The sequence below is a fragment of the Nitrosococcus watsonii C-113 genome (assembly GCF_000143085.1).
GTDB classification, from domain to species: domain Bacteria; phylum Pseudomonadota; class Gammaproteobacteria; order Nitrosococcales; family Nitrosococcaceae; genus Nitrosococcus; species Nitrosococcus watsonii.
Genome location: NC_014315.1, coordinates 1,496,634 through 1,577,500 on the forward strand (window position 1 = coordinate 1,496,634; position 80,867 = coordinate 1,577,500).

Below are 80,867 nucleotides of genomic sequence, written 5' to 3' on the forward strand. Positions count from 1 at the left end.
TGAGTATAGCGTTCGTTGCTTTGCCGAAAAGGGAGGTTGGGTGAGAGGATATTTGCAGTGTCAGTATCGACGCCCAAGTTTTCCATTGTGTAATAGAATACTCCCCCGGTAAGTAAAAAAATGGTAACGAGAACCCAGGGCGCTAAGCGATAAACCCCCCCGACCCAGCTTGCGAGAAAGCCATTAACGTTTTTAATGTGGCGTAAATTTGTCCAGTAACGGTTGGAGGAATGGGGGAGGGGCATATCGAGCTGGATAGCTTTAGGATGATGAGGGCTCTGCCTGGTGGCGGTAGAGCGCGATCTTTTCTTTGAGCTTGCCTAATAGACTATCAAAACCTTCTGCTTTTATGATATGACGGTATTCGGCCCGTTTCACCGCCAAATCGCTCACCCCATCGGCAATCACATTAACGATGCGCCACTGGTTACCGGTTTGGTGGAGAAGATAATCGAAAACCACGCTTGAGCTGCCGTCGGAATCGATGAGCTTACCCCGAACCCTTATGCGGCCACGGGGAAGGGGGGTTTCCTTTTCGATGGTAAAATGTTGACCACTGTACCCATCAAAATTGCGGGCATAATCGACCACCGAAAGCTCACGGAAAGTCTCTATAAATTGATGCTGCTGCTCTTCACTAAGCTCCTCCCACGAGGAACCGAGGGTATAATGGGCAACAAAAGGTAGGTCAAACTCCTCAGTGATCACAGGCAGTAGCTTTTGGTAGCGACCCTCAAAGCCAAGTGTCTCGGCTTCTTTCATCACTTCTAAAAGGGTGTTGTGCAAACGCTCAACCGTTGAAGAAGGCTGTTTTTCCGCGGCAGGCGATATTACCGGTGCAATTCCGGCGAAAACTGCCAGTATGGCCCCGATTAATGCTCGTTTCATGGATCCTTGTTTCCTCATTTTTATTAGAGTTGACCTTCAAGGATATGCACCATAGCACAGGTCCAATGACAGACAAACTGTCCTGTTTACCAGCAACGATCCTCCGTACCTGCTCTCCGGGCATTGTCATTTGGGCAACACTAGGGATGCCATTATTGGATTAGTTATCAATCAGGATCACCCGTCATGCTTTGCCTTGAGTTTGCAGGGCGCTGCGAATCCCACCAATGGCGGTGCGGAATAAGCACCGTGGTTTGGTTCAGCTCGGAGTTTGGCGAGAGCATTAGGTTTCCTCGGCTGCTCCAAGGGCGCAATGGGATTACATACCATAGGAGAAAGCCAGGGAAGGTATATTCATTGGCCCCCGCTCTTTGCCATTTATCCGTTTAAGAAGCGGTTTTAAACCGCTTCTTAACTCCAAAGTTTATATTGTTAGGAAGCTTCTCTACTTTTATGGCGCAGGCTATCGACGGGTATGGATACTGTATTATCCTCTGGTTTTTCTGAATAGTTAATAGGAAGTTCGGGTGCCAAAGGGCCTTCTAGGCGCGGTCCCCGGAGAAAAACCTTGAAGGCTTTAAGGGGGTGGGCCAAAGTGTCATTAACGGCGGTGGGTTCATAGCCGCAATGGGCCATGCAGTTAGCGCATTTGGGGTGATTGCCCGTGCCGTATTTACGCCAGTCGGTTTCTTCCATGAGAGCCTTGAACGTGGGCGCGTAACCGTCCTCCGAAAACAGATAGCAAGGTCGCTGCCAGCCGAAAATGTTGCGGGTAGGGTTACCCCAGGGAGTGCATTGGTAAGTTTGATTTCCCGCCAAAAAGTCTAGGAAGAGACTGGATTGGTTAAAATGCCATTTGCGTTTTTTATCAAGCCGGAAGATATCCCGGAATAGGCGTTTACTGGCGGCCCGCTGAAGGAAAATATCCTGGCGGGGAGCGCGTTCGTAGCTATAGCCTGGCGAGAGGGTAATGCCTTCTATACCGAGTCCCATACAGTAATCGAAAAACTCGGCTACTTCTTCCGGTTTTACTCCTTGGAATAGAGTGCAATTCACCGTGACCCGAAAACCTCGCTCGCGGCATAGTTTGATAGCGGCTACGGCCCGATCGAACACCCCTTCCTGGCAAACGGAGGCATCATGGTGCTCCCGATTGCCATCTAAGTGGACGGAAAAAGTAAGATAGGGCGAAGGAGTATAGTCCTTAAGGCGTTTGGATAGGAGCAGGGCATTGGTACAAAGATAGACGAATTTCTTGCGTTTGACGATACCGGCGACGATTTGCGGCATCTCCTTGTGAATCAAGGGCTCTCCGCCTGGGATAGAGACAATGGGGGCGCCGCACTCATCAACTGCATCGAAGCATTCTTGCGCGCTCAAACGCCTGTCGAGAATTTCTTCCGGGTAATCAATTTTGCCGCAGCCTGCGCAGGCCAAGTTGCAACGGAAGAGAGGTTCAAGCATTAGCACAAGGGGATAACGCTTTTCACCATGAATTTTTTTGCTCAGAATGTAGCGGCCTACACGATATTGCTGGATTAAAGGTATACCCATGCTTTTCCCCCTTGGACTTTATAAATTTATGATAGCCTTACCGCTTAGAATTAACCGCCTGTTTTTGCCTTAACTTAGCGCGCGGCAACATTGCAGGTAGGCGAAAACTAATGGATTCCTGAACCCCATCTAAATCCCTAACTTCTTCGACGCCATAGTTGCGCAGCTCATTTAATACCCCTTGTACGAGGATTTCTGGTGTTGAAGCGCCAGCGGTAATTCCCACCCGCGACTGGGGGGTAAACCAGCTTGAATCCAAATCTTTTGCGTCCTGAATAAGATGGGCAGTGATACCATTTTGTTCGCCAGCTTCCCGTAGGCGATTGGAATTCGAGCTATTACGCGCGCCAACGACCAGCAAGATGTCTACCTCCTTACTCATCTCGCGGACAGCATTTTGGCGATTTTGGGTTGCATAGCAGATATCGTCGAGTCCTGGACCATGAATTTTAGGAAAGCGTTTCTTAAGTGCATCGACCACATCACGGGTATCATCGATGCTCAGAGTGGTTTGGGTGACATAAGCGATATGTTCCGGATCCTTGACTGTTAGCTTTTCAACTTCCGCTACGGAATCCAGGACATAAACGGTTCCCTTGACTCGCCCACGGGTGCCTTCTACTTCAGGGTGGCCAGCGTGGCCAATGATAATCAGCTCATCTCCTTGGCGGTAGTATTTTTTGGCCTGGAGATGAACCTTCGTCACCAGTGGGCAGGTGGCGTCAATTACCTGTAAATCATTTTTTTTGGCTGTTTCCACAACGGCTGTGGAAACTCCATGGGCGCTGAAGATAGTAACTGAACCAGTGGGTATGGAGGCTAAATCTTCGGTAAAGATAACCCCACGCCGCTGTAGATCCTCAACAACATGCTGGTTGTGAACGATTTCGTGTAATACATAAATCGGAGCACCGTAAATTTCCAGCGCGTGCTCGACTATATCAATAGCACGCACTACCCCAGCGCAAAAACCGCGGGGTTGGGCGAGAGTGACTTTCATGAGCTTAATCCTGTTGTTTGATGGCGCAAGCCAAAGCGTTGTCAGTTAATGTCTCTACAATTAAGGAAAAATACAGACCACCAGCGTCCTTTGCAAGCGCAATTATAAAAATCGTGTACTTAGAAAATATTTCTAAAGTTTGCTCTTAACTTACTAAGCGCTTACCTTATAGGGGTGGGGCAGGCTTGGAGATAATCGGTTTTTATTCTGGTATGTTACTAGCTTTTCTCCAGCGCTGCTAAAAAATCCTTGCGTTTCGGTACGGTGCTTTAACATAATTGGAAAGTCTTAAAAATGCCATTATGGACAAATCATGGCCTCTGTAACTAGCTACCCTTTATTAGAACAGATTGATTCCCCGGAATGCTTGCGCCGCTTGCCCGAGTCCGAGTTGGAATCTCTCGCCAAGGAATTACGCGATTTTCTCCTTCATTCCGTCGCTCGCAGTGGCGGACACTTGGCCGCAGGCTTGGGGACGATCGAACTAACGGTTGCCCTGCACTATATTTTTGCCACTCCGGAAGATCGCCTGGTATGGGATGTAGGGCACCAAGCCTATCCCCACAAAGTGCTGACAGGACGGCGAGAACGGCTGGGAACTATTCGTCAAGCAGGCGGTTTGGCGCCTTTCCCCAGCCGTCATGAGAGCCCTTACGATACTTTTGGCGTGGGCCATTCCAGTACTTCGATTAGTGCCGCTCTCGGTATGGCTATTGCTGCTAGGGAGAAGGGAGAGAATCGCAAAACAGTCGCTATTATCGGCGATGGCGGGGTAACGGCGGGAATGGCTTATGAGGCGTTGGATCATGCTGGTGCCCTGGGGGCTGATCTACTTGTAATCCTGAATGATAACGAGATGTCCATTTCTCCTAATGTGGGCGCAATTTCTAGTTATTTGACGCGGTTATTAAGCGGGCAGGTTTACTCAACGGTGCGGGAAGGTAGCAAAAAGGTGCTTGAACGTATGCCGCCAGCTATGTGGGAACTGGCCCGCCGCACGGAAGAGCATGTGAAAGGGATGGTAGCTCCAGGGACTTTGTTTGAAGAGATGGGGTTTAATTATTTCGGCCCTATCGATGGCCATGATCTGAACTCACTGATCCGTACCTTACGGAATTTACATAAGCTCGCTGGGCCCCGCCTGCTACATATCGTTACTTGCAAGGGCAAGGGATATACGCTGGCGGAGGAAAATCCGGTCACCTACCACGGCGTAAACCCGTTTGATCCTAAGGTTGGCATTCAGCAAGGGTCCCAGAAAAAACCATCGTCCGCAATGAGCTACACACAGGTTTTCAGCCAGTGGTTGTGTGATATGGCGGCTCAGGATGATCGATTGATGGGCATTACGCCTGCCATGCGGGAAGGTTCGGGCTTGGTGAAATTTTCCGAATGTTTTCCGAAACGTTACTTTGATGTGGCTATTGCTGAGCAGCACAGTGTAACGTTAGCTGCCGGGATGGCATGCGACGGGTTAAAGCCGGTGGTTGCGATTTACTCCACTTTCCTACAGCGGGCCTATGATCAGCTCATTCATGATGTTGCCCTGCAAAACCTGCCAGTACTTTTCGCCATCGATCGAGCTGGCGTGGTAGGGCCCGATGGCCCTACCCATGCGGGTAGCTTTGATTTGACCTATCTTCGCTGCGTTCCTAACTTGGTGGTGATGGCTCCGGCGGATGAGAATGAATGCCGGCAGATGCTCTATACGGGCTTTGTGCTTAATCAACCGGCAGCGGTCCGCTATCCTCGTGGGAAAGGACCCGGGGTAGCTGTTGAAGCAAGCATGACAGCACTGCCGTTGGGTAAGGCGGAGCTTAAGCGGGAAGGCAAGGGTATTGCTATTCTCGCTTTTGGCGCCATGGTGGCACCTGCTCTTGAAGCAGCGGAAAAGCTGGATGCCACGGTGGTGAATATGCGCTTTGTTAAACCCCTGGATGAAAGTTTGATCCTGGAAATGGCGATGAACCATGAGTTATTGGTGACCGTGGAAGATAATGTGACTGCGGGTGGCGCGGGGAGCGCAGTCAGCGAATGCCTGGCCTGCCACGGGATCTCAGTGCCCTTACTCCTGCATGGTTTACCTGATGGTTTTTTAGAACATGGTTCCCGGGAGGCGCTCTTGGAACAGTGTCATTTGGATGCTGAGGGCATTATCCGGCGCGTGAAAACTTACCGTGCTCGGCTACCTAAGTCTAAGGCTAGCGTGGTTTCCTCTGCAGCAGGTGCCCATGGTTAAGAGGGAAGCCCGCGTTCAGAATTCCCCCCGTTTATTCTCCCAAAGTTCGAGAAATGCTTCATGATACCGAAAGCGATAGGGATGCCTTCGTTTATGGGGGAAGTATTTTCAGGTATTGGGATACTGCTGGTTCTGGGGATAACGGTAACCCTGGCTTGGGGACACGCGGTGGTTGTGAAATCCTCACCGACCGACCAAGCAGTGCTTACGCAAGCCCCCGGCGCTATTACACTTTGCTTTAATGTCAAGATAGAAAAGGCTTTTGCCCGGGCAAGTCTCTGGAGTACAAAGACTCGTCGGAAAAGGCTCCCTATTTCCGAGCATAATTTTGCCCAGGATGCTGATCCGGCGTGCCTTCACATTTCCTTGCCGCCCTTGCAGCCGGGCGCCTACCAAGTGCGCTATAAGATTCTAGCTACGGATGGCCACACCACAGAAGGGGTTGTTCGTTTTGCCGTCAACGAGCCCGCGTAAACATACGGGATTTCGATGACGGCGCTTATCGAGTTTATTGATGTTTTTTTGCGCGGCCTTGATTTTATTGCGCTAGCGTTGACGGCAGGCGGGGTGATAGTGGCCCTTGCTGTATTACGGCCCTGGCAGCCGCTTACCATGATGGGCCAAAAAGCGCTGGAGCGCAGCGCTTTTTGGATAGCGGTGGGGGGCGGAGTTCTGGTAGCTATTCAGGTTCTTCGGTTAGGGCTTCAATGCTTGCTTTTGACTGCTGAGCTAAGGGAATGGCCGATTACACAGTTTCTGGAGACTGGTTTTGCTCAAGCAGGCATAAGCCGGGCCATGGCGGGTGTAGTTTTGACTACCGTGTCCTGGCTCTGGCTTATGCGACGACCAACCTCCCTTGTTGCCTGGATAGTTTTAGCGCTATGCGCCGGCGGAATGATAGCGGCGGGGGCTTGGTCAGTGCATGGCGCGAGCCGTATTGATGATCGTATACCGCTGATGATCATTACCGTCCTACACCAGGCGGCCGCTATTGTTTGGGTGGGAGGGATTTTTCATTTGCTTGTTCTGTGGCGGCTGTTGCGGGGGGATTTAGAAGTCTCTTACCTTTGGCCCCGCTGGCTAGCGCGTTGTTCTCCCCTGGCCTTGGGCTCGGTGATTTTTTTGGTGACTGCTGGAGCCTATCTAGGGATAGCCTATGTGGGGAGTTGGCAGGGTTTGGTAGGAACCGGCTATGGGGTTATGGTGATTGCCAAGACGATATTGTTGGCTTTGGCACTGGTGCTAGCGGCTAACAACTTCTCCCAGGTCAGGCAGTGGCGGAAGCAGCGTCAAGCGAAGGGGATATTAGAGAAACTACCTCTTTTTCTTGGGGCGGAAGGCTGGGTATTGGGTATTGTCTTGCTTTTGGCGGCAACCTTGACCTCTTTGCCACCAGCGGTGGACACGCCTGATCAGCAGGCTAGTTTTAGCGAGGTGGTTGGCCATTTTATGCCGCGGATGCCCCACTTAATTCCGCCATCGCGGGAGGAGTATTCTGCGGCTGCTAGCTCTGTTTTTGATAGTTATGCTGTACCCGTGGCGGCTGAAAGAGCGCAAAGCAACTTCAATCACAACTTTTCCGGGGTAATCGTTCTGATGATGGCGCTTTTGGCACTCGTGGACCGCAGCAAGTACTTTGCTTGGGCGCGCCATTGGCCCCTACTGTTTTTAGGGCTGGCTATTTTTTTGTTCTTGTTTGCCGCTTCTACTGTTTGGCCCCTAGGGCCGGAAAGTTTTTGGAGGACACTGCAGGTACCTGTGGTGTTGCAGCATCGCTTGCTCACCGTGCTGGTTATTGCGCTTGGTTTATTCGAGTGGCGGGTGCGGATGGGAAAGATAGTTAATCCTCGGGCTCTGTTGGTTTTCCCCTGGCTTTGTTTGGTAGGCGGTGCTTTACTATTGACTCATTCCCATACGGTGTTTGCCCTAAAATCTGAATTTCTCATTGAAGCTCACCATGCGGCGCTTGGCGTCCTTGCCGTTATCATGGGAATAGGGCGCTGGTTGGAGCTTCGGCTTGCTCCTAGCGGGGGTTATGGGGCAGGCTCGGTTTGGCGCCTGTCATTTGTTTCGGCTGGAGTGTTGCTGTTATTCTATTTTGAACCTCCAATTTCTGCGGGAGTGAAATATTGAAGTGAGTAGTAAGCCTATAAAATTATGGCCGGGAAATTCCTATCCCCTAGGTGCGACCTGGGACGGATCGGGGACCAACTTTGCGCTATTTTCAGAAAACGCGACAGGCGTTGAACTTTGCCTCTTCAATGGCCCGGAGGAGACGCGGATTGAGCTTTCGGAAGCCTCCGATTTTTCTTGGCATGGCTACCTGCCAGGGGTAGGGCCGGGACAACGCTATGGTTTTCGGGTCCATGGTCCCTATGAGCCTCAGGCGGGCCATCGTTTTAATCCGGCTAAATTGCTGCTTGATCCTTATGCCAAGGCGATTGAGGGAAGGGTGCAGTGGGATGATGCCCTCTATGGCTACCAAGTCGGCCATCCCGAGGCCGATCTCAGTAAGGATGAGCGCGATAGTGCCCCAATGATGCCTAAATGCGTGGTGATTGACCCCAGTTTTGATTGGGAAGGAGATCGCCAGCTCCGAATCCCCTGGGATGAGACGATCATCTATGAGGTTCATGTGAAGGGTTTTACCGCTCGCCATCCAGAAGTTCCGGAGCATCTGCGGGGGACGTATGGCGGTTTGGCTTACCCGCCGGTGATTGAGCATCTGCGTTCCCTGGGGGTAACGGCGGTTGAACTTATGCCGGTTCACCACTGCATTTTCGAGCGTCGTTTAGTTGAGCAGGGATTGCGTAATTATTGGGGTTATGATTCTATTGGTTACTTCGCACCGGATGCCCGCTACGCTAGCCATTCGGAGGTAAGCCAGCAAATCAAGGAGTTTAAGGCCATGGTCAAGGCGTTGCATCAGGCCGGACTCGAGGTGATTTTGGACGTGGTTTACAATCATACCGCCGAGGGAAACGAACTCGGGCCTACCCTGTGCTTCCGGGGTGTGGATAATGCCAGCTATTACCGTTTGCAGCTTGATGATTCCCGCGCCTACATGGATTATACGGGCTGTGGTAATACCCTCAATATGATGCATCCCCGCACCCTGCAGCTCATTATGGACAGCCTCCGCTACTGGGTGCTGGAAATGCATGTGGATGGATTTCGCTTTGACCTGGCGTCGGCGCTTGCGCGGGAGCTGCATGAAGTGGATCGGCTGGGGGCGTTCTTTGATATTATCCACCAAGATCCGGTAATTTCTCAGGTCAAGCTGATTGCTGAGCCTTGGGATCTAGGTGAGGGAGGCTATCAGGTGGGTAATTTTCCACCGGGCTGGGCTGAATGGAATGGGAAATATCGGGATTCCATGCGTGATTATTGGCGTGGGGTCGAGCAGACGCTGGGGGAATTCGCCTATCGGTTTACGGGTAGTTCTGATCTTTATGAAGCCAGTGGCCGCCGGCCTTTTGCAAGCATCAATTTTATCACCGCCCATGATGGTTTTACGCTCCATGATCTGGTCTCTTATAACGAGAAGCATAACGAGGCCAATGGAGAAGACAATCAGGATGGCGAAAGCCATAATCGTTCCTGGAATTGCGGCGTTGAGGGGCCTACCGATGATCCTAACATCAATGGGCTTCGGGCGCGCCAGAAGCGTAACTTCCTGGCGACCCTGTTTTTATCCCAAGGCGTGCCCATGCTGCTCGGCGGCGATGAAATAGGCCGAAGCCAGCAAGGGAACAATAATGCTTACTGCCAGGATAATGAGATCTCCTGGTTTGATTGGGACCATACGGATGAAATTTTGCTGAAATTTACCCAGCAGTTAATCCATCTCCGGAAGGAGCATCCTATCTTTCGCCGCCGCCATTGGTTTCATGGCCGTCCTATTCACGGCGGCGAAGTTTTTGATATCAAGTGGTTCACGCCAGAAGGAGAGGAAATGTCGGAGGAAGACTGGCGCGTGGGCTATGCTAAATCCTTGGGAGTTTATTTGAATGGCGCGGGCATTACCAGCACTGACCGACGTGGCGAACCGGTGGTTGACGATAGCTTTTACCTGCTCTTCAATGCCCATCATAAGCCGCTGGCTTTCACGCTCCCGAAGGAAGAGGAGGGGCAGCGCTGGATAGAATCCCTGGATACGGATAAATCTCTTCCTGGACCTGAGGAAGATCCTTCTCGCTATGAGCCAGGTAGCCAAGTGACAGTTAAGGGTAGGGCATTGGTTTTATTGCGTCAAATAGGCTAGTTTACTATTTTTATGAATTTTATTCATAAAATTTTAAAAATAATTAAATTGTATTAATAAACCACCTGGGGCACACTATTTCTTATTGATAAGGAAAGCAATAAGGAAGGTGTTTATCGTGATCTTGGCACATAATCTAGGTTTCCCACGAATAGGCGGTCAACGGGAATTGAAGTGGGCGCTGGAATCTTATTGGAAAGAACAGCTGGGTCAGCAAGAGCTGCTTCAGGTAACCAGAGAGTTGCGGGCACGCCATTGGAAGCAGCAACAAGAAGCGGGTCTAGACTTAGTTCCTGTGGGTGATTTTTCCTGGTATGACCAGGTGCTTGATATGTCCGTCCTGTTAGGGGTGATACCGCCCCGCTTCGGTGAACTCCAAGACGAAGTTGATCTAGCTACCTACTTTTGCATGGCTAGAGGGCGAGCGCCTGGGAAAAAAGAGGTGGCAGCCTGCGAAATGACTAAATGGTTTAATACCAACTACCACTATATTGTTCCTGAGTTTCAGCCCCAGCAGACTTTTCGCCTAGCGAGCAGCACCTTGTTTAATCAGGTTGCGGAGGCGCAAGCACTGAATTTTTCTATTAAACCAGTATTACTTGGGCCTTTAAGTTTTTTATGGTTGGGTAAGAGTAAAGGCAGGGCGTTCGATAAGCTTTCTTTGCTAGACGCGTTGCTGCCAGTATACGGGCAAGTGTTGCATCGTCTCAAGACGCAGGGAGTCGAGTGGGTTCAGATGGATGAGCCGATTCTAGTTTTGGATCTACCTCCGGATTGGAAAGCCGCTTTTGAAAGGGCCTATTCTAACCTGGCTAACGGCGGTCCGAAACGTCTCCTGGCCACTTATTTTGGCGCGCTTGGCGATAATACCCGGTTGGCTTGCCAGTTGCCGGTAGAAGGTCTGCATATCGATCTGGTTAGCGCCCCTGGGCAATTGACCCAGGTGCTGGATGAGTTTTCCTCTTATAAGATTCTCTCCGCTGGTCTCGTGGATGGGCGTAATATTTGGCGTAATAACCTAGAAGCGAGTCTCGCGCAGCTAGAAGCCTTGCGGGAACGTCTAGATGATCGGCTTTGGATCGCCCCTTCTTGTTCTTTGCTCCATAGCCCCATGGATTTAGCTTTAGAATCGTCGTTGGATGAAGAGTTAAAGTCATGGTTAGCGTTTGCCATGCAAAAAATCGAAGAGATAGCGACTCTGAAACGAGCGTTAGTGGAAGGGCGGAGCATTGTGGCTCAGGCATTGGCGGATTCGGCCGCAGCTCAATCAAGCCGTTGCCAGTCAGAGCGAATTTACCGGCCGGAAATTCAAGCCCGCATGGCTGACGTGAATGAAGACATGACTCGGCGACGCCATAAATACCCTGTTCGTGCTCAAATTCAACGGGAGCAGTTAAAGTTGCCACTCTACCCTACCACGACGATTGGCTCCTTCCCTCAAACGCTGGATATTCGTAAAGCCCGGCGGGATTTCAAGGCGGGCCGGATTGCCGAACCAGAATACCGAGAGCGGATGGAAGCTGAGATTGCGAGGGCTATCCAGGCGCAGGAAAGTTACGGCTTGGATGTACTGGTCCATGGGGAGGCGGAACGCAATGATATGGTGGAATATTTTGGCGAGCAGTTAGAAGGTTTTGCTTTCACCCACAATGGATGGGTTCAGAGCTATGGTTCCCGGTGTGTCAAGCCACCTATTATCTATGGTGATGTGATTCGCCGGCAGCCCATGACGGTAGCGTGGCTGCGCTATGCTCAGTCACTGACCTCAAGGCAGGTTAAAGGGATGTTGACGGGCCCTGTGACTTTGTTGCAATGGTCCTTCGTGCGCGATGATCAGCCTCGAGCCGATACCTGCCTGCAATTAGCCCTGGTCCTGCGTGATGAAGTGTGGGATTTGGAGCAGGCGGGCATCAAGATTATCCAGATCGATGAACCGGCCTTCCGGGAAGGGTTGCCGTTGCGCAGGGTAGAATGGGAGTCCTATCTAGCTTGGGCAGTGCGCTGTTTCCGGGTGGCATCTAGTGGAGTGGAGGACGGAACTCAGATTCACACTCATATGTGTTACTCGGAGTTTAACGATATTATTCATGCTATCGCGGCCTTGGATGCGGATGTGATTACCATTGAAACGTCCCGTTCCGATGAGGAATTGCTGGCAGCATTTGCCAACTTTGAATATCCTAATGAAATAGGTCCTGGAGTCTATGACATCCACTCTCCCGTGGCGCCCACTGAAGTGCAAATTGTGGGATTGCTTAAAAAGGCAGCTGGCTATATCCCTGCCGAGCGGCTTTGGGTTAATCCTGATTGCGGCCTTAAGACTCGCACGTGGCCGGAAGTAGAAACAGCACTTCGCACTATGGTGGCGGCGGCCCATGGTTTGCGGAGTGCTTGAACGGGTATGAGAAATATGATGGCCCCATTTGTGGGTGGGCCACGCTAACCGTTGACCGCAATGGGCTGGACCTTATACAGGGAGCTGCTGAGTTTGCTTAACCATTTGCCTGCTTTCTTCCTAGATTAATCAAAACGTTTCTACTATAACTTAAGTTCCTCGGCAAAGGTTCTGAGGTATTGGAGCAAAAGAGTAGTGTGGTGCGGGGGAGACAGGGAAGTCCCCGCGTATTTCACTAGGAGCAAATGGGGATACTCGGGAGTATGCCAAGGAGGATGGTCATCAAGCTCTTTTTTTTAGGGAAGTAAAGTGGGTTTAGAAAACGCTCCCCTTAGCTTCATGCATATTCTTTAAAATTTTGCCCGCAATGGGAGAAGGAAGGAGGTGGTGTGATGCGTTTTCTTGCTGTTCATCCAGGTCCGCTTATGTACACTGAGGTTTTTTTACGGCTCGAGCCCTTGGGGCTCGAGTTGGTTGCCGAGGCGGTTCGGCGGGCCGGGCATGAGGTTCGAATTATTGATTTGCAGGTAGAAAATCACGCTGCCTATTTTAAGCTCATTGAACATTGGCGTCCCGATGCATTAGCCTTCTCATGCAATTTCTTGGCGAATGTACCCGAGATAGTTGATCTAGCAAAAGAGACCAAGCGGCGCTTGCCCCGATGTTTTCTTTTTGTAGGGGGACACAGTGCTACCTTTACCGCCCACGAACTTCTGGAACATGGCGACGGAGCGATCGACTGCGTACTGCGCGGGGAAGGGGAATCTTCCGTGGCACGGCTCATGGAGGTCATCGAGGAGGACAGAGAAGCTATCACGGAAGTACCTGGTGTTGTGACTTTGGAGGGTAATGGTCCGCCTCCCGTGATGGTGCCAAGCCTTGATGATATCCGACCTGCTCGAGATTTAGTACGGCACCGGCGTAAGTACTTTATTGGCCATCTTGATCCCTGTGCTTCCATTGAATTTTCACGAGGGTGTCCTTGGGATTGCAATTTTTGCAGTGCTTGGACTTTTTATGGCAGGAGCTACCGCACGATTAGTCCGGAGGTGGCTGCCGAGGAGCTGGGGCGGATCAAGGAGTCGGGTATTTTTATTGTGGATGATGTGGCCTTTATCCAATCCAAGCACGGGCTAGAGATTGGTGAAGCGATTGCCCGCAAGGGAATCAAGAAAAAATTCTACCTCGAAACCCGGGGTGATGTACTCTTGCGTAACAAGGAAGTTTTTAAGTTTTGGCGGGAATTGGGGGTGGAATATATGTTTCTGGGCCTTGAGGCTATCGATGAGGAAGGTCTGAAGAAATTCCGCAAGCGAGTCTCTCTCGACCAGAACATGGAAGCTCTGGAATGCGCCCGTTCCCTGGGTATTACCGTTGCTATCAATATCATTGCGGACACGGATTGGGATCGCAAACGATTTGAAGTTGTTCGTCAATGGTGCCTCGAAGTCCCGGAAGTGGTGAACATTAGTATTAATACGCCTTATCCTGGCACGGAAATTTGGCATACTCAATCTGATCGCTTAACTACCCGTGACTACCGTCTCTTTGATATTCAACACGCGGTATTACCGACTCGGCTTCCGTTGGAAGAATTTTATAGCGAGCTTCTTAAAACCCAACGGGTGATGAATATGAAACATATTTCCTGGCGGACGATGGGGCATTTAGCGGGGTTGGTAAGCCAGCGTGTGGCTAGAGGGCAATTCAATTTCTTAAAAATGCTCTGGCGCTTTAATAAAGTCTATAATTTAGAGCGTTTACTAGCCGATCATGCGCATCCATCCCCCTATAAAATGGCTTTGCCTTCCGCTCCAGGAACGGCTGTCGATCGGAAAACGCTGTATGTTCATAAGGTTGAAAAACGGCAAAAATCAGTGCTTGATAAGGCTACCGCCCAGTTTGTTGAAGAAACGCGATAGCTTTGTCTATGGATCGTTAGAGAGTCGTTGTGAATCTGAAATCTCAACCAAGGAAATAAGGATGAGCGTTTACACGCCGCAAGCAGGCGTAGGAGGTCAATGAATAACGCGATTCCTTGGAAGATCACGCTGCTGCTGGCAGCGAGCGTTGCTATCATCGGCTGCTCCGTTTACTGGAATACGAGATTGGAGCAGCGCTATGGTCAGCCAGAACCCAGGCGGCGGATCGTTGTTGCGGATTCCCAGGCCGGATTATTTTACCGGCGTAGGGTAAAGCCGGTGCTGGAACAACGCTGCGTCGTCTGCCATGGCTGTTATGATGCGCCTTGCCAGTTAAAATTGTCTTCCCCCGCTGGTATTGACCGTGGTGCTTCAAAAGAGCAAATTTACAACGGCACACGGTTAAAAGCTGCCCTGCCAAGCCGGCTGTACGAAGATGAGAAAACGACTTCCGGGTGGCGGCAAAGGTCTTTTTACCCCGTGCTGAATGAGCGCCGCCAGCTTGCCAGTATAAATTTAGAGGCCAGCCTGCTCTACCAGATGTTGGCGTTGAAGCGCCAACATCCTTTGCCTGCAGATCCGATTCTGGATGATACATTTGACCTGCGTCTGGGACGCGAGCAACAATGCCCGCAACTGGATGAGTGGGAGCATTTTTCCGCTAATTACCCGCTCTGGGGTATGCCCTACGCAACACCTGGGCTGAGTGAGGCGGAATTTACCCTACTCGAAACCTGGTTGCGCCAGGGTGCGAAAATGGCTAACGAGCCACCGCTCGATAAGGCTCATGCCGAGCAAATCGCGATTTGGGAAACGTTCTTGAATGGCCATACTAAAAAACAACGGTTGATGGCCCGCTATCTGTACGAGCACTGGTTTCTGGCTCACTTGTACTTTGATAAACTGCAGGAGGGGGAGTATTTCAGGCTGGTACGCTCACGGACTCCGCCCGGCCAGCCGGTAGAGCGGATTGCAACACGACGCCCATACGATGACCCAGGCGGGGCACGGGTATATTACCGGCTGGTGCGCGAAGGGGGCACCATCCTTGCCAAGACGCACATGCCTTATGCTCTGAACCAAAAGCGGATGGAATGGCTGCAAGGGCTTTTCCTGGACGCAAAGTATAAAGTTAATTCCTTGCCCGATTATCAGCCTGAAGTTGCGGCTAATCCGTTCATCGCTTTTGAAGCCATTCCTGTGAACAGCCGCTGGCGCTTTCTGCTCGAAGAAGCCAGGTTTACCATCATGAATTTTATCAAGGGTCCGGTTTGCCGTGGCCAGGTGGCGCTGAATGTTATCAACGATCACTTCTGGGTGTTTTTTGTCGCTCCCGACTATAAACGTAATGCGCAAGCCGGACATTTTCTTGCCGCTCAGAAGGAACACCTGCGAATACCGGTTGAAACGGGCAGCAACGCCCTGCCGGTTTCAACTTGGGTGAAATACGCGAAGGCCCATGAGAAATATTTGGAAGCAAAAGCCCGCTGGATTGGCTCGCACTTTGGCAATGACCCGCTTAGTTTGGAACTCGTCTGGGACGGCGGCGGCGACAATCAAAATGCCGCGTTGACCATCTTTCGCCATTTTGACAGCGCCTCGGTAGTGTCCGGCATGATCGGGCGAGAGCCCAAAACCGCCTGGATTATCGACTATTCCTTACTGGAGCGGATTCATTACCTGCTGGTTGCAGGCTTCGATGTCTATGGTAGCCTCGGCCACCAGTTGAGTACGCGCCTGTACATGGATTTCCTACGCATGGAAGGGGAATATAATTTCCTCGCCCTGCTTCCGAAGGATACCAGGGAGGAAGTTTATACACAGTGGTATCAAGACGCGAGCAAAAGCACTCGCGCCTATCTCTTTGGCAAGCGTGTCAGCTTGCAGGTGGATTCTGGTATTAAGTTCAAAACCGATGATCCGAAGTCTGAATTGCTGGGGATGATTCGCGCGCGTCTGGCGCCAGTGCTCAATGATAAATATGATCTGGATAAGAGTGATGTGCCTCCATTCCAGTGGCAGCCGTTGAAGCGACTTGATGCGACTATGGGGATAGCGGTCAGTTATCTACCGCAAGTGGTGTTTTTAAAAGTTACGGGAAACAAAGGGACTTATTACTATACCGTGCTGCACAATAATGCCCACAGTAACATCACCAGCCTGTTTCGGGAAGATAAATACCGACTGCCGGAGAAAGATAGCATCACAGTAGTACGTGGATTTATTGGCGCCTATCCCGATGCTTTCTGGGAAGTCGATGAAACGCGGCTTGCGGAACTTGTAAACGGCGTGGCGAGTTTACAAAATGATGCGGATTATTCTTCCCTGGTAGATAGGTTTGGCGTACGCAGGACTGATCGCCGGTTTTGGAATATTGGGGATGAATTTACCGCGGCCTATAAAACAATTGACCCTATCCACGCAGGCTTGTTCGACTATAATCGCCTAGAAAATCGCTAGTTGCTCGCTACTACTGGCAAAGGCTAGCACTGGCCTTCAGGATTTTTAACGCCCTACGCGCTTGGCTGTCTTGCCAGAGGGGGCGTTCACCCTTGACGGAGAACTTCAAGGTAGGGGGGTTATACATGCGGAGTCGTCATTGGTGGGCCTATTCACTTTTTTGCTTATGGGGTAAGCCTTCATTTTTTCCGGTGGATAAGACTTTAGCAGCGCCGTTAGCGTGCTGGCGGCTTGGTTTTGAGGGTTGAGCCAGGCATCGTAGTCGGTAGGTTCCAGGATGACCGGCATCCGGTCGTGAATTGGCTGGATTAGCTGATTGGCGCCAGTGACAATGATTGTACAGGAGCCGATGGATTTGCCCGTTTCTCCTTGCCAATGTTCCCAGAGTCCAGCAAAAGCAAACACTTCCCCATCACGACGGCAAATATAGTAGGGTTGTTTGCCGTCTGCCTCTGCTTTCCATTCATAGAATCCATCGGCGGGGATAAGGCAACGCCGCTGCCGGAACGCCTCCCGGAAGGCGGGTTTAGCGGCAACGGTTTCAGCACGGGCGTTGATGAGGTTGTAAGGCGTTTTTTCTTCCTTGGCCCAAGAGGGAATAAGCCCCCAGCGCAGCAGGATTAGCTCTCGAGGCTCTCCGCGCACGGCGGGAACGGCTTGGGAAGGAGCGATATTGAAGCGGGGAGCTAGTGCCTGGGTTTGATGGAGATGGAAATGGGCAGTAATCCGTTCAAGAGAAGTATGAAGTGTATAACGGCCGCACATATTAGATTATATCGATTTGAGAGAGCCCATAGAGTACCAGCTTTTGCATCAATTTATCTTTCGCTGTAATTTATCTTTCGCTGTGGTGGGGTTATCCAATTATAACTGCCGTGCCATAAAAGTTGGCTGACGCAGGAAACCTCTTCCTACAGAAAGAAATATTCTCCTTCTTCTAAAAAATTATAAAGGCGTTGAGATTTAAGGAAAAAGCTTGCATGGAGTAGATGCTCCCTGTAAAAGCGTGTAGCCATAAGGCTTGCCGGGGCAAACGAGAAAGCGGGGGACTCTAACATTATAGGTAATTAGCTATACTTAATTTCACAGTCTGCTTTAGGGTGTTACCACTCGTTCCGGGAAAAGAGCAGGTTACCGCTTAATTATGAATCATAGGGGATTGAGAATGGTTACTTTTTTGTTGTCTTTGCGGCGCAATCTCATTAGTTGGCCTGTACTAAAGAGGGTGCGTCGGGTATTACCCCCTCTCTCGGAGACAGAGCAGCAAGCGCTGCATGCGGGCACGGTAGGTTGGGAGGTCGAGCTTTTTTCCGGTAAACCCAATTGGCAATACCTCCATGATTTACCCAAGCCACGGCTTACGGAGGAAGAGCAAGCGTTTCTTGAGGGGCCAACGGAGGAACTTTGCCGGTTGCTCGACGATTGGGAAATTAACCATGAGCGGAAAGATTTACCCCTAGATGTCTGGCAATTCATTAAAAATAATGGTTTTTGGGGAATGATTATTCCTAAGACCTATGGCGGCTTGGAGTTCTCTGCCTTGGCTCACTCCTCGGTCATTGCTAAGCTGGCAAGCCGGAGCGTGACGGCCGCCGTGACCGTCATGGTGCCTAATTCACTGGGGCCTTCCGAGCTTTTGTTGCTCTATGGGACTGAAGCACAACGAAACCATTATCTTCCGCGGCTGGCTCGGGGCGAGGAGCTGCCCTGTTTTGCCATGACGGGGCCTACGGCCGGTTCCGATGCCGCTTCCATGCCTGATTCGGGCGTGGTGTGCCATGGCGAATATCAGGGCAAGCGTACCCTGGGCATGCGGGTCTCCTGGAATAAACGTTATATTACTTTAGGTCCTGTTGCCACCCTATTGGGGTTGGCGTTCCATCTCTATGATCCAGATCACTTGCTAGGTGAGCAAGAAGATATTGGTATTACCCTGGCTCTGGTGCCCACGGCAACCTCAGGGGTTCAAATAGGACGGCGCCATTATCCTTCTTATCAAGCTTTTCAGAATGGTCCCACCACCGGCGAGGAAGTATTCATGCCCCTGGAATGGATTATTGGCGGCCAGGAGCGGGCAGGCCAAGGGTGGCAGATGCTGATGGAATGTCTGGGGGTTGGGCGTTCCGTATCTTTGCCATCCCTGAGCACCGGCGCCGCCAAATTATGCGCCCGCACCACGGGAGCCTACGCGCGGGTGCGAACACAATTCCGCCTGCCCATTGGCAAGTTCGAGGGGGTAGAGGAGGTGTTAACTCGCATTGCCGGCAATGCCTACTTACTCGACGCCCTTCGGACGACCACTGCCGCGGCGGTGGATCAAGGGGACAAGCCCTCTACGCTTTCCGCTATTGCCAAATACCATTCCACCACGCGTATGCGGGAGACGATTAATGACGCCATGGATGTCCATGGTGGCAAAGCCATTTGCGAAGGACCGAGTAACTATCTGGCCAACAGCTATCATGCTATTCCGGTCTCTATTACCGTGGAAGGCGCGAATATTCTTACTCGCGGTATGATTATTTTTGGCCAGGGCGCCATTCGCTGCCATCCTTATCTGCTCAAGGAAATGCAGGCGGCGCAAAACCCGGATGAAAAGGAAGGATTAGTCGCCTTTGATCAGGCCCTGTTTGGTCATATCGGTTTTTTGCTGCGTAATTTTGGCCGCTCCTGGTGGTATAACCTGAGTGGGGGGCGGTGGTCTCCCGCCCCGGAAGCAGGCGTGGTGGCTGACTATTATCGGCAGTTGGGGCGCATGAGCGCCTCGTTTGCATTGGTAGCAGATCTCACCTCGCTGATTTTGGGGGGAGAATTAAAGCGGCGGGAAAAATTATCGGCCCGCTTGGGAGACTGTCTGAGCCATCTGTATTTGTTGAGCTGCCTTCTGAAGCGTTTTAAGGATGAGGAACAACCTGAACAGGATTTTCCCTTGCTGCATTGGTGTAGTCAGCGAGAGCTATACCTTATTCAGCAAACATTCGATGAGATTCTTGCCAACTATCCTTCCCGCCCTGTAGGTGGGTTATTACGGTGGGTTTTATTTCCCTGGGGCAGGCGGTTTGGAAAACCCTCGGATGATGTGGGGCGGCAGTGCGCAGAGCTATTATTGTCGCCTTCGAGCAGCCGAGATCGGCTGACGGCGGGAGTTTTTATGGGCAGTAGTGAAAAAGATCCCCTTGCCCGTTTGGAGGAGGCTTTTAAAATGGTCATTGCGGCTGATGAAACGAGCAAAAAGTTGCGCCGGGCAGCCAAGGACAGAGGGCTTAATAGCCTTTCCCTGGAAGAAGCCGTTAGCGGAGGAGTGATTTCAGAGGCGGAAGCGAAGGTTGCTGAGAAGGCGGAGAAACTCACCTGGGAAATCATTACTGTCGATGATTTTGCCCCGGAAGATCTCAGCGGGGAGCAGGCGTTGGGGCGCGAGCAAATTCTTTCCGGAGGATAAAGAAAGTTTGCCCTGATCTTGCATTTGCCGCCATACCTTCTAAGGTTGCTTGTATATATCTTTAATGGATGGGATCCGCTGAATGAACAAGAGTAGGCAAGCGGTAATTGTGGCGGGGCTGCGTACGCCCTTTGCCAAGCGGCGAACGGCGCTGAAGCATTTCTCTCCCCTGGATCTGGGAAAGCTGGTGTGCGGGGAGCTTTTGGAACGGGTGGATATTGATCCCAAAACGGTGGAGCAAGTGGTGTTTGGTCAAGTCATTCCGTCCCTGCAAGCCCCGAATGTCGCCCGGGAGATTGTTTTGGGGCTGGGGATGCCCGCGGAAATTCCCGCCTATACCGTCTCCAAAGCCTGCATCACCAGCTACCAAACCACGGTCAATGTATTGGAGGCCATCCAGGAAGGGGCCATCATGTGTGGAATTGCCGGTGGCACGGAGAGCGCGAGCGATGTCCCTATCGCGGTATCCAAACCTCTCCAGGAGGCCCTGCACGAGGCCGCCGGCGCCAAAACCTTGGTCCAGCGTCTGCTGGCCTTTAAGAACCTCTCGCCTCGTGACCTGTTGCCCCGTCCGCCCGCGATTGCGGAACCTACCACGGGGGAAACCATGGGAGAGGCGGGGGAGCGGATGGCCAAGGAGAACGGTATCTCCCGGCAAGCCCAGGATGAGTTTGCTCGTCGCAGCCATCAGCGGGCGGCCCGAGCTTGGCGAGAAGGAAGATTTTCCGATGAAGTGATGGCCGTGCCCATTCCTCCTCAATTCACGGCTACCTTGGAGGAGGATAACCTGCTGCGGCCGGAGTCCGATTTGGCCGATTACGCCAAACTGAAACCCGTTTTTGATCGGAAATACGGCTCTGTCACAGCCGGGAATAGCTCTCCTTTAACCGATGGGGCCAGCGCCCTGTTGTTAATGAACGAGGCCAAGGCGGAGGCTTTGGGAATGCCTATTTTGGGAAGAATTCGCAGCTATGCCTTTGCAGCCCTGGACCCCTTTGATCAATTGCTGTTGGGGCCCGCTTATGCGACCCCCATTGCCCTAGAGCGGGCGGGAATGACCTTGGCGGATATGGATGTGATTGATATGCACGAAGCTTTTGCCGCCACGACCTTATCCACCATTCAAGCCTTTGAATCGGCAACTTTTGCTCGGGAAAAATTAAACCGGAGCCAGCCGATTGGAAAAGTCGATTGGGATAAATTGAATATCAATGGGGGGTCTATTGCCATGGGCCATCCCTTTGCCGCCACGGGCGCCCGGGAAATCGCCCAGACCCTGGGAGAATTGAAACGCCGCGGTGGCGGGATTGGCCTGTGTACCGCCTGCGCGGCGGGAGGAATGGGCGCGGCTATGGTGCTGGAGGTATCCCCATGACAAATGGAACGCTTCGCTCGTTGCGCATTGAGAGGCGAGAAGGTAACGCCGCCATTATTTGGCTTGATGTGCCTGATGTTTCCGTCAATACCTTGCAGGCGGACTTTGCGCAAGATTTTAACCAAGTGCTTGCACAATTGTCGGCGGATAAGGAGTTAAAGGTCGTGGTGCTGGCCTCGGCCAAGGAGGATTTTATCGCCGGCGCCGATATCAAGATGTTGACCCAATTGCCGGATGCCGAGGCGGCCAGGCAGCTCTCCCGCACCGCCCAAAAAGCGATGGCTCAGTTGGAGGCTTTTCCTCTCCCCGTTGTGGCGGCAATCCATGGAGTTTGTCTGGGTGGGGGCCTGGAGTTGGCCTTGGCGTGCCGGGGGCGAGTCGCCACCAGCAGCGACCGCACCCGGTTGGGTCAGCCAGAAGTTAAGTTGGGGGTTATTCCCGGCGTGGGGGGCACCCAGCGGCTACCCCGTCTGGTGGGCTTGGAAGCGGCTCTAAATGTGATATTAACGGGTAAAACCATGTCGGCTTCTAAAGCCCGCGCTTTGGGCTTGGTTGACGAGGTGGTGCCCCAGCCAGTGCTGTTAGAAGCAGCCTTGGCCCGTGCCCGTGAACTTGCCCGGGAAAACGACGATAAATCCGAGGCGAGTCCTTTCCAGTGGTTCGGCCAGCTTCTCAGCAGCGTGTTGAGTTGGCGGCAGCTTAGATCGCTGTTGTTGGAGAAAAATTCCCTCGGGCGCTCCCTGGTGTTTAACCAGGCCAGGAAAAAGGTGCTTTCCCATACCCATGGCAATCTACCAGCGCCCCTCCAGGCGCTTGAAGCCATCAAGACGGGTATGGAACAGGGCCTGGAAGCAGGATTTAAAGCGGAAGTAGAAGCTTTTGGCGATTTAGCCGTGAGTACTAAAGCCCGCAATCTGATGGCGCTGTTTCTGGCGCAATCAGCGCTGAAAAAAGATTCGGGAACCGATGAAAAGGTAGCGCCCCGAAAAGTGCGTAAAGTGGGCGTTCTGGGGGCGGGACTGATGGGAAGTGGCGTAGCTTATGTGACCGCCGCGAAAGCGCGCTTGCCGGTGCGCTTGAAAGACGTTAAGCAGGAAGTTTTGCGGCAAGGGCTCCGCGTCCTGTGGAATGCCGTCACTGAGCAAGTTAACAAACGGCGCATGACGGCGGGCGAAAAGGACCGGGTGCTTGCTTTGGTCCGTCCCACCACCGAATATACCGGCTTTAAACAAGCCGATGTGGTGATCGAGGCGGTAGTGGAGGATCTTGAGGTAAAACAGCAGGTGTTGCGTGAAGTAGAAACCCATGGCAGTCCAGAGATGATATTTGCATCTAATACTTCCTCTATTCCTATTCATAAAATTGCCGAGGCGAGTGATCGTCCCGAGGCGGTGGTTGGCATGCATTATTTCTCGCCCGTGCCCAAGGTGCCGCTCCTTGAAGTTATTGTTACCGAGAAGAGTGCGCCGGAAGTGATTGCCACCTGTGTTGCCCTGGGTAAGCAGCAAAATAAAACGGTGATTGTGGTGCGTGATGGGGCGGGTTTTTATACCACGCGGATATTGGCCCCTTATATCAATGAAGCTACGCATCTTTTAGCTGAGGGAGTCTCCATTCAGGATATTGATGAGGCGCTGGTTAATTTTGGCTTCCCCGTGGGGCCTCTCAAGCTTTTGGATGAGGTGGGTATCGATGTGGTTCAAAAGATCGCCCATATCCTGGAGGAAGCCTTCGGCGGGCGGATGAAGCCGACGTCAGTGCTCGAAAAATTAGTGGATTCCCATCGGTTTGGCAAAAAAAATGGCCAGGGTTTGTACCGTTATCAAAAATCGGGTGGAACCTTTAAGGGAAAAGGCAAGCAGGTAGATCCATCCGTTTATCCATTATTAGGCATCAAACCCGATAAAAAACTGGAGGCCAATGAAATTGCGATGCGCTGCCTCTTGCCGATGCTTAATGAAGCGGTGCATTGTTACCGCGACGGCATATTGCGATCAGCTCGGGATGGCGATGTAGGCGCTGTTTTTGGGCTGGGTTTCCCGCCTTTTTTAGGGGGACCCTTTCGTTTTATGGATAACCGGGGATCTGGGAAAATTGTCGAGGAACTTACTGGCTACCAAAATCAGCTCGGGGAACGTTTTACCCCAGATTCTCTCTTGGTTGATATGGCGCGACAGAGAACCAGCTTTTACGGTGAGAAGCCTATTTAATAATTTCCCCTTTTTCGCATAGCGCGGCGTTTATTTGTCATTGTTTTTTCTTCATTCTTCAGGGAAGGGTTTTCCCGGCGGAGAGGGGATGATGGCTGGCAAGTAGCATTCGCCTATGAGCGCCCGAGGCAAGGACGGTTACCCAAATGGAGACTACCGCGCCGATAAAGTGGGCAATTAGTAAACCGAAATTTATCAGCAGTATGAAGACATCAAGGGCGCGCACGATCTTGCTGGGATCGGTAATGGCGATACCGGGGGGTTGAGAAACGGTTTTTGCTACCAGCAGGTATAAACTCGTGCCGGTCGTGTTTTAAATTAGGAGAATTTATTAAATTAATGCTAGGCTAAGCCTATCAGCTCATCCAATGAACTCAAAGAAGAAAAAACAGGAGGCTCCGATGGTGCTTCTCCCCGTGCATTGTCCCTATTGCCAAAGCGATCGAGTAGTCAAAAGGGGAAGGAGTGAGAGCGGAGAGCAGCGTTATTTATGCCAGAATGAAGCCTGCGCCCATCGCTCCTTTCGCTTGGATTATGTGTATAAGGGTCGTTTGCCACAAGTCAAGCAGCAGATTATCGAGATGACGCTGAACGGGAGTGGGATACGAGATACGGCGCGGGTTTTAGAGATCAGTCCCCACACGGTGCTCAAGGAGCTAAAAAAAAAGAGTCCCGTCTTGAGTCGGTCAACCCCGCGCTGTTGAAGCGTTTGCCTGCAGAGCAGGTAGAAGTGCAGGTGTTGCGGGTTGAGGAAGCGGAAGTCGATGAAATGTGGAGTTTTGTGGGAAAGAAAACTAACCCACGCTGGTTGTGGCATGCCATCGATCATCGCAGTGGGCAGGTGCTGGCCTACGTTTTGGGAACCCATCAAGATACCGTCTTTTTGAAACTCAAAAGACTTCTTGAACCTTTTGGAATCACCCATTTTTATACCGATGACTGGGGCACGTATCAGCGCCATCTGGACAGTAAGAGACACCACATCGGCAAACAACATACCCAAAAAATAGAAAGAAAACATCTCACCTTGCGCACCCGCATTAAACGATTGGCACGCAAAACGATCTGCTTTTCCAAAACACGCCAAATGCATGATATTGTCATTGGGCTTTTTATTAATCGATATGAATTTGGTGTGCAAGTGTAAACTTGGAACCTCCAGATCTGGAACACTACCAAAATCTCCTTGTTACTGTACAAGGCGTGAATCATGAGGTTGAGTAACTGCTTAACCTCCGTTTGAAAGCCCAGCGTTTCCTTATGGCTTACAACAGTCATAGTATTGGGATCTCCTCCATATGATGTAAACTGAGTGAATACCAATCAGTCTACATAAGGGCAACTCTCATAGAATCAAGGGCTAAATTTAAAACAGACCTTATGCTTGAATGTGACGGCTTCATAATAAAAATAGCAACCTATCCTCCAAAAGAGCACGATTTACCATGAATATCCGTACTGTATCCACGACCCCTTATCCTGACCAGCGTCCCGGCACTTCCGGCCTGCGCAAAAAAGTTAAACATTTCCAGCAACCCCATTACCTGGAGAATTTTGTCCAATCCCTCTTCGATTGCTTGAAAGACATGGCGGGAAAAACATTAGTTTTAGGAGGGGATGGGCGCTATTATAATCCAGAAGCTATTCAAATTATTCTCAAAATAGCCTCCGCCAACAAAGTAGGCCGGGTACTTGTGGGCCATAAGGGACTCTTTTCCACGCCTGCGGTTTCCTGCATCATTCGCCGCTGTAAAGCCTTTGGCGGAATTATTCTCTCCGCCAGTCATAATCCAGCGGGGCCTGATGGAGACTTTGGCATTAAATACAATATTAGCAACGGCGGTCCAGCACCCGAGTCGGTGACCAATGCTATTTATACCCAAAGCAAGCAAATTAACCGTTATTTAGTTTTAGAGGCCGAGGATATTCCCCTGGATACCCTCGGCATATTCACCCTTGGAGAAATGAGAGTCGAGGTTATCAATCCCATTACTGATTACGCGGAATTGATGGAAGAGTTATTTGATTTCGACCGTATTGCCACTCTATTCGATACTGGCGTCTTCCACATGTGCTTTGACGCCATGCATGCGATCACGGGCCCCTACGCTAAAGATATTTTGGAACAGCGCTTGGGCGCTGATCCCAACACCGTGCTCAACGGCGAACCCCTACCGGATTTCGGCGGCGGCCACCCCGATCCCAATTTAGCCCACGCTAAATCTCTGGTCACCAAAATGTACCGGGCCAATGCTCCCAGTTTCGGCGCTGCCTCGGATGGGGATGGGGACCGCAACATGATCCTTGGCAAGCGTTTTTTTGTCACCCCCTCGGATAGCTTAGCTATTTTGGCAGCTAACGCCCACCATATTCCTGGTTACCGTCTCGGTTTAGCAGGTATTGCTCGCTCCATGCCCACCAGTCAGGCGGCTGATCGGATTGCCGAGGCCCTGGGAATCGAATGCTTTGAAACTCCAACTGGATGGAAATTTTTTGGTAACCTGCTGGATGCCGGCAAAGCCACCCTATGTGGAGAAGAAAGTTTTGGCACCGGCTCCGATCATCTCCGAGAGAAAGACGGCCTATGGGCTGTTTTATTCTGGCTCAACATTCTGGCGGTACGCCGCCAGTCGGTAAAAACCATTGTCCAGGAACATTGGAGCCACTGCGGCCGCAATTTTTACTCCCGCCATGATTACGAAGATCTGCCCGCTGATCTTTCCCAGCAGCTCATGGAAGATCTGCGCAAGCAACTTCCTAAATTAAAGGGCAAACGCTTAGGTCAGCGGGAAGTAACCCTCGCGGATGACTTTAGCTATACCGATCCTATTGATCACAGCATCACCACGGGACAGGGAATCCGGCTCTGCTTTAAGGACAGTGCCCGCATTATTTACCGTCTCTCTGGTACCGGAACCCAAGGGGCGACCCTGCGGGTCTACCTGGAAGCTTTTGAGCCAAATCCGGACCGACACAACCAGGAGACTCAAGTAGCCCTGGCCGATCTTATTCAAATCGCTGACCACCTAGCCCAAATTCAGCAACGCACGGGGCGGGCACAACCCTCGGTCATCACCTAAGCTTAATTCCAAGAAGAAAGCATCCCATGGCCCTTCCTTCTCCTGCCCTGCCAACCCTCGTACTCGCCTCCAGTTCCCCTTACCGAGCAGAACTGTTAGCGCGTCTGAGACTGCCTTTTGAAAGCCACGCTCCCGATATTGATGAAACCCCGCTACCCCAGGAGCAACCCGAAGAATTAGCTGCCCGTCTCGCGGAGACAAAAGCACAGATTGTAGGCGCTAAAACTTCTAATGCCTTGGTCATTGGTTCCGATCAGGTAGCGGTTCTGGAACAGCAAATGCTGGGAAAGCCAAAAACCCATGAACGGGCTTTACAACAATTGCAGGCCGCTTCGGGTCGAACAGTATTTTTTTATACCGGGCTTTGTCTCCTTAATACCGTTACTGGTGCAAGCAAAACCGTTGTCGAACCCTTCCAGGTCCGATTTCGTCAGCTCACGGAGCAGCAAATAGACACCTACCTTCAACGGGAGCAACCTTATCAGTGCGCTGGTAGTTTCCGCTCCGAAGGATTAGGAATCGCCCTCATTCAACATCTCCAAGGGAACGATCCCAATGCCTTGGTTGGCCTCCCCCTTATTCGTTTAACCGAATTGCTGGAACAAGCCGGCTATCCAGTTTTATAACCTTAACCTTCTGCGCTATTGGGCCTGCAGCCAATAGCGGGTCAAAGCAAGGTAATGCTCCAAGCTAACCGTCTCTGGCCGTTGCCGAGGATCAATCCCGAGGGCTATAAGCTCTGCTGAACTCAATAGACCTTTGAGCGCATTCGCCAAAGTCTTGCGGCGTTGGGAAAAGGCTTGGGAAACTACTCGATTGAGGGCCTCATGGGATATGTTTGGCGCTAGGGAAGGTTGATGGGGTCTCAACCGCACCACCATCGAATCCACTTTCGGCGGCGGTACAAAAGCGCCAGATTTGACCGTAAATAAAGGCTCAACTTCACAATAAAATTGCACCATTACACTCAAACGACCGTAATCCTTACCTCCAGGTTTGGCGGCCAGCCGGGTAACCACTTCCCGTTGCAGCATAAAATGCATATCTTCCAGAATACCCACCTGGCCTAGCAAATGAAACAATAGGGGTGTGGAGATATTATAGGGTAAATTACCAACTACCCGCAGTCGCCGATTGTCATGGGCAAGCGTACGAAAATCAAAGGTTAAGCTGTCCACATTGTGCAGACGCAAATTCCCTTCCGAGGCGCATCTTTCGATCAGGTAAGCGGCCAAATCTCGATCTAACTCAATCGCCTCAAGCTGCCCAAGACAATGCAGCAGAGGAAGAGTTAAAGCTCCCTGACCAGGGCCAATTTCCACCATTAAATCCCCCAGCTTAGGCTTAATTGCCCTAATTAGGCGCTCAATGACTTGTTGATCGTGGAGGAAATGCTGTCCAAATCGCTTGCGTGCTCGATGGCCCAGGAGATTCATAAAAATTGCGGCTGGAGACCGCCTCCTTTAGGGGGCTTCGGGGTGCCGTCTCTTGATTGATTGACTGACAAGAATATTCTATATTTGAGAGTATGAAGCTTGTCGCTAACCTCAAATTGAACCCGACGCCTGATCAAGAACGCGCTTTGCGTTTGACGCTTGAACGTTGTAATGTGGCATGTAACTGGCTTTCCGAACGGGCTTGGCAGACCAAGACCTTTCGGCAGTTCGATTTGCATAAAATCTCCTATCAAGACCTTCGCGTTAAATTTCAACTGTCCGCGCAAGTAGCGGTGCGTTGCATTGCCAAAGTAGCAGATGCTTATAAGCTGGATCAGAAAACTAAATGCACCTTTCGAAAGCATTCGGCCCAGCCTTATGATGATCGGATCTTGCGCTTTGTTACTGATGAGAAAGTCTCTCTCTGGCTGCTCTCTGGCAGAGAAAAGATTGGCTACGTGTGTGGCGATCACCAACACCAATTGCTTGCACACCGAAAAGGCGAGGTCGATTTGATGTTCGTGCGTGGCAAGTGGTATTTGGCCGCCGTGTGCGACTTTAACGATCCTAAGCTGAGTTTCGGTGTGTGGAATGCGGGCACAGCAACAACGCAGACCATAACGCCGCTGGCAACATTGCCAGAAGGGGTATCGTAACTGATCCTATGTTTGCGCATGAGTGTGTTCCTTGTGCAGTGGAAAGCCGTCTGCTTTAGCTGACGGAACAGTTACTTTGGCGGCTGCTGTCTCTCTGCCATTGCTAACGCCGCCTCCACAGCAGCTTGCAAGCTACCGCTTTCTACCGGGCCATTACCAGCAAGATCCAAAGCGGTGCCATGATCCACTGAAGTACGAATAATAGGCAGCCCCAAGGTAATATTGACCGCTTGCCCAAAACCTACATGTTTAAGCACGGGCAACCCCTGATCATGGTACATAGCGAGCACTGCATCCGCTTCTTTCAGGTAACGGGGCACAAACAAGGTATCCGCCGGCAAGGGTCCGAGTAACTGCATCCCCTGAGCCCGGAGAGTTGCCAGAACCGGCTCGATGATTTCCATCTCCTCACGCCCCAAATGCCCTCCCTCCCCTGCATGGGGATTCAAGCCGCAGACTAAAATACGCGGCTTGGAAATTCCAAAACGCCGCCTCAAATCCCCGTGCAGTATCCGCAGCGTCCCCTCCAATCCTTGGCGAGTGATCGCGGCACTGACCTCACGCAAGGGTAAATGGGTAGTGGCTAACGCAACCCGCAGTCCGGGTGCGGTCAACATCATCACTACTTGGGAGCGGTTGCACAACTGGGCTAAAAATTCAGTATGACCACTAAAAGACACGCCTGACTGATTGATAATCCCTTTATGGACGGGACCGGTAACCAAGGCGGAAAACTCTCCTTGCAAGCAACCTGCTACGCTGCGCCGCAAACACGCTAAAACATACGCCGTATTCCCTGGAGACAAACAGCCCGCGGTAACAGGGACGGGGGCTCGCAACGGGAGAACCTTCAATGTCCCGGAGACCCCTGGCTCCGGCGGCCGGGCAGGATCATAGGACTCAAACACCAGGGCTAACCCTCGCTGCTGCGCCCGTTGGCGTAGAACTTCTGGATCGGCCACCACAACCAACTCATATTCTCGCCGCTGGCAAGCCAATTGGATCGAGATATCCGGACCAATGCCAGCAGGCTCACCAGGAGTAAGGGCCAATCGCAGGCAAGCCATAATTAATTACTACCACCTCTTTCAGTTATCTACACGATACTCTACATAGGCTTCATCTCGAAGCTGACGGAGCCAATTTTCCAGTTCTTCTTCGACCTTACGCTGGTGAATCTCCGTCTTCGCTCGATTACGGTTAAATTCTTCGGTTACATTTTCTTGCCGCCGATCCAAAACTTGCACCACATGCCAGCCAAACTGAGTTTTAAAAGGTTCACTGATTTCCCCCGGCTCAAGGGAGCGCATCGCTTCTTCAAAACGAGGGATCATCTGTCCTGGACTGACCCAACCAAGATCGCCACCTTTCAAGGCACTGGCTTTATCATCAGAATGGGCCTGCGCCAGTTCAGAAAAATCATCGCCGCTTAAAATTCGCTGGCGTAGCTGGCTAAGCCGAAGCTGCACCTCCTGCTCGCTGGCCAATTCGTCGGCGCGAAGCAGAATATGGCGGGCCTGGGTCTGGGTAACGAGCTGCTGCCCCCCCTCACCTCGATACTCCAGGAGCTTTACGATGTGGAAACCGCTAGGGCTGCGAATGAGCTTACTTATTTCACCTACCTGAAGTTGAGGAACTACATCGACGAACAACGTGGGAAGCTGTCCCACTTTGCGCCAACCCAAATCGCCCCCCTCTAACGCTTGTTGCCCATCGGAGTAGGTGACCGCCACCTTCTGAAAATCCGTTCCTTCCCGCAGCTGCTGTAATACCTGCTCAGCCTTGGCCTTGGCCCCTTGAACCTGCTCCGGCGAAGCAGCTTCAGGCACTGTAATCAAAATATGGGCCAAATGATATTGAGCATCCTGGTTGCCGTGTTTTTTCTGGGTTGCCAAAAAATTATCGATCTCTGCCTTGCTCACGCTCACCCGGTCATTCACCTCCCGTTTATGGAGTTGGGAAATGATCAGCTCCTTACGGATATTCTCGCGAAAGTTAGGAAAATCATAACCATCTTGCTCTAAGACATTGCGAAATTGACTCAACGTGAGCCCATTATTCTGAGCAATCCGGCCCAAGGCTTCATTGAGGGTTTCATCACCCACCTGAATACCCGTGCGGGCAGCCAACTGTAGTTGCAACTGTTCCATGACCAACCGCTCCAATACCTGCCGCTCTAGCACATAGCCTGGAGGAAGTGACGTTCCCTGAGCCGCCAATTGGTCCTGAACGGTACGGACCATCTGCTCTAATTCGCTTTCCAGCACTATATCCTCATTCACTACCGCTACGATACGATCAAGGCTCATAGTCGCAAAACTACCCATAGTCCAAAATAGGACAACAATAGCAACCAGCACTTTTCCCATAGCTACTCCCTCATCTGCTCAGATGGTGAGATTACCAGCTACGATAAAAATTCCAATAACCATTACTGCATATTCACCAGTTAGAATTGTTCGCTATAGCCCAATACCGAGCGTTCTAGCAGCCTTTCCACGTTTTGGCCCACATTGCCTAATCCTTTTAACTCCAGTTGGACCAAAATCGAATTATTTCTGTCTCCCTCGATATTGGTAATATAGCTGCGGCCCACCAACCGTATTGCCCAGCAACAGCTGTCATATTCCACCCCCCCCAGCATTTCAAGGAGACGGCCATCGGTAATTGACTGATACCAGCGCCCCACCACATTCCAGTTATCCGCAATCGGATAGCGCCCAGAGACATCAACTTGTTCTAGAAAATCCCGGCGAAAACGGTAATTAATATTAAATAGACCGCCCTCATTGCCACGGTAGTGCAGCTCAGCCGCGCCTAGAGCAGTTTGTTCTGTATGAGGATCAAAACGCAATTCTCCTCGCAGGGACCACGCCTGGGCTAATCGAGCAGCTACTTCTCCAATAACCAGCGAGCTTGAATCTGTCTCCTCGGCAAAACCAGGCATTGTAACCTTACGATCACGAAAAAACTGAATCTGGCCAATAGATGCCCGAAGTAGCTCCGCCCCCGTATTGGACTGAAGCAAACGAGTCGTAACCGCCAGTGTAAGCTGATTGGCATCGTTAAGACGATCGGCGCCGGTAAAACGGTTGGGTTGGAAAAGCCGGCTGAAATAAAAATCCAGCGGGGCGCTATCAAAAACTGGAAGAGCTTCCTGGTTTTCAAAAGGGACATACAGATAGTAGGCGCGTGGCTCCAGCGTTTGGCGTACATCATTTCCCCACAAAGTTAGCGAACGCTCAAATATGGCCCCTGTATCCATGCTAAAAATAGGCAAGGTGCGGCTCAATGTACTGTCCGTGCCTGCAGGAGCATGCTCCAGAAAATAGCGGGTATCCCGCACACCGATGCTAGGCGTGAAGAAAGTGCCCGGAGTCCGAAAAGGCAAGCTCACAGTCGGCCAAAAATCTAAGCGCAACGCCCCCGTGGGCGGGCCGGCATCCCGACCAAAGCGTACTACTTCCCCGTGAAAATCCACATCCAGCCCTAACAACTGATCCGGGAAAAACCCGTCCACCAAGAATTGAGGCAAACGTTGATACGGCCGCGCGGAGGCGGGGATGCTCCGATCAATGGTTTGAAATCCTTGAAAACGCCCTAGGGCATTCCAGCCGTTGCCTTGATAGCCTATGTCCAAGGAATTATTTAAAACGGTGGTACTCGCAATACTCAAGCTATTCCCGAAATCCTCAAAATATCTATCGTCAGAAACAAGATTGAGATCAAGGTTGGTAAACCATCGCGGTCGGGGACTACCGCTGTGGCGATAGGAAAAAGCGCCGCGATAATCATCTCTTTTCGCATCATGGGGCAAAAAAGAACCCCTTATTCGACCGAAATTACTAGGATTAAGATAGCGCACTTCCCCCTCCATCATGGGGCCTCTCTGGGAGAGATAACGGGGAGTCAGGGTAGCATCCAGATTGGGCGCGATATTCCAATAATAGGGGGTGCTAGCATCTATGCCTGAATTACTGGATCTTCCGGCTGAAGGTACAAGAAAGCCGGATTTACGCCTGTCATCGATAGGAAAACGTAGAAAAGGGACATAGAACACCGTCGTATCCCAGAGTTTAAGGCGAGCGCCGCGAGCCCAACCCACCCCTTCTTCGTGATCCAAACTCACTCGATCCGCCTTCAACTGCCAAGCATGGTTTCCAATATCGCAAGTCGTAAAGGTGGCCTCCCGCAGCTCGGTCTTGATAGAACTCTCCCGTTCTACCTCCCCCGCCTCTCCACGGGCATGATAATCCCGCAGAAAATAACGGGCGTTTTCCGCCTCACCAATATCGGTCTCCAAATTTACTTTAGCGGAATCACTAATAACATCCATGGTGGCGTCCTGATAGCGCACATCGCCAAAAGCTTCCACAGTATCATTCGGCTTATCGTAAAACACCTCATCAGCATCTAACCACTGCCCCCGGCGTCTAAATTTAACATCGCCGCTAAAAACGGAGACCCCATCTTTTTCGGATTCGACTCGATCAGCCTCAACATTCACCGGCCCCCTAGGCTCAGGGTCTAGCAATTCCTCTGAAGCTGGTTCGATAAACGATCCGCACTTCTCCCACTGGGGTATCTGTGCCCGAGCTATAGGGACTAACCCTGACAGAAAGAAAAAAAGCCCCGCGAATAAAATAATGTTTTTTTTATGTTCCACACTGTATGAGTATTATTTAATGGTGCGTAAAAATCGCACAGAATACCCTGATCTTCAGAATTTATTAACAAATTACATGAAATTCTCAGTCTACAGCGGTGGTGAGCCAGCAAAAACCAGCACCCAAACCTTAGATTTAGCGAAAATGCTTTGCGTTTAACTATAAAAGAAATCTTGACATATTGCCGTCAAACACATATAGTGCACGTTTCTTTTGCAGGGGCCATAGCTCAGCTGGGAGAGCGCTTGCATGGCATGCAAGAGGTCGGCGGTTCGATCCCGCCTGGCTCCACCAGGTACCCGGTGCATCAAGGTGTATCACAAACCCAGGCAACAATAGAAACTGTCCCCATCGTCTAGACGGCCTAGGACACCGCCCTTTCACGGCGGTAACAGGGGTTCGAATCCCCTTGGGGACGCCACTTCAACGGCGCAGGAGAAATCTTGCGGTGCAGTACCCTGCTACTGACAATGAGCCACCACCCTACCATCAGCTCGATTACGTGGTCGGCGGTCCTCCATAGCCAGGCACCAAGAATGGCGGCAGTAAAACTAAAACAAAACACTCCTTCCAGCCAACGCCTATTAGGGAACAGCCGCGTTGATAGGATACTTATCCAGCGCAGTATTCTAGACAGCAACACAATCAATAAAATAGCTTCCATAAGCAATATTCTGACACTCATAAAATCCAAGATAACCAGAAGCGAAGTCTACGAAATGGCTATCGTATTAGAAATGCTCTCTGGGAAAGCATGCCCCTCGGTTCATCCCCACGCCTGTGGGGAACGGGGGGAAGTAGAAGTGATGGAAACCGATGATCTCGGTTCATCCCCACGCCTGTGGGGAACGGACTTATTCTAACTTTTTGTTAAATAAAACAAAAAGTGGTTCTTAAATTTCCACCGAGAAATTGACTGAACCGATAAGCCTTTTCGATAGTGTAGCAGTTCTTTTAATTCCTTATTTTTAAAGAGCATTTTCAGCCTGCTCTGGTGGATAAAATGAAACCAACTTTAAGCCATCAAGTTCTACCGGCATACGCCGATTTTGACCTAAAGTAGCAAAATCAAATCCAGACTCTGTATTTGTGCTCCAGATCATAACTGCATTGCCTTCCTCGATGCCCTCCTCTACTTGCCGCCAGATCATCTCCCGCACTCGACGAGATAAATCACCTACATAAACACCAGCCCGCGCCTCCAACAACCAGAGGGCCAAACGGCCACGCAGCCGAGGCGGAGCATTCTCAACTACGATGACCAGCATCACCAATACTCTTTGAGTTGGGAATGGCCACAGGAACAGCTTCCTCTGGAGTGGGTGGCAGCGCTAACTCACCGGCGGCAAGGATTTCCTCAATAGCGGGGATAATTTTTGCCAATAGCTTAGTCTGACGAAAAATATCTCGGCAAGCCAAACGCACCTGACGTTCACATCCGCCATGTAGTTTTTTGGCGGCAACCTGAAAAGCGGCGGGAATCACGGTATCAAACTTAAATATATCCGCAATATCATAAACAAATGAGAGGGGTTTGCCCGTATGAATAAAACCGACCGCCGGTGCATATCCAGCAGCCAACACCGCCGCTTCGGTGACACCGTAGAGACAAGCGTTGGCCGCGCTGACACAACGATTGAGCGAATCGCTACTATCCCAGTTGTGGGGATCGTACTGACGTTTCTCCCACTGCAAGCCATAGCGCTTAGCCAGCAGTTGGTACATCTTTCTTACCCTTGCTCCCTCGATCCCCCGCAACTGCTCGATGCTGCGCCGCTCCGGCGGTTTCTCATTGAACCTAATCTCGTACATTTTACGCACGACCTTGAGCCGCGCTGTATCATCCAGGGCCAGTTTAGCCTGATACAGTAAACGGTCGGCGCGCGCCCCGCCGGGCTGGCCCGAGGCGTATAGTCGCACGCCCGCCTCCCCGATCCATACCAGCAAGGTTCCGACCCGGGCCGCCAAGGCAGCGGCCGCGTGGGAAACCCGCGTCCCTGGCTCCAGCATAAGGCAAGCGACGGACCCCACCGGAATATGGGTACGAATGCCGGTTTTGTCGATAACCACAAAGGCTCCATCGAGCACATCAATTCGGCCGTATTCGATAAAAATTATCGACACCCGCTCTTTCATTTGTATAGGCTTAAGAGGAGGTAGCATGGGTTAAATCCTCGCCAGACTCAAAAGACCACAGCCAAAAGCTTTGGCGGGGCCAATTCCCGTTTGGATCAACGCCGCCAAAACACGGGGATTAACTACCTGGAAGACCCCATCAAAGGTAACGGTCACCAATTTACCAGCCTTGCCATTTTTTCTAAAATATAAGGGTGGCCGCAGCGTTGGGATAACGCTCTCTAACATTGCAGCCCCACTCAGCTTGCGTGATAACCATGCTTCTTGCTGTTCCTCCTGTAGCAACGGCACCCGGCATGACTTCACCACCCCTTTCCGATTTAGCCGGCCTTCACCGTCGCGAATGGTTTTGATGGGATTGGCGATAAGCCGGAAGCGCAAAAACTGGCCACTATGCAGGGAAAGTGGATAGTCCCGGCGAGCTACGACTCTAATACCTGCGGCCGCCTCCCCTGGGGCTGCTTCTGATTGCAGCAGCAATTGGACGTTTTGACCTGGTCGGGGGCATTCCATTCGAAATAAAAAACTGCGCTCGGCAACTCCCTGGCCCGGAAACAGTTGCCAGAGAGAGCGATGCCATTGATAGGGATCGCGGGCATAGCGCCAGTCGATTTCAATCTTGCTCAGGTACATGGCTTTCCCCTCGGCTACTGGAGTGGATATAGGCCCGTCGACTAGCAAACTGTCGGGGCCGAACGATGATGGGCTCATCCCGAAGGCGCAATTGCGGTAACTCAGCTTCCCCTTCCTCGCTATAGATCACGCCGCCTAAGGGTTCGACGAGACTTAAGGCAGCAAGACTATCAGCCGCCTCAACGACGGCTTCGAACAACGGTCGCTGCAAAGGACAACTGCGCCGGCCTAGATAAGGCGTAAACACTGGTTGCTGCACTGCCTGAATCAGCGCAGCCAAGGGAATAGGGGCTGCCGCCGCTGCTTTCACGGCGACCGTGAAGGAAGCGTCACACAGGTATTCCCGCCGGGAGACCACGGGATAGTGGCTAATTTTTCCCCCAACCTTGCGGGCATCGAGAACCGTATGAAAATCGGCCAGCTTAACGGGAGAGAAGGTGCGCTCATCTGCCCGCACGGAAAAGCGTATACTCTGGGCCAAGGCTAATTGCCCGGCCTCGTCGTCCCGGCGCAGGCCCAGGCAGGCCCCCAGCAACCCCAGCAATCCACTACGGCTAGGAAAGTTCAAGCTTGGGCGGTAAACCTCATAGGTATGGCTGCCCCAAGCTTGCATCATGCCGGCAAGCTTTAGCATTAAAAAGGATTGCATGCTGGCCTCCTAGGAAAGCGGGTTTCCATGCCTCACCCAATCGGCCAATCCTGCCAGAGTATCATGGTATGCCATCTTCTCTGGCAGGGTGCCGGGGCTGGCCAGGGTAAACAAGGCCGCCTGCTCATCTAGTCCGTACCCGCGATGCATCTGTTGCCAATATTGCAATAATTTATCCACCGAGGGTTCCTTGAAACCGCCCGCCTTACCCTTTTGCACGGGAGCCTCGAAGGCGTTGGCGAGCGATACCGGGATATCGGCGAAACTCACCAGGACGCAATCAGCCAGATTATGGGCAGCAAAGCTCTGCTGTTTGGCGGACGGCACCACCGTGGCTAGCAGATGGGCCAAATGCTTAGCGATCTCCAGTGCCCGCTCCCGTGGAGTACCGCCAAGATTTTCCTGTAATTGCTGGATATTCAAGCTGGCATAGCGGTAAAAAACTCCACTGGAAAACTCTTGGGTATTGAGATGCCCCGCCCCTATCTCACCGGCATCGGCTACGAGATCATCCACGGCAGTAAACCAGTCGATGTCGCTGTCCACGGCATGGGTAGTCATGGCATGGGCCACCGCCAGAGCGCCATCCACTGGCGTCATAATCCCCGAGGTGGTCATGCGCCCGGAAAGGGCGATGTCAAGCCCTTGGGAAGTTGCCGCGCGGAATTCGGCGGATTCTTTAGCAATTTTTTTAGCGAGTTTTTTATTGTCAAATCCTTCTTCAGTCTCGCCCATCTTGATCGCCTCGCAGTATTTAGCCACTTCGGCGACCACCCAGGGCGCAACCGCGTCAGCTTCCGTATCATCAGCAATGCCTTCCTTGTCCGATAGCCATTGAATAGCTTTGATGACCAAGTCCTGGGAATAACGATCCTCCAATTCATGAACGCACTTTTTAGTAAACCGGCCCAGCTCTCGAGTCCTCACCGAGGGTTTTCCCAGGTATTCCCGATAGTAATCACTATGGCGGATAGCCCGTTTCAGGCTTTGGCTGGAGATACGCACCCGCCGCACGCCACCAAAAACCGCGGATTTTTGCATGTTCATGTCATCCCGGTTGAGGCAAGAAGGGCTGTGGGAGATCAGCACATGGAAATTAATAAAATTTTTCATTACCTATTACTCTTCGCATTATGGGCTTATCAGGCCGCGGATTCACCGCTATGGACAAGGTAAAACTCTTCCAGCAGGCGGCGCTTGTCCTCTGGCCGCCAAAAATAGAGTTGCCAGCCAAATCGCTGCCAATTCACTGTAGGCTCTACCTGTTGTAGTAAACGGCGCAGCTGGAGGAGATCATTAGGAGAAGTGCTGCGAATGACCTGGAACAGGCGTTGCTCATGGATACGGTGCTTTGCCAATTGCGCTCCCAAGGGGAGCGCCTCATGGGCATGTTTGAGCCAAGGCAGGCAAAATGCTACCCGCAGCCATTTTTCAGAGGCCCTTTGTCCTGGAAGCAGCCGGTAAAAACCAGGGATGCTGGCCAAACCTTCCGGCGAGCGCACCCGGCGCAGCTCGGCCCGTGGGCCATTAGCAAGTTGCTCGTACCTGAAGCGCAGGGCAGCGAAATCAATGGACGTCGACATGATGAGTCTCCTTTAGCTGAGCTAATTCCTTATGAAATTTCGATCTCCCGGCGGCAATGGCGTGGATCAACTCCGGATCGTGCTGATAAGGAGCGATAGCCTCTTCGTATAGCTGTCTGGCTAGTGTTACCAGGCGAGCAATAAAAGTAGCCTTCTGCGCCTGGAAAGCGCTAACATCCAATTCCCGCAGGCTGGCATGCACCACCGGCTCGCTCAGGGCATAGAAACGGGCTTCCGCTGGTTCATGGACTTTCACTCCTAAGCCCTTGAATACGTTCTTTTGGCCTTTTACCGCCCAATACAAGCTGCCGCGCAGCAGTTGCTTGATTTCTAACCCAACCTGGACCAGCTGCGCCAGTTGCTCACCGCCTTCCTCCCATCCGGGAGAAAAGCTGAACAGCTCATGACGGCGCTCAATAACATTGGCTTGTTTATTGCGATAGCCGCCCACCAGCAGTTGCAACCGGCGACCTCTGCCCATGCTACGCTGCCGCCGGCTGCTTACCACGGCCGCCGGAGTATGTCCCTCCTTATCGCCCGTTTTGTCGATCAGGAATTGTGTTAATCGAGTCCAGGCCGGAGCGGTAGTGGTAAAGGAGGCATAACGTTCTTCCTTCTCTCCTTTAGCCAATTTAAATAGCCGGGGGCTATGGGGAGCCAGAGACCCTTGAACTCGTAGCGGAATTTTTCTTTGTTAAAACCCGAATAGCGCCGTTCCACCTTGGCCCCACAGTGATCGCAAGCACCGCCCGACTCCGGCAGCAATTCAATGCGGGCCGGCTGCCAAAAGAGTCCCCGCAGCAGGCCAATTTGATTCCCATATAATTTTTGACCTGCCCGAATAGGCTCCACCCAAACTGGCCGGTCTGGAGTCATTCCCCCATAGAGGCATAATTCACTTTCAGGCAAAACATTTTCCCAAATACACCGGCGCAGCTTGGGGGAATCAATCAGGGTGGTGATCGGCGCGCTGCCCCGCAAGCTCCCTTTGAAGCCACCGCCGAAGCTGGGGCAATTATTGGCTTGATTAAAAATCCCGATAGCCGCGCAGCCACCGCATACTGTTTTGATTTCGCCCTCGGCATTGAAAAAAGCCTGATTATTGCCTTCAGGCAAACCAATAAAGAGCTTTTGAATCGGTGTAACCTCGGCGGCCTGTACCCCCCGCGTTTGCATGAACGGCGTGTCCGGGTGCTCCAGATCGAACCAGTCCCGATAATCTGCAATACCCTGCTGGAATTCCGCCTCGCTCAGCGGGGTTTTAATCCGTACCCGCAAGGTCCGCTGATCAGCGGGGGTAAACAATACCTGGGTCAGGCTGACCAATAATTGCAGGCAGGCCAATTCCATATCATCCCGGGACAGCGCCAGATCCCCATCAGCTTCCTGGCATAGCAACGCCTGGAGGTTGATTGGCCGAAAAGCTTTATCGTCCAATACCGGAATCCAAGGATCGGTGAGTAAATTCATATTTTTTCTCTCTCCAGGCCAAACTCCCGGCTGTAGCGGAGTCGAACCGAATCCAAAAAAACTTCCCAGATCCCTTCTTCTATCGGTTCCATAGCCAGAATATGGAGTCCAGTATCCTCGGCGGGTGGTAGCCATTGATTCCAACTACTGGGAACGGCAACGGTTTGTTGATTTAACACCTCGGCTTTCTCCCACTCGGAAAGCTGACTGAGCAGGTCGCCATCGAGCAAAGCCAAACCATCGGCGGTATTTTGTACGGGCAACATATTCAGCTGTTGCTCGCCATCACGGGTCAATACCCGAATTTTATTGTCCTCATCCTTAAAGGGCTTCATCCGAGTATTGACTAAACTACGGGCCGCCTGGGCTTGAGCCCATCGTTCCGCCATAAAACCGTCATAGGCTTCAAGAATACTCTCCGGCTCATCGGGCCACGCTTGCTCGGCATAAACCGATTCGATCCAGTCCCGGTAAGCTTCGGGAAAGGTCATTTGGCCATTGGCCTGCTGCAATCGCTGCTCGGTCCGCCATAACACCCGGCGGTTGGCGTAAATCACCCCATGCGGACCGTAGTCAGCGGCTTCCGGTAATAGCACCGTACAGCGAGGCTCCCCATAACCGTCAGGGCGAGGTCGGGAATGACGGTGCAGCCGTCCTAGCCGCTGGAACAAGAGATCCACCGGGCAAAGCTGGGTCACCATCCAATCGAAATCCAGATCCAGACTTTGCTCAATCACCTGGGTAGCGACCAGGATGCGTCCCTTGTCACGAAGTCCTTCCTTGCCATATTGGCTAAGCACTTGCTGTTCCTTGGCCAACCGGTCGCGAAAGCGGAACCGGGCATGAAATAGATCCACCGGCACCTGAGTCTGCGCCCGTAACTGCTTGGCAAGGCGCTGAGCATCATCCACCAGGTTGCAAATCACTGCGACCTGGGCCCCAGCAGTAGCCGCCGCGATGATATGGTAGCGCAAGCCTGCATCCGGCGAAGCGCCGGGCAAACGCAGGCAGTCCAGGCCAACAGTGCGCGGCCTGGGCATTTCCGCCTCTGCTGGACGCCATGTTTGTGGCCCTTCATTAGCCCCCAGATAAGTAACCAGGGGATAGGGGGCTTCTTCTTCAAGCGAAGCTTTCGGCTGCCAGGCAGCGGCTAATTGCTGGCGCTGAGGATAAGGCAGGGTAGCCGACAGGAGAATAGCGGAACCACCCCCCGCCCGTTGCTGGGATAGCACCGCCTCGAGTAAACCGTACATATAACTATCGTAGGCATGCACCTCATCGACGATCAGCACGCTTTTACCCACCCCAAAACCGCGCACAAACTTGTGCTTGACCGGCAGTACGCTAATGAGTACTTGATCGATAGTGCAAACTCCAATCTGCCCGAGAAATACCCGCTTGCGACTCTGGACCAGCCATTCCGCGCACTGCACCAGGGCTTCTTCACGAGCTTGGGCGGTATGGGGTCGGACCGCTTCCTTAAGGGCGATAAAATCCGGATTGTAGCGGGCCTTGCCGTGGGCTAGTACGAGGCTGGAATCGTTTTCTGGGAAAAGTATCCCAGCAATGCTCTCCAAACGTTTAAGCATGGCATTGGCGGTAGCCTGAGTGGGCAAGGCAAACACGATGCTGTCGGCAAGGCCGGCCGCCAGAAGCTTTGATGCATACGCCAGGGCTGCTTCTGTTTTACCGGAACCGGTGGGGGCTTCGATAATGGTCAACCCGGCTTCGGTCGGCAAGGACTCCACGAGAGTCTGGACTTGATGGGGGATAAAAGTTGGAAAAACAACAGGCATGCCCCCCGTGTTAGAGGTATCCGGCAGATGCCGCTGTCCTGTAGAACCCGGGCCGCGTTCTCCTGCCGTCGCTCCCAATAGAGCAACTCCTCCTCCTGCTGGTTATGGTAGGGAAAATAGCGGGGATCGCTGTTGGAGCCGAGCCAATCGCAAACCGCGCAAAACCCGGCCAGTAAAGGAGAAAGGGCCGGAGGTTGATCCTGCAAGGAGAGACCCGCAGGGTGTAGAAACCATGCTTCCAAGCTCCTGACCCACTCCCGCCGGGCAACACGGTCCATGGCTCGGATTTCTTTAGGGATATCCGCTACATTAGGGCTCTCCACCTCCTCCGGCAGAACCCCATGATGCCCGGTAACCGCGGATAGCCAGGGTATCCATGCTTCCCCATAGTCATACCAGGCATCTTCATCCTCTCCGTCAAAGCCGATGTAGTTGGGCAACTCCGCCAAACCCCAACGGAAACCCTCGGGGCCATGCCAGTAGTTTTGAGTGGGAATCTTGAGCCATAAAGACTCCGGCCAAGGATCGTACGTTTTCAGGCCACGTACTGCCTCTAGCGCCTTGGCCTAAAACCGCACATCGAGCTTGCCCAGATCATGCAATCCGAGGAAGAACAGTACCCAAGCCAAGAAATGCTGAGCAGTCTCGCTATTAGCGCCCCCAAGAGATCTTGTTAGTGACTGACTGCTGGCCAGGCAGAAGCTACCGCGACCACATCCAGGGAATGGTAGACAAAAGGGTGGCAGTTATTTTCTCCTTTATCCGTGCTAGCTTGCGCTTTCCCCCAGTACTTCCACAGCATCACCTACTCCTTGCTTGCATTGATTGTCCAAGCTATCGGCGGAGTGCGGCAAAATAAAACCTTCTTCGGCAAGCGGGGATAGCAATACGACTAGCCAGGATTCAGGCTAACAGCATCAGAAAAGATAGGGAACCTAGCCGGTTGCCTACCAAATTATCGGCGAAAACGATCTGCGAAGAAAATACAGCGCCCTTCCCGCCCATCGGCGTTCTTGCTCGATTTGTTCACGCTGGACACGAATTTTGGCTTCTTGGTTTTCCAGGGTTTCCAATAACTGGCTTTTTTCCTGCTCATATTGCGCCCTCAGCTGATCAAGTTCAGTACGTTTTGGGGAACGAAAATCCGAAGCGTTACGCCCCGTCACCAAAGCTGCCCGGTGAGCGAGCAAATCTAAAATTAACTCCCGTTTAACTGCTGGAGTTAGTTCATAGGCCAGTCCTAAACCTGCAGGTAGGGCCTTGATCCGGGCTATTTCCTGATCGATCAAACGCAAGTGCTCAGCCACCAAGGTTTGGCAATTTACAGACGGTCCACGCCTTTTCAATGCCCTTTGTACCTCCTTAGCTGGCACAGCTTGGACTCCCAGGGGCGGCTGATAACCATATCTCACTATGTCCGAGGCGTCAGTCCAACGGTAGAGTGTTGCAGCGGTTGCCGGCTGGAGGATAATACAACCAAGGCTTAACAATAAGCCCAATATCCAACGTTTTCTATTCATTTTTCCACCTCAACGCTCCCCCAGTAGGAGAGAAAAAATTATTCATTTTTGAGCTTAAATAATTCAAGTGGGAACAGCAAACGAGAGACTAGCCAGGCGAAGTTATTTTGACATTATAGTTTTTAGTATCTACTCTTTTTTTATTCCTCCTCTCCTAAGTACTAACCATTAATATGCAGCAGCCACACCCAACACGGCACCTTTTTTTCATTACGCTTCATTGGATATTGGTTCTGCTAGTCCTTGCGCTAATAGGTCTGGGAGGGTACCTCCAATACTTGCCGCCTACAGCCCCGAAGCAAGCATTTTTTGTCAATCTCCATATCTCGCTAGGATTGACAAGCATGATATTAGTCGTTTTTCAAATTTTGCTATGGCTAATATTGGGCAGACCTCAACCTTCGGAAACTACTTCCCACTGGCAACGCGCCCTCACCCGCAATCTATACATTTTGTTTTATGCGTGCGTAATAATTTTGGGAATCAGCGGTTTTTTTCAGGCCACCGCCAGCGGCGTTTCTATTAAATTCTGGGGTCTGCCGATTCCTGTTGGGAAAGGAGAAGATGCTGATTTAGCAAAATTTTACGAGGCATTACATGAGATTTCAGCACTTGCCTTAGTCGTCTTGGTGGTTATCTGGGTAGGCGTTATTTTGCTAAAAACCTATCAGCAAAATAAAATTTTTTATGGCAAAACACTCTCTCATAGAATCAAATCAAAAGTGGCATCACCACCTCTTTCCAAAGCAATTCTGAGATTAGTCAAAAATCTCCGTCTGCTTGGATGGATGGCTTTCTGGATACAATTCGGACTTGCAATCGCGGCCGCGTTACTATTGCTTTTTACTACCTCAGGCCAATCCCTTTCTCCAAACGAACTGAGTAGCGGCCTTACTTGGGCGGTTTATGATTTTATTATCCTTTGTTTAACTACCCTCTTTTTCTTTTATTATACCCGGCTGGCTAAAAAAATTACTTTGGAGCCGGATCATTATATTAATCTGAAAAAAAAATCCTCTCCCTGGTTTTTAAGACTCAGCTATAAAACCAGCCTGCTGGGAATGCTTGTTAGTTTCATTGGTATTGGCACGAGGGTAGTGTTCCAGATCTGGAGGTTCCAAGTTTACACTTGCACACCAAATTCATATCGATTAATAAAAAGCCCAATGACAATATCATGCATTTGGCGTGTTTTGGAAAAGCAGATCGTTTTGCGTGCCAATCGTTTAATGCGGGTGCGCAAGGTGAGATGTTTTCTTTCTATTTTTTGGGTATGTTGTTTGCCGATGTGGTGTCTCTTACTGTCCAGATGGCGCTGATACGTGCCCCAGTCATCGGTATAAAAATGGGTGATTCCAAAAGGTTCAAGAAGTCTTTTGAGTTTCAAAAAGACGGTATCTTGATGGGTTCCCAAAACGTAGGCCAGCACCTGCCCACTGCGATGATCGATGGCATGCCACAACCAGCGTGGGTTAGTTTTCTTTCCCACAAAACTCCACATTTCATCGACTTCCGCTTCCTCAACCCGCAACACCTGCACTTCTACCTGCTCTGCAGGCAAACGCTTCAACAGCGCGGGGTTGACCGACTCAAGACGGGACTCTTTTTTTTTAGCTCCTTGAGCACCGTGTGGGGACTGATCTCTAAAACCCGCGCCGTATCTCGTATCCCACTCCCGTTCAGCGTCATCTCGATAATCTGCTGCTTGACTTGTGGCAAACGACCCTTATACACATAATCCAAGCGAAAGGAGCGATGGGCGCAGGCTTCATTCTGGCATAAATAACGCTGCTCTCCGCTCTCACTCCTTCCCCTTTTGACTACTCGATCGCTTTGGCAATAGGGACAATGCACGGGGAGAAGCACCATCGGAGCCTCCTGTTTTTTCTTCTTTGAGTTCATTGGATGAGCTGATAGGCTTAGCCTAGCATTAATTTAATAAATTCTCCTAATTTAAAACACGACCGGAGATTTTCCTGCGGGAGTTGATCTCCAATGGGGCTGATGCGGCAGATAAGTTACGTTTTGAGGCCCTGACGGATGATGCCCTCTATGAGGATGACAGTGTCCTGCATATTCGCCTCGGTTATGACAAAGACAAGCGCACCCTTACTATCGCTGATAATGGTATTGGTATGGGGCGCCAGGAGGTGGTGGATAATATTGGCACGATTGCCAAGTCGGGTACCCGCGCCTTTCTGGAAAGCCTGTCCGGCGATCAGGCTAAGGATGCGCGACTCATCGGACAATTTGGCGTGGGTTTCTACTCTGCCTTCATTGTGGCTGATAAGGTTGTTCTGGAAACACGACGGGCGGGGCTCGGCCCGGAACATGGGGTACGCTGGGAATCCGACGGGGCAGGCAATTACACTATTGAGACCATCGAGAAGGAGACGCGGGGAACGGTGGTAACGCTGCATCTGCGGGAAGAGGAAGATGAATTTCTGGATGGCTGGCGTTTGCGCCATATTGTCACTCGCTACTCGGATCATATTGATTTACCCATTGAAATGAAAAGGGAAACGGGAGGCGAGGAGAAGTCCGAGGAGAGCCACGGGGAGTGGGAGCAAATCAATAAAGCCACCGCTCTTTGGACTTTATCTAAAAACGACATCAAGGATGAGGAATATCAGGCTTTCTACAAACATGTTGCCCATGACTTTGAGGAGCCCCTAGCTTGGACTCATAACCGCGTTGAAGGTAAGCTAGAGTATACCTCGCTGTTGTTTATTCCACGCCGGGCGCCATTTGATCTCTGGGAGCGGGATCGAACGCAGGGTATCAAGCTTTATGTGCAACGGGTCTTTATCATGGACGACACCGAGCAGCTCATGCCCCGCTATCTTCGTTTTGTGCGGGGAGTCGTGGATTCCAACGATTTACCTCTGAATATTTCCCGTGAAATCCTCCAGAATAATCGGGTGATCGATAGCATTCGTGCTGGTTCGGTTAAAAAAATTCTAGGTTTACTGGAGGATATGGCGAAGCATGAAGCCCAAAAATACCAAGATTTCTGGAAAGAATTTGGGCAAGTCATGAAGGAAGGGGTGGGGGAAGATACCAGTAACCGAGAGCAGATAGCCCGATTGCTACGTTTTGCCTCTACCCATCATGATACGGCGGAACAAACTGTCTCGCTGGCTGATTATCTAGCGCGGATGAAAGAAGGGCAGGACAAAATCTACTACATTACGGCGGATAACTTTCTGGCTGCTAAAAGCAGTCCTCATCTGGAAGTGTTCCGTAAAAAGGGCATTGAAGTCTTGCTGTTATCCGATCGCGTGGATGAATGGTGGGTGGTTTCCCTGCCTGAGTTTGAAGGGAAATCCCTGCAATCAGTCACCAAAGGCGAGCTTGATTTGGGCCACTTGGAAGATGAGCAGGAAAAACAGCAGCAAAAAGAAGTGGAAGAAGATTTTCAAAACCTCGTTGAGAGGGTTAAGAAAAACCTGGGAGATAAGGTTAAAGAAGTGCGTGTAACCCATCGTTTAACGGATTCTCCAGTCTGTTTAGTGGTTGAACAGCATGACATGAGCGGCTATCTCGAGCGTCTTTTGAAGGAGGCGGGCCAGCAAGCGCCTCATATCCAACCTATTCTTGAGCTCAATCCACTTCATCCCATGATTGTTCGTCTTAAAGGGGAGGAGTCAGAGGAAAATTTTAGTGATTGGGCCAACTTGTTATTCGAGCAGGCATTGCTTGCCGAAGGGGGACGGCTTGAAGAACCTGCCTTGTTCGTTAAACGCCTAAATAGTCTGCTCTTGGCAATGGCGGGCTAGATAGGTAAGTATTGAAAGCGGCTTTCCGCTGGAAGCTTAACTATGGCGACACGGGAGCCGATGGTGTTTATTGTCGATGATGAGGCTGCGGTCAGAAACTCATTGGGTTTGTCGCTTCAGTCCGTAGGCTATCGCGTAAAGATCTGCGAATCTGCTGAAGTTTTTCTTAAAGTTTATGAGCCCAATCAGCCGGGTTGTATTATTTTGGATGTTCATATGCCCGAGAGCACAGGATTGGATCTACAAGCCTATTTGGCCTCCGAGCAGATCCTTATTCCTGTTATTTTTATCACGGGACAAGCGGATGTGCCTACCGTGGTACGGGCTGTGAAGCAGGGCGCGGTGGATTTCTTGTTGAAACCTTTTGATTTTGAGACCCTACTGCGGTCTATTCAGGAAGCAATTGAGCTAGACCAAATTAGGCGGACCGAGCGCGTTCAACGGGATACTATCGAAAAGCGATTGGCTTCCCTGACTCCCCGGGAAAGAGATGTTTTGGATAAAGTTATCGAAGGAAAGCTCAATAAAGTGATTGCTGCTGAATTGGGAGTGAGTATCCGCACGGTGGAAATCCACCGTGCCCGCCTTATGGCTAAGATGAAAGTCAGGCGCCCTACTGAACTGGCCCGTCTCGTACTTAAGCTTCGGCGTTCCTCGTAGGATGTGCTGATCCAGCAGTTAAAAATGCTAACTGGGATTGCCGGAGGGATGCGGGTGAGGCCAGCGTTGCGCCAGATCCGCAAGCGTAATTTGGTTAAGAAAATCGTAAAGTCGCGTGCTGAAATCATGCCAAAGGCGTTCCGCTTCACTTACGGAATTGGTGGCAATGGCTAAAGGGTTGAGCTTGCCTGGTTGTTTATCCACTGCGGCAATAATTTCCGCAATGGTAATTTTCTCGGCAGTGCGTGTAAGGTGATAGCCTCCTCCTGGCCCACGTATTCCTTCCACTAAGCCATGGTGGCGTAGGCTGGCGAATATTTGTTCTAGATAAGAAACAGAAATATTGTCTAGTTGGGCAATGTCTCCCAAAGTAACTGTTTCTTGCTGTTTGACTAAGGCCAAATTCATCATCGCGCTGATGGCGTAACGGGGGCGGTTGGAAAATCTCATAGGCAGCTAATTGCATTACTGTACTTGCTAAAATAGTAGCACAAAAAGGACCAAAAAATAATGAATGCCCTGATTGTAAAATTTGAATCACCATCTTGGATGGAATAGGGTCGCCGTGGAATTTAAGGTTACCGAATCTATTGAAACCGTTGCCTCTGGGCAGTGGAATGCCTTGGAGGGAACCGATAATCCTTTTTTACGTTATGAATTTCTAAGCGCTCTTGAGCGTTACGGTTGTGTAGGTGCCCATGTAGGCTGGCTGCCGCGCTATCTTCTCGCTGAAGATCGCCCAGGGAGCCTGATTGGCGCGGTACCCTTATATCTCAAATATAACTCATTTGGCGAGTTCGTATTCGATGGGTCTTGGGTGGACGCTTGGGAGCGGGCAGGGCAGCATTATTACCCCAAACTGGTCGTTGCTGTACCCTTTAGTCCTGTAACGGGTCCACGGCTGCTTTTAAAGCCGGGAGCGGATGAAGCAATGGTCGACGAGCTTATCCAAATGACGATTAGGTTAGCAAGGAAAGGGGGAATCTCTTCCCTTCATTGGTTATTTCCTCATCAAAAAGATAGAAAACGGCTAGCAAATTGTGGCTTCCTGCTGCGCCAGGGTTATCAATTTCACTGGCATAACCGAGATTATCGGGACTTCAATGCTTTTTTGGAAACCTTAACCTCCAAGCGTCGCAAGGAGGTCAGGCGAGAGCGCCGTCAGGCCCAAACTCGAGGAACAGAGATTAAGGTTATCCACGGGAGCGAGGTTACCGATTTAGAATGGCGCGCTATGTATCGATTTTATCGGTCAACTTTTAATGCCAAAGGGAATTATCCTGCCCTTACGTTGCCATTTTTTAAGTCTCTGGGGCAAACAATGGGACAAGCTGTGGTACTGGCCTTGGCCGTGCGCGCAGGTGCTCCTATTGCGGGGGCTTTGTATCTACGAAGCCAGGACACGCTTTACGGTCGCTATTGGGGATGTAGCGAGCACTTGGCGGGTATGCACTTTGAGTTGTGCTATTACTGCGGCCTGGACTATTGTATTGAGCACCGTTTACGCTGTTTCGAGCCTGGTGCTCAGGGAGAACATAAGATAAGCAGAGGTTTTTTGCCTACGCTTACTTGGTCTGCCCATTGGTTTAAAGACCCTGTTTTTCGTGCTGCCGTTGCTGATTTTATTACCCGAGAACGTTGCCTGATAAAGGGGACGATAATAGCATTAGAAGCCGGTGGTCCTTATCGGCGCTCATGAGAGCTCGGGACATAGCGAAGATGCCCGAGAATTTCAAAAAAATGGTAGTAGCCTTGAGCAATGCCTAATTTATTGTTGAAATTATTGGTTAGCTGGGCATTAGTTTTAGCCAATCCATTGGTTGAAGCAGCACCATCCACTGAATTTCCCTACGAACTTATCATCATAAAGTCAAAACGATTGCTTATTGTCAAAAAGGGGAGGCAGATCATTAAAAGATACCATGCCGCTTTTGGCCGAGGAGGTGTGGGTGGAAAGCGTGTTGAAGGAGATAAACATACCCCCGAAGGAAACTATGAGGTAGTTGGTTTTTGGCCAAGTCATAAATTTCATTATTTTATACATCTCGATTACCCAAGCCGTGGGGACGCTTTGGTTGGATATAAAAAAGGTCTGATTTCACGGCAGGAGTTGCTCCATATTTATCGAGCCCAGCAAGAGAAAAATGGTATTCCGCCACAGCAGACCCGGCTGGGTGGATTTATTGGAATCCATGGGATCGGCGTGGAAACCAGGAAAAAACTCATGATTCATCGCAATTTTGATTGGACTCGCGGTTGTGTTGCCCTTACTAATACGGAAATTGATGAGCTGCGGCAATTTATACAGCTGGGAACGCCGGTGACTATTCTTAATGGATTTGATGATAAAGATCTGCTTGCGGGTATTAAAGCAGAGTTAAGTGTTTTCTTGACCAACTAAATAGATAGATAAGGAAATACATGAAGTTTGAAATTTTGCCTGTTACCCGGTTTATGCAGAACTGTACTTTGCTTAGCTGCGCAGAGAGTGGCAAGGCAGCAGTGGTAGATCCTGGCGGTGATGTGGAGAAAATATTAGAAAAGGTTGAAGTCAACCGTTTAAAGATAGAAAAAGTTCTGCTGACTCATGGTCACATCGATCATGCTGGCGGTGCGGGCGAGCTGGCGCACCGACTAGAGGTGCCTATTGAAGGTCCCCAGATAGAAGATGAATTCTGGATTAATTCTCTGCCAGCACAAAGTGAGATGTTTGGTTTTCCTCCGGTTAAGGCTTTCGTGCCTGATCGTTGGCTGGAGCAGAGGGATACGGTCTCCTTTGGTAAGGTAGTACTTAATGTTTATCATTGCCCAGGGCACACACCGGGGCATGTGATTTTTTTTCATCCAGACAGCCGCCTTGCCCTCGTTGGAGACGTACTGTTTAAAGGTTCCATTGGTCGTACTGATTTTCCTCGGGGCGATTATGACGCGCTCATCCGCTCTATTCGCGAGCGCCTATTTCCTTTGGGAGATGAAGTTCGGTTTATTCCGGGGCATGGCCCTATGTCTACTTTCGGAGAAGAGCGGCAATCAAATCCCTTTGTTGGGGAAAAAACTTATGTTGGGGAAAAAACTTATTAAGTGAGGGCTTAAGCGGCTGATGGGTGTAGGCGATAAGCCCAGCGACCAGGTTGACCATGAAATTAGTAATGCTGCGATGGCGGCTGTGCTCAATTTGGGAAATATTTTTGAGTTGATCATGAATGGTCTCAATAAAAGAGCGCCTGCGCAGCAAGAGTTTATCGAACAGCGGCAAGAGCCGATTACGCATATTTTTGCGAATGGGGGTTATCAGCTGGAGGCCCTTCTCAAAAAGGGCCTGAAATAAGTGTTTTGAAAGGTAGCCTTTATCGCCAAAGAGTTTTCCTGAGAGGCCCTTGGTGAGATGGGGCACGGGGTGGCGGTCATCGACGTTGCCGGGGGTCACGTGGAAAGCGCGCAGCTCACCCCGATATCATTGACCACTAAATGCAGTTTAAAGCCGTAAAACCAGCCCATGGAGGTTTTCCCCCGCCTGGCGATTTTTTTGAAGACCTGATGGCGGTCGATGCGCCGATTGTGGCAAACGGCGATGGGCGTGGCGTCAATAAAGGCCACACCCGTGGCTTGACCTTTACGCTGCCGGAGATAAGCACACAGGGGGAATCAACCCTGAAGGGATGAGGGCCACAAAGCGCTGATAGCTGACCAGCCCAGGAAAAGCCTCTTTGAGATGGCGTCTGACATAGCTCAGATAATAGCCTTTGAAATGCCGGTAGTGAGACTGATGAAAGTGGATCACCACCGTCATGATTTCACTGACCGAGAGGCTTGCAGCGCGCCGCCGCTTCCGTTCTCCGCAAGCCAGCAGTTCTCGTTCCCATTGGGGTAAAAAGACTTGGCAAAAATCATCGACATCACAAAATAAAGCCTCTAAGCTCATCACGGATGTCTCCTGGTTGTTTTCTCTCATCATCACCAGGAGTTTTCCAGATTCCTGGCCCAGGAGACACCCCCCGCTTATCCAGAACTCAGGTTAAGTAATAAGGCGGTAAAAAAATCATTATCTAGGTTTTGACTTTATGGCTCGGGGCATACCTGAACGAAACCAGCGCTTTGCCAGTCCAATTTGAAGGGGCAGGGAGAGGCAAGCAGGGAAAAGAGAGGTATGGACCATGAAGATCGTTCGTATCATTGGTGCTGCAAGTGGTTGGGGCGCACCTGATCGTCGCTGCGAAGCAGGTCCGGAGGTTCTCCGCCGTCGAGGTTTAGTAGCTCATCTGCGCCGGCAAGGAATGCCCGTTGCCTGGGAGATCACGGTACGGCCGCCGGAAAATTCAGTAAGTGCGGTGGCTGCGGTCCAGGCACTTTCCCTGGAACTGAGTCAGGTGACCGATAATGTGGTTGCTAGTGGTGATCCCTTTGTAGTTCTAGGAGGCGATCACACTTGCGCTATTGGGACCTGGAGCGGAGTCGTTTCAAGATGGCGAATCGCGGAACCCGTGGGGCTTATCTGGATAGATGCCCACATGGACGCTCATCTGCCAGAGACCAGCCCCAGTGGTGCTCTGCACGGCATGCCTCTGGCCTGTCTGCTAGGCTGGGGAGATCCTCGGCTCACCGCCATTGGAGGTCCTGGGCCTACGTTCTTGCCAGAAAATGTGGTGCTTATTGGGGTCCGCAGCTTCGAGCCGGAGGAGCATCAATTGCTTCAACGATTAGGGGTAAAGGTTTTTTTTATGGACGAAGTGCGCCGTCGTGGGTTAAGTGAAGTGTTTTATGAGGCTTTGGAATGGGTCCGGGACCGGACGATAGCATTTGGAGTTAGTCTTGATCTGGATGCTATTGATCCCAAAGAGGCACCTGCTGTGGGTTCTCCAGTGCCAGGGGGCCTTGCCCAGGAAGAACTTCTACCGTTGCTGCGGCAGCTCCATGGCGATTTCCGTTTGATGGGATTAGAAATCGCTGAATATAATCCTGCCTTGGATGAGAGACAGCTAACGGTTCGTCTAATTGGTGAGCTGCTGCTTTCGGTTTTTGCCCCATCGAGGTTACCCTATGAATCCTATCATCGAGCTGGAAAAGCAGTATTCAGCGTATAATTACCATTCTTTACCTGTTGTTTTGACCAGAGGGGAAGGCGTCTATCTCTGGGATACGGAAGGGAATCGCTATTTGGACATGATGAGCGCCTATTCCGCCGCAAGCCACGGCCACGCCCATCCCCGGTTAGTTCGGGCGCTTACCTACCAGGCTCAGCGTTTGGCTCTGCCTTCCCGGGCTTTTTATAGCGATCGGTTGGGGCCATTGCTAGCGTATGCCTGTGAATTGAGTGGTCAGGATCGGGCGCTGCCCATGAATACTGGGATGGAAGCGGTGGAAACCGCGTTAAAAGCAGCTCGCAAGTGGGCCTATCAAGAGAAAGGAGTCCCGCTAGGGCAGGCGGAAATTCTGGCCTGTGAGGGGAATTTCCATGGGCGGAGCATTGCTATTGTGGGTCTTTCTACTGAATCCCAGTATCAAGAAGGATTTGGACCCTTTCCGCCAGGGCTAAAATGTATTCCTTATAATGACTTGGAAGCCTTGGAGGCGGCAATCACGCCTCGTACCGCGGCTTTTCTGGTAGAACCTATCCAGGGCGAGGGCGGCATTATTATCCCGGATAGGGGTTATCTTCGGGGTTGCGCTGAAATCTGCCGCCGTCAACAAGTGTTGCTCATCTGTGATGAAGTCCAGACGGGGTTGGGTCGCACCGGTAAGTTATTGGCCTGCCAGCATGAGGGGGTGCAACCGGATGGACTTATTCTTGGCAAGGCGCTGGGTGGAGGTTTATTACCCATCTCTTTGTTTTTAGCCCGAAAGGAAGTTATGGATGTGTTTCGGCCTGGAGATCACGGCAGCACCTTTGGCGGCAATCCACTTGCTTGCGCCGTGGCTCTGGAAGCTCTTAAGATTTTGGTTGAAGAGCAGTTGTCAGAACGTTCGGCTGAATTGGGGGATTATTTCTTACGGCAACTCCGGCAGCTGCGAAGCTCCCTTATCCGGGAGGTCCGGGGCCGGGGTCTGTTTATTGGTATCGAGATCGATCCGCAATGGGCGAAGGCGCGAGCGGTTTGCGAAGCCTTGATGAAAAACGGCCTTTTGAGTAAGGAAACTCATGAAGTGGTGGTCCGCCTAGCACCGCCGCTGATCATTACCCAAGCGCAAATCGATTGGGCGCTGGAGCGTATTATCCAAACCTTCCAAGACCTAGAAGAAAAACTTTAAACCTAGTCACGGGGCAGCAGCTTGCCAGTAGCGGGGTGGCGATTGTTGCTGATTTAGAAATCCTTGCTCAATTCCGCGGACGGAACGCTCCAGCCCAGAGGGTTTGCTTCGATCACAGTAAAAAAGGATGTTGATTATCTAAATGCTGTTTATTAATAAGATTTTGGGCTCGAAGGTGGGAATGTTTGCCTGCTTGAGTTTACTCTTGACGGCTTGTGCTACGTTGTCAAGCTATGAACGGCCACGAGTCTATCTCACCGATCTTCAATTTCGGGAGGCGAGTATGCTGGCCCAGCATTTCCTGTTGCGTTTGCGCATCGATAATCCTAATGATTCCGCTCTATCTATTGATGGGATGGAGGTCAGCCTTAATCTGAATGGGCACCCGCTTGCCCAAGGGGTCAGCAGCCAATCCTTTTCGGTACCTCGTTTCGGAAGTACTGAGACAGAAATGCGAGTGACCACTACTTTTATTAGCCTGGTTCAACAAATCCTTTCCCTCCAAGGCCAGCGGGAGCTGAATTACGAAATTGCGGGTCAATTACATTTGACGCGTGCTTTGGGTTTTGGCAGACGCGTTTTCCCTTTTCAGGAGAAAGGCGTGCTGGATTTGGAAACGATGGGAAATGGAGGCATAAGTTTTAATTCCCCTCCAGGTAGACGCTGAGTAAATAAATTTGGCCCTATATAAAACTGGGTGATTATTGTCTAACCTGTAACAATGGAAAGAGTGAAATTTCAGTTGGAGGCGATAATAGGCCCTAGATGAGCCTGCGGATGGATATTTCCATAAGGGGAGGTTGTTATGTCGGAACATGTCTATAAAAAGATCGAGTTAACGGGAAGCTCTGCTAAAAGCATGGAAGATGCGATCCAGCAAGCGCTGAGCAAGGCATCGAAAACTCTCAAACACCTACGTTGGTTTGAGGTGATCGAGACCCGGGGTGAGGTGGATGACAAGGGGCAAATAAGGCATTGGCAGGTGAGTTTGAAAGTAGGTTTTAGAATTGATAGCTGAAATTGGGCTTGGGAGCCGGGGCGGCAAGCAGGATCGTTAAGGAGTGGGCGGATATTCGTCGGGAAACACAAACGAAGCAATGATCATAAAAGAGGCTGTGTATGAGTAGTGAAGATATCGACACCCAAGTAGTCATAGCTAAACTCAATCAAATTCTGGAGATGGAGCTAGCGGGGGTAGTGCGTTATACCCATTATTCGTTCATGGTTTTTGGCTATAGCCGGATACCTATCGTCTCCTGGTTACGTAAGGAAGCAGAGGAGGGGCTTGTGCATGCTCACGAGGCAGGAGAGATGATTACCCATCTTGGAGGGCATCCTTCCCTGGGGATCGGTCCGTTGCTGGAGACCCACAACCATGATATGGGCGCCATTTTAAGAGAATCACTCGAGCATGAAAAAGCCACCCTCAATGCCTATTTTGAATTATTGGATTTAGTAAAGGAACGCTCGGTCTTTCTGGAAGAATATGCGAGGCGGTTGATTTCCGAGGAGGTCATCCATCAGGGCGAGATTGATAAGATGTTGCGAAAACCCGGCGAGTTGAAGGTGTTTTCTCCTTAAATACCGCTCAAGTATGGTTTTTTTGATAGGGCCTGGAGGCCAGGAAAGGGCGATTCGATATATTCTCGGCTGATTTCTTTGCCTCTCGTATTTTAGACCTCTTTAAATAGCCGGCTTAAAATTTTACTAGGTTTTTTATTTTCCTGAATCTATATTGAGGAGAAAAGAGTCATTGATATCAGTCAAGGGGAGGAATCCATGCCTATTACTTTATCGTATTCCGATGGCTGGTATGCTGGCAGGAAGCGAGCGTAGTCATGATTTCGGATATTGAATTGCCCTCTCTAGATTCGCCACGGGCTGCGATTAGCGCGGCCTATCTTGCTGATGAAACAGTCTGGGTAAAGTCTTTATTGCGTGAGACGGAGCTGGCTCCTGAAGCTAGTAAGCGTGTGAAGCGGCGGGCAAGCCAATGGGTACAATTAGTGCGCGAGAAACGCTGCTGGCATGGAGGATTGGATGCTTTTCTTCATGAATATGACCTTTCAAGTCAGGAAGGGGTCGTCCTTATGTGCCTGGCTGAGGCCCTGTTACGAATCCCCGATGATGAGAATGCGGATCGGCTTATCCATGACAAACTTCTCAAAGGCGAATGGGATAGGCATCTTGGGCATAGTCATTCGCTCTTTGTGAATGCCTCCACCTGGGGATTAATGCTCACCGGGCGCCTGGTGCGGCTGGAAACACCGTTAATCGATGACGGCAAGGGTGTGATTAAACGCTTGGCAAAGCGTGGCGGGGAGCCTTTGGTGCGCTTAGCGCTCCGGCAAGCGATGCGCATTATTGGGGGGCAATTTATCATAGCGCCTAGGATTGAGCAGGCTTTGATGCAGCGCCATGAATATGAGCGTTACTCTTTCGATATGCTAGGTGAAGTCGCTTTGACCCAGGCCCGGGTCGAGCACTATTATAGTGCTTATCGGCATGCGATTAGGGTGCTAGCGGAGACGGATGCAGGTGGGCATAATCGGGAAACAGTAGGAATCTCAGTCAAGCTTTCGGCGCTTCACCCTCGTTACACCTTTTCCCAGCGCAAGAGAGTACAAGCGGAGCTAATTCCCCGGGTATTGGCATTGGCCCGTGAAGCCCGCGCCGCTGATATTGGGCTTACGCTAGATGCGGAGGAAACGGAGCGTTTAGAGCTGATGCTCGATGTTTTTGAGGCGGTATTCCGCGATCCTTCCTTGAGGAAGTGGCAAGGATTCGGGCTAGCGCTGCAAGCCTACCAAAAGCGGGCGCTGCCTGTCCTGAATTATGTGCGAGATCTTGCTCAGAAAGAAGGCCGGCGCATTCCGGTGCGTTTGGTGAAAGGTGCTTATTGGGATACGGAAATCAAGCATGCCCAGGAACAGGGATTACCCGGTTATCCGGTTTTTACCCGCAAGGCTAACACGGATGTTTCCTTTCTTACCTTAGCTCGCCGACTGCTCGGTGCCCGTGATGTGTTCTACCCTCAAATCGCCTCCCATAATGCCCATACCGTAGCTTGGGTGCTGGAGGTAGCAGGAGAGCAGCAAGGCTTTGAATTTCAACGCTTGTATGGTATGGGGGAGCTACTCTATAGCGCTTTGCGGGAAGAGGAGGTTAGTGTTCCCTGTCGAGTTTATGCGCCGGTGGGAGGGTATGGGGATCTGCTGCCTTATTTAGTGCGTCGCTTGCTGGAAAATGGTGCTAACACTTCTTTTGTTAACCGGATTGAGGACGAAGAGGTGCCCATCGAACATATAGTGGCAGACCCTTCCGAGTATGTTCGTAGTTTGTCCTCTAAATCCCATCCTAATATCCCTTTACCTCTTCAGCTTTATGGAAAAGTGCGGCGCAACTCCCTAGGGATTAATTTGAATGATCCCACTAGTTTGGAGCGTTTAATGGCTGAGCTTGGCAGGGCCATGGAGAAGCAAAGGCAAGCTTTGCCTTTAGTCAGTGGCGAAGTTGGTAGGGGGACAGTTCAAGTTGTACGGGATCCTAGTGATCAGCGGCGGGTGCTGGGTACCGTGGTTGAAGCCGATCAAGAGGCTATCGCTGAGGCCCTTTCGGAAGCAGATGCCGTTGCAGCGGGCTGGGAAGCTACCTCTGTCTTGGGACGAGCCGAGTGTTTAGAGCAGGCGGCTGATTTATTCGAGGAGCGCCAAGTTGAGTTGATGGCTCTGTGTATTCGTGAAGGGGGAAAAACTGTCGCGGATTCGCTTGCTGAAGTGCGGGAAGCGGTAGATGCTTGTCGCTATTATGCTGCTGAAGCTCGACGGCTTTTTGCGATGCCTAAGATGCTGCCAGGACCCACCGGCGAGCATAATGAGTTGACTCTTCATGGACGGGGCGTGTTTGCTTGCATCAGTCCTTGGAATTTTCCTCTGGCTATCTTTACGGGCCAGGTAGCGGCTGCGCTGGTAGCAGGCAATGCGGTGATTGCAAAGCCTGCTGGGCAGACACCCTTGATAGCGGCCTTGGTGGTGCAGTGGTTCCATGAAGCAGGGATTCCGCCCCGGGTTTTACACTTTCTCCCTGGTAGAGGTTCAATGGTAGGTCAGGCTTTAGTGGCTGATTATCGTATCAGTGGGGTTGCCTTTACAGGCTCAACTAAGACCGCTACTGTGATTAATCAAGTGCTGGCAGAACGCAAGGGGCCCATCGTGCCACTTATCGCTGAAACCGGTGGCCAGAATGCTATGATCGTAGATAGCTCCGCGCTGCCTGAGCAGGTGGTGATGGATGTCATGATGTCAGCTTTTAATAGTGCTGGCCAACGTTGTTCGGCGCTACGAGTGTTATTTCTCCAGGAAGAAGTCGCCGAGCCCATATTGGAAATGCTTATCGGCGCAATGCAGGAACTGCACCTAGGGGAGCCGGGACGGCTGGATACCGATATAGGGCCGCTTATCGATGAGGAGGCGAGGGCGCGTTTGGAAACCCACTGCCAGCGTATGGATCGAGAGGCGCGTTTGCTGTGCCGTTTATCCTTGCCTGAAGCTACCCAGCATGGTTGTTACTTTGCACCCCGGGTCTACGAATTAGAAAATTTGGCGGAACTTACCTATGAAGTTTTTGGCCCTATCTTGCATGTTATCCGCTACTCATCTAAGCACCTCAAGGAAGTGATCGATTCCATCAATCGAACTGGGTATGGCCTAACTTTGGGAATACATAGCCGCGTGGATGAAACAGTGCGTTATATTCAGAACCGGGTTCATGTAGGCAATATTTATGTCAATCGTAATATGATCGGTGCCGTGGTGGGCGTGCAGCCCTTTGGGGGTGAGAGACTTTCGGGAACTGGCCCGAAAGCGGGTGGTCCCCATTATTTATTGCGTTTTGCCACCGAGCGTTCAACTAGCATCAATACGGCTGCGGTGGGGGGGAATACCGATCTCTTGTCATTAGGAGAGTAACTAATAAGCGCTGAGTAGCCCCAACCTCATTCATTAGGTAAACTCACGGTAGTGAGCCAAAAGTTATCGATACTCTTGGCGATTTGAATAAATTGATCCAACTCTACAGGTTTGGTCACATAACAGTTAGCATGGAGATCATAGCTTGTTAGAATGTCTTTTTTATCTCTAGATGTGGTTAGGACCACGACTGGGATACGCTTGAGTGCCGGGTTTTGTTTGATCTCTTGAAGCACTTCGCGACCGTCTTTTTTCGGTAGATTTAAATCGAGTAAAATAAGGTGGGGGCGGGGAGCATCAACATATGGGCCTTTTTGGTACAGAAATTCCATCGCCGCAACTCCATCTTCCACCACATGAAGCTGGTTTTGTATTTTAGCTTCTTTGAGCGCTTCCCTAGTTAGTCTTACATCGCCTGGGTTATCTTCCACAAGTAATATTTCCATAGCTTACCCCGCCTAGCTGCTGGCATTTTTATGTTGATGGTAGGGAGTCCTCATTGGGTTCTAATGGCAGGGCAAATAAAAATGTAGTCCCTGCGCCTTGTCTGGACTCTACCCAAATCCGCCCCCCATGACATTCCACGATCTTCTTGCAGATGGCGAGTCCGATACCTGTACCAGGGTATTCCCTTTTGCTATGCAAGCGCTGAAAAAGTAAAAAAATTCTCTCCGTGTATTGAGGCTCAATCCCAATCCCATTATCGGCTACAGAAAAGATAATTTCATTCTTTTCTGCTTTAGCACTAATATGGATTCTCGGTGTCGTTTCTCTTCGAAATTTTAAGGCATTACTGATGAGATTCTGAAACAGTTGTGCTAATTGGGCTTCATCCGCTATTAAAATGGGTAAAGGATCGACGCTCAGGCGGGCCTGGGTTTCTTTAATCACGAGCTGGAGGCTCCCCAGCACTTGTTGGATTACCCAGTTGCTGTCGGCTGTGGTAAAAGTCTTGCTTTTGGTGCCTACACGGGAATAAGCGAGCAAATCATTGATGAGCGCCTGCATTCGAGTGGCCCCGTCAACCATGAATTCGATAAACTCATCAGCATCGGAATCTAGCTGATTCCGGTAGCGACGGGCGAGCAACTGAGCATAACTACTGACCATCCGAAGGGGCTCCTGGAGATCATGGGAGGCCACGTAGGCGAATTGTTCTAATTCGGCATTAGAGCGCATGAGATCCTGAGCTTGTTGTTCTAATGTTTTTTGTATTTGTTTGCGTTCTGTAATATCCCGGATAGCGCTGGTAATTAATAAATGACCATCCACCTCCATGGGACTGAGGCTGATCTCGGCTGAAAACATGCTGCCGTCCTTACGTACTGCATAGAGTTCGCGCCCTTCCCCCATGGGGCGTGTGCGGGGGTGCCGGTAATATTTATGACGCTGAAGGGTGTGGCCATCGCGGTGTTGTTGTGGTACTAGGATCTCAATAGGTTGACCTATCAATTCTGCGCGTGAATAGCCGAGCATACGTTCAGCCATGGTGTTAACGAGGACAATGTGGCCTTGATAATTGGAGATCACCATGGCATCCGGGGCAGTGTCGAATAACCGCTCGAAAGGTAGCTGAATTTCCCTCGTCATTATTATTTTATCCAAATTAAGATAACGCTATACCCTTTCCAAGGGTTCGTGAAGCAATTTTGTAATCTCCCCTGAACGGGGTTCAATATTATATCTCTGTCTGAATAAACTCATTTTTATGTTGCAAACTCGCTTTCAATAATCTTACGAAGCCGTTTGATCGCTGCTTGCTGAATTTGCCGTACTCGTTCACGAGTAATACCAAGGTTATGGCCTATTTCCTCAAGTGTGGTCACTTCATAGCCATCCAATCCGTAGCGGCGTTTGAGAATTTCCTGTTGACGCTCAGGGAGTTGCGATAATTGGTTATAAATACTGGCCTTTTTATCGAAAATCTCCCACAGAAGAGCCGGGTTGTTCCTTTCGTCAGGAAGTAGATCAGCCAGACAGTCTTCAGTGTCCTCGTTCAGAGGATCATCCAGCGATGTTTCTAGTGCCTGCAAGCTAAGATAACGCTGTACCCTTTCCAAGGGTTCGTGAAGCAATTTTGCAATCTCCCCTGAACGGGGTTCAATATTATATCTCTGCCTGAATAAAATCACCTCCTTCTGATAAGAACGAATCTTTTTAAAAACATGCACAGGGAGCCGAATAGTTCGGGTTTGATTCATGAGCGCCCGTTCTATTGCCTGGCGTATCCACCAACTAGCATACGTAGAAAATCGGAAACCAAGTTCAGGATTAAATTTCTCTACCGCATTAATAAGCCCAAGATTGCCTTCTTCAATCAAATCCATTAAAGGCAGACCGCGATTAACATGGCGACTGGCAACTTTTATGACTATTCGCAGATTACTTTCAATGATGCGATTTCGGGCTTCGCGGTCCCCTTGCAGGGCTAACCGTGCATAATATCTTTCTTCCTCAGCGTTCAATAAAGGTACTTTACCAGCCTCTCGCATATAAAGATTCTCCAGGGTAAGCCCCGGAGATAAAGACCTATTAACGCTATTTGCGGTCTTTTTATTACGTGCTAATGTGGCAGTGATGTTAATTGATTGGAGAGGGGAAATTCTTTCGCTAACCATAGCTGCTGCTCCTTTTTGCTGTTAGCTTACTTTGCAGCTATTTTTATAAGATAACCCCTAGCAATGGCTATCCGTATTTCTACGGAATAATGAATTGATTATAGATAAATAATTGAATTATATTAAATATTATCTTTAGCGTTTCTGAAAATAGCTAACCGGACAATATCAGCAAGTGATTTCGCCTTTAATTTCTCCATGACATTGGCCCGATGAGTCTCAACGGTTCGAATACTGATACATAGTTCAGCGGCGATATGTTTGTTCATCTTTCCTTGTGCAAGCAATTTAAAGACTTGACGTTCTCGCCGGGTTAGGAACTCAAACTGGGATAAATTCCCCGGCTGCAACCGGGATTGCTCTTTATGAGTCTCTTGAGTTTCATCAACGGATAATATTTTACGAATGCGATCCAATAAGGTTTGGGCACGAAAGGGTTTTTCAATAAAATCCTTGGCTCCTGATTTCATTGCCCGAACCGCCATAGGTACATCAGCATGTCCGGTAATCATGATGGTAGAGAGATGAATTCCCCGTAGTTGCAATATATTTTGTAATTCAAATCCATCTATACCGGGCATTCGTACATCAAGTAAGAGGCATCCGGTTGAAGAAAGGGGGGAGCTTTCAATAAATACTTGGGCGGAGGAATAAGTCTTTACATCAAAACCTTCTCCACGCAAAAGCAAGGCCAGTGATTTACGCATTGCTCCATCGTCATCCACGATATATATCGTATTGTTAGGCGCCATGAACCGTACTCTTTGAAGAGCTAATTGGCAGCCTAACCTTAAATAGAGCGCCACTGTGCTCATTATCAGCCGCTAAAAGTGAACCTCCGTGGGCTTCGACAATGGATTGACAAATCGGCAATCCCATTCCCATACCTTCCGTTTTGGTAGTGAAAAAAGGCTTAAATATTTTCTGCTTGAGGTTATCTGGTAGACCTGGCCCCGTATCTTGGATTTGAATCTCAATAGCGGCTTTTTTAATCCATACTGTTTTAATTCTGATTTTCCGCTCGTCGCCGTGGGAGTTTGCTATCATAGCATCGAAGGCGTTACGGATTAGATTGAGAAATACCTGCTGCAGTAGAAGGCTATCAGCGGTAATGGAAGGAAGTGGAGTTTGTAAATTAAGTTTAAATGTAACGTTTTGCCACCGTGCCTCAGCCTGCATGATACCAACGGTTTCTCGAATAAGCTCGTTGATTGCCAGAGGAGCCCATTGTTGCTCTTTTTTATGGATAAGATCGCGAAGGTGACGAATGATTTTTCCTCCTCGCTCGGCTTGAGTTGCAATTTCTTCCAATATATCGCGAAGCGGTTGATATTTTGGGGCTTGTGCCTCAAGAGCGCGCAAGCAAATATCGCTATACGTGGTGATGGCTCCTAGGGGTTGATTGAGTTCGTGGGCAATTTGAGCGGCCATTTCTCCAAGGGTACTTAAACGAGAGATATGAGCCAGCTCAAGCAGACGCTGACGAGCAAGATCTTCGGCTTGTCTTTGCTCGGTGATATCGACACCAGTATAAATAACATAATCTAGAGTCCCACTGGGGGCGAAGAGGGCGGTGCTTGACCAGGCAATCAAGTATCGCTCCCCCGTTTTTGTTTGCCAATAGCTTTCATGCTTCTTGGGAGTACTTGGCATTGGCCATTGCTGGAGTTTTTCTCTGGTGTCTTTTTTTATTTGGCTTGGGAAATAACTAAGCTCCCAAAGGTATCGTCCTTGCGCTTCCTCGGAAGGATATCCGCTGATTTTCTGGAAGGCTCGGTTAAGGCGAACAATCTGGCCCTGACTGTTGAGAATTACCACCAGGACATCGGCAGTATCCAAGATCATAGAGCTAAAGTCCCGTTCTTTTCGGAGCAATGCTTCAGTGCGTTTCCGCTGGAGGATTTCTTGCTGAAGCTGGCAATTGGCCTTCTTCAGATGGGCTGTTCGCTCAGCGATGCGTTGCTCCAATTCATCTCGAGCTTGGCGCAATACAGTTTCAGTTTGCTTTCTTTCCACCGCATAACGTAATGCTCGCCCCGCCAGCTGATTATTACTTTGACCTTTGACTAAATAATCCTGGGCACCGAGTTTTACTGCCTCGATGGCTAGTTCTTCATTAGATAAACCGCTTAGCACCACGATGGGTAGCTGAGGTGCAGCCTCTTTTACCTGGCTAAAAGTATGGAGACCGTGACAGTCAGGTAGGGTTAAATCTAGTAAAATGGCATCAAATTGCTGATGCTCGAGCAAGGACAGCGCTTGGCTGAGTCGCTCTACCGCCGTAGTCTCGAACTTAACCCCGGTTACCTCTTGTAGGGCAAGTTGTACCAGCCGGACATCACCTGGATTATCTTCGATAAGGAGTAGATTGATTTTTGGGACGATGTTTGAATTAGCCAACATGCTGGTTTTTCAAACTATGGTTTTCGCTATAAGGGTTAGTTTATAGAGCTCTCTTGCTGGTCAGATGGGCTTTGAAAAGCAGAGGGTTGAGCTTGTGTTTCGTGGCGGGGCTTTAAATGAGTGACCCAAAGAGCAGTAGCGCCCGCAACAGCACTGGGCATAACGAAAAAATTCACGAAGGGAATGCTGGTGGCGAATAAGGTTGCTCCCCCAAATCCTAGCCCTAATAAACGATGTTGCTGTAACTGTTGTCTTTGTTGGGGAAAACTTATTTTATGGTTTCCCATGGGATAATCCATGTATTCTAAAGCAAACATCCATGCGCTAAAAGCAAACCATAGGAAGGGAGCTATAAAGTTTAGCCCAGGGATAAGAAATAAAAGCAGGAGAGGAATAGCCCGGAGAGCGAAATAGCTAATTTTATTCAGTTCCATCCAAATTGCTGAGAAGGCTTCCCGCAATAAGGTTGTGCTAGATTCCTGTATTTCCTGGCCAGTGAGGTGATATTCAACGGCTTTCGCTAGCGGTCCATTGAAGGGGGCGCCAATCAGGTTAGCAATGAGGGAGAAAATGAAAAAAACTATGACGGCCATAGTGACTGCAAATAGGGGCCATAATAACCAATGTAACCACTCTAGCCATGGCGGCAGGAGTGCATCGATAAGAGCGCCGAATTGGGCGGCACCTAACCAGATAAGGATACTAAAAAGAAGGGTGTTAATGGCAAGTGGGATATAAGCATAGGCGCGCAGTCCTGGGCGATGGATAAGCTTAAACCCCCGTAAAAGGTGATTTACGCCTACAAAAACTTGGGTAATCATAGTTTATTCCTCTGTCACTATAAAGGAAATAATAATGTCCTACGAATTGACTTCTAAACGGGCCGCTGAAGTATTGGGTCACGTTGAATCCGAGCATACCTTAACGCTCCGGCAGCAGCATTATATCGAAGCGGCCACGGCAGAGAATACCCGGCGGGCCTACCGCTCAGCGATTCGTCATTTTGAGCGCTGGGGTGGCTGTTTGCCGGCGGATGCTTTCATGGTAAGCGCTTACTTGTTGGCCCATGCCGAGATCCTCAATCCTCGCACCTTGTCGCTGCGGCTAACAGCTTTGCGCCACTGGCATCAACTTCAAGGGTTTCCTGATCCCACGGTAGAGCCGGAAGTCCGTAAGCTCTTCCAAGGCATTGTCCGTCGGCAAGGAAAGCCCAAGCGTCAAGCCAAGACCTTTCGTCTGGAGCACCTAAAAGCAATGGTGAATCACCTTTCGGCACAGAGCAATCTTAAAGCCTACCGAGACCGGGCCTTGCTATTGGTTGGGTTTTTCGGAGCGTTTCGGCGCAGCGAGCTGGTGCAAGTGGATCTAGCACACCTGCAGTGGGAGGCGGAAGGAATTCTTATCACTATACCCCGTTCGAAGACCGATCAAAGCGGTGAAGGACGGCTGAAAGCCTTGCCTTATGGGGAAAGTGATTTGTGTCCGGTCACAGCACTGAAGGCTTGGCTCAAAATTGCAGGTATTAAATCAGGTCCTCTCTTTCGGCGCGTGAATCGTTGGGAGACCCTTTTGAATGCCCCCCTCCACCCGGCGGGCGTGAATCTTATTTTAAAAGCTGTGGCTAGTCAGGTAGGTTTTGATTTTGCGCCAGAGCTGAGCAGCCATAGTCTGCGCCGGAGTTTAGCTACCACCGCCCATCGTGCCGGGGCCTCCTTTGAATCCATCAAACGCCAGGGGGGTTGGGGGCATGATGGGACGGTATGGGCGTATATCGAAGCAGCAGGGCGCTTTGAAGAGAATGCGGCGGCAGTATTACTAACCAAGAGACAGAAATAGGGGTAGAACTAACGTAACAGAGGGGGATCAGGAGAGAGCTTGACGCGCTAGTAGCGCGCTCCCATAAGCAGCCTCGGTTTCACAGGCAGTAATCACAGGAACCCGAAGAGTTTGTTCCCTTATTTGCAGCCAGGCAGGGTTGCGAGCACCCCCGCCAGTGGTTTTTACTAGGCTGGGGAAAGGGGCGCCTAGCAATTGGAGTTGGCGATAACCTTGGGCTTCAATACGGGCGATACCCTCCAAAATAGCTTGGAAAAAGGTGACATTATCAAGGGGACGGGGAGTGAGGCGCGGCGAATAGTGGGGATCGGGAATGGGAAAGCGCTCGCCCTGGGCGGGTAGAGGATAGTAATTCAATCCTGTAGTTTGCTGGGGTTGAAGATGGGGAGTCATCTTATCGAGTTGAGCTTGAGTAAAATGCTGTCGCAGAACAACGCCTCCACTATTAGAAGCACCTCCAGCCAGCCAAAGCTTGCCTAGACGATGACTATAAATGCCATGCTTTGCGCTAAAGATAGGGTGTTCAGAGGCTACCTTGAGCGCTAAGGTAGAACCAAGGGAAGTGACGGCGTCTCCCGGTTTTTCCGCACCGGTAGCGATAAAGGCGGCAATACTGTCGGTAGTGCCTGCCACTAACTTCGCCTGAGGGGAGATTTGAAACGTTTCTGTGTGGGAGGGGTCAATGGTCCCAATGAGGGCTCCGGGAGGAACCACTGCCGGTAGCAGTTCGCGGCGTACACCTACCCGGCTGAGCCAATCCGGCCATTCTTGCCGGATAGAGTCATAGCCCGTCTTAAGGCAGTTATTTTCGTCGCTAATCCCCAATTTTGCCCCTAAACGGAAGGCGATCCAGTCTGCTTGGTGCAGCAGGTAAGCTGCCTGAAGCGCCTCTGGACAAGATTGTAAATAGAGTAATTTAGCCAGGCTAGAAGTAGGGCCCAAGGCGCCGCTATGGGGAAGGGCCTGTTCGGCGATTAGGCGTGCTTCAGCATGGCTGCGGCTGTCATTATAGAGTAAGGCGGGAGTCAGAGGGTTTCCATTTCTATCTACCAGCACGACTGTACCGGAAGTTCCATCAACGGCAAGGGAACGAACTGCCTTAGCGGGTACCGTCTGAAACAGGCTTGTAAGGGCTTGCTTGATAGCCTGCCACCATTGCGCGGGATTCTGTTCGATCGCCATTCCTTGCCGCCGGGGAGGAGGCAGGGGAACATGGCTGCGGCCCTGGATTTCCCCTCTTTCATTGATAGCAATGATTCGGCAACCTGAAGTGCCTAGGTCAATACCAAGAAAAAGATCAGGGGACATTTCAGGGTAGCCGAACTATCTCGGGCGCACTCCAGCCGGGTTGGCGGTATTCAGCCACCACTGTGGTGTAAATGCCCCCGCGAACATTAAACTCTGCGGTGAGGCGCATAAAACGGGGCTTACAGACAGCGCTGAGATCGTCCAAAATTTGATTAGTAACCGCTTCATGGAAAGCGCCTTGTTCCCGGTAGGACCAGGTATAGAGTTTGAGCGATTTTAATTCCACGCAAGCCTGGTCGGGCACGTACTCTAGCTGTAAGGTGGCAAAATCAGGCTGGCCCGTCTTTGGGCATAAGCAGGTAAATTCTGGAATCCGAATTCGGATAGTATAGTCTCGTTCCGGCAAGGGGTTGGCAAAGATTTCTAATTCACGATTCGGTTGGCTAGGCATCTTGCTGTCTCTGTGTTAGCGTTGCGCATTACAAATTTAGCTTTTTATATTATCGCTTAAATCCATTCCATGCGCTTAAAGAAAATCAAGCTTGTTGGTTTTAAGTCATTTGTCGATCCTACCAGTTTACCTTTACCCAGTAACCGGGTGGCCGTTGTCGGGCCTAATGGCTGCGGTAAATCCAATATCATTGACGCCGTGCGTTGGGTGATGGGAGAGAGTTCAGCTAAACACTTGCGCGGTGATTCCATGGCGGATGTTATTTTCAATGGTTCGACTTCCCGCAAACCGGTAGGGCAGTGCTCCGTAGAGCTGGTTTTTGATAATAGTCAAGGAGGTCTAGGAGGCCAATATGCAGCTTACAATGAGATTGCTATCAAGCGCCAGGTCAGCAGGGATGGTCAGTCCCATTATTTCCTGAATAATGCCCGCTGCCGTCGCCGTGATATTACCGATATTTTTCTTGGCACCGGCCTGGGACCACGGAGCTATGCGATTATCGAGCAGGGCATGATCTCCCGCCTTATCGAGGCCAAGCCCGAAGAACTTCGGGTTTTTCTGGAAGAAGCCGCGGGCATTTCCAAATACAAGGAGCGTCGCCGTGAAACTGAAAACCGTATGTCTCATACCGTTGATAACCTTAATCGTATTAACGACTTAAGAGAAGAAATTGAAAGACAGTTCAATACTTTAAAGCGCCAAGCCAAGCAAGCGGAAAAATATCAAGCATTAAAGCAGTTAGATCGTAAAATTAAAGCTCAAATTGAAGCCCTACGCTGGCGGGTATTAAATGAAAAAACGTGTCAACTCAATCAAGAAATTGAACGTCAGGAAACGCTTTTAGAAGGGCACACAGCAGATCTGCGGCGAGTGGAAGCACAATTAGAGCAGCAGGGAGAAGCTCTATACCAAGCTAGGGATAAGACGGCTGAAATTCAGGAAACGTATTATAGCCAAGGAGCAGAGATCGCCCGCCTTGAGCAGCAACTTCATCATGGGCGAGCACAACGAGCGCAGCATCAGCAAGAGCAAGCACAAATAGAGCACCGGTTAACGCAGTCAGAGCAGCTCCAAGAGGAGAAGTCAGCGCTTATCAGGCAAACCCGGCAAGCCTTGGTGAACCATGTTGAGTCTGAGAGGGAAGCACAACAGCAATTTCAGGCTGCCCAGGAAAGAATGGAAACCACTGAAACGGCAATGCAGGATTGGCAGATAAGCTGGGAGGGTTTTAACCAACGGGCAGCGGAACCCACTCAGCGGGCTCAGGTGGAACGGAGCCGGCAGCAACAACTAACGCGGCAACAGGAGCAGCTGCGGCAGCGTAGGGTCCGACTTGAAGAAGAGGCCAGGCAGTTGGCTGAGAGGGATGGTACGAAGCGATTGGAGGAACTACGGGAGGAGCAATTCATTCTAGAGCAGGCGTTGGCCCGGCAGCAAAAAGCCTTGACGGATTGCATTGCGCAGGCTTCCGAATATCGAGAGCAAGAAAAACAGCTTGCTAGAAAACTTCATAGTCAGCAGGGGGATCGGCATCATTTACAGGGTCGACTGGCCTCCTTGCAAGCGCTACAGCAGGCTGCTGGCCGTGGTGGTGATAGCGGAGTCGATGCCTGGCTAACGCAACAGGATCTAGCGGATAGCCTGTGCCTAGCCGAGGGCTTGGAAGTTGAACCCGGATGGGAATGGGCGGTAGAGCGCGCCTTAGGGATACACATGGAAGCTGTGTGCGTGGCTGGCTGGGAGCAGCTAGCTGATGGACTCTTAAGTTTGGAGGCGGGATCCCTCACCCTTTTTAATACGGCAGCATCCACCCAAACTAACAGAATAGAAAGCAGATTTCCCTCGCTATTAAGTAAGGTACAAGCCCCATGGCCTTTGGACTCGATACTGGGAGGAGTCTACGCGGTAGAAACTCTAGACGAGGCACTAGCTTTGCGAGCCCGCCTTGCTCCCGGTGAGTCAATTATGACTCGCAACGGCATTTGGCTGAGTTCAGCCTGGTTTAGCCAGGTTCGAGAAGAGGATGAGAAAGCGGGGGTGCTGGCGAGGAGGCGGGAAATAGCCCGTTTACAGGAGGAGATAATTGGTTGCGAACGGGAAGTAGAGGCCCTTGATAAACAGTTAGAGGAAATCCGGGGACATTTTTATACGCTGGAGAATGAGCAGGCGCATCAGCAAAAAGCATTGCATCAGTCGCAAAGAGAGTTAGGGGAATGCCAATCTTCCTTGGCGCGGATAGAAGCCAAACAGGAACAGCACCAGCTTCGTCAGAGGCAGGTGAAGGAAGAATTGGAAGAAATCCAAACGCATCTTGCTGAAGACGAAAGAGAACGGCAATTGGCCGAAACCTACCTGCAAGAGGCGTTTGTAGAGATAGAAGGTTTCGCTGAGGAGCGAGAGCAGCTTATCAAGCAGCGGGATCGATTACGAGAGTCGTTGAAGCAAGTTCGGGATGAAACTGAAGCAGCGAAAGATACCTTGCATCGGCTAGAGATAAAAGGACATTCTCTCCAGACGACTTTAGAAGCAGCTCAAGAAGCGGTGATTCAAATTCGCCAGGAATATAACGAGTTGCTTCAACGTAGGGAAGCATTAGAGGTTACCCTAGCGGGCGGAGAAACGCCCCTGCAGGAACTTCAAACGCAACTTGAAACCTATTTGCAGCAGCGAATGAGCATCGAGCGCCAGTTAAACGAGGCGCGAGAACAAGTGACTAGGTTAGAATCACGGTTGCGGGCAGACGAGCAAAAAAAGCACGAGATAGCAAGAACACTTGAGGCGCAACGAACCTCTTTGGAGCAGCTCCGCGTTGATAGGCAAGCGATCTGGGTGCGGGCCCAAACGCTCAAGGAGCAATTGCAAGAACTAGGATTTAGCCCTGAAGAGATACTACGGGAGATGCCTGAGGAGAGTGATTTGGCTACCTTGGAAGCGGAAGGCGAACGCATTGCTCAACATATTCAGCGCCTTGGTCCTATTAATTTGGCGGCTATTGATGAATGCCGAATTCAGGCGGAGCGTAAACAGTATTTAGATGCTCAGCACGCTGATTTAACCGAGGCACTGCAAACCCTAGAAAACGCTATTAAGCGTATTGATCGTGAAACCCGCAGTCGCTTTCGAGAAACTTTTGATAAGGTGAATGGTGGCCTGCAAGCACTATTTCCCAAACTCTTCGGGGGGGGTAAGGCTTATCTAGAGTTGAATGACGATGATTTGCTAAATACCGGCGTTAAAATTATGGCCCGCCCTCCAGGCAAGCGAAATAGCACTATTCATTTACTCTCAGGGGGAGAGAAAGCACTAACCGCAGTAGCGTTAGTATTTGCTATTTTTCAGCTCAACCCAGCACCCTTTTGTATGTTGGATGAGGTTGATGCCCCGCTTGATGATGCCAATGTGGAGCGCTTTTGTGAGCTGGTAAAGGAAATGTCGGTTAAATTGCAATTCATTATTGTAACCCATAATAAGGTCACTATGGAAATGGGACATCAGCTTACTGGAGTGACCATGCATGAACCTGGCGTCTCACGCCTGGTCGCGGTGGATGTGGATGAGGCGGTACAATTGGCCGCCGTTTAGCGGGGAGATTTTATGAATGATCTACGCCTAGCATTGCTTGTGATCGGCGCCCTAATTTTGGTGGTGATTTATTTTTATAGCCGATGGGAAAATCGCCGGAAAAGTATTCGTGATCAGAAGCGGGAGCATAGACAAATGCCAACGCTAGGAACTTATGACGAGAATTCAGAAAATCCGGTGGAGCCTGGTCAGTCCCCTGAAATCCCGGAAAAAAACCGGAATTTGAGGGTACAGGAGGAAGAGAAATCCTTGGAGAATCTGGAAGAGCTGGATGAGTTAGCTCCGTTAGTAGAAGAGGCCCAAGAATCTCATTCAGAAAAGGAGCCAGAGCGTACCGAAGCAATGCCACCCAAGGATACTAAAAAAAGCCGGTTTGCCTTTCCAAAGAAATGGCTCAAAGCAAAACCTAGACCTGAAAAACTATCACCACAACCGGCAGGGCCTGAATTGGTTATTGTGCTTACGGTGATAGCGCGAGGAAAGAGCATCTTTCGAGGCAAAGATATCGTACGGGTCTTGGAAGACAAAGGTCTACGGCATGGAGAAATGAATATTTATCATGCCTATTCTCCCGGAGGGCGAGCTATATTTAGTGTAGCTAATATTATGGAGCCGGGATCATTTGATTTGGAGCAGATAGAGCATTTTTCTACCATGGGGCTTGCTTTGTTTATGCGCCTGCCTGGACCGGCAGGCGGTTTTGCCGCATTCGATAGGATGTTGGAAATAGCCCGGCTTTTAGCTGAGAAGTTAAACGGAGAGGTCCGTGATGAGCGGCGCAATATACTTACCGCTCAAGCGCTTGAACAGATACGAGAACGTATTCTTGCTTTTAATCGGGCCTGTCGATCTCTGGGAGTGCAGGGCAGATAGTCTCTTATTATTTAGAGCCCATATACTGAGATAGATATAGGTGTGGTAGCGCCAGCCCCAGCCAAGGATCGCATACAGGCATTAAAAGAATTAATCAATAACTATGATTACGCCTATTATGTAATGGATAATCCGTTAATTCCAGATTCTGAATATGATCGTTTGATACGAGAATTAAGAGTTCTGGAAGAAAACTACCCTGAGTTGATTACTTTGGATTCGCCTACCCAGCGCGTGGGTGCTAAACCCATTAAATTTTTAGGCGAAGTTAAGCATGAAGTTCCCATGCTATCCCTAAATAATGCTTTCCATGAGGGAGAATTGGTTGATTTTCATCGGCGGGTAAAAGCGCGATTAGGAATCGAACGGGTCGATTATGCGGCTGAACCTAAACTTGACGGTCTTGCCGTCAGCTTATTGTACCAAGATGGCGTGCTCGTGCAGGGCGCAACCCGTGGCGATGGTGTCACCGGTGAGGATGTCACCCATAATATCCGGACTATTCCTACTGTCTCATTGTGTTTGCGTGACGAGAAAGCTCCTTCCTTGTTAGAAGTACGCGGTGAAGTGTATATGCCAAGGAAGGGATTTGAGCGGCTTAATCGAGAGCAAATCGTTAAGGGTGAAAAGCCTTTTGTGAATCCCCGCAATGCCGCTGCCGGCAGCCTGCGCCAATTAGATTCCCGGATCGCAGCGAGCCGTCCACTGGCTATATTTTGTTATGGCATTGGCCAAGTGGAGCAGGGGATATTGCCTGATCGTCATAGCGAAGTTTTGTGCCAACTTAAGCAGTGGGGTTTGCGTATTCTTCCTCATCTGCAGGTAGTTGAGGGACTTGCTGGCTGTAAAAAGTACTATCAGCATATGCTGGATATGCGCGATAAGCTCCCCTATGAAATTGATGGAGTGGTCTTTAAGGTAGATTATCTCAATCAGCAGCAAACTTTAGGATCGCTTGCCCGTGCTCCCCGCTGGGCCCTCGCCTATAAATTTCCCGCTCAAGAAGAACTAACTCAAATCTTGGATATTGAGGTACAGGTAGGACGTACGGGGGCCTTGACTCCTGTGGCTTGGTTACAGCCTATTTTTGTGGGCGGTGTAACAGTTAGTAAGGCCACCTTGCACAATGAAGGCGAAATTCGGCGTAAGGATATCCGGATTGGTGATACCGTTTATGTGCGCCGGGCAGGGGATGTCATCCCAGAAATAGTTAAGGTGGTATTGGAAGAGCGCTTACCTGGCTCTCGCCTCTTTCAGATGCCTAGGCAATGTCCTGTTTGTGACTCGGAGATCGTTAAAGAAGAAGGCAGGGCGATTGCCCGTTGCAGTGGCGGTCTATATTGTCCGGCTCAGCGCAAGGAGGCAGTTAAACACTTTGCTGCACGCCGGGCAATGGATATCAATGGTCTGGGAGATAAGCTTGTAGAACAGCTTGTGAAACGAGGGCTGATTAAAGATGTAGCCGATTTGTATGACCTTACCAAGGAGCAGCTTGTTGGATTAGAACGCATGGGGCAAAAATCGGCAGCCAACTTGATAAATGCTATTCAGCAGAGTAAGCACACAACCTTGCCGCGTTTTCTTTACGCTCTTGGTATTCGCGAAGTAGGAGAAGCCACTGCCCAAGTGTTAACTAAAGAGTTTGGCTCATTAGCAGCATTGGCAAGCGCCAGTGAGGAGAGATTACAGCAAGTGGTTGATATCGGGCCTGTTGTCGCTGCCCATATTGCTGCTTTTTTCCGCCAACTACACAACTGCCAAGTCATTCAAAGTTTACAAGAAGCTGGAGTTTGCTGGCCAGAGCTGGAACATAAGGCACCCATTGTTCGGCCTCTTTCCGGCAGGACCTTTGTTCTTACCGGAACTCTGGAAAGCATGACCCGTGAGCAGGCCAAAGAACGCTTGCAGGCTTTGGGAGGTAAAGTCAGTGGCAGTGTTTCTCCTCATACCGATTACTTGATAATAGGTGCTAAGCCTGGATCTAAGCTGATCAAGGCGAGGAATCTCGAGATTACCATTTTAGATGAAACTAATTTTCTAAATTTGCTTGATGATACTTTCTTTCCCTGAAATGAGGCTTCTGCATGTTTTCGCTCAAAAACAAAATTTAATATTGACAATCATTCGTATTTGTAATTAGATCTTAGCAGGGAAAGAATAAATGGTATTAAAATTATGTATGTATGTGTATGTCATGCCGTTACTGATAAGCAGTTGCAAGAAGCGATTTCACAAGGTACCAATAATCTCCGTGATCTGAGGCGTCAGCTGGGAGTGGTTAGTAGCTGTGGTAAATGTGGTTGCTGTGTGCGAGATATTTTACAACAGTCTCGGCAGGCCAGCGCCACTGAAGTTAGTAATGTGGCGTAGCTTTAAGGTTACCTGGGCGCAGGCATAATTTTGATATTGCCCTATGCTGAGAAATAGGTGACAGTTTAGAGTACCCTGAATCGTGAGTTGAGGCACACCACAGGCTTCCAGGTAGAGGTAAATGCAATGGTAGTCCAAGAAAGGCTGGAGGTTACGACGCCAGGCCGAGGAACGGTGGAGATCACGGACCAGCTACAGCGGATTGCCACCGGCAGTAATATCAGGACGGGTTTATGCCATGTTTTTATTCATCATACTAGTGCTTCATTAATGCTTTGCGAAAATGCTGATCCGGCAGTGAGACATGATTTAGAAGCTTATTTTGGCCAGCTTGTGCCTGATGGCGATCCCTTGTTTACCCATCAGCAGGAGGGTGCGGATGATATGGCTGCCCACGTACGGACCGTATTGACTCACTCGGAACTCAACCTGCCCGTTACTCAGGGCCGTTGTGCCTTGGGTGCTTGGCAAGGGGTTTATATCTGGGAACATCGTTTCTCAGGCTATCGACGGCAGGTGACGGTGACTGTGTATGGAGAATAAGCTCCTATTGGCTAAAACGATTATAATGTAAGAAAGTAACGGTGAGTTTTGCTACTATGGGGGAAAGTGGCAAACCCGTATGATTAGTTCTGACCAGACAATGGTCCGTCATTCCCGCCAGTTTTGTTTCTGCAACACTCACTGTTCCATCATTAGGCTGGGGCAGGCGGGTGATCAATTGACCTACACCAAAGCTTCTGGTTCCTGCAATGATCCCCAGTTTTTGAGTAAATTGCCAAGAAGGAGCGCTTTCAATCAATAGGCTCTCCTCGGCGTTTTGTCCTAGAAGATAGCGCCCTAGTTGGTGAGCATAGAGCCGTTGAGCAACGATACTACCGGTAAACGGAGTCCCTAGCGCTACTACCCCGCCAGGTGTTTGTTTAGGATACTTCTTTAATAAGCGCTGTATTAAAAGCCCTCCTAAGCTATGTCCTACGAAGTGAATAGTTTCTGTTTCCAAGCTTTCGAGGTAGTTGTGCAGATGATGCAAGGTTTTGCTGGGACTATCTTGGAGAGAGCGGTAACTGAAGCAGATCGTTCGATAACCCTGGATGCTAAGATATTTAGCTAAAGGGTACAAATAGAGGCTCTTCATCCAAATACCATGGAGTAAAATTACCGTTTCCTTTTTTTTGAAAGGAGTGGAGCTAGGAAGATGGATCGTCATAAAATTTTACATAATCGTTAGCGTTGATTGGTTTATATCATTGATTTTATTTAAGTAATTTTTATGGTTCCATTTTTGCAAGAGACTATGAAGTACGTTAGCTAACATTATCCATTGCCTATCAGGGAGCGAACATAATGAGTTACGTAATCGTTGAAAAAACGAATGTTTTCCAGGAGCGTCGGCGTGGGGAACGGCGGGTAGGCTCATTTCCGCAGTTTAATTATTGGGGTCGCCAAGGCCGCCGGGGCTACGTTAGACGCTGTGAGGATCTTACTAACGCCTATTTGGATAAATATCCCCCTTATTTGTGGTGGTTTACGGTAGCAATTTTGGTCTTGTGTTTTATGGATGCAATTTTTACCTTATCTTTGCTTCAACACGGTGCTAAAGAAGTAAATCCACTTATGGCTGAATTAATTAATTTCAGTATTCCGCTCTTTGCAGGGGTAAAAATGGCTGTCACTGGGTTAGGGCTTGTAGGGTTGATAGTACATCATAATTTTATTGTATTCCGTATTTTTCGTGTACAGCAGTTTATTTATGGTTTTTTGTTTCTTTATTCTGGGTTGGTGGTTTATGAGAGCTTTTTATTGCTATCTAACTTATGACGGCTGGTAGCCAAATTTACTCATTTTGAAGCGAAGCATAAATTTTGGAAAGCCTTTAGTATGAGTGCTTGTTTTAAAATTAATGAGGCAATTCGATGGCACAGTATGTCTATAGTATGAACCGGGTGAGCAAGATAGTGCCGCCGAAACGTGTTATTTTGCGCGATATCTCCTTATCCTTTTTTCCAGGAGCCAAGATTGGCGTGCTAGGCCTTAATGGAGCGGGAAAATCAACCGTACTCAAAATTATGGCCGGAATTGACAAAGATATTGAAGGCGAAGCTATTCCTCAAAAAGGGCTTAAGATCGGTTACCTTTCGCAAGAACCGCACTTGGACCCTACTAAAAATGTCCGGGGTAACGTGGAGGAGGGGATGGCTGAAATTAAAGCTATGTTAGAGCGATTTAACGAAATTAGCTTATTATTTGCTGAACCAATGAGCGATGAAGAAATGAATCGCCTCTTTGACGAACAGGCGCAGCTTCAAAATGCCATTGAAGCGGCGGATGCTTGGAATTTAGATCATAAGCTTGATATCGCCGCTGAAGCGTTGCGCCTCCCTCCTTGGGAGGCAGAAGTCACCCATCTTTCGGGCGGGGAACAGCGGCGAGTGTCCCTTTGCCGCTTGCTTCTTTCTGAGCCGGATATGTTGCTGCTAGATGAACCCACTAATCACCTTGATGCGGAGTCGGTTGCCTGGTTGGAGCGTTACTTGGAAAAATATCCGGGCACTGTTGTGGCTGTAACCCATGATCGCTATTTCTTGGATAATGTGGCCGGCTGGATTCTGGAGTTAGATCGTGGACATGGTATTCCCTGGGAGGGAAATTACTCGTCTTGGCTAGAGCAAAAAGAAAAACGCTTGCAGCTAGAGGAAAAGCAGGAGGGAGCACGAATTAAAGCGATGAAATCGGAACTTGAATGGATTTCCGCAAACCCCAAGGGGCGGCATGCTAAGAGTAAAGCCCGTCTTGCCCGTTTTGAAGAACTATCTTCTCAAGAATACCAGAAGCGCAATGAGACTAACGAGATTTATATTCCCCCAGGACCGCGCCTGGGGGATATAGTGATTGAAGCAAAGGAGCTACGTAAGAGTTTTGGCGACCGTTTACTGATTGATGATCTAAATTTTAGCCTTCCTCCTGGGGGGATTGTAGGGATCATCGGGGCTAATGGTGCAGGAAAAACAACTTTATTTAGGATGATAGTGGGCCAAGAGCAGCCAGATACGGGTGAAATCAGGCTAGGGGATACGGTTAAGCTGGCTTATGTAGATCAAAGCCGTGAAGCTTTAAATGCTGGCAAAACCGTGTGGGAAGAAATTTCGGAAGGTCAAGACATTATCAAAGTTGGAACCTACGAGACTCCTTCCCGTGCCTACGTAGCGCGCTTTAATTTTAAAGGCTCAGATCAGCAAAAACGTATTGGAGATCTTTCTGGCGGTGAGCGCAATCGGGTGCATTTAGCTAAGCTACTTCGTACTGGAGGCAATGTTCTCCTCCTTGATGAACCAACTAATGACTTAGATGTAGAAACTCTAAGAGCCTTGGAGCAGGCTCTGCTAAGTTTTCCCGGCTGTGCTGTAGTGATTTCCCATGATCGTTGGTTTTTAGATCGTGTTGCTACTCATATTCTTGCTTTTGAGGGGGATAGTCAAGTTATTTGGTTCGAAGGCAACTATGCTGATTATGAAGCGAACCGTCACCAGCGTCTGGGAGAGGTGGCTAATCAGCCCAGCCGACTCCGTTACCAGCCATTGTCTTCCTAGGACTCGAAGCTTAGTAATGATGAGGACAGGGCGGTAGTGCTTGAACGCTTTTCCCTATTGCCCACGGCAGTGAAGAGGGGGCGAGCATCATAAAAATACCTCAATTGATTGCTCATCGTGGTTATGCTAAAGCGTTTCCGGAAAACACTCTACTAAGCCTAGATGCTGCTGTAAATGCTGGCGCGCGCTTGGTAGAATTTGATGTTCAGCTAACTGCCGATGGGATCCCTGTGGTGCTTCATGATGATACCCTTCTTCGTACCGCAGGACATGGAGGCTCTATTTTTGAGATAGAGTCGGTGAATATTGAGCACATCTGTGTCAATGAAGCTGCTCGCTTTGGCCCCCGCTTCCCTGAAGCACGGCTGTCCACCCTAGAAAATATCGTCCTCTGGTTAAAAGAGCTTCCTGCAGTAACTGCTTTTGTTGAGATTAAAATCCAGAGCCTGCAACGTTTCGGCATTCAAAAAACGGTATCCCAAGTATTAAGGGTGTTAGAACCAGTAAAGGTTCAGTGTGTCCCAATCTCGTTCGAGCCTCAGGTAATCGCTATTGCTAGAAAAGAAGGTATGAACACTACCGGCTGGGTTCTTCCGACCTGGGATCTAGTGACTGCTTTTAAACTTAACCCTGAGTATATATTTTGCAACCGAACCCGTATTCCTTCGGGGTGGAGAAATTTTACTGAGTATCCCTGGAATTGGGTTATTTACGAGGTAACGGAAATAAAGGAGGCGCTGGAATATGCCGCTTTGGGCGTGGGATTTATCGAGACCATGGCTATAGGTGAGATGCTGCAGCACCCTTTATTTCGTGCTAGCGATCAGCGGCAATAACGAGTCTCAGCCATATCGTCTATGATCGATGGTAGAGGAAAAAATTGAGGTAGAGGAAAAAATTGAGATGGTAGGTATATTCTTTGCTTGTATTATAGATTTCGGCTGAAATTAGTATTTATTATATACCTTCCTATTATGTAATTAAGAGAGTAAAAATTGCTACCTAGTATAAAGTTAGCTTATATATAGAGAATTTATCTTAGGAAAACATGCTGTGGCAAAAACTAATGCGGAGAGAATATCCGAGGAATCAATTGTTTCAGAGTTCGGTGGCAAGAGGGAAGGTATCGGCGAAAAAACCCTTGGAGAACCTGAACCCTGGGAAAGTTGGGAAACCAAGTTGTGCCTTTGGAGCATAGGCGTTGGCATGGCAGCTTTAGTAGTGCTAGGAATTTTAGTCAATCAGTTTTTACTCTCCTAATGAGTGATAGTGTGATGAAGGCGAATTTGGAAGTCAGGCTAATTCATGATGGGAGGCATTGGGTTGTTTGCTATCAAACGCTCCAGATTCGAGGCCGTACTTTGCCTGAGTTAGATCAAAATCTTGCTGAGTGCCTGCGGGAGAGGGGTGATTTCCCCGATGCTAGTCAGGTGACGGTATTTATGGGATTTGATTTTGAGACCCTGCCCACCTGGCTCAGGCAATATGCTTATCATTACTTTAATCGCTATGCTTTGCTGCAATTGTAGTAGTTTTCACCTGTAGAAAAAGGAGAGAAACAGCGATGTCTGGGGTTAATCGGAGATGGTACTCCGGTATGGCAACTACCGAAGATTGGTGGGCAGTTTGGCTAGGTTTGATAATGTTTTTCGCGGGTCTAGCCTCTATCTGGGGGTGGAATTTAGTCGGTTGGATGACTACAACAAGCACTTGGGTGTGGGGAGATTTCGCCTGGAACAAGGCGTTAAAGGTAAGCGGCTATCAGGAATGGCATCCTTTGCTTTCTCTGTTGGTGACTTATCTAGTATTCACTGCCTTGACCTGCCTGGGTGCGGTCGCCATGAAACTCGATTTAAAACGTTTTTTTCTTGGCTGGACTTTTCTTTTCATACTTACCTGGATGGTGTGGATTGTCGGCCATGAAGCTCACTTCAAGGCATCTGTTAACCAGTTCGATCAGTATGGTTTATCGTGGGGGCTCTCCCTAGGAGGAGGGTTTTCTTACATGCTAGCGCTGGCAGTTGGCTTAATCATCGGGAATTTTTTTAAAGGTTTCGCCGAATTTCTCAAGGAAGCGGCTAAACCAGAATGGTTTATTAAAACTGCTATTGTTTATTTAGGAATCAAGATTGGTCTTATGTCTATTGAAGCGGCGGGGTTTACCTTCGAACTGGCTATTACCGGTATCGCTGCCACCTTCGTAGCTTATTTGTTGGTTTGGCCAATCGTTTATGCCCTGAGTCGCAGGGTGTTCCGTCTCTCCCGTGAAGCTTCTGCAGTCCTTTCTTCAGGCATTTCTATTTGTGGAGTTTCGGCCGCTATTGCCACTGCTGGTGCGATTAGGGCTCGCCCGGTGGTGCCGGTCATGGTTTCCATGCTGATCGTGATTTTTGCCATGATCGAGTTGGTCGTATTGCCTGGATTTTACACTGCGGTAGCACCCAACCAACCTATTGTTAACGGAGCTGCCATGGGTATGACAGTCAAGACTGACGGTGCCGATGCGGCTGCTGGGGCAATTCTTGATGAGCTTATGCGCGCTAATGCCGAAGTCAATTTAGGGGTAGTTTGGCAGGAAGGCTGGATTCTAACTTCTTCTATTATTACTAAAATTTGGATCGACATGTTTATCGGTGTTTGGGCGTTTCTTTTAGCCTTGGTTTGGGTTTACAAAGTGGAGCGCCAGCCAGGACAATCCAAGGTAGGTGTTATGGAAATCTGGCACCGTTTCCCTAAATTTGTACTAGGCTATCTAGTAGCCTGGTTTGTTTATATGGCTATTGCTGCCTTAAGTCCGGACTTGAGCGAGACAGCCACCTCTGGGGCCGAAGCCGTTGAGGGTCCTATGCGAAAGATGATGTTTATGCTA

General features: G+C 50.2%; 67 protein-coding genes, 2 tRNA genes and 4 pseudogenes (2 of these 73 cut by a window edge). 40 read left to right on the forward strand and 33 right to left on the reverse strand.

Annotated elements, in window-relative coordinates:
* The 4 genes from NWAT_RS06745 to ispH all read right to left on the reverse strand — a co-directional run.
* Positions 1-245, reverse strand: partial view of an MMPL family transporter gene (locus NWAT_RS06745; protein ID WP_013220381.1) — the start only. Its footprint begins 2,458 nt before the window's first position; only the first 245 of its 2,703 coding nucleotides appear in the window; the start codon lies at positions 243-245; the stop codon falls past the left edge of the window.
* Between the two features lie 16 nt (positions 246-261).
* Positions 262-888 (reverse strand): HpnM family protein, encoded by a 627-nt coding sequence (locus NWAT_RS06750; protein WP_013220382.1) that lies wholly within the window; start codon positions 886-888, stop codon positions 262-264.
* A gap of 432 nt (positions 889-1,320) precedes the next feature.
* Positions 1,321-2,442, reverse strand: coding sequence for an adenosyl-hopene transferase HpnH (gene hpnH / locus NWAT_RS06755; protein ID WP_013220383.1), 1,122 nt, complete (start codon positions 2,440-2,442; stop codon positions 1,321-1,323).
* Between the two features lie 37 nt (positions 2,443-2,479).
* Complete coding sequence (gene ispH / locus NWAT_RS06760) at positions 2,480-3,442, reverse strand: 4-hydroxy-3-methylbut-2-enyl diphosphate reductase (protein WP_013220384.1); 963 nt, start codon at positions 3,440-3,442, stop codon at positions 2,480-2,482.
* 313 nt (positions 3,443-3,755) lie between these two features.
* Here ispH and dxs point away from each other — a divergent pair, with 313 nt between their 5' ends.
* The 7 genes from dxs to NWAT_RS06795 all read left to right on the forward strand — a co-directional run bounded on the left by dxs (position 3,756) and on the right by NWAT_RS06795 (position 16,722).
* A complete protein-coding gene (gene dxs / locus NWAT_RS06765; protein ID WP_013220385.1) occupies positions 3,756-5,681 on the forward strand; it encodes a 1-deoxy-D-xylulose-5-phosphate synthase in 1,926 nt (641 codons plus the stop codon).
* A gap of 81 nt (positions 5,682-5,762) precedes the next feature.
* Positions 5,763-6,155 carry a copper resistance CopC family protein gene (locus NWAT_RS06770; RefSeq protein WP_232420232.1) on the forward strand — a complete coding sequence of 131 codons (393 nt, stop codon included), beginning with the start codon at positions 5,763-5,765 and terminating at the stop codon, positions 6,153-6,155.
* A gap of 15 nt (positions 6,156-6,170) precedes the next feature.
* A complete protein-coding gene (locus tag NWAT_RS06775; protein WP_013220387.1) occupies positions 6,171-7,814 on the forward strand; it encodes a copper resistance D family protein in 1,644 nt (547 codons plus the stop codon).
* A gap of 1 nt (position 7,815) precedes the next feature.
* Positions 7,816-9,945: a glycogen debranching protein GlgX gene (gene glgX / locus NWAT_RS06780; RefSeq protein ID WP_013220388.1), complete on the forward strand. Its 2,130-nt coding sequence runs from the start codon at positions 7,816-7,818 to the stop codon at positions 9,943-9,945.
* Positions 9,946-10,063: 118 nt separating this feature from the next.
* The gene (gene metE / locus NWAT_RS06785) at positions 10,064-12,340 is read left to right on the forward strand and encodes a 5-methyltetrahydropteroyltriglutamate--homocysteine S-methyltransferase (protein WP_013220389.1); all 2,277 of its coding nucleotides are present in this window, start codon (positions 10,064-10,066) and stop codon (positions 12,338-12,340) included.
* Between the two features lie 392 nt (positions 12,341-12,732).
* Positions 12,733-14,262 carry a hopanoid C-3 methylase HpnR gene (gene hpnR / locus NWAT_RS06790; protein WP_013220390.1) on the forward strand — a complete coding sequence of 510 codons (1,530 nt, stop codon included), beginning with the start codon at positions 12,733-12,735 and terminating at the stop codon, positions 14,260-14,262.
* Between the two features lie 99 nt (positions 14,263-14,361).
* Positions 14,362-16,722 (forward strand): fatty acid cis/trans isomerase, encoded by a 2,361-nt coding sequence (locus NWAT_RS06795; RefSeq protein WP_013220391.1) that lies wholly within the window; start codon positions 14,362-14,364, stop codon positions 16,720-16,722.
* Between the two features lie 105 nt (positions 16,723-16,827).
* On the opposite strand, the gene NWAT_RS06800 is transcribed toward NWAT_RS06795, so the two are convergent.
* Positions 16,828-17,487, reverse strand: a complete 660-nt coding sequence (locus tag NWAT_RS06800) for an SOS response-associated peptidase (protein WP_013220392.1) — start codon at positions 17,485-17,487, stop codon at positions 16,828-16,830.
* A 400-nt stretch (positions 17,488-17,887) separates the two neighbouring features.
* On the opposite strand from NWAT_RS06800, the gene NWAT_RS06805 reads away from it, so the two are divergent.
* The 3 genes from NWAT_RS06805 (at position 17,888) to fadJ (ending at position 23,749) form a co-directional block, all read left to right on the forward strand.
* Positions 17,888-20,164: an acyl-CoA dehydrogenase gene (locus NWAT_RS06805; protein WP_013220393.1), complete on the forward strand. Its 2,277-nt coding sequence runs from the start codon at positions 17,888-17,890 to the stop codon at positions 20,162-20,164.
* 82 nt (positions 20,165-20,246) lie between these two features.
* Entirely contained in the window at positions 20,247-21,539 is a 1,293-nt protein-coding gene (gene fadI / locus NWAT_RS06810; protein WP_013220394.1) for an acetyl-CoA C-acyltransferase FadI, read from the forward strand.
* A complete protein-coding gene (gene fadJ / locus NWAT_RS06815; protein WP_013220395.1) occupies positions 21,536-23,749 on the forward strand; it encodes a fatty acid oxidation complex subunit alpha FadJ in 2,214 nt (737 codons plus the stop codon). Before fadI ends, fadJ begins: the two co-directional genes overlap by 4 nt.
* A gap of 58 nt (positions 23,750-23,807) precedes the next feature.
* Here fadJ and NWAT_RS16040 read toward each other — a convergent pair whose 3' ends face one another.
* Positions 23,808-24,038, reverse strand: a complete 231-nt coding sequence (locus NWAT_RS16040; protein WP_083781429.1) for a DUF3611 family protein — start codon at positions 24,036-24,038, stop codon at positions 23,808-23,810.
* A gap of 112 nt (positions 24,039-24,150) precedes the next feature.
* Here NWAT_RS16040 and NWAT_RS18180 point away from each other — a divergent pair.
* From NWAT_RS18180 to NWAT_RS06835, 3 genes are all read left to right on the forward strand, one after another.
* Positions 24,151-24,896, forward strand: a protein-coding gene (locus NWAT_RS18180; protein ID WP_422615527.1) for an IS1 family transposase whose coding sequence is annotated in 2 segments (ribosomal slippage) — positions 24,151-24,406 and positions 24,406-24,896 — 747 coding nt in all. Because the reading frame shifts where the segments join, the coding sequence is not laid out codon by codon here.
* Between the two features lie 298 nt (positions 24,897-25,194).
* Positions 25,195-26,829, forward strand: coding sequence for an alpha-D-glucose phosphate-specific phosphoglucomutase (locus NWAT_RS06830; protein WP_013220398.1), 1,635 nt, complete (start codon positions 25,195-25,197; stop codon positions 26,827-26,829).
* 26 nt (positions 26,830-26,855) lie between these two features.
* The gene (locus NWAT_RS06835; protein WP_013220399.1) at positions 26,856-27,455 is read left to right on the forward strand and encodes a Maf family protein; all 600 of its coding nucleotides are present in this window, start codon (positions 26,856-26,858) and stop codon (positions 27,453-27,455) included.
* 15 nt (positions 27,456-27,470) lie between these two features.
* On the opposite strand, the gene rsmA is transcribed toward NWAT_RS06835, so the two are convergent.
* Complete coding sequence (gene rsmA / locus NWAT_RS06840; RefSeq protein ID WP_013220400.1) at positions 27,471-28,265, reverse strand: 16S rRNA (adenine(1518)-N(6)/adenine(1519)-N(6))-dimethyltransferase RsmA; 795 nt, start codon at positions 28,263-28,265, stop codon at positions 27,471-27,473.
* A gap of 92 nt (positions 28,266-28,357) precedes the next feature.
* On the opposite strand from rsmA, the gene NWAT_RS18185 reads away from it, so the two are divergent.
* Positions 28,358-28,921: a transposase gene (locus NWAT_RS18185; protein ID WP_013220401.1), complete on the forward strand. Its 564-nt coding sequence runs from the start codon at positions 28,358-28,360 to the stop codon at positions 28,919-28,921.
* Between the two features lie 71 nt (positions 28,922-28,992).
* Here NWAT_RS18185 and pdxA read toward each other — a convergent pair whose 3' ends face one another.
* The 3 genes from pdxA to NWAT_RS06860 form a co-directional block, all read right to left on the reverse strand.
* Complete coding sequence (pdxA, locus tag NWAT_RS06850; protein ID WP_013220402.1) at positions 28,993-29,988, reverse strand: 4-hydroxythreonine-4-phosphate dehydrogenase PdxA; 996 nt, start codon at positions 29,986-29,988, stop codon at positions 28,993-28,995.
* Between the two features lie 21 nt (positions 29,989-30,009).
* The gene (locus tag NWAT_RS06855) at positions 30,010-31,290 is read right to left on the reverse strand and encodes a peptidylprolyl isomerase (protein WP_013220403.1); all 1,281 of its coding nucleotides are present in this window, start codon (positions 31,288-31,290) and stop codon (positions 30,010-30,012) included.
* A gap of 80 nt (positions 31,291-31,370) precedes the next feature.
* The gene (locus tag NWAT_RS06860) at positions 31,371-33,587 is read right to left on the reverse strand and encodes an LPS-assembly protein LptD (RefSeq protein WP_013220404.1); all 2,217 of its coding nucleotides are present in this window, start codon (positions 33,585-33,587) and stop codon (positions 31,371-31,373) included.
* Between the two features lie 219 nt (positions 33,588-33,806).
* Between NWAT_RS06860 and NWAT_RS06865 the strand changes: the two genes are divergently transcribed.
* Together NWAT_RS06865 and NWAT_RS06870 are read left to right on the forward strand one after the other, a co-directional pair.
* Positions 33,807-33,882: transfer RNA gene (locus NWAT_RS06865), tRNA-Ala, on the forward strand.
* A 50-nt stretch (positions 33,883-33,932) separates the two neighbouring features.
* Positions 33,933-34,009: transfer RNA gene (locus tag NWAT_RS06870), tRNA-Glu, on the forward strand.
* A 547-nt stretch (positions 34,010-34,556) separates the two neighbouring features.
* Here NWAT_RS06870 and cas2e read toward each other — a convergent pair.
* The 11 genes and pseudogenes from cas2e to NWAT_RS06920 all read right to left on the reverse strand — a co-directional run bounded on the left by cas2e (position 34,557) and on the right by NWAT_RS06920 (position 43,375).
* Positions 34,557-34,856 carry a type I-E CRISPR-associated endoribonuclease Cas2e gene (cas2e, locus tag NWAT_RS06880; RefSeq protein ID WP_013220406.1) on the reverse strand — a complete coding sequence of 100 codons (300 nt, stop codon included), beginning with the start codon at positions 34,854-34,856 and terminating at the stop codon, positions 34,557-34,559.
* Positions 34,837-35,751, reverse strand: a complete 915-nt coding sequence (gene cas1e, locus NWAT_RS06885) for a type I-E CRISPR-associated endonuclease Cas1e (protein ID WP_013220407.1) — start codon at positions 35,749-35,751, stop codon at positions 34,837-34,839. Before cas1e ends, cas2e begins: the two co-directional genes overlap by 20 nt.
* A gap of 3 nt (positions 35,752-35,754) precedes the next feature.
* Positions 35,755-36,357, reverse strand: a complete 603-nt coding sequence (gene cas6e / locus NWAT_RS06890) for a type I-E CRISPR-associated protein Cas6/Cse3/CasE (protein ID WP_013220408.1) — start codon at positions 36,355-36,357, stop codon at positions 35,755-35,757.
* On the reverse strand, positions 36,338-37,006 hold the full coding sequence (gene cas5e / locus NWAT_RS06895) for a type I-E CRISPR-associated protein Cas5/CasD (protein WP_013220409.1): 669 nt from the start codon (positions 37,004-37,006) through the stop codon (positions 36,338-36,340). Before cas5e ends, cas6e begins: the two co-directional genes overlap by 20 nt.
* 9 nt (positions 37,007-37,015) lie before the next feature.
* On the reverse strand, positions 37,016-38,119 hold the full coding sequence (gene cas7e / locus NWAT_RS06900) for a type I-E CRISPR-associated protein Cas7/Cse4/CasC (RefSeq protein ID WP_013220410.1): 1,104 nt from the start codon (positions 38,117-38,119) through the stop codon (positions 37,016-37,018).
* A 29-nt stretch (positions 38,120-38,148) separates the two neighbouring features.
* A complete protein-coding gene (casB, locus tag NWAT_RS06905; RefSeq protein WP_013220411.1) occupies positions 38,149-38,589 on the reverse strand; it encodes a type I-E CRISPR-associated protein Cse2/CasB in 441 nt (146 codons plus the stop codon).
* Positions 38,573-40,059 (reverse strand): annotated as a pseudogene (casA, locus tag NWAT_RS18000) (type I-E CRISPR-associated protein Cse1/CasA). The gene casB and the pseudogene casA overlap by 17 nt, the downstream one beginning before the upstream one ends.
* On the reverse strand, positions 40,056-41,855 hold the full coding sequence (gene cas3, locus NWAT_RS06915; protein ID WP_157679832.1) for a CRISPR-associated helicase/endonuclease Cas3: 1,800 nt from the start codon (positions 41,853-41,855) through the stop codon (positions 40,056-40,058). The pseudogene casA and the gene cas3 overlap by 4 nt, the downstream one beginning before the upstream one ends.
* On the reverse strand, positions 41,777-42,295 hold the full coding sequence (locus tag NWAT_RS16650; protein WP_157679834.1) for an HD domain-containing protein: 519 nt from the start codon (positions 42,293-42,295) through the stop codon (positions 41,777-41,779). Before NWAT_RS16650 ends, cas3 begins: the two co-directional genes overlap by 79 nt.
* 233 nt (positions 42,296-42,528) lie before the next feature.
* Entirely contained in the window at positions 42,529-42,657 is a 129-nt protein-coding gene (locus tag NWAT_RS16995) for an HD domain-containing protein (RefSeq protein ID WP_198342184.1), read from the reverse strand.
* 145 nt (positions 42,658-42,802) lie between these two features.
* On the reverse strand, positions 42,803-43,375 hold the full coding sequence (locus NWAT_RS06920; protein ID WP_013220412.1) for a DUF4124 domain-containing protein: 573 nt from the start codon (positions 43,373-43,375) through the stop codon (positions 42,803-42,805).
* A 173-nt stretch (positions 43,376-43,548) separates the two neighbouring features.
* Here NWAT_RS06920 and NWAT_RS06925 point away from each other — a divergent pair.
* Positions 43,549-44,463: pseudogene (locus NWAT_RS06925) on the forward strand (DUF3611 family protein); the annotation flags it as partial.
* A 35-nt stretch (positions 44,464-44,498) separates the two neighbouring features.
* Here NWAT_RS06925 and NWAT_RS18190 read toward each other — a convergent pair.
* Positions 44,499-45,244 (reverse strand): IS1 family transposase gene (locus tag NWAT_RS18190; RefSeq protein WP_422615527.1). Its coding sequence is split into 2 segments (ribosomal slippage): positions 44,499-44,989 and positions 44,989-45,244, totalling 747 coding nucleotides; the frame shifts between segments, so codons are not numbered across the junction.
* Between the two features lie 98 nt (positions 45,245-45,342).
* On the opposite strand from NWAT_RS18190, the pseudogene htpG reads away from it, so the two are divergent.
* Positions 45,343-47,154, forward strand: a pseudogene (htpG, locus tag NWAT_RS06935) (molecular chaperone HtpG); the annotation flags it as partial.
* A 42-nt stretch (positions 47,155-47,196) separates the two neighbouring features.
* The gene (locus NWAT_RS06940) at positions 47,197-47,814 is read left to right on the forward strand and encodes a response regulator transcription factor (RefSeq protein ID WP_013220413.1); all 618 of its coding nucleotides are present in this window, start codon (positions 47,197-47,199) and stop codon (positions 47,812-47,814) included.
* A 27-nt stretch (positions 47,815-47,841) separates the two neighbouring features.
* Here the strand turns inward: NWAT_RS06940 and NWAT_RS06945 are convergent, their stop codons facing one another.
* Positions 47,842-48,264, reverse strand: coding sequence for an Rrf2 family transcriptional regulator (locus NWAT_RS06945; protein ID WP_013220414.1), 423 nt, complete (start codon positions 48,262-48,264; stop codon positions 47,842-47,844).
* Positions 48,265-48,379: 115 nt separating this feature from the next.
* On the opposite strand from NWAT_RS06945, the gene NWAT_RS06950 reads away from it, so the two are divergent.
* From NWAT_RS06950 to NWAT_RS06960, 3 genes are read left to right on the forward strand one after another with little or no spacing between them, the layout of a single operon-like run.
* Entirely contained in the window at positions 48,380-49,513 is a 1,134-nt protein-coding gene (locus tag NWAT_RS06950) for a GNAT family N-acetyltransferase (protein ID WP_013220415.1), read from the forward strand.
* 60 nt (positions 49,514-49,573) lie between these two features.
* A complete protein-coding gene (locus NWAT_RS06955; RefSeq protein ID WP_013220416.1) occupies positions 49,574-50,215 on the forward strand; it encodes a L,D-transpeptidase family protein in 642 nt (213 codons plus the stop codon).
* 20 nt (positions 50,216-50,235) lie between these two features.
* Positions 50,236-50,895 carry an MBL fold metallo-hydrolase gene (locus NWAT_RS06960; protein WP_013220417.1) on the forward strand — a complete coding sequence of 220 codons (660 nt, stop codon included), beginning with the start codon at positions 50,236-50,238 and terminating at the stop codon, positions 50,893-50,895.
* On the opposite strand, the pseudogene NWAT_RS06965 reads toward NWAT_RS06960, so the two are convergent.
* A pseudogene (locus NWAT_RS06965) lies at positions 50,822-51,736 on the reverse strand (IS982 family transposase). The gene NWAT_RS06960 and the pseudogene NWAT_RS06965 sit on opposite strands and share 74 nt — an antisense overlap.
* Before the next feature lie 232 nt (positions 51,737-51,968).
* Between NWAT_RS06965 and NWAT_RS06970 the strand changes: the two are divergent.
* The 6 genes from NWAT_RS06970 (at position 51,969) to putA (ending at position 59,027) form a co-directional block, all read left to right on the forward strand.
* Positions 51,969-52,895 carry an arginase gene (locus NWAT_RS06970; protein WP_013220418.1) on the forward strand — a complete coding sequence of 309 codons (927 nt, stop codon included), beginning with the start codon at positions 51,969-51,971 and terminating at the stop codon, positions 52,893-52,895.
* Positions 52,852-54,060 carry an ornithine--oxo-acid transaminase gene (gene rocD / locus NWAT_RS06975; RefSeq protein ID WP_013220419.1) on the forward strand — a complete coding sequence of 403 codons (1,209 nt, stop codon included), beginning with the start codon at positions 52,852-52,854 and terminating at the stop codon, positions 54,058-54,060. The genes NWAT_RS06970 and rocD overlap by 44 nt, the downstream gene beginning before the upstream one ends.
* A 142-nt stretch (positions 54,061-54,202) precedes the next feature.
* A complete protein-coding gene (locus tag NWAT_RS06980) occupies positions 54,203-54,727 on the forward strand; it encodes an LEA type 2 family protein (protein WP_013220420.1) in 525 nt (174 codons plus the stop codon).
* A gap of 138 nt (positions 54,728-54,865) precedes the next feature.
* A complete protein-coding gene (locus tag NWAT_RS06985; protein WP_013220421.1) occupies positions 54,866-55,078 on the forward strand; it encodes a dodecin in 213 nt (70 codons plus the stop codon).
* A 101-nt stretch (positions 55,079-55,179) separates the two neighbouring features.
* Positions 55,180-55,641: a ferritin-like domain-containing protein gene (locus NWAT_RS06990; protein WP_013220422.1), complete on the forward strand. Its 462-nt coding sequence runs from the start codon at positions 55,180-55,182 to the stop codon at positions 55,639-55,641.
* A 257-nt stretch (positions 55,642-55,898) separates the two neighbouring features.
* Positions 55,899-59,027 carry a bifunctional proline dehydrogenase/L-glutamate gamma-semialdehyde dehydrogenase PutA gene (gene putA / locus NWAT_RS06995; protein WP_013220423.1) on the forward strand — a complete coding sequence of 1,043 codons (3,129 nt, stop codon included), beginning with the start codon at positions 55,899-55,901 and terminating at the stop codon, positions 59,025-59,027.
* 26 nt (positions 59,028-59,053) lie between these two features.
* Here putA and NWAT_RS07000 read toward each other — a convergent pair whose 3' ends face one another.
* The 6 genes from NWAT_RS07000 to cysZ all read right to left on the reverse strand — a co-directional run bounded on the left by NWAT_RS07000 (position 59,054) and on the right by cysZ (position 64,869).
* Entirely contained in the window at positions 59,054-59,473 is a 420-nt protein-coding gene (locus NWAT_RS07000) for a response regulator (protein ID WP_013220424.1), read from the reverse strand.
* A 28-nt stretch (positions 59,474-59,501) separates the two neighbouring features.
* Complete coding sequence (locus NWAT_RS07005; RefSeq protein WP_013220425.1) at positions 59,502-60,617, reverse strand: sensor histidine kinase; 1,116 nt, start codon at positions 60,615-60,617, stop codon at positions 59,502-59,504.
* A 116-nt stretch (positions 60,618-60,733) separates the two neighbouring features.
* On the reverse strand, positions 60,734-61,645 hold the full coding sequence (locus NWAT_RS07010) for a sigma-70 family RNA polymerase sigma factor (protein WP_013220426.1): 912 nt from the start codon (positions 61,643-61,645) through the stop codon (positions 60,734-60,736).
* Between the two features lie 122 nt (positions 61,646-61,767).
* Positions 61,768-62,397: a response regulator transcription factor gene (locus NWAT_RS07015; protein WP_013220427.1), complete on the reverse strand. Its 630-nt coding sequence runs from the start codon at positions 62,395-62,397 to the stop codon at positions 61,768-61,770.
* Complete coding sequence (locus NWAT_RS07020; RefSeq protein WP_013220428.1) at positions 62,387-64,048, reverse strand: hybrid sensor histidine kinase/response regulator; 1,662 nt, start codon at positions 64,046-64,048, stop codon at positions 62,387-62,389. The genes NWAT_RS07015 and NWAT_RS07020 overlap by 11 nt, the downstream gene beginning before the upstream one ends.
* 35 nt (positions 64,049-64,083) lie before the next feature.
* Complete coding sequence (cysZ, locus tag NWAT_RS07025) at positions 64,084-64,869, reverse strand: sulfate transporter CysZ (protein ID WP_013220429.1); 786 nt, start codon at positions 64,867-64,869, stop codon at positions 64,084-64,086.
* Positions 64,870-64,903: 34 nt separating this feature from the next.
* Between cysZ and NWAT_RS07030 the strand changes: the two genes are divergently transcribed.
* Complete coding sequence (locus tag NWAT_RS07030; RefSeq protein ID WP_013220430.1) at positions 64,904-65,884, forward strand: site-specific integrase; 981 nt, start codon at positions 64,904-64,906, stop codon at positions 65,882-65,884.
* Between the two features lie 27 nt (positions 65,885-65,911).
* Here the strand turns inward: NWAT_RS07030 and NWAT_RS07035 are convergent, their stop codons facing one another.
* Positions 65,912-67,192: an FGGY-family carbohydrate kinase gene (locus tag NWAT_RS07035; protein WP_013220431.1), complete on the reverse strand. Its 1,281-nt coding sequence runs from the start codon at positions 67,190-67,192 to the stop codon at positions 65,912-65,914.
* Between the two features lies 1 nt (position 67,193).
* Entirely contained in the window at positions 67,194-67,583 is a 390-nt protein-coding gene (gene queF, locus NWAT_RS07040) for a preQ(1) synthase (protein ID WP_013220432.1), read from the reverse strand.
* 69 nt (positions 67,584-67,652) lie between these two features.
* On the opposite strand from queF, the gene smc reads away from it, so the two are divergent.
* The 5 genes from smc (at position 67,653) to NWAT_RS07060 (ending at position 74,951) form a co-directional block, all read left to right on the forward strand.
* Positions 67,653-71,165, forward strand: a complete 3,513-nt coding sequence (smc, locus tag NWAT_RS07045) for a chromosome segregation protein SMC (protein ID WP_013220433.1) — start codon at positions 67,653-67,655, stop codon at positions 71,163-71,165.
* Positions 71,166-71,177: 12 nt separating this feature from the next.
* Positions 71,178-72,038, forward strand: a complete 861-nt coding sequence (gene zipA, locus NWAT_RS07050) for a cell division protein ZipA (RefSeq protein ID WP_013220434.1) — start codon at positions 71,178-71,180, stop codon at positions 72,036-72,038.
* 42 nt (positions 72,039-72,080) lie between these two features.
* Positions 72,081-74,108: an NAD-dependent DNA ligase LigA gene (gene ligA / locus NWAT_RS07055; RefSeq protein WP_013220435.1), complete on the forward strand. Its 2,028-nt coding sequence runs from the start codon at positions 72,081-72,083 to the stop codon at positions 74,106-74,108.
* 105 nt (positions 74,109-74,213) lie between these two features.
* Positions 74,214-74,408, forward strand: a complete 195-nt coding sequence (locus NWAT_RS16055; RefSeq protein WP_013220436.1) for a (2Fe-2S)-binding protein — start codon at positions 74,214-74,216, stop codon at positions 74,406-74,408.
* Positions 74,409-74,534: 126 nt separating this feature from the next.
* Complete coding sequence (locus NWAT_RS07060) at positions 74,535-74,951, forward strand: secondary thiamine-phosphate synthase enzyme YjbQ (protein ID WP_013220437.1); 417 nt, start codon at positions 74,535-74,537, stop codon at positions 74,949-74,951.
* Positions 74,952-74,955: 4 nt separating this feature from the next.
* Here the strand turns inward: NWAT_RS07060 and NWAT_RS07065 are convergent, their stop codons facing one another.
* Positions 74,956-75,618, reverse strand: a complete 663-nt coding sequence (locus tag NWAT_RS07065; RefSeq protein ID WP_013220438.1) for an esterase/lipase family protein — start codon at positions 75,616-75,618, stop codon at positions 74,956-74,958.
* Positions 75,619-75,755: 137 nt separating this feature from the next.
* Between NWAT_RS07065 and NWAT_RS07070 the strand changes: the two genes are divergently transcribed.
* The 6 genes from NWAT_RS07070 to NWAT_RS07095 form a co-directional block, all read left to right on the forward strand.
* Positions 75,756-76,229: a DUF5658 family protein gene (locus tag NWAT_RS07070; RefSeq protein ID WP_013220439.1), complete on the forward strand. Its 474-nt coding sequence runs from the start codon at positions 75,756-75,758 to the stop codon at positions 76,227-76,229.
* Between the two features lie 95 nt (positions 76,230-76,324).
* Complete coding sequence (ettA, locus tag NWAT_RS07075) at positions 76,325-77,998, forward strand: energy-dependent translational throttle protein EttA (protein ID WP_013220440.1); 1,674 nt, start codon at positions 76,325-76,327, stop codon at positions 77,996-77,998.
* 104 nt (positions 77,999-78,102) lie between these two features.
* A complete protein-coding gene (locus tag NWAT_RS07080; protein WP_013220441.1) occupies positions 78,103-78,834 on the forward strand; it encodes a glycerophosphodiester phosphodiesterase family protein in 732 nt (243 codons plus the stop codon).
* Between the two features lie 217 nt (positions 78,835-79,051).
* Entirely contained in the window at positions 79,052-79,258 is a 207-nt protein-coding gene (locus tag NWAT_RS07085; protein ID WP_013220442.1) for a hypothetical protein, read from the forward strand.
* A 14-nt stretch (positions 79,259-79,272) separates the two neighbouring features.
* Complete coding sequence (locus tag NWAT_RS07090; RefSeq protein ID WP_041350928.1) at positions 79,273-79,527, forward strand: DUF5395 domain-containing protein; 255 nt, start codon at positions 79,273-79,275, stop codon at positions 79,525-79,527.
* 68 nt (positions 79,528-79,595) lie between these two features.
* On the forward strand, positions 79,596-80,867 hold the 5' portion of the coding sequence (locus NWAT_RS07095) for a putative sulfate exporter family transporter (protein ID WP_232420234.1). 159 nt of this gene lie beyond the right edge of the window; only the first 1,272 of its 1,431 coding nucleotides appear in the window; its start codon is at positions 79,596-79,598; its stop codon lies off the right edge, out of view.

Coding starts and splice junctions, on each gene's coding strand:
- NWAT_RS06750 (WP_013220382.1), bottom strand. CDS start 888: ATGAAACGAGCATTAATCGGGGCCATACTGGCAGTTTTCGCCGGAATT.
- hpnH (WP_013220383.1), bottom strand. CDS start 2,442: ATGGGTATACCTTTAATCCAGCAATATCGTGTAGGCCGCTACATTCTG.
- ispH (WP_013220384.1), bottom strand. CDS start 3,442: ATGAAAGTCACTCTCGCCCAACCCCGCGGTTTTTGCGCTGGGGTAGTG.
- dxs (WP_013220385.1), top strand. CDS start 3,756: ATGGCCTCTGTAACTAGCTACCCTTTATTAGAACAGATTGATTCCCCG.
- NWAT_RS06770 (WP_232420232.1), top strand. CDS start 5,763: ATGCCTTCGTTTATGGGGGAAGTATTTTCAGGTATTGGGATACTGCTG.
- NWAT_RS06775 (WP_013220387.1), top strand. CDS start 6,171: ATGACGGCGCTTATCGAGTTTATTGATGTTTTTTTGCGCGGCCTTGAT.
- hpnR (WP_013220390.1), top strand. CDS start 12,733: ATGCGTTTTCTTGCTGTTCATCCAGGTCCGCTTATGTACACTGAGGTT.
- NWAT_RS06795 (WP_013220391.1), top strand. CDS start 14,362: ATGAATAACGCGATTCCTTGGAAGATCACGCTGCTGCTGGCAGCGAGC.
- NWAT_RS06800 (WP_013220392.1), bottom strand. CDS start 17,487: ATGTGCGGCCGTTATACACTTCATACTTCTCTTGAACGGATTACTGCC.
- NWAT_RS06805 (WP_013220393.1), top strand. CDS start 17,888: ATGGTTACTTTTTTGTTGTCTTTGCGGCGCAATCTCATTAGTTGGCCT.
- fadI (WP_013220394.1), top strand. CDS start 20,247: ATGAACAAGAGTAGGCAAGCGGTAATTGTGGCGGGGCTGCGTACGCCC.
- fadJ (WP_013220395.1), top strand. CDS start 21,536: ATGACAAATGGAACGCTTCGCTCGTTGCGCATTGAGAGGCGAGAAGGT.
- NWAT_RS06830 (WP_013220398.1), top strand. CDS start 25,195: ATGAATATCCGTACTGTATCCACGACCCCTTATCCTGACCAGCGTCCC.
- NWAT_RS06835 (WP_013220399.1), top strand. CDS start 26,856: ATGGCCCTTCCTTCTCCTGCCCTGCCAACCCTCGTACTCGCCTCCAGT.
- rsmA (WP_013220400.1), bottom strand. CDS start 28,265: ATGAATCTCCTGGGCCATCGAGCACGCAAGCGATTTGGACAGCATTTC.
- NWAT_RS18185 (WP_013220401.1), top strand. CDS start 28,358: ATGAAGCTTGTCGCTAACCTCAAATTGAACCCGACGCCTGATCAAGAA.
- pdxA (WP_013220402.1), bottom strand. CDS start 29,988: ATGGCTTGCCTGCGATTGGCCCTTACTCCTGGTGAGCCTGCTGGCATT.
- NWAT_RS06855 (WP_013220403.1), bottom strand. CDS start 31,290: ATGGGAAAAGTGCTGGTTGCTATTGTTGTCCTATTTTGGACTATGGGT.
- cas2e (WP_013220406.1), bottom strand. CDS start 34,856: ATGCTGGTCATCGTAGTTGAGAATGCTCCGCCTCGGCTGCGTGGCCGT.
- cas1e (WP_013220407.1), bottom strand. CDS start 35,751: ATGCTACCTCCTCTTAAGCCTATACAAATGAAAGAGCGGGTGTCGATA.
- cas6e (WP_013220408.1), bottom strand. CDS start 36,357: ATGTACCTGAGCAAGATTGAAATCGACTGGCGCTATGCCCGCGATCCC.
- cas5e (WP_013220409.1), bottom strand. CDS start 37,006: ATGCAATCCTTTTTAATGCTAAAGCTTGCCGGCATGATGCAAGCTTGG.
- cas7e (WP_013220410.1), bottom strand. CDS start 38,119: ATGAAAAATTTTATTAATTTCCATGTGCTGATCTCCCACAGCCCTTCT.
- casB (WP_013220411.1), bottom strand. CDS start 38,589: ATGTCGACGTCCATTGATTTCGCTGCCCTGCGCTTCAGGTACGAGCAA.
- cas3 (WP_157679832.1), bottom strand. CDS start 41,855: ATGCCTGTTGTTTTTCCAACTTTTATCCCCCATCAAGTCCAGACTCTC.
- NWAT_RS16995 (WP_198342184.1), bottom strand. CDS start 42,657: ATGCTGTGGAAGTACTGGGGGAAAGCGCAAGCTAGCACGGATAAAGGA.
- NWAT_RS06920 (WP_013220412.1), bottom strand. CDS start 43,375: ATGAATAGAAAACGTTGGATATTGGGCTTATTGTTAAGCCTTGGTTGT.
- NWAT_RS06940 (WP_013220413.1), top strand. CDS start 47,197: ATGGCGACACGGGAGCCGATGGTGTTTATTGTCGATGATGAGGCTGCG.
- NWAT_RS06945 (WP_013220414.1), bottom strand. CDS start 48,264: ATGAGATTTTCCAACCGCCCCCGTTACGCCATCAGCGCGATGATGAAT.
- NWAT_RS06955 (WP_013220416.1), top strand. CDS start 49,574: ATGCCTAATTTATTGTTGAAATTATTGGTTAGCTGGGCATTAGTTTTA.
- NWAT_RS06960 (WP_013220417.1), top strand. CDS start 50,236: ATGAAGTTTGAAATTTTGCCTGTTACCCGGTTTATGCAGAACTGTACT.
- NWAT_RS06970 (WP_013220418.1), top strand. CDS start 51,969: ATGAAGATCGTTCGTATCATTGGTGCTGCAAGTGGTTGGGGCGCACCT.
- rocD (WP_013220419.1), top strand. CDS start 52,852: ATGAATCCTATCATCGAGCTGGAAAAGCAGTATTCAGCGTATAATTAC.
- NWAT_RS06980 (WP_013220420.1), top strand. CDS start 54,203: ATGCTGTTTATTAATAAGATTTTGGGCTCGAAGGTGGGAATGTTTGCC.
- NWAT_RS06985 (WP_013220421.1), top strand. CDS start 54,866: ATGTCGGAACATGTCTATAAAAAGATCGAGTTAACGGGAAGCTCTGCT.
- NWAT_RS06990 (WP_013220422.1), top strand. CDS start 55,180: ATGAGTAGTGAAGATATCGACACCCAAGTAGTCATAGCTAAACTCAAT.
- putA (WP_013220423.1), top strand. CDS start 55,899: ATGATTTCGGATATTGAATTGCCCTCTCTAGATTCGCCACGGGCTGCG.
- NWAT_RS07000 (WP_013220424.1), bottom strand. CDS start 59,473: ATGGAAATATTACTTGTGGAAGATAACCCAGGCGATGTAAGACTAACT.
- NWAT_RS07005 (WP_013220425.1), bottom strand. CDS start 60,617: ATGACGAGGGAAATTCAGCTACCTTTCGAGCGGTTATTCGACACTGCC.
- NWAT_RS07010 (WP_013220426.1), bottom strand. CDS start 61,645: ATGGTTAGCGAAAGAATTTCCCCTCTCCAATCAATTAACATCACTGCC.
- NWAT_RS07015 (WP_013220427.1), bottom strand. CDS start 62,397: ATGGCGCCTAACAATACGATATATATCGTGGATGACGATGGAGCAATG.
- NWAT_RS07020 (WP_013220428.1), bottom strand. CDS start 64,048: ATGTTGGCTAATTCAAACATCGTCCCAAAAATCAATCTACTCCTTATC.
- cysZ (WP_013220429.1), bottom strand. CDS start 64,869: ATGATTACCCAAGTTTTTGTAGGCGTAAATCACCTTTTACGGGGGTTT.
- NWAT_RS07030 (WP_013220430.1), top strand. CDS start 64,904: ATGTCCTACGAATTGACTTCTAAACGGGCCGCTGAAGTATTGGGTCAC.
- NWAT_RS07035 (WP_013220431.1), bottom strand. CDS start 67,192: ATGTCCCCTGATCTTTTTCTTGGTATTGACCTAGGCACTTCAGGTTGC.
- queF (WP_013220432.1), bottom strand. CDS start 67,583: ATGCCTAGCCAACCGAATCGTGAATTAGAAATCTTTGCCAACCCCTTG.
- smc (WP_013220433.1), top strand. CDS start 67,653: ATGCGCTTAAAGAAAATCAAGCTTGTTGGTTTTAAGTCATTTGTCGAT.
- zipA (WP_013220434.1), top strand. CDS start 71,178: ATGAATGATCTACGCCTAGCATTGCTTGTGATCGGCGCCCTAATTTTG.
- NWAT_RS16055 (WP_013220436.1), top strand. CDS start 74,214: ATGTATGTATGTGTATGTCATGCCGTTACTGATAAGCAGTTGCAAGAA.
- NWAT_RS07060 (WP_013220437.1), top strand. CDS start 74,535: ATGGTAGTCCAAGAAAGGCTGGAGGTTACGACGCCAGGCCGAGGAACG.
- NWAT_RS07065 (WP_013220438.1), bottom strand. CDS start 75,618: ATGACGATCCATCTTCCTAGCTCCACTCCTTTCAAAAAAAAGGAAACG.
- NWAT_RS07070 (WP_013220439.1), top strand. CDS start 75,756: ATGAGTTACGTAATCGTTGAAAAAACGAATGTTTTCCAGGAGCGTCGG.
- ettA (WP_013220440.1), top strand. CDS start 76,325: ATGGCACAGTATGTCTATAGTATGAACCGGGTGAGCAAGATAGTGCCG.
- NWAT_RS07090 (WP_041350928.1), top strand. CDS start 79,273: ATGAAGGCGAATTTGGAAGTCAGGCTAATTCATGATGGGAGGCATTGG.